Origin of the sequence: Sphingobacterium sp. MYb382 (assembly GCF_037572665.1) — a bacterium.
Taxonomy (GTDB): Bacteria; Bacteroidota; Bacteroidia; order Sphingobacteriales; family Sphingobacteriaceae; genus Sphingobacterium.
This window is the reverse complement of sequence record NZ_JBBGZT010000007.1, coordinates 1-115,343: the sequence shown is the minus strand read 5'-3', so window position 1 is coordinate 115,343 and position 115,343 is coordinate 1. Positions and strand designations below refer to the sequence as shown.

96 protein-coding genes and 2 rRNA genes (1 of these 98 running past the window's edge) are annotated in these 115,343 nt (G+C 40.2%); 51 read left to right on the top strand and 47 right to left on the bottom strand.

Annotation, left to right across the window (positions count from 1 at the left end; genetic code table 11):
• Nucleotides 1-412 carry the start of a type IX secretion system periplasmic lipoprotein PorW/SprE gene (gene porW / locus WH223_RS01255; protein ID WP_340045704.1) on the bottom strand. It extends 2,750 nt beyond the left edge of the window, so the window shows 412 of its 3,162 coding nt (coding positions 1-412); the start codon lies at nt 410-412; its stop codon lies beyond the left edge, outside the window.
• Nucleotides 413-635: 223 nt separating this feature from the next.
• Here porW and WH223_RS01250 point away from each other — a divergent pair, with 223 nt between their 5' ends.
• Complete coding sequence (locus WH223_RS01250) at nt 636-1,898, top strand: TCR/Tet family MFS transporter (protein ID WP_340045703.1); 1,263 nt, start codon at nt 636-638, stop codon at nt 1,896-1,898.
• Here WH223_RS01250 and ispF read toward each other — a convergent pair.
• The gene (gene ispF, locus WH223_RS01245) at nt 1,831-2,319 is read right to left on the bottom strand and encodes a 2-C-methyl-D-erythritol 2,4-cyclodiphosphate synthase (protein WP_340045702.1); all 489 of its coding nucleotides are present in this window, start codon (nt 2,317-2,319) and stop codon (nt 1,831-1,833) included. The two genes, WH223_RS01250 and ispF, sit on opposite strands and share 68 nt — an antisense overlap.
• A 211-nt stretch (nt 2,320-2,530) precedes the next feature.
• On the opposite strand from ispF, the gene WH223_RS01240 reads away from it, so the two are divergent.
• From WH223_RS01240 to WH223_RS01230, 3 genes are all read left to right on the top strand, one after another.
• On the top strand, nt 2,531-4,084 hold the full coding sequence (locus tag WH223_RS01240; protein ID WP_340045701.1) for an SUMF1/EgtB/PvdO family nonheme iron enzyme: 1,554 nt from the start codon (nt 2,531-2,533) through the stop codon (nt 4,082-4,084).
• A 259-nt stretch (nt 4,085-4,343) separates the two neighbouring features.
• Nucleotides 4,344-4,919 carry an RNA polymerase sigma factor gene (locus WH223_RS01235; RefSeq protein ID WP_340045700.1) on the top strand — a complete coding sequence of 192 codons (576 nt, stop codon included), beginning with the start codon at nt 4,344-4,346 and terminating at the stop codon, nt 4,917-4,919.
• A gap of 7 nt (nt 4,920-4,926) precedes the next feature.
• Nucleotides 4,927-6,018 (top strand): S1C family serine protease, encoded by a 1,092-nt coding sequence (locus tag WH223_RS01230; protein ID WP_340045699.1) that lies wholly within the window; start codon nt 4,927-4,929, stop codon nt 6,016-6,018.
• A 164-nt stretch (nt 6,019-6,182) separates the two neighbouring features.
• On the opposite strand, the gene WH223_RS01225 is transcribed toward WH223_RS01230, so the two are convergent.
• On the bottom strand, nt 6,183-6,818 hold the full coding sequence (locus WH223_RS01225; protein WP_340045698.1) for a peroxiredoxin: 636 nt from the start codon (nt 6,816-6,818) through the stop codon (nt 6,183-6,185).
• 161 nt (nt 6,819-6,979) lie between these two features.
• Here WH223_RS01225 and WH223_RS01220 point away from each other — a divergent pair, with 161 nt between their 5' ends.
• Complete coding sequence (locus WH223_RS01220; protein WP_340045697.1) at nt 6,980-8,116, top strand: acyl-CoA dehydrogenase; 1,137 nt, start codon at nt 6,980-6,982, stop codon at nt 8,114-8,116.
• A 32-nt stretch (nt 8,117-8,148) separates the two neighbouring features.
• Here WH223_RS01220 and WH223_RS01215 read toward each other — a convergent pair whose 3' ends face one another.
• The 3 genes from WH223_RS01215 to proB are packed head-to-tail and all read right to left on the bottom strand — an operon-like array spanning nt 8,149 to nt 10,834.
• On the bottom strand, nt 8,149-8,550 hold the full coding sequence (locus WH223_RS01215; RefSeq protein ID WP_340045696.1) for a hypothetical protein: 402 nt from the start codon (nt 8,548-8,550) through the stop codon (nt 8,149-8,151).
• The gene (locus WH223_RS01210; protein ID WP_340045695.1) at nt 8,550-9,800 is read right to left on the bottom strand and encodes a glutamate-5-semialdehyde dehydrogenase; all 1,251 of its coding nucleotides are present in this window, start codon (nt 9,798-9,800) and stop codon (nt 8,550-8,552) included. Before WH223_RS01210 ends, WH223_RS01215 begins: the two co-directional genes overlap by 1 nt.
• Nucleotides 9,800-10,834, bottom strand: coding sequence for a glutamate 5-kinase (gene proB, locus WH223_RS01205; RefSeq protein ID WP_340045694.1), 1,035 nt, complete (start codon nt 10,832-10,834; stop codon nt 9,800-9,802). The genes WH223_RS01210 and proB overlap by 1 nt, the downstream gene beginning before the upstream one ends.
• A 218-nt stretch (nt 10,835-11,052) precedes the next feature.
• Here proB and WH223_RS01200 point away from each other — a divergent pair, with 218 nt between their 5' ends.
• On the top strand, nt 11,053-11,457 hold the full coding sequence (locus WH223_RS01200; RefSeq protein ID WP_340045693.1) for a hypothetical protein: 405 nt from the start codon (nt 11,053-11,055) through the stop codon (nt 11,455-11,457).
• Between the two features lie 79 nt (nt 11,458-11,536).
• Here WH223_RS01200 and uvrB read toward each other — a convergent pair whose 3' ends face one another.
• Complete coding sequence (gene uvrB / locus WH223_RS01195; RefSeq protein ID WP_340045692.1) at nt 11,537-13,567, bottom strand: excinuclease ABC subunit UvrB; 2,031 nt, start codon at nt 13,565-13,567, stop codon at nt 11,537-11,539.
• Nucleotides 13,568-13,827: 260 nt separating this feature from the next.
• On the opposite strand from uvrB, the gene upp reads away from it, so the two are divergent.
• Nucleotides 13,828-14,442 (top strand): uracil phosphoribosyltransferase, encoded by a 615-nt coding sequence (upp, locus tag WH223_RS01190; protein ID WP_340045837.1) that lies wholly within the window; start codon nt 13,828-13,830, stop codon nt 14,440-14,442.
• Nucleotides 14,443-14,450: 8 nt separating this feature from the next.
• Here upp and WH223_RS01185 read toward each other — a convergent pair whose 3' ends face one another.
• Nucleotides 14,451-15,071, bottom strand: a complete 621-nt coding sequence (locus tag WH223_RS01185; RefSeq protein WP_340045691.1) for an L-threonylcarbamoyladenylate synthase — start codon at nt 15,069-15,071, stop codon at nt 14,451-14,453.
• A 108-nt stretch (nt 15,072-15,179) separates the two neighbouring features.
• Here WH223_RS01185 and WH223_RS01180 point away from each other — a divergent pair, with 108 nt between their 5' ends.
• Nucleotides 15,180-17,312, top strand: coding sequence for an O-antigen ligase family protein (locus WH223_RS01180; protein WP_340045690.1), 2,133 nt, complete (start codon nt 15,180-15,182; stop codon nt 17,310-17,312).
• Here WH223_RS01180 and WH223_RS01175 read toward each other — a convergent pair.
• From WH223_RS01175 to WH223_RS01120, 12 genes are all read right to left on the bottom strand, one after another.
• Complete coding sequence (locus WH223_RS01175; protein WP_340045689.1) at nt 17,309-17,836, bottom strand: ATP-binding protein; 528 nt, start codon at nt 17,834-17,836, stop codon at nt 17,309-17,311. The two genes, WH223_RS01180 and WH223_RS01175, sit on opposite strands and share 4 nt — an antisense overlap.
• Nucleotides 17,837-18,451, bottom strand: coding sequence for a nicotinamide riboside transporter PnuC (gene pnuC, locus WH223_RS01170; protein WP_340045688.1), 615 nt, complete (start codon nt 18,449-18,451; stop codon nt 17,837-17,839).
• Nucleotides 18,452-18,510: 59 nt separating this feature from the next.
• On the bottom strand, nt 18,511-18,984 hold the full coding sequence (locus tag WH223_RS01165) for a ribonuclease H-like YkuK family protein (RefSeq protein WP_340045687.1): 474 nt from the start codon (nt 18,982-18,984) through the stop codon (nt 18,511-18,513).
• Between the two features lie 257 nt (nt 18,985-19,241).
• On the bottom strand, nt 19,242-19,559 hold the full coding sequence (locus tag WH223_RS01160) for a DUF721 domain-containing protein (protein ID WP_340045686.1): 318 nt from the start codon (nt 19,557-19,559) through the stop codon (nt 19,242-19,244).
• Complete coding sequence (gene recF / locus WH223_RS01155; RefSeq protein WP_340045685.1) at nt 19,549-20,652, bottom strand: DNA replication/repair protein RecF; 1,104 nt, start codon at nt 20,650-20,652, stop codon at nt 19,549-19,551. The genes WH223_RS01160 and recF overlap by 11 nt, the downstream gene beginning before the upstream one ends.
• Before the next feature lie 34 nt (nt 20,653-20,686).
• On the bottom strand, nt 20,687-21,001 hold the full coding sequence (locus WH223_RS01150) for a DUF4834 family protein (RefSeq protein WP_340045684.1): 315 nt from the start codon (nt 20,999-21,001) through the stop codon (nt 20,687-20,689).
• A 186-nt stretch (nt 21,002-21,187) separates the two neighbouring features.
• Entirely contained in the window at nt 21,188-22,018 is an 831-nt protein-coding gene (locus WH223_RS01145; protein ID WP_340045683.1) for an AraC family transcriptional regulator, read from the bottom strand.
• Nucleotides 22,019-22,226: 208 nt separating this feature from the next.
• Nucleotides 22,227-23,567, bottom strand: coding sequence for a signal recognition particle protein (gene ffh, locus WH223_RS01140; RefSeq protein ID WP_340045682.1), 1,341 nt, complete (start codon nt 23,565-23,567; stop codon nt 22,227-22,229).
• A gap of 131 nt (nt 23,568-23,698) precedes the next feature.
• The gene (locus tag WH223_RS01135; protein WP_340045681.1) at nt 23,699-24,391 is read right to left on the bottom strand and encodes a zinc metallopeptidase; all 693 of its coding nucleotides are present in this window, start codon (nt 24,389-24,391) and stop codon (nt 23,699-23,701) included.
• 139 nt (nt 24,392-24,530) lie between these two features.
• A complete protein-coding gene (locus WH223_RS01130; RefSeq protein ID WP_340045680.1) occupies nt 24,531-25,121 on the bottom strand; it encodes an RNA polymerase sigma factor in 591 nt (196 codons plus the stop codon).
• A gap of 264 nt (nt 25,122-25,385) precedes the next feature.
• Complete coding sequence (gene glyA, locus WH223_RS01125; RefSeq protein ID WP_340045679.1) at nt 25,386-26,657, bottom strand: serine hydroxymethyltransferase; 1,272 nt, start codon at nt 26,655-26,657, stop codon at nt 25,386-25,388.
• A gap of 94 nt (nt 26,658-26,751) precedes the next feature.
• On the bottom strand, nt 26,752-27,285 hold the full coding sequence (locus WH223_RS01120) for a DUF7935 family protein (protein ID WP_340045678.1): 534 nt from the start codon (nt 27,283-27,285) through the stop codon (nt 26,752-26,754).
• 98 nt (nt 27,286-27,383) lie between these two features.
• On the opposite strand from WH223_RS01120, the gene WH223_RS01115 reads away from it, so the two are divergent.
• From WH223_RS01115 to WH223_RS01085, 7 genes are all read left to right on the top strand, one after another.
• A complete protein-coding gene (locus WH223_RS01115) occupies nt 27,384-27,737 on the top strand; it encodes a HesB/IscA family protein (protein WP_340045677.1) in 354 nt (117 codons plus the stop codon).
• Nucleotides 27,738-27,909: 172 nt separating this feature from the next.
• Nucleotides 27,910-31,326 (top strand): isoleucine--tRNA ligase, encoded by a 3,417-nt coding sequence (gene ileS, locus WH223_RS01110; protein ID WP_340045676.1) that lies wholly within the window; start codon nt 27,910-27,912, stop codon nt 31,324-31,326.
• 2 nt (nt 31,327-31,328) lie between these two features.
• Nucleotides 31,329-31,715, top strand: a complete 387-nt coding sequence (locus WH223_RS01105) for a TraR/DksA family transcriptional regulator (protein WP_340045675.1) — start codon at nt 31,329-31,331, stop codon at nt 31,713-31,715.
• 56 nt (nt 31,716-31,771) lie between these two features.
• Nucleotides 31,772-32,422, top strand: a complete 651-nt coding sequence (locus WH223_RS01100; RefSeq protein ID WP_340045674.1) for a lipoprotein signal peptidase — start codon at nt 31,772-31,774, stop codon at nt 32,420-32,422.
• 42 nt (nt 32,423-32,464) lie between these two features.
• On the top strand, nt 32,465-33,415 hold the full coding sequence (locus WH223_RS01095) for a M20/M25/M40 family metallo-hydrolase (protein ID WP_340045673.1): 951 nt from the start codon (nt 32,465-32,467) through the stop codon (nt 33,413-33,415).
• Between the two features lie 10 nt (nt 33,416-33,425).
• Complete coding sequence (locus WH223_RS01090) at nt 33,426-34,340, top strand: SDR family oxidoreductase (protein ID WP_340045672.1); 915 nt, start codon at nt 33,426-33,428, stop codon at nt 34,338-34,340.
• Nucleotides 34,333-34,860 (top strand): acyl-CoA thioesterase, encoded by a 528-nt coding sequence (locus tag WH223_RS01085; protein ID WP_340045671.1) that lies wholly within the window; start codon nt 34,333-34,335, stop codon nt 34,858-34,860. Before WH223_RS01090 ends, WH223_RS01085 begins: the two co-directional genes overlap by 8 nt.
• 65 nt (nt 34,861-34,925) lie before the next feature.
• On the opposite strand, the gene WH223_RS01080 is transcribed toward WH223_RS01085, so the two are convergent.
• Genes WH223_RS01080 through WH223_RS01065 form a run of 4 tightly spaced genes read right to left on the bottom strand, consistent with a single transcriptional unit; the run spans nt 34,926 to nt 37,365 of the window.
• Entirely contained in the window at nt 34,926-35,336 is a 411-nt protein-coding gene (locus tag WH223_RS01080; RefSeq protein WP_340045670.1) for an EVE domain-containing protein, read from the bottom strand.
• A 20-nt stretch (nt 35,337-35,356) separates the two neighbouring features.
• Nucleotides 35,357-35,710: a gliding motility protein GldC gene (gene gldC, locus WH223_RS01075; protein ID WP_340045669.1), complete on the bottom strand. Its 354-nt coding sequence runs from the start codon at nt 35,708-35,710 to the stop codon at nt 35,357-35,359.
• Nucleotides 35,711-35,744: 34 nt separating this feature from the next.
• Complete coding sequence (locus tag WH223_RS01070; protein WP_340045668.1) at nt 35,745-35,981, bottom strand: hypothetical protein; 237 nt, start codon at nt 35,979-35,981, stop codon at nt 35,745-35,747.
• A gap of 1 nt (nt 35,982) precedes the next feature.
• Entirely contained in the window at nt 35,983-37,365 is a 1,383-nt protein-coding gene (locus WH223_RS01065; RefSeq protein ID WP_340045667.1) for a DEAD/DEAH box helicase, read from the bottom strand.
• Nucleotides 37,366-37,509: 144 nt separating this feature from the next.
• On the opposite strand from WH223_RS01065, the gene WH223_RS01060 reads away from it, so the two are divergent.
• Both WH223_RS01060 and WH223_RS01055 read left to right on the top strand, forming a co-directional pair.
• Nucleotides 37,510-39,648, top strand: coding sequence for a S46 family peptidase (locus WH223_RS01060; protein ID WP_340045666.1), 2,139 nt, complete (start codon nt 37,510-37,512; stop codon nt 39,646-39,648).
• Between the two features lie 122 nt (nt 39,649-39,770).
• Entirely contained in the window at nt 39,771-39,950 is a 180-nt protein-coding gene (locus WH223_RS01055; RefSeq protein ID WP_340045665.1) for a histone H1, read from the top strand.
• Between the two features lie 74 nt (nt 39,951-40,024).
• On the opposite strand, the gene WH223_RS01050 is transcribed toward WH223_RS01055, so the two are convergent.
• The 4 genes from WH223_RS01050 to WH223_RS01035 form a co-directional block, all read right to left on the bottom strand.
• A complete protein-coding gene (locus WH223_RS01050) occupies nt 40,025-40,813 on the bottom strand; it encodes a GLPGLI family protein (RefSeq protein ID WP_340045664.1) in 789 nt (262 codons plus the stop codon).
• An 11-nt stretch (nt 40,814-40,824) separates the two neighbouring features.
• Entirely contained in the window at nt 40,825-43,575 is a 2,751-nt protein-coding gene (locus WH223_RS01045) for an outer membrane beta-barrel protein (RefSeq protein WP_340045663.1), read from the bottom strand.
• A gap of 110 nt (nt 43,576-43,685) precedes the next feature.
• Nucleotides 43,686-44,453, bottom strand: a complete 768-nt coding sequence (locus WH223_RS01040; protein WP_340045662.1) for a GLPGLI family protein — start codon at nt 44,451-44,453, stop codon at nt 43,686-43,688.
• Nucleotides 44,454-44,470: 17 nt separating this feature from the next.
• Nucleotides 44,471-47,242 (bottom strand): outer membrane beta-barrel protein, encoded by a 2,772-nt coding sequence (locus WH223_RS01035; protein ID WP_340045661.1) that lies wholly within the window; start codon nt 47,240-47,242, stop codon nt 44,471-44,473.
• A gap of 201 nt (nt 47,243-47,443) precedes the next feature.
• On the opposite strand from WH223_RS01035, the gene WH223_RS01030 reads away from it, so the two are divergent.
• The 11 genes from WH223_RS01030 (at nt 47,444) to WH223_RS00980 (ending at nt 58,618) form a co-directional block, all read left to right on the top strand.
• On the top strand, nt 47,444-48,814 hold the full coding sequence (locus tag WH223_RS01030; RefSeq protein WP_340045660.1) for a dipeptidase: 1,371 nt from the start codon (nt 47,444-47,446) through the stop codon (nt 48,812-48,814).
• Between the two features lie 118 nt (nt 48,815-48,932).
• Nucleotides 48,933-49,676: a lysophospholipid acyltransferase family protein gene (locus WH223_RS01025; RefSeq protein ID WP_340045659.1), complete on the top strand. Its 744-nt coding sequence runs from the start codon at nt 48,933-48,935 to the stop codon at nt 49,674-49,676.
• A 26-nt stretch (nt 49,677-49,702) separates the two neighbouring features.
• On the top strand, nt 49,703-50,461 hold the full coding sequence (locus WH223_RS01020; RefSeq protein WP_340045836.1) for an ABC transporter ATP-binding protein: 759 nt from the start codon (nt 49,703-49,705) through the stop codon (nt 50,459-50,461).
• A gap of 120 nt (nt 50,462-50,581) precedes the next feature.
• The gene (locus WH223_RS01015) at nt 50,582-50,803 is read left to right on the top strand and encodes a DUF2795 domain-containing protein (protein WP_002996718.1); all 222 of its coding nucleotides are present in this window, start codon (nt 50,582-50,584) and stop codon (nt 50,801-50,803) included.
• 52 nt (nt 50,804-50,855) lie between these two features.
• Nucleotides 50,856-51,314 (top strand): hypothetical protein, encoded by a 459-nt coding sequence (locus tag WH223_RS01010; RefSeq protein WP_340045658.1) that lies wholly within the window; start codon nt 50,856-50,858, stop codon nt 51,312-51,314.
• 207 nt (nt 51,315-51,521) lie between these two features.
• Entirely contained in the window at nt 51,522-52,514 is a 993-nt protein-coding gene (gene trpD, locus WH223_RS01005) for an anthranilate phosphoribosyltransferase (protein ID WP_340045657.1), read from the top strand.
• Nucleotide 52,515: 1 nt separating this feature from the next.
• Nucleotides 52,516-53,136, top strand: a complete 621-nt coding sequence (locus tag WH223_RS01000; RefSeq protein ID WP_340045656.1) for a phosphoribosylanthranilate isomerase — start codon at nt 52,516-52,518, stop codon at nt 53,134-53,136.
• Nucleotides 53,129-54,313 (top strand): tryptophan synthase subunit beta, encoded by a 1,185-nt coding sequence (gene trpB, locus WH223_RS00995; RefSeq protein ID WP_340045655.1) that lies wholly within the window; start codon nt 53,129-53,131, stop codon nt 54,311-54,313. Before WH223_RS01000 ends, trpB begins: the two co-directional genes overlap by 8 nt.
• Nucleotide 54,314: 1 nt before the next feature.
• Complete coding sequence (trpA, locus tag WH223_RS00990; protein ID WP_340045835.1) at nt 54,315-55,088, top strand: tryptophan synthase subunit alpha; 774 nt, start codon at nt 54,315-54,317, stop codon at nt 55,086-55,088.
• Between the two features lie 349 nt (nt 55,089-55,437).
• Nucleotides 55,438-55,866 (top strand): HYC_CC_PP family protein, encoded by a 429-nt coding sequence (locus WH223_RS00985; RefSeq protein WP_340045654.1) that lies wholly within the window; start codon nt 55,438-55,440, stop codon nt 55,864-55,866.
• A gap of 175 nt (nt 55,867-56,041) precedes the next feature.
• Entirely contained in the window at nt 56,042-58,618 is a 2,577-nt protein-coding gene (locus WH223_RS00980) for a TonB-dependent receptor domain-containing protein (protein WP_340045653.1), read from the top strand.
• Nucleotides 58,619-58,662: 44 nt separating this feature from the next.
• On the opposite strand, the gene WH223_RS00975 is transcribed toward WH223_RS00980, so the two are convergent.
• The 3 genes from WH223_RS00975 to floA all read right to left on the bottom strand — a co-directional run bounded on the left by WH223_RS00975 (nt 58,663) and on the right by floA (nt 61,599).
• Nucleotides 58,663-59,253, bottom strand: a complete 591-nt coding sequence (locus tag WH223_RS00975; protein WP_340045652.1) for a Maf family nucleotide pyrophosphatase — start codon at nt 59,251-59,253, stop codon at nt 58,663-58,665.
• 2 nt (nt 59,254-59,255) lie between these two features.
• Nucleotides 59,256-59,774, bottom strand: a complete 519-nt coding sequence (locus WH223_RS00970; RefSeq protein WP_340045651.1) for a KdsC family phosphatase — start codon at nt 59,772-59,774, stop codon at nt 59,256-59,258.
• A gap of 841 nt (nt 59,775-60,615) precedes the next feature.
• Nucleotides 60,616-61,599 (bottom strand): flotillin-like protein FloA, encoded by a 984-nt coding sequence (floA, locus tag WH223_RS00965; protein ID WP_340045650.1) that lies wholly within the window; start codon nt 61,597-61,599, stop codon nt 60,616-60,618.
• A 163-nt stretch (nt 61,600-61,762) separates the two neighbouring features.
• Between floA and WH223_RS00960 the strand changes: the two genes are divergently transcribed.
• The 8 genes from WH223_RS00960 to WH223_RS00925 all read left to right on the top strand — a co-directional run bounded on the left by WH223_RS00960 (nt 61,763) and on the right by WH223_RS00925 (nt 71,812).
• Nucleotides 61,763-62,296 (top strand): DUF1016 N-terminal domain-containing protein, encoded by a 534-nt coding sequence (locus WH223_RS00960; RefSeq protein ID WP_340045649.1) that lies wholly within the window; start codon nt 61,763-61,765, stop codon nt 62,294-62,296.
• A 473-nt stretch (nt 62,297-62,769) separates the two neighbouring features.
• Nucleotides 62,770-66,219: a response regulator gene (locus WH223_RS00955; protein WP_340045648.1), complete on the top strand. Its 3,450-nt coding sequence runs from the start codon at nt 62,770-62,772 to the stop codon at nt 66,217-66,219.
• Complete coding sequence (locus tag WH223_RS00950; RefSeq protein WP_340045647.1) at nt 66,219-67,040, top strand: CheR family methyltransferase; 822 nt, start codon at nt 66,219-66,221, stop codon at nt 67,038-67,040. Before WH223_RS00955 ends, WH223_RS00950 begins: the two co-directional genes overlap by 1 nt.
• The gene (locus tag WH223_RS00945) at nt 67,037-67,606 is read left to right on the top strand and encodes a chemotaxis protein CheB (protein ID WP_340045646.1); all 570 of its coding nucleotides are present in this window, start codon (nt 67,037-67,039) and stop codon (nt 67,604-67,606) included. Before WH223_RS00950 ends, WH223_RS00945 begins: the two co-directional genes overlap by 4 nt.
• A gap of 7 nt (nt 67,607-67,613) precedes the next feature.
• Nucleotides 67,614-69,233: a response regulator gene (locus WH223_RS00940; RefSeq protein WP_340045645.1), complete on the top strand. Its 1,620-nt coding sequence runs from the start codon at nt 67,614-67,616 to the stop codon at nt 69,231-69,233.
• 46 nt (nt 69,234-69,279) lie between these two features.
• Nucleotides 69,280-69,810 carry an azurin gene (locus WH223_RS00935; protein WP_340045644.1) on the top strand — a complete coding sequence of 177 codons (531 nt, stop codon included), beginning with the start codon at nt 69,280-69,282 and terminating at the stop codon, nt 69,808-69,810.
• A gap of 140 nt (nt 69,811-69,950) precedes the next feature.
• Nucleotides 69,951-71,357, top strand: coding sequence for a dihydrolipoyl dehydrogenase (lpdA, locus tag WH223_RS00930; protein ID WP_340045643.1), 1,407 nt, complete (start codon nt 69,951-69,953; stop codon nt 71,355-71,357).
• A 56-nt stretch (nt 71,358-71,413) separates the two neighbouring features.
• Nucleotides 71,414-71,812, top strand: coding sequence for an acyl-CoA thioesterase (locus WH223_RS00925; RefSeq protein ID WP_340045642.1), 399 nt, complete (start codon nt 71,414-71,416; stop codon nt 71,810-71,812).
• Between the two features lie 4 nt (nt 71,813-71,816).
• Here the strand turns inward: WH223_RS00925 and WH223_RS00920 are convergent, their stop codons facing one another.
• Entirely contained in the window at nt 71,817-72,107 is a 291-nt protein-coding gene (locus WH223_RS00920) for a DUF3817 domain-containing protein (RefSeq protein WP_340045641.1), read from the bottom strand.
• A 328-nt stretch (nt 72,108-72,435) separates the two neighbouring features.
• Here WH223_RS00920 and lpdA (WH223_RS00915) point away from each other — a divergent pair, with 328 nt between their 5' ends.
• Entirely contained in the window at nt 72,436-73,824 is a 1,389-nt protein-coding gene (gene lpdA / locus WH223_RS00915; protein WP_340045640.1) for a dihydrolipoyl dehydrogenase, read from the top strand.
• Between the two features lie 71 nt (nt 73,825-73,895).
• Here lpdA (WH223_RS00915) and WH223_RS00910 read toward each other — a convergent pair whose 3' ends face one another.
• The 6 genes from WH223_RS00910 to WH223_RS00885 are packed head-to-tail and all read right to left on the bottom strand — an operon-like array spanning nt 73,896 to nt 78,137.
• On the bottom strand, nt 73,896-74,927 hold the full coding sequence (locus tag WH223_RS00910) for a LacI family DNA-binding transcriptional regulator (protein WP_340045639.1): 1,032 nt from the start codon (nt 74,925-74,927) through the stop codon (nt 73,896-73,898).
• A gap of 7 nt (nt 74,928-74,934) precedes the next feature.
• Nucleotides 74,935-76,446 (bottom strand): S41 family peptidase, encoded by a 1,512-nt coding sequence (locus WH223_RS00905; protein ID WP_340045638.1) that lies wholly within the window; start codon nt 76,444-76,446, stop codon nt 74,935-74,937.
• 9 nt (nt 76,447-76,455) lie between these two features.
• Entirely contained in the window at nt 76,456-76,842 is a 387-nt protein-coding gene (locus WH223_RS00900; protein ID WP_340045637.1) for a hypothetical protein, read from the bottom strand.
• A gap of 3 nt (nt 76,843-76,845) precedes the next feature.
• Nucleotides 76,846-76,998: a hypothetical protein gene (locus WH223_RS00895; protein WP_340045636.1), complete on the bottom strand. Its 153-nt coding sequence runs from the start codon at nt 76,996-76,998 to the stop codon at nt 76,846-76,848.
• 13 nt (nt 76,999-77,011) lie between these two features.
• Nucleotides 77,012-77,479 carry a hypothetical protein gene (locus tag WH223_RS00890; RefSeq protein WP_340045635.1) on the bottom strand — a complete coding sequence of 156 codons (468 nt, stop codon included), beginning with the start codon at nt 77,477-77,479 and terminating at the stop codon, nt 77,012-77,014.
• A gap of 4 nt (nt 77,480-77,483) precedes the next feature.
• Entirely contained in the window at nt 77,484-78,137 is a 654-nt protein-coding gene (locus WH223_RS00885) for an ABC transporter ATP-binding protein (protein WP_340045634.1), read from the bottom strand.
• Nucleotides 78,138-78,288: 151 nt separating this feature from the next.
• Here WH223_RS00885 and sucC point away from each other — a divergent pair, with 151 nt between their 5' ends.
• From sucC to WH223_RS00835, 10 genes are all read left to right on the top strand, one after another.
• Nucleotides 78,289-79,482 carry an ADP-forming succinate--CoA ligase subunit beta gene (sucC, locus tag WH223_RS00880; protein WP_340045633.1) on the top strand — a complete coding sequence of 398 codons (1,194 nt, stop codon included), beginning with the start codon at nt 78,289-78,291 and terminating at the stop codon, nt 79,480-79,482.
• Between the two features lie 210 nt (nt 79,483-79,692).
• Nucleotides 79,693-81,138: an asparagine--tRNA ligase gene (asnS, locus tag WH223_RS00875; RefSeq protein ID WP_340045632.1), complete on the top strand. Its 1,446-nt coding sequence runs from the start codon at nt 79,693-79,695 to the stop codon at nt 81,136-81,138.
• 401 nt (nt 81,139-81,539) lie between these two features.
• Entirely contained in the window at nt 81,540-82,112 is a 573-nt protein-coding gene (locus tag WH223_RS00870; protein ID WP_340045631.1) for an RNA polymerase sigma-70 factor, read from the top strand.
• Between the two features lie 43 nt (nt 82,113-82,155).
• Entirely contained in the window at nt 82,156-83,088 is a 933-nt protein-coding gene (locus tag WH223_RS00865; RefSeq protein ID WP_340045630.1) for a FecR family protein, read from the top strand.
• Nucleotides 83,089-83,206: 118 nt separating this feature from the next.
• Entirely contained in the window at nt 83,207-86,569 is a 3,363-nt protein-coding gene (locus WH223_RS00860; RefSeq protein ID WP_340045629.1) for a SusC/RagA family TonB-linked outer membrane protein, read from the top strand.
• Between the two features lie 10 nt (nt 86,570-86,579).
• On the top strand, nt 86,580-88,160 hold the full coding sequence (locus WH223_RS00855; RefSeq protein WP_340045628.1) for a SusD/RagB family nutrient-binding outer membrane lipoprotein: 1,581 nt from the start codon (nt 86,580-86,582) through the stop codon (nt 88,158-88,160).
• A 12-nt stretch (nt 88,161-88,172) separates the two neighbouring features.
• A complete protein-coding gene (locus WH223_RS00850; protein WP_340045627.1) occupies nt 88,173-90,626 on the top strand; it encodes a glycoside hydrolase family 9 protein in 2,454 nt (817 codons plus the stop codon).
• A 6-nt stretch (nt 90,627-90,632) separates the two neighbouring features.
• Entirely contained in the window at nt 90,633-91,862 is a 1,230-nt protein-coding gene (locus WH223_RS00845; protein WP_340045626.1) for a DUF5009 domain-containing protein, read from the top strand.
• An 8-nt stretch (nt 91,863-91,870) separates the two neighbouring features.
• The gene (locus WH223_RS00840) at nt 91,871-93,277 is read left to right on the top strand and encodes a hypothetical protein (protein ID WP_340045625.1); all 1,407 of its coding nucleotides are present in this window, start codon (nt 91,871-91,873) and stop codon (nt 93,275-93,277) included.
• A complete protein-coding gene (locus WH223_RS00835; RefSeq protein WP_340045624.1) occupies nt 93,274-94,065 on the top strand; it encodes a carbohydrate-binding family 9-like protein in 792 nt (263 codons plus the stop codon). Before WH223_RS00840 ends, WH223_RS00835 begins: the two co-directional genes overlap by 4 nt.
• A 68-nt stretch (nt 94,066-94,133) precedes the next feature.
• Here WH223_RS00835 and ahcY read toward each other — a convergent pair whose 3' ends face one another.
• Entirely contained in the window at nt 94,134-95,450 is a 1,317-nt protein-coding gene (ahcY, locus tag WH223_RS00830; RefSeq protein WP_340045623.1) for an adenosylhomocysteinase, read from the bottom strand.
• Nucleotides 95,451-95,655: 205 nt separating this feature from the next.
• On the opposite strand from ahcY, the gene WH223_RS00825 reads away from it, so the two are divergent.
• Together WH223_RS00825 and WH223_RS00820 are read left to right on the top strand one after the other, a co-directional pair.
• Nucleotides 95,656-96,066: a BrxA/BrxB family bacilliredoxin gene (locus WH223_RS00825; protein ID WP_340045622.1), complete on the top strand. Its 411-nt coding sequence runs from the start codon at nt 95,656-95,658 to the stop codon at nt 96,064-96,066.
• 88 nt (nt 96,067-96,154) lie between these two features.
• The gene (locus WH223_RS00820) at nt 96,155-97,792 is read left to right on the top strand and encodes an amidohydrolase (RefSeq protein ID WP_340045621.1); all 1,638 of its coding nucleotides are present in this window, start codon (nt 96,155-96,157) and stop codon (nt 97,790-97,792) included.
• Nucleotides 97,793-97,875: 83 nt separating this feature from the next.
• Here WH223_RS00820 and lipA read toward each other — a convergent pair whose 3' ends face one another.
• Nucleotides 97,876-98,757 (bottom strand): lipoyl synthase, encoded by an 882-nt coding sequence (gene lipA / locus WH223_RS00815; RefSeq protein ID WP_340045620.1) that lies wholly within the window; start codon nt 98,755-98,757, stop codon nt 97,876-97,878.
• A gap of 170 nt (nt 98,758-98,927) precedes the next feature.
• Nucleotides 98,928-99,758, bottom strand: a complete 831-nt coding sequence (locus tag WH223_RS00810) for a hypothetical protein (protein ID WP_340045619.1) — start codon at nt 99,756-99,758, stop codon at nt 98,928-98,930.
• A gap of 323 nt (nt 99,759-100,081) precedes the next feature.
• Between WH223_RS00810 and WH223_RS00805 the strand changes: the two genes are divergently transcribed.
• Together WH223_RS00805 and carB are read left to right on the top strand one after the other, a co-directional pair.
• Nucleotides 100,082-102,331 carry a glycoside hydrolase family 20 protein gene (locus WH223_RS00805; RefSeq protein ID WP_340045618.1) on the top strand — a complete coding sequence of 750 codons (2,250 nt, stop codon included), beginning with the start codon at nt 100,082-100,084 and terminating at the stop codon, nt 102,329-102,331.
• Nucleotides 102,332-102,613: 282 nt separating this feature from the next.
• The gene (gene carB / locus WH223_RS00800) at nt 102,614-105,433 is read left to right on the top strand and encodes a carbamoyl-phosphate synthase large subunit (protein WP_340045617.1); all 2,820 of its coding nucleotides are present in this window, start codon (nt 102,614-102,616) and stop codon (nt 105,431-105,433) included.
• Between the two features lie 94 nt (nt 105,434-105,527).
• On the opposite strand, the gene WH223_RS00795 is transcribed toward carB, so the two are convergent.
• The 6 genes from WH223_RS00795 to WH223_RS00770 all read right to left on the bottom strand — a co-directional run.
• Nucleotides 105,528-106,937, bottom strand: coding sequence for a Gfo/Idh/MocA family protein (locus WH223_RS00795; RefSeq protein ID WP_340045616.1), 1,410 nt, complete (start codon nt 106,935-106,937; stop codon nt 105,528-105,530).
• 299 nt (nt 106,938-107,236) lie between these two features.
• Nucleotides 107,237-108,541 carry a TolC family protein gene (locus WH223_RS00790; protein WP_340045615.1) on the bottom strand — a complete coding sequence of 435 codons (1,305 nt, stop codon included), beginning with the start codon at nt 108,539-108,541 and terminating at the stop codon, nt 107,237-107,239.
• A complete protein-coding gene (locus WH223_RS00785; protein ID WP_340045614.1) occupies nt 108,542-111,619 on the bottom strand; it encodes an efflux RND transporter permease subunit in 3,078 nt (1,025 codons plus the stop codon).
• A 10-nt stretch (nt 111,620-111,629) separates the two neighbouring features.
• Nucleotides 111,630-112,700: an efflux RND transporter periplasmic adaptor subunit gene (locus tag WH223_RS00780; protein ID WP_340045613.1), complete on the bottom strand. Its 1,071-nt coding sequence runs from the start codon at nt 112,698-112,700 to the stop codon at nt 111,630-111,632.
• 1,926 nt (nt 112,701-114,626) lie between these two features.
• Nucleotides 114,627-114,738 (bottom strand): 5S ribosomal RNA (gene rrf / locus WH223_RS00775).
• A 114-nt stretch (nt 114,739-114,852) separates the two neighbouring features.
• A 23S ribosomal RNA gene (locus tag WH223_RS00770) occupies nt 114,853-115,343 on the bottom strand; the annotation flags it as partial.

The following is a 115,343-nucleotide window of genomic DNA, read 5'->3' as shown; positions in this document are numbered from 1 at the left end:
TATAATAAGCCTTAGCAATCAAGAAGTAGGCTTCATGCACATACTTACTTTCTTGCCTTGTATTCACCACTTTATAGGCTTTTTGGACTAAAGAATCCATTGCTTTATGGGGATCCCCATTTGCCGTAGGCTCGTCAAAAACAGTCAAACGAACTTGGTAATTCTTATTCGTGCTGCCGTAAATACTTTTACGCTCCGCATCCAGCAAAAGATTAGAGTTATAAAGAATATTATACTTGGAGGTCAGATTTTGATAAAAATCGGTTTTTGAAGTATCCTTAACCTGTTTACTAGACCGGTTGCTCTTACCTTTCAAAAAACTACAGGCAGAAACGGTAAGCAAAAGAACGGCAAAAACGACCAATACCAAAGGAAATCGTTTCGAGATGTTACGTTTTAAATTTACAATCATGTATAAGTCAATCTTTAACCTGAACAAAAAAACAGGCAAATAGTTCTCACAAAAATACCAATATTCGTATAATTATAGACTATAAAAACTTTAAAAATAGTTAATTGCCTATCGGGGAGACAAACACTCCCCCTTATTAACTAGGAATTAACAGGAAAATATTGCATTTCAAGGAATTTAAACCCTACATTAGTTTTATAATTATAAGCTCTATCCCTCCTCTATGGCTAAAAAAGGTAATGCTGATTTATTATTTATCTTCCTAACGGTTGTCATCGACACGATAGGTCTCGGTATTATTATTCCTGTAATGCCTGCTTTAATAAAAAATCTTATTCATGGCGATTTAAGTCTAGCCTCTCAATATGGAGGATGGCTGACCTTCTGTTATGCCTTTACCCAATTTATCTTTGCCTCTGTATTAGGCAATTTGAGTGATCGCTATGGTCGTCGTCCTGTATTGCTATTTGCCTTATTTGGCTTTTGCATAAACTACCTCCTGATGGGCTTTGCCCCTAGCATCGCTTGGCTTTTCATAGGTCGCTTAGTGGCCGGTGTAACGGGCGCTAGCCATACCGTGGCTGCCGCTTACATTGCAGACATCAGTACACCCGAGAAAAAAGCACAAAACTTTGGGCTCCTAGGAGCCGCATTTGGATTAGGCTTCATCATCGGGCCCGTCCTTGGGGGACTTTTAGGCCACTATGGCCCACGGGTTCCTTTCTTTGCGGCCGCAGCACTAAGTTTCGCTAATTTAGTTTACGGCTATTTTGTCGTTCCAGAATCACTAAAGCCCAACCTTCGAAGACCCTTTCTATGGCGTAATGCAAACCCAATTGGTGCTTTTAAGCATATGAAACAATACCCACAGATATACGCACTTGTCGCTTGCATCTTCCTCATCAATATTGGGGCTCATGCCGTACAGAGCACTTGGTCATACTTTACCATGGAAAAATTTCAGTGGGATGAGCGGATGGTCGGATTCTCCTTAGGCGTTATTGGTGTACTATTAACTATTGTTCAAGCGGGACTCTTACGTGTCATTATCCCGAAATTGGGACTACCAAGAGCTATATTAGTTGGTCTTTTTTTTAATAGCCTATCGCTTCCGCTCATGGGCTTTGCACCCAACAGCACTATCTTTTTTGCCTATAGTGTCTTATTTGTGTTTGCCGGCATTGCTGGACCTGCTATTCAAAGTATGATATCCAACCTCACGCCATCCAATCAGCAAGGGCAGATACAAGGCGGAATTGCTTCTGTCATCAGCTTAACGGCCATCATTGGCCCCTTACTGATGACGAGTTTGTTTTCAGGCTTTACAAAAAAAGGAACAACCATTTATTTTCCTGGTGCTCCTTTTTTAGCAGCAGGGCTGCTAGGCCTTAGTGCCTTTACGATTGCGTTCTACTATTTTAAGCGTTCGTCTGCTTTTCTATCAAACAAACAGCATAAGCCACAACACCCTCTTGACGACCAATAAAGCCCATCGTTTCGTTTGTTGTTGCTTTAATAGAGATATCTTCAACCGTCAAACCTGCCACCTTAGCAATATTCTCTTTCATCGCTGGCAAGTAAGGTTTAATCTTTGGTTCTTCAAGACACAACATCGCATCAATATTACCTAAATTAAAACCCTTTGCTTGAATCAGTTTCACACATTCCTCCAGTAAAATCAAACTACTGATTCCTTTCCACTTCGCATCTGTATTTGGAAAGTGATAACCGATATCTTCTAAATTTGCTGCGCCAAGAATAGCATCACAAATAGCATGCACCAAAACATCAGCATCCGAATGACCAAAGGCACCAGCATGATGATCGAGTGTTACCCCACCTAAAACAAAAGGATGCCCATCTTTTAACTGATGCACATCAAATCCAAATCCTACTTTTATCTTCATAAAAACGAAGTTAGTCAATAAATAGAGATTTACGAATTGGCGAATGGAGCGCTTAGAGCGACCTTTTACAAATTTTAACACTTTTTAAGGTTTGATTTGTTAACCTTGGTACGAATTCAGCTAGCATCTTAAGCGAGAATAAAATTTATTTCTTACTTTTGACAAGATAAATTCATAATTTCATTTTATGATGTTTAATAAACGTATGGCTATGAGAAGAGTGATTCCTGTCGTAGTAGCCCTTTCTTCTGTTGTATTATTAGGTGCTTGTAGCAAGCTTAGCAAGTCGGGAAAAAACAAAGATCTTTCCCCGAAAACTGGCGTTGCTTATAATGACCCTAACAACGGTGGGCTTCACATTAACAGAAAGGTAAAAGAAACACCAGGACCAGGATTGGTAGCGATTGAGGGTGGTACCTTTGTGATGGGCGGCAGCTTAAATGAAGATTTAGGTTATGCGCACGACAATTTGAAGCGCCGAGTAACGGTTGCTTCTTTCTATATTGATCAAACGGAGGTGTCCAATGCAGACTGGTTAGAATACCTACACTGGATTGCGCAAAACTTCCCTGACGATGGCAAACTGTATTATGATGCACTACCCGATTCGTTGGTATGGCGTCATCCATTATCCTACAATGAGCCTTACGTAAATTTATACTTACGCCACCCTTCTTTCCAAGATTATCCTGTTGTGGGTGTATCATGGGAGCAAGCTACAGCTTACTGTCAATGGCGTACTGACCGTGTAAATGAAAATATTTTACGCAACTCGGGTGTTTTAGTAGATTACAAAACACGCTCTGAGCGTCAAGCAACAGGCAACGATGCCTTCAATACCGACATCTACTTAAATGGACAGCTGAAAGGCGATGGTATCGATGGACCAAATATGCCTACAGACAATAAACCTGGTGCACAGGCTGGTGCTAAGCGTACCATCCGCATGGAAGATGGTATCTTAAAACAACCATACCGCCTACCTACAGAAGCGGAGTGGGAATATGCTGCTTTAGGTTTAATTGGTAATACTGTACAAGGAAATATCGAAAATAGCCGCACCTACCCTTGGAGTGGACTTGGTGTTCGTTCCGACAAGCGTAAAACGCAAGGTCGTATGTTAGCCAACTTCAAAATTACAAGCGGTAACAACATGGGGGTTGCTGGTGATTTGAATGATGGAGGTGATATCACTGTACCTGTTACAAGCTATGCACCAAATGACTTCGGCTTATACAACATGGCTGGAAACGTAAACGAATGGGTTAACGACGTATATCGTCAGTTGTCATTTGAAGATTTCGAAGACTTCAACCCTTTCCGTGGAAACGTTTTCATGGATAACCAATATGAAAATGCAGATGGCCGTGTGCTAGCAAAAGATAAATACGGTCGCCCAATTAAAGTTCCTGCGAAAGCAGCACGTAAACAAACATGGGAAGAATTGCAAGCAGCCAAAGGTGGCGAAGCAACAACGACATCTACCTATGCGTATGATGCACGTGGCTTTGAAGACGAAGAGACACAAGAGCTTTACGGAAAGACAAGCTTAGTGAACAACAAAAGTCGTGTTTACAAAGGAGGTTCATGGAACGATAGAGCGTACTGGTTAAATCCAGCAACACGTAGACATATGCAACAAGATGAATCAGATGCGATGACGGGATTCCGTTGTGCAATGACGATGGTTGGAAATGTATTCGGACCAACATCAAAAGGGAAAAGTAGCGGTAGAGCAAAAACTAGTAAAGGCTCTCCACACTAATTAAAATATACAAATCTTAAAGAAGATACCTAAAAAGCAGCTTACTCTTTTTAGGTATTTTTTTTTGAAGACAGAAAGACTTAAAAAGGAACGATAAAATGCATTTTATCGTTCCTTTTTAAATTTATTTTGACTAATATAGCAGAAGGAGCACACGTAGAATCGACATACTAATGGTCGATGATGAACTGCCCATTTGCAAGAAAATAAAAATATCTCTCCGGAGAAGGTTACTATTTGACTAAAAAGGTATTAATAAGTGAGTAAGGAGAAAAGCGACATTCGTAGTGATGAGGAAATCATCTTAGGAATACAGCAGGGGAACAATTTAGCCGTGCAACAATTGTATAAGCTTTATTACCCTACGGTAGCCAAGATGATTATCAACAACAATGGCAATGCCGAAGAAGCCCAAGATATTTTTCAAGAGGCCGTCATGGTCTTATACGATAAAATAAGCAAAGGTAATTTTGAGCTATCGAGCAAGTTAAAAACTTTCTTGTATGCTGTTTCCAAACGTTTATGGCTAAAACAACTTACTCGTGGTGCATCCCGCTTTCGCAAAGATTCTATTGCGGATATGGAAGATACACTGGTCGCTGATGAAGCTATCGAAGAACATGAGATTCTAGAAAGCAATCTGACCCTGATGGAAGAAGCATTAAATGGATTAGGAGAACCTTGTAAGTCCATTATACATGAATTCTATATCCTGAACCGGTCGATGACGGAGATATCCGAAAAATTCGGATATACCAATTCAGACAATGCCAAAACGCAGAAGTATAAATGTCTGCAGCGACTAAAAAAATTATTTTTTCAAATTAGTACGTAAAAAAAGCATGAGGAGTTTAAATCAACAAGAGTTTATAGATTGGGCAGATTTATATCTGCGAAACGAATTGACAGCAGCAGACCGTCAGCGTTTCGAGCTATTCTGCGCCGAAAACCCCTCCTATCAAGAAAGCTTTGCGCAGCATAAATCTTTTCTAGCAGACTACCGCCAAGCACAAGAACGCTTAGACTTCAAAGCTGTATTAACAAGCGCAGCGGAAGATTATCATGAGCAAAACCCAGAGAAAGAGCCTGTAAAAGTAATTTCACTATGGGACCGCTACAAATTTAATGCTGGCGTTGCAGCAGCAATCGCTATTATATCGGTTTTCTCTACATTATGGTTAACTGGTTACTACTCTAATCTAAAGAAAACATCTTCTGACTATAGTGCATTACGTCGTGACATGAACAATGTAAAACGTAATGTAAATGCGCATAACGATGCTATTAAAAACATTAACAGCACGGGTAAAACAGAAACTATCCATTATGGGGCTACAGGCTTCATGATTACGCGCGATGGCTATGTAGTAACCAACTATCATGTCATCAGTGGTGCTGACTCTATCCACTTGCAAAACCAACGTGGCCAATCGTTTAAAGCAGATATCATCTTTACGAGTCCAGAGAAGGACTTAGCGATTCTACACATCAACGATTCTACGTTTAAAGCACATAAAAATATCCCTTATACGTTCAAGAAACAAAATTCTGACTTAGGTGAAGACATCTATACTTTAGGATTTCCTCGTGACGAAGCCGTTTATGGTCAAGGTTACTTGAGCTCTTCAACAGGTTATGCGGGCGATACCTTAGCATACCAAATCTCTATCCCGGTAAACCCAGGAAATAGCGGAGGTCCTGTTTTAGATAAAGAAGGAAACGTGATTGGAATTATCTCGGGCAAACAGAAAGGAATAGACGGAGCAGCTTTTGCGATTAAGACGAAAGCATTGATTGAGACCTTAAACAGCATTCCTGCAGATGTGTTACGTGGTAACGTCGTGTTGACGAATAAAAACACACTGAACAATTTATCGCGTACCGATCAATTGAAGAAATTGCAGGATTACGTATATTTGGTGAAAGTGTATTAATACAACTAAAAAAGATTAAGCCTAACGAATTTTGATAGGCAATATAGCTAAGGAATAAAAACATTAAAGGGTTGACGAAAAGTCAACCCTTTAATGTTTTTACAAAGCTCATAAATCATCGATTAGGTTAGTAACGCTAATTGATGATTTATTCCATTCTCCTTTTATTTGTTTGGCTGTGGTGTCGTTCTTAAGTACGGCTTCACCTCTGTAAATCCTTTCGGGAATTTTGCAGGAATATCTTCCGTCTTAATTGCTGGCACAACGATAACATCTTCACCGTCTTTCCAATCCGCTGGTGTTGCTACTGAATACTCGGCTGTCAACTGCAAAGAATCAATCACACGTAAAATCTCATTGAAGTTACGACCTGTTGAAGCAGGGTATGTTAACGTCAATTTCACCTTTTTATCTGGACCTACCACAAACACAGAACGTACCGTTGCTGTAGCATTTGCATTCGGATGGATCATATCGTACAACTCCGCTACTTTTCTATTTTCATCAGCAATAATAGGGAAATTGACTGTTGTATTTTGTGTTTCGTTAATATCCTTCACCCATTCCAAATGGTCTTTCACAGAGTCTACACTTAAGGCAAGCACTTTCACATTACGCTTATCAAATTCTCCTTTCAATTGTGCGGTACGTCCTAATTCAGTCGTACATACAGGCGTGAAATCAGAAGGGTGTGAGTATAATACTGCCCAGCTTCCCTCGATATATTTATAAAAATCAATTGGACCTACTGTGGTCTCCGCCTGAAAGTTAGGCGCATCGTCTCCTAGTTTTAAACTCATCACTATTTAATTTAAGTTAAACACTATTTTATTATAATATACTAATATACTAGATTTTGTCGTACTTATGAAAACAAAAAAAAGCTTTACTTTAAAAAAATAAATATTACTATGCTTGCATAACAATAAAATGTATATTTGAGTAAATCAATATAAACGTTATGCAATTCCAACTATCTGAAGACCATCAATTAATACGCCAAACTGCTGCGGATTTTGCGAAATCTTTAAAAGCAGGTGTTATCGAACGTGATGAACAAGCTACCTTCCCTACTGCTTTCGTTAAGCAAATGGGTGACTTAGGTTTTATGGGGATGATGGTCGACCCAACCTACAATGGCGCAGGCATGGATGCCTTAGCCTACGTACTCGCTATTGAAGAAATATCCAAAATAGACGCATCTACGGGCGTAATCATGTCTGCACATAATTCACTTGTACTTTTTGGACTAAACAAATACGGTAGCGAGGCCCAAAAGGAAAAATACCTAAAGCCCTTGGCTAGCGGCGAAAAGTTAGGTGCTTTTGCGCTCTCTGAACCCGAAGCGGGCTCTGATGCTACTTCTCAACATACCACTGCCATTGATAAAGGGGATTATTACCTATTAAACGGTACTAAAAACTGGATTACCAATGGTGGCAAAGCCGATATCTACCTTGTTATTGCGCAAACACATCCTGAGAAGGCACACCGAGGCATCAATGTATTCATCGTCGAAAAAGGACAAGAAGGCTTCACGATTGGACCTAAGGAGAACAAACTAGGTATCCGCAGTTCGGACACCCACTCGCTCCTCTTTTCGGATGTAAAAGTTGCTAAGGAAAACCGTATTGGTGAGGATGGCTTTGGCTTTAAGTTTGCCATGGAAACTTTGGATGGCGGGCGTATTGGTATTGCCGCACAAGCTTTAGGCATCGCCGCAGGCGCTTATGATTTAGCTTTAGCTTATGCTAAGGAGCGTAAAACATTTGGTAAGCCTATTGCAGAGCATCAAGCGATTCAATTTAAACTTGCAGATATGGAGGTTGAAATTGAAGCAGCACGACTGTTGACCTACAAAGCCGCTTGGTTAAAGGATAATAAACTTCCTTATGGAAAAGCAGCGGCTATGGCTAAGCTACACGCATCAGAAGTGGCTATGAAAACAACGATAGAAGCGGTACAGATTCACGGTGGCTATGGTTACGTAAAAGAATACCACGTAGAACGCCTTATGCGCGATGCTAAGATTACGCAAATCTATGAAGGAACTTCAGAAATACAGCGCTTAGTTATTGCACGCGATATCTTACGATAAAAAATAAAATCCTAGCTTATTTTAGTAATAAGCTAGGATTCTAATAATTTCAACTGCTTATCAATATCGGCGAGATACGCATAGTCTTCAAAAGAAAACTCACCGGTAATGCGCATTTGGTTTTCCAACAAGAATTTTGCCTTCGACAATAGTAGAGCTTGCTTATTTAAAAATCCATCATGCATCAGTAGCAAAGCTAAAGGTCTTATTTTTTTAGGGTCAAGATCCTCCACAAAAGCCAGCAAATCATTATCACTCAACTCTTGGAAGAAAGCTCTATCTTTTCCAAAGAAATCCATATACCCCGCTTCAACATCAACTGCTGCCGTCTCCACCGCATGCATACCTTCTCTTTTATCGACAAGTAAGCGTAAGAACTTACCAATCTCATTGATCCAATTGAGGATCGTATCTTTTTCGTAGCGTATACCCATTATTCTCGTACTTGTCCATCACCTGTTACAAACCACTTATCGGTCACCAATTTCTCTAATGCAAAAGGACCACGCGCATGCAATTTCTGTGTCGAAATACCTATCTCGGCACCCAATCCAAATTCGCCTCCATCAGTAAAACGAGTAGAGGCATTGCTATACACTGCGGCCGCATCAATCGTATTCATGAAGTCCGCAATCTTTTCAGCATCGCTAGAGACAATACATTCAGAATGCTTCGATGAATAGGTAGAAATATGCTGTAAAGCTTCGTCAAAGCTATCCACGACCTTTATCGAACAGGCTAAAGCCAAAAACTCACGACCGAAGTCCTCTTCCGTAGCTTCCTTCAGCAGGCTATATCCTCCCTCTTTAAGAGCGGCATAGGCACGAGGGTCTGCAAAAACTTCTACTTCATGTTGCTCAAAGTAGGGTTGTAACCTTGCTATAAAATCAGCAACAACCGCAGCATCGACCACCACCGTATCTAAGGAATTGCACACCGAAGGGCGTGAAATCTTAGCATTAGCCACAATACGTGCCGCTTTATCCAAATCGCCCGTAGCCTCCACATAGGTATGACAAACGCCAGCACCCGTTTCAATCACGGGAACAGTAGCTTGCGAACGCACCAAGTCAATTAAGGCTTGTGACCCGCGTGGAATAATAATATCCACATAAGCAGTGGCGGTTAAAAGCTCCTGCACAAAAGCACGGTCAGTCGGTAGTAGCTGCACCGTATGTACATCTAGGCCACTGTCTACTAAAGCTTGCTGTATTAGGACCAGTAACACACTATTGGTATACCAAGCATCTGAACCTCCACGAAGCACACAAACATTGCCTGAGCGCACGCATAAAGCCGCCACATCGACCGTTACATTGGGGCGTGATTCATAAATCACACCAACAACACCAAGGGCGACAGTTTTTTTCTCCACTAATAGCCCATTATCTAATTGACGGGTAGAAAGCAACTGTCCCGTCGGGTCAGGTAATTCGGCTACCGCACGCGCACTAACGGCAAGTGCTAGGACACGAGCTTCGTTAAGCAGTAAACGATCATACTTAGGATCCTGCGGATCCATCTGCGCTAAATCTTTTTTATTTTCTTCCAGCACAGCTTCCACCGAAGCTTCTAATAAATTAGCTAGTCGAAATAAAAAGTCCTGACGCTGCGCATCACTGCTACGACGGAGCGACCATGTAGCCTTTTGAGCAGCGCGTAATTGCGTTTGAATATTTTCCATTATAACAATACTATATCATCTGTATGGGCTATAGCCACATTTTTCATCATTTTTATTGCCGTTCCATCCTTCACATCAACTTTAGCTTTTGCGACAGCCAAAATCTCTCCATCTTCATTAGCAATTTGAAATACCTCTCCCGTCTCTAGTGGCTGGTTTATTGCGAGTACACCTACCGCCAATAAGCTTTTACGGTTGCGCAGAGCCTGCTCAGCGCCCGCATCTACGGTCACCAGTGCACGAATCAAGCCACCGCTAGCCAACCATTTATGACGTGAGGACACTTTCTTATCTTGCGCCAGGCATACCGTCCCCGTCTCTCCTTTTACGGCTTTAAGAATACCATCTTCCGTTTGCATACTAAAGATAACGGCTTCGATACCCATCTGACTAGCCAGGCGGGCAAAGTTCAGTTTAGACGTCATCCCCCCTAATCCTACAGACGATTTATCCTTCCGCGCCAGCGAGAGCGCCTGTTTATCAATGATACTTAACTCGCGTACCACATTGCCTTCAGCATCCAAAACCCCAGGTACAGAAGTACTAAAAAGTAATTTACTAGCCCCGAAGCCTACGGCTATTAATGTAGCTAGCTCATCATTATCAGAAAATTTCAATTCTTTATTGCTGACCACATCATTCTCATTCGCAATCGGAATTACGCCATTCTTCCACAGCTCCTCATAAGTATCCTTAAGCTGTAGAAACTGGTCTCGATTTGCAAAGTGTTGACGTTCGCATAAACTCTGCCCTAAGGCAATACCAAAAGCTCTAAAATAGTTGCTGTAAGTATTCACCAACATAGGATTGCCTAATGCTGCCGCCGCCTTTCTTTCGGATAAAGTACCACTGTAGTGCTTCAGGTATTTCTTGCCCGCAGCTACCGCTCCCGAAGAAACCAACACAATATTATAGGTACTTTGCAAGGCAGCCGTTTGGCGTGCTATCTCTAACACAATGCGCTCATCAATCTCCCCCGCTTTAGTGGTGATGGAGGCTGAACCAAACTTTATAACCAGAATAGGCTTCTTCATGAATTAAAAAAATAACAAAGACAGATTTATATTTTTAGATAATTGTAAATGTAACAAGCATTTTTATAAAAAATAAATTATTACAACGCTTTTTTATTTAAAATTTAAGGATTAATCAAACTGAAATACGGAATTATAAAAAAGGATTAATATCCAAAGCAAGAGCACGGTAAATGAGTTTGGTATGATTTATGGAACGAACTTAATAAAAGAGCCTTATGAAAAAATATATTCTTTTTAGTATCGCCCCTTTATTGTTTTTAGCTTGCCAGAACAATAACAACACGAAATCCAACATAGTTGGTAACGATAAAGATAGCCATGGCTGCATCGCTTCGGCAGGTTACCGTTGGTCCATCGTGCAGAATAAATGTGTTCGCCCGTGGGAAGAAAGCATACAGCTGCACCCAACTAATAAGGCTGAAGGTGCAGAAACAGCAGGCTTTGCATTAACGGACTCAAGCAAGCAAAAAATGGAAGTTTTTGTATCCGAAGCAGACAGTCTAGTGCTAGACAAAGTATCTCCCGTTTTATATGCTAAAGGAGATTATCAATTGGTGGAAGAAGACCACTGCTGGTCGCTACGCCATCAAGGAAAAACAATATATGCAGAACGTAAATAATAATACAACACCCCTTCCAACAACATAAAACGAGCCGGCTCCTTTGGGACCGGCTCGTTTGTATATTTATGTTTATTCTTTATCCAAATCGTTCTTTAAACATCTGCTCCATCACGAACATCTCATCGCGGAATCGAGCAGCATCCAAGAATTCCATCTCTTTAGATGCTTTATCCATTTTCTTACGAACCACCTCGATAGCTTTACGCATATCTTTTTCGCTCAAATATTCCATTACTGGGTCTGCGGCCAACATGGTTGCTGCATCTGGTTCCACGTAAGCCTTCGCCTCCCCTGGTTTGAAATCGGCCACAGAAGTCTGCTCCATAATCTCTTCCCTACTTTTACCAACTGTACGCGGTGTGATACCGTGCAACGTGTTATAGGCCATCTGCTTCTCTCGACGACGATTTGTTTCATCAATCGTTACCTGCATACTACCGGTCATCTTATCAGCATACATGATAACGCGACCCTTATCATTACGTGCAGCACGTCCTATCGTTTGTATTAAGGAGCGCTCAGAGCGCAAGAATCCTTCTTTGTCAGCATCAAGAATAGCCACCAAGGTAACTTCTGGAAGATCCAATCCTTCACGCAATAAGTTGACACCAACCAATACATCGAACTCTCCTAAGCGCAAACCACGTAAAATCTCCACACGTTCCAATGTTTTCACCTCCGAGTGGATATATCGGACTTTAATATTCAAGCGTGTCATGTATTTCGTCAGCTCTTCGGCCATACGTTTGGTCAAAGTAGTTGCCAAAATACGTCCCCCCTCTTTGATGGTCTTCTCTACTTCTTCTAAGAAATCATCAACCTGATTAACGGCTGGATGCACTTCAATAATAGGATCCAACAACCCTGTAGGACGAATAACCTGTTCTACAACGACCCCTTCGGTTTGTTGCAATTCATAATCACCAGGCGTTGCCGATACATAAATCGTCTGATTCGTTAGCGACTCAAACTCCGAGAAGTTTAACGGTCGATTATCCATCGCCGCAGGCAAACGGAAACCATGCTCAACGAGCGATACTTTACGTGAACGGTCACCACCATACATGGCACGCAACTGTGGTAAGGTAACATGGCTCTCATCAATCACCAAAAGGTAATCCTCTGGAAAATAATCTAACAAACAGAAAGGACGTGTACCTGGAGCACGACCATCAAAAAATCGCGAGTAGTTTTCGATACCCGAACAGTACCCTAATTCTCGCATCATCTCTAAATCGTAGTTAACACGTTCTTCCAGACGCTTAGCTTCCAGCATTTTCCCTTCTTCTTCCAGCTGTGTTGTACGCTGTACCAGCTCCTCCTGAATCGCCCAAATAGACTCCGTGAATTTCTCCTTCGGCGTTACGAAAAGATTGGCAGGAAATAAAGCCAAATCGGCAACCTTATTCAGTGTTTTTCCCGATACAGGGTCAATCTCGCTAATCTCATCAATCTCATCACCAAAGAAGGATATACGGATGGCATGGTCTAGGTAAGCCGGAAAAATATCAACGGTATCACCTTTCACACGGAAGGTACCACGCTTAAAATCAGCAGTCGTCCGTGCATATAAAATTTCTACTAAACGATGTAAGAAACCATTACGACTCACAACCGTTCCTACAGAAAACCGAAAAATAGAACGGGAGAAATCTTCCGGATTCCCCATACCATAGATACAAGACACAGAAGATACCACCACGATATCACGTCGGCCAGACATCAAAGAAGAGGTCGTTGCTAAACGTAGCTTCTCAATTTCTTCATTAATCTGTAAATCTTTCTCGATATAGGTATTGGATGAAGCAATAAATGCTTCTGGCTGGTAATAATCATAGTAGGACACGAAATAATTAACGGAATTCTCCGGAAAAAACTGCTTAAACTCACCGTAAAGCTGTGCTGCTAATGTCTTATTATGACTCAAAATTAGCGTTGGCCTTTGTGTCTCTTGAATAACATTAGCCATCGTAAACGTTTTCCCCGATCCAGTAACACCCAACAAATTCTGATAACGCTCGCCTTGCTGTAACCCAGCGATTAGCTCTTTAATAGCCTGCGGCTGATCACCCGTAGGTTTGTATTCTGATGTTAATTTAAAATTCATGTATCCGTCCTTCCAATAAAGTATAAAAATACTGAAAAAAGAAGAAAGACTTATAACCAAAACGTCATGATTATAAAGGAAATCAAATTGCTTACGAAAATACAATTCTATATCATCGTGCCACAATAAATATCGCTCACCTTCAATTTTATAAGAAAGTAACCTTATTTTCTCTTCTACTTAGACCTTAATTATATTATCTTAGTAGAAATCTCATAAGCACAGATATTATGATCACTATCCTAACAAAATAAAATAGTATTGCTAATCATTTTTTAGCAGAACTACGCGACCATAACATTCAGAAAGATCGTATGCGTTTTCGTAGAAATTTGGAAAGGTTGGGCGAAATAATGGCTTATGAAATCAGTAAAACCTTCACCTATGAGCCAACTACGGTAGAAACACCCTTAGGTATTGCCAATGCGAATTTACTGACGGAGCAACCGGTTTTAGGAACCCTTCTACGTGCGGGACTTCCTTTCCATCAAGGTTTCTTAAATGTCTTTGATCAAGCCGACAATGCATTTATTGCGACGTATAGACACACCAAAAAAAGTGGCGAGTTTGAAATCCACAAGAAATATGCTAGTGCTTGCAATTTGGACGACCGCATCGTTATCATCGCAGACCCTATGCTTGCAACAGGACATAGCCTTGTTGTTGCCTGCAAGGACCTACTAAACGACTACAACATCAAAGAATTGCATATTGCGGCTGTTATCGCCTCTGACGAAGGCGTACGACATGTACGTGCCTTCCTTCCTGAAGCGACCTTATGGATTGGTGCTGTAGACAACGAGATGACATCTAAAGCGTATATCGTGCCTGGATTAGGCGATGCTGGCGATTTAGCCTACGGGGGTAAAGAATAATCCTTACCCTACAAATATTGCGATAAGTCGCCCTTTCCTTCCCTAATAACCTCGAATTCTCCCGATGTTACATCAACAACGGTAGATGCGATATTGCCACCATAGCCACCATCAATAACAAGATCAACTTGATCTTCGTACTTTTCGTGGATTAGCTCTGGGTCGGTAGAATACTCCAAAATATCATCCTCATCACGGATAGAGGCCGTTACAATTGGATTGCCTAATTCCTTTACCAAAGCACGTACAATGGCGTTGTCGGGCACACGAATACCAACGGTTTTCTTTTTTGAGCTCAACAATTTAGGTACCTGTCCACTGGCATTAAAAATGAAAGTGAATGGCCCTGGCAAGGACTTTTTCAACACCCTGAAAACAGCGGTATCAAACGGTTTTGTGTATTGCGAAATATCCGTTAAATCATAACATATAAACGATAAGTTAGATTTATCAGGCTTTAAACCGCGAATTTGACAAACACGCTCTATGGCTTTCTGCTGCGTAATATCGCAACCTATACCGTAAACGGTATCCGTAGGGTAAATAATTACGCCACCTTTTTTTAAGACATCCACCGCTTGTTGAATAGCTTTTTCTTGTGGGTTATCCTCATATATTCTTAATAGCATACTTATCTCTTTTCTATATAAAACAAAATTAACCAATAATATTCACCAACAAAATTTTAAAATAATTGTTTAACTTTAAAACAATCGCCCCCGTACTAAAAAAACTTTATGCATACTACTATGCCAAACAAAAAGGTAAAAAGACCAATTGTAACAAAGAAAAAGGAGGACGTTAATAAAGCTAATAATCTTCAAGATTACCTTTATTTAATCTTTATCGCGCTGTATCTACTCGTCGACATTTCCCCTCGAGATAAAATAATAGATACCTCCTACCAGCACCGACTTTATATCGACCTCATTAATATCGCAGCTACGGTCTACATATTCCGTAATTTTGCCAAGTATAGATCGCATGCTGTTAATTTCTTTACAAACAGTATTCCTATTTTATATGCTGGTTTTATCTTTTTTGCGTTCCTTTCCTTATTTGTGGCCTATAGCCAAATAGAGGGCTTAATAAATTTAGCGAGCTATGTTTCCAACTTCTGGGTATTCACGAACCTTTTCATGTTACTTTTTGCTGCACGCAACAACATAAAAGCGGTAGCCATAATCGTTACTTTTACGCTATTCTATCAGGTGAGCATGGAGCTTTACACCTTTTACCAAGGATTGGGGAAAGAGGAATTGATGTCTCAGATAATGAAGCTTACCTGGAACACAGGCAACAAAAACATCTTTGCCGCAACAATCGTAATCAAACTTGCTTTCGCTTGTTATGCTAGCCTACGAACACGAGGTTTCTATAAACTATTCTCGTACCTAACGGTATTTATAACCATTCTCTTACTCTTTTTCTTGAGCGCACGTGCCGCCTATATTAGTTTAGCTGCCACTGTTCTTATTTTAGCCATTGGTAACCTATTACTCTTTGTTAAAGAAAAAGAAAATCGTAGCCAAGCGATTGCGGGAAGCTTAAGTTTATTAGTTTTATTTGCTTTGGCTTTTTTCCTATCAAATAGAACGCTAACCCATTACCAAGTGCTAGAATTAGCAAAAAGTAAACAGGCCCCTAGTGGCTATAGAACACAAGAAACAGACTCCTTTTTAGGAGACCGACTAGCAAGTATTGGTTCTACTGACGATGCTTCCAACAGCATTCGTATCGCTATGTGGAAAGAAGCTTTACATGCTTGGACAAAAAAACCACTATTGGGCTATGGTGTTGGTAACTACCGTATATATTCTGATGAAATCACACGTAAGCACTATTCAACCAACGTATACTTTAACCATTCCCACAACGATTTCGTAGAGATTCTCTTTGAAAGTGGTCTCTTTGCTTTTCTAGCTTATACGGGCCTTTTTATCCTTGCTTTATGGTTTAGCATTCGCATCCTTATTGGAAAAAACTATAGCAAGGAACGTAAGCTCGTTACCCTTGTATTACTTGCTGCGGGATTTGGCTTTTTAGTCGATTCTTTCTTTAACTTTCCCCTGTTACGGACAAATATGAACGTGCTATTTCTACTCATCTTAACGCTCATCATTATCAACTTCTTAGGTGGACGAAAAAAAGAAGAAGAAGAAAATGTAGAAACGACACCACAACCAAGATGGCCAGTACTTATCTACTCTTCAATCATCTTTTTAGGCATAGCTTCTTTATATATAAATTATCAGTTATATGCCTCTGGAAAAAGTCAATATTTAGTAGATAGTGACTCCGAAAATCAAAGCCTAACGAACCCAAAGACAAAATTTAACCTTGCACAGGTTAATAAAATGCTAGACTACACCTTCCCCGTGCTTGGTGCACGTGGTGGCGAACCGATAAGTATCAAGAAAGGAAAATATGCCTACTTTGAGAAAAAAGATAAGGAAGCTTTAGCACTAGCAGACATTGGAGCCAAAGATGCACCATATGCGCTCCATGATGAAAGATTAAAACTATTAGTATACGTACGTCAACAACAACTAGATTCGGCTTACAAATACGTTAAAATCATCCATAATCAAATGCCTTATAGCGAGGCAGACTATAAACTACGGGTAACATTAGCCGCGAGATTTGGAAAAATTGAAGATGCAAAAAAGTCATTCCAACTGTATGACTCATTTCGTCCTAGCCAAGAGGCCTACGAAACGTACGCAGCACAATTGGCGACCAACAAATATGATTTAAATCAAGACAAAGAAATCTTAATCGAAGGCGTAAAACGCTATCCGAATTCTAAAATACTAAATGCATTAAAACAATACTACGACTTTTTGGCTGCAGCCAAAAAGAAAAGTTAACGGAGAAGGTCTAGTGCCTTCTCTCCTTCTCGTAGACGGGCTTCGCCCAAACCAGATACCACCACATACTTAACGCCCAATGCATCGAGCTCATTGAGCCACACTTGCATAAAGTGGTCACGCTGTTCTGGGAAATCACGCAGCGGATCGTCCTCCCACGGCAAATCGATGTCCATCAATAGATAAAGGTCGTACGGGCGATTTTTAATCTCGTCCGTCACTTCTTTTGGTGTATCCCCAAAAAGATGATCACACCATATTTTGATGGTCATGATAGTCGTGTCACAGACCAACATATTATGTTTAACCTGCGGAATCAACGCTTCTTCTAAGGCTTGCTGTCCATAAAACATGTTTACCTCATCGGCGAGCGTATACTCATTATTTAGATTAGCACAATAATACCGGGCGTATTCAGGTACACACACTGTTTCCAACACTTTTGCAAGATGCTGTGCCATCGTCGACTTACCCGTCGATTCAGGTCCTACAACAGCAATTTTCTTTACTATATTATCGTTCACTTAATTTTCTTTTAGGTGATAGCCCCGGTAAGTTTTATGCCAACCCCGATATCCATTCCATGCAATAATAGCAAAAGCTAAATAAAGTACAGCAGTCAATAGTAGATTTTTGTGGATATATAAAGGGATATAACAGATATCTACAGCTACCCATAGCAGCCAATTTTGTATTATCTTTCGCGTCATCAAAAACTGAGCGACAAAACTCGTAGCCGTACAAAAGCCATCAACATAAGGCACGTCTGAATCGGTAAAATATGATAGAAGACCACCTAATAGCAAACCTAACCCTAGAATAGCTAGAAAGGTAAACAGCATTTGCCTTCGAGAAAAACGACGAATAGGAACCTCAGTTTGGTCGTGCATGCGGCTCCAGTAGTACCATCCATAGATAGCTGTTCCTAAAAAGTAAATCTGCAATACAGCATCCCCATAGAGTCTACTATGGTAAAAAATATAGCCGTAAATACTAACACTTATAATACTGATTGGCCAGTTGAGAATATGCTCCTTGGCGGCCAAATAGACACAAAAGAAACCACTTAAAGTTGCTGCCCATTCAAGGAGGGATGTTTGTGAAAATTGGGTGTAAAAATTAGTGAAAAAGTCTGGCATATCTTTAAATATTCATCATCTAAAGATACACGATATTGTTAAATAAATAACCTTCTTCCCTATTGCACCATCTTATTCGCACAGTTTGTACTAGCGAAAGAATCGGGCTTAGCCTTAAATTGAAACCCCATCCCCATGATATAGCCCATCGCTTCTTTCAGCGCTACATTAGATTGGAAATTTGGGTTGGTGTTGATGTCGGCGTGAACCTCTAGGTCGACGTGGTATTGGTCTAAGAGTGGACACAGGTGGTAGGCTATTTCTATTGATTTTTGGACTTCGAGGAGCATCCTTTCTTTAATACTCATCCGCCGCTGGCGTTTATCTTTGTGGATAAACATAAAACCTCCTTTATGCTCCCGGAGAAAAACGATTACGGTTGCGAAATCGATAATCCCCCTTTTAACTTGGGAGTCGGTGCCGATGTAGACTTTCAGCTTATTTCCGAGGTGGGTCTCCCTACTAATAATCTCTTCGACAGCCTGTGTAATCGGCATACGAATATTTTCGCCATTGTATTTTTGCCATTCCATAAACTAATGATTTAGTCATAAAAGAACTACTACTAACTTGACATAAATATACCTATTGCAAATGATGTTTTTTCAACATAAAACAATAAATAATTGTTAACTAGCGCTTTCTACAAAAAAAAATAAGCCAAGAGGATTAACCTAGTTTGTGGGTAACAGATTAAAAAAAGGGGATAATGATTCCAGAAAAAGGAAAAACACTTTAATTAACTAGCATACAAAAGAAGAATAAGATGGAAATTTTAGACGCTTACAGCTTATAGAATAATAAATTCTTCGATGATAACTTGCCCTACATATTCATTTACACGACCAATAATTTGCTTACGCATCAGTGCGAGCTCATGCTTGATAACTGCAGATTCTACCTTAACAAATAGTTTTTTGTCGTAGATATATATTTTTTGTGTCCGATTAGCAATAGCCTTACCGATAATCTGTGGCCAGGCACGAACAATAGAGGACTCATCAAACTTGGAGCGCAAGCGATATACTTCCAGCCATTTTTCAATAGCTTGCTTTATTCCGACATCATCGCGTGTTGGAATTTCGTCTGCTTTCTTTTTATATGCCAATGTTTCCTCCTTTTACTTCAAAAATACGAATGGGTTGTGATATTTCCTCAAAGATTTTATGAACACGCAAAGCATCAGTATCTGTTAAAAAGATTTGTCCAAACTCATCTTCAGAAACCAGCTGCATCAGCTTCCTTGTTCTTCTGTCATCAAGCTTCTCAAAGATATCATCCAACAAGAGTAAGGGTTTATCTTGCTTTTTTTGCTTCAAGAAACTATACTGTGCTAATTTTAATGCAATTAAAAAGGACTTCTGCTGCCCTTGAGAGCCAAACTTCTTCAACGGCATTTGCTCATGAATAGTAAACAGCAAATCGTCCTTATGCACCCCTTGACTGGTGCGCTCAAGGATTCGGTCACGTTCTAAATTTTGCTTAAGTAGGCTTGGAAAGTCCTGTTTCATCAGTGGTGACTCATAAACTAAGGATACTTCCTCCGCTTCTTCAGTCAAGAAACGATAGTAGCGCGTAAACTCCGGAAGGAATTCTTCCATAAACTGCTTACGACGGTCAAATATACGCTCACCTACATCGACTAGCTGCATATCCATTACCTCTAGCAGACCTAAGTCTAACTGACCTCTACGTCCAGCATCTTTGAGTAACGTATTACGCTGTAAAAGGATTTTATTATATAGAATTAAGGTATCTAAGTAATGATTATCTGTTTGTGAAATAACATTATCGACAAACTTACGACGCTCTTCACTGCCTTCTAAGACAATGCTGCTATCATAAGGAGAAATCATAACCAATGGAAATTGGCCAATATGGTCAGCCAATCGTTGGTAGTCCTTTTTATTCTTTCGGAATTGTTTTTTTTGATTTTTTTTGAGACTGCACGACACGACATCAGGTATGTCTTGACGGTCAAATTCACCTTGCACCATAAACCATTCGGTTCCTTTTTTTATGTGCTGTGAATCAATCGGATTGAAGTACGACTTACACAAAGCAAGGTAGTGGATAGCATCCAACAAGTTAGTCTTCCCTGCCCCATTTTCGCCCGTAAAGGCATTTACTTGCGGAAGGAATTCGAGAGAAGACTCTGTATAATTCTTGAAATTTAAAACAGAAAGGTGCTTAAGCCACATAGGCCAAAGATACGCTTCTTATTGCAAGAAAAGGTTATTTAATTTCTTCAAAGTCGACAAACTCACCTGCTGTTTGTGTGCCTTTTCTATTCTTAGCTTCCTCTTGCGGAATGAAGTCTACATGCACTTCACCCTTGCGCTGATTATTCGTTTGTTTAAACTGATCATACGGATTTCCATGCTGCTGGTAGCCTCCAGCTCCTTGTTGAGTTTGGTAGGCTGATTGCTGTGCTTTACGCATCAATCGCTCCCCCATTTTACGTAAAGCAAATGGCATTAATAAGCGAAACAAATACTTGATAGCGTAATAACCAATGAAGAATATAGCGATTATCTTAAGTAATTCCATCTTTTCCCTTTTTCTCAAATTTATAAAATTTCACCCAACATTTAGTCAATAAAATGTCAGCATGAAAACCGTTAACAAATTTTAACGACTTAATCAGAACAAACTTAACGGAAATGGCAACGTTAAAATGATGAATACCGCGAAGGCATAACCCTTCGCCAGAAGGGCAAATAGCCAAAAATAAAATTAACCGCGCCCGTGGTAGGCTTTTCTATAGGTGCTAGGTGATAATTTTGTTTCTTTCATGAAGAAGGCGCTGAAGTTGTTTTCTTCCTCGTAGCCTAGTTTCCAAGCAATCTCCCGTACACTATCCGAGGTATACAATAATCTTCTCTTTGCTTCTTTCACAATACACTTAGAGATAAACTGCTTTGGAGTGGTATTCAAAACCGTCTTACAGGCAAAAGACAACCTACGTGGAGAGATGGCTAAACGTTCAGCATAGAAGGCTACAGACTTCTCTACAGCCAAATTTTCTTCTACTAAACCACGGAAAGAACGGACTACTTCATGGTCGGCATCAACATGGTGAGCAAGCTTCTCTTCTTGTTTCCCCATCAAACTACCTAACAACAATAATTGCTTAATCAGTCCATGTATTAAATCATTAAAAACAACTAAGTTTTTGTGCGAAAAAACGTCGTATAAGAAATGTACCTGCGAAGCGTAATATTCACGTAGTTCTTCCTCAATTGTAACGACATTAAAGCCCTGTGGCGTATTGAAAGTTTCGGGACTATTCAACAGGTCATCATCGAAAGATGTTCTTCTATAAAAGACCTCTGTGAAGTATAGGAAATAGAAACGACCTTCATGCTCTTTACTCAAGGCAAGGGCTGTTTCAATAGATACATACAAAATGGAGTAAGGTGGTACCACCACGTCGTGGTAATCCAATTGCACATGAATTTCATCAGCTTCCGTAATAATAGCCCGGTATAAAGAGGCGTTATCTGGAAAGTGAGAACTCGGCATTAAATCAACATTACCCTTTACTTCTAAAATACCAAACTTCATATGTTTTTCATTTGTTTTATCTCTTTCTTTAGATGACTTAATTCTAAAGAAAATAACCCGAAGATAGACGAATAAAAGCTTCTTAAGCCACTTCTACCCGCTTTATCTACACAAATATGTATAATAAGAGAGGTACTAAAAAATCCAAAAAAAATAGTTGTAAACTTTCATCTACAACTATCTTCAATATTTTTAAAGGGATTTTCCTTTAGAATTTACCTGGCATTTTCGGCATGTTACGCATCATTTTTGCGGCCATCCCTGGATTCGACATTTGCTTCATTACTTTACGCATATCAGCAAACTGCTTCATCAATTTATTTACCTCATTAACATCTGTTCCGGATCCTTTAGCGATACGCAATCTTCTTTTAGGGTCGATAGCATCTGGGTTCTCTCTTTCGAATGGTGTCATAGAGTCGATAATAGCTTCAATTGGCTTGAATGCATTATCATCTACCTCTACATCTTTCAATGCTTTTCCAACGCCAGGAATCATCCCCATTAAGTCTTTCATGTTACCCATTTTCTTGATTTGCTGAATCTGAGTTTTGAAATCGTTAAAGTCGAATTTATTCTTGCGTATTTTCTTTTGTAATTCGGCTGCTTCTTTTTCGTCAAATTGCTGTTGAGCACGCTCCACTAAGGAAACAACGTCACCCATACCCAAAATACGGGAAGCCATACGCTCTGGATAGAAAACATCCAAAGCCTCCATTTTCTCGCCTGTACCGATAAACTTAATAGGCTTATCAACAACAGACTTAATAGATAAAGCCGCACCACCGCGTGTATCACCATCTAATTTGGTTAATACAACACCTGTAAAATCTAGGCGATCGTTAAAAGCTTTAGCCGTGTTCACCGCATCTTGACCAGTCATCGAATCGACTACGAATAAGATTTCGTGTGGCTGCGTAGCGTCTTTTACAGCTGTAATCTCCACCATCAAGGCTTCATCAATAGCTAAACGACCGGCAGTATCGATAATAACAACGTTTTGTCCGTTACGTTTTGCTTCTGCCACCCCTTCTCTTGCAATAGCGATAGGGTCATTAGATTCACGGTTTACATAAACAGGAACATCAACCTGCTCACCTAAAACTTGCAGCTGATCTACGGCTGCTGGACGGTAAACGTCACCAGCAACTAATAACGGTTTTTTACCTTTTTTCTCACGCAAGTAGTTTGCCAACTTACCCGAGAAGGTAGTTTTACCCGCACCGTTTAATCCGGCAATTAAAATAACAGTTGGATTCTTTGTTAAGTCCAATTCTGTTACGGCACCACCCATCAAGGCAGTAAGCTCGTCATTCACAATCTTCGTTAACAATTGGCCTGGAGAAATGCTATTTAAAACATCCGCACCCATAGCCTTTTGCTTAACCTCATCGGTAAAGGTCTTTGCAGTTTTATAATTCACATCGGCATCTAATAATGCTTTGCGAATTTCTTTCATCGTCTCTGCGACGTTTATTTCTGTAATGCTTCCTTGTCCTTTTAGTACTTTAAAGGCTCTATCAAGTTTGTCTTGTAAATTCTGAAACATGTTAATCTTTCGTCTTTAATAGCTTAAGTGCCAAAGGTACAAAATACAGATGAAAGCTAGCGCAGATTAGGCGCATAAAAAAATGCGGCACCTTTCGGGTGCCGCATCCTGTATTTTGAAACGCTACTTCCTTAGTCGCGACGACCAAACAAAATGTAAGCGTAGTATAGTAAAGTTACTAAGGCCGATAATGCGGCTACAACATAAGTCATTGCGGCCCACTTCAATGCATCTTTAGCTCCATCATGCTCTTGTGTACCCGTTGTCACATTAGCGGTATTCAACCAAGCTAAAGCGCGGTTTGAGGCATCAAATTCAACAGGCAATGTGATGAATGAAAATAACGTCGTTAAAAATAACGCAGCCACACCAATCATCAAAACCCATGGAATACCTTGAAAAGCCATCAACAATACACCACCCATCAATACCCAAGAGGTAAGACGTGAAGCGATGCTTACAACAGGCACCATAGCGGAACGAAATTGCAACCAGCTATAAGCGGTGGCGTGCTGAACAGCATGCCCACACTCGTGTGCTGCTACCGCTGCAGAAGCTACGCTACGTCCGTAATAAACTTCCTCACTTAGATTAACAGTTTTGTTGGATGGATTATAATGATCAGAAAGTTGACCATCATTTGCCACTAAAATCTGCACATCGTAAATACCATTATCGTTCAACATTTTCTGCGCTATTTCTGCACCAGAAAGCCCTGAGGTTAATGGTTCCTCCGAGTACTTCTTAAATTTATTCTTAAAACGCGACTGAACACCCCAACTGATAAGTGCAATCCCAATAAATAATATCCAATAGATTCCCATATTTCTGTCTTTTAGTTTTTAACGTATCAAATGCTATTCCACGCTGATGGAACATGGCCTAAGATACAAAAAACAGCGCATTTTGTCAGTCAAAAAACAGCAAAAGCGTAGTATAACTGTCATTTTTGCGCAAAAACCGCTACGTTACGTTGAGCATCATCTTGTGATCCTCGATCATTTTACGCAAATTATTCAAGGCATAGCGCATTCTTCCTAAAGCGGTATTTATACTCACTTCGGTAACATCAGCAATATCTTTAAAGCTCATATCACAGAAATGGCGCATGATTAAAACTTCTTTCTGATCGTCGGGCAGACGCTGAATAATCTTTTTCAAATCGACATCACGCTGGCTAACGGACAATTTCGACTCGGCACTTTCATCGTAAAAATCCAATACACTGAAAATATCATAGCCGTCACTACTCACTACCGTAGGGCTTCGTTTTTCTTTTCGAAAATGATCAATTACCATATTTTGAGCAATACGAATGACCCAAGGTAAAAACTTACCTTCATCATTGTACTTCCCCATTTTCAGGGTTCTTATTACTTTAATAAATGTTTCTTGAAATATATCCTCGGCGAGATATTCATCTTTTACCTGTAGATAAATAGATGTATATATTTTAGATTTATACCTGTTCAGTAAAATCTCTATACCAGTTTCATTGCCTGACACATACGCTTGGATCAATTCAAGATCACTCTTTTCGTTCCATGTTTTCATAATAAATCTCCTCGATTTAGTAGAATAATTCTTTTGAGCGTAGTTGTGTTATATAGGCAATTCGTTTTTAGATGACTTATTGTTTCAAAACAACCAAAAAATACTGGTAAAACAAATTAACAGCCTGTTTTTTAACATTTCTTTACATATAACGCCGAAACTGTTAAAAACAGTAAAGGCTTTACCCAACAATTTGTTGAGTAAAGCCTTTACTAATATTATATAATTTAGCCGGCCTTCTTCGCGCCTTGCTTTAAACTATGCTTATGCGTATAATGGGAATTGCGCCATCATCTCTCTTACTTTCGCGTGGATGCTTGCTAATTTAGCCTCATCTGAACGGTGTAATAAAGCGTCGTGGATTAACTCACCAATTTGAAGCATCTCACCTTCTTTAACGCCACGCGTTGTGATTGCCGCTGTTCCGAAACGAACACCAGAAGTTACAAACGGAGAACGTGTATCGAAAGGTACCATGTTTTTATTTGTAGTAATACCCGCTAAGCCTAATACAGCTTCAGCTTCTTTACCTGAAATATCTTTGTTACGTAGGTCAACCAACATTAAGTGGTTGTCTGTACCGCCAGAGATAATTTTATAATCTTGCTCTACGAAGAATTGTGCTAATGCAGCAGCATTCTTTTGTACTTGGTGAATGTAAGCTAAGTAATCATCAGATAAAGCCTCACCATAAGCAATCGCTTTTGCAGCAATTGTATGCTCTAAAGGACCACCTTGTGTACCAGGGAATACCGCTAAGTCTAACAATTGTGTAATGGTACGGGTTTCACCTTTTGGATTTTTAAGACCCCAAGGGTTTTCAAAATCTTTACCTACCATGATCATACCACCACGAGGACCACGTAAAGTTTTGTGGGTAGTCGTTGTTACAATATGACAGTGCGGAAGTGGATCATTCAATAAGCCACGAGCGATTAAACCTGCAGGGTGAGAAACGTCAGCAACAACAAGAGCGCCTATTTCATCTGCTACTTTACGGATACGTGCGTAATCCCAATCACGTGAATATGCCGAAGCACCACAGATAATTACTTTAGGTTTTTCTGCACGCGCAGTTTCTTCCAACTGTTCGTAATCGATTAATCCTGTATCTTCTTTAACTCCGTAGAATAATGGTTGGTACAATTTACCAGAAAAATTCGCTGGTGAACCGTGCGTTAAGTGACCACCGTGTGATAAGTCAAATCCTAAGATTTTATCACCTGGTTTTAAAATTGCTAAAAATACAGCAGCATTAGCTTGCGCTCCGGAGTGTGGTTGAACATTCACCCATTCAGCACCAAAAAGTTGCTTAGCACGATCAATCGCAATCGTTTCGATAACGTCTACAACCTCACAACCGCCATAGTAACGTTTGCCTGGAAGTCCTTCAGCATATTTATTCGTTAAAACAGAACCTGCAGCTTCCATGACCTGCTTGCTTACGAAGTTTTCTGAAGCGATTAACTCAATACCTTCTTCTTGGCGTTTTAGCTCTTCAGCTATTAGATTAAAAACGGCCTGATCTCTTTCCATTATTGTATTCTTAAGGAGTAAATTATAATAATTTATTAATTTCGCTGCAAATATAGTATAAAAACAATAAAAGAACGAGCGAAAATCTATATTTCTAAACGCCCAATTCCTTTTTAAGTATCAGCTGCACAGATGTGTAAGGGTTTTGCTCAAATTCCTGCACATGTTTTAATACAACTCCCACATACTGATCTACTTTGGCATCCTGTGGCAAGGCTGCTTTCGCATTGCGAATCAAGGCTAACGTGTTATTCTTTAAATCACTTATAAAAAGCCATGCACTATCCGACACATAGAGCTGTTGTGTTAGGTTATGCTGGTATTCATTCTCTACTTCAGCGAGCAGCAATCGCACAAATTGATCGACGCTTAATTGCTCTTGATGATTGCGCACCATTAGCGCTTGCGGCTCAATGCGGTGAGCGAACAGTAGCAACCTTTCATAGGCCGCAAAGCGTAGCTGCTGAGCTTCCTTTGTAAACTCACGGTTCTGATTGATAGCATTTATGCGCAATAGGTAATTCTCTACTTTAGGCCATAGCAACCCAAAAAGCACCAAACCGGCAGCAAAAACACCAAAAGCAACAGTCAAAAGCTGGACAAAAAAATCGATAAAATCTTTACTCATAATAAAATGTATTATTCATGTCAAAAATAGTAAACACGAAGAAATGTCTCTAAAAATATGTATTTTTGTTTGATTAGAACGGTTTTAATTTTTACACAATGAGTACAGATAGCACAGTGGCTACAGCACCCGTATCGTTAACGTTGGGCGCTGTAAACGAACTAAAAAAACTAATAGATCAACAAGAGATTAGTGCAGACTTCGGCCTACGTGTGGGCGTTGAAGGTGGTGGATGCTCGGGTATGAGCTATATTTTGGGATTTGATCAAAAGAAAGATGGCGATACAGAATATACTATTCAAGGTATTCGTTTATTTATGAATAAAGCACACGGACTTTATTTGGCAGGGATGGAAATTGACTTCAAAAACGGCCTTGAGGCTCGTGGGTTCACTTTCAACAATCCGAATGCAAGCAGCACTTGCGGTTGCGGCAGCTCGTTCTCAGCCTAAATAATCCCTCCTTCCCTTGTCTTTTTTGGTTCAAAAAAAAGACAAGGATTGGGTATTTTACCCATAAAAACACACAAATACATGCTTAAAAATGATTTTCATGCTAAAGGTTCACCCTTTACATTGAAATTGTTTAAATTAGCGACCTTTAAAAAACAATAGCAATTTTCGGATGTACAAGGAATATAAGCAGTTAAATTTACCTGAGATAGGGCAAGAAGTATTGAAGCGTTGGCAATCGAATAACATCTTTGAAAAGAGTATTTCGAACCGTCCGGCTAGCAAGCCGTACACCTTTTACGAAGGTCCGCCTTCCGCAAATGGGATGCCTGGTATTCACCATGTAATGGCACGTTCCATTAAGGATATTTTTTGTCGCTACAAAACCTTAAAAGGTTTTCAAGTAAAGCGTAAAGGAGGATGGGATACACACGGTCTCCCTATTGAACTCGCTGTAGAAAAAGCACTTGGTATTACAAAAGAAGATATTGGTAAAAAAATTACGGTTGAAGCATACAATGATGCCTGCCGTAAGGAGGTTATGCGCTACACTGATGTGTGGAATGACCTTACCCAAAAGATGGGCTACTGGGTAGACTTAGAAAACCCGTATGTAACTTACAAAAATGAATACATCGAAACCCTTTGGTACTTACTAAAGGAGATGTACAAGAAAGATCTTTTATACAAAGGATACACAATTCAGCCGTATTCACCGGCTGCTGGTACAGGATTGAGCTCGCACGAGTTGAACCAACCAGGTACATACAAAGATGTAAAAGACACCACTATTGTGGCGCAGTTCCGTTTGGATAAAACACAGGTACACCCTTTAATTGACACGTTGATAGAGTCGGCTGAAGAGGACGTTGCTTTTATCGCATGGACGACTACGCCATGGACATTGCCTAGTAATACGGCTTTGGTTGTCGGTAAAAATATCGATTATGTGAAGGTAAAAACCTTCAATCAATATACAGGAAGCCCTGTTTCCGTTATTTTGGCAAAAAACTTAATCGCTAAACATTTCAAAGCAGAAGGCCAAAACGCAGACTTCCAAAACTACAAAGTAGGCGACAAAGTTGTGCCTTGGGAGCTTGCAGGCGAGTTCAAAGGAGATGCGCTAGTAGGTTTACGCTATGCGCAATTGATGCCTTATATCAGCAATGAAGAACTTATTGAAAAAGCATTCCGCGTTATCGCGGGTGATTTCGTAACGACGGAAGATGGTACAGGTATCGTTCATGCGGCGCCTACTTATGGTGCGGATGACTTTAGAGTATGTAAAGAAAACGGTGTACCGGCGATTCTTGTGAAAGATGAAAATGGTAAAGAAGTGCCTACTGTAGATCGTACAGGTCGCTTTGTGCATGAAATTACCGACTTCGCTGGTCGTTTTGTAAAAGAAGAATACTACAGCAATGAAGAGCGTGAGAACCCTGATTTCCGCCCTACAGATGTATTGATTGCGATTAAACTGAAAGAAGACAATAAGGCTTTTGATGTTAAAAAATATGAACACACCTACCCACACTGTTGGCGTACGGATAAACCTGTATTATACTATCCATTAGATAGCTGGTTTATCAAAACAACGGCTGTAAAGGATAAAATGGTGGAATTAAATAAAACAATCAACTGGAAACCAGAAGCTACAGGAACAGGTCGCTTCGGAAACTGGTTAGAAAACTTAGTAGACTGGAACCTTTCGCGTTCACGCTACTGGGGTACTCCACTTCCTATCTGGCGTTCAGAAGATGAGAATGAAGAAGTATGTATCGGCTCCCTTCCGGAGTTAAAAACACTATTGGAAGAATCTATCCAGTCGGGATTGCTTTCTGCTGAAGAGCAAAAAGTAAACGAGGCTTACTTAGCGAAATTCGGTACAGAAGAATTAGACTTACACCGTCCATACGTAGATGATATAATTTTGGTATCTATCAACGGACAGAAAATGTTCCGCGAACTTGATCTAATCGATGTATGGTTTGACTCGGGTGCTATGCCATATGCACAATGGGGCTTAGACCATGAGAAATTAGCAAATGGAGACCCTAATCCTTTCAAAGAAGGGTTCAACGAAAACTTCCCTGCAGACTTCATCGCGGAAGGCGTAGACCAGACACGTGGATGGTTCTTTACGCTTCATGCAATTTCCACCATGATTAAAGGCTCTGTAGCTTTCAAAAATGTGGTATCAAACGGATTGGTATTGGATAAAAACGGAAACAAAATGTCTAAGCGTTTAGGCAATGGTGTTGACCCGTTCTCTACGATTGATCAATACAGTGCTGATGCAACACGTTGGTACATGATTAGCAACGCTGCTCCTTGGGACAACTTAAAATTCAATATTGAGGGTCTTGATGAAGTACGTCGTAAATTCTTCGGTACCTTATACAATACCTATGCGTTCTTTGCGCTGTATGCAAATATCGATAAGTTCAACTACAGCGAAGCTGATATTGCTATTGAGAATCGTCCAGAAATCGACCGTTGGGTAATTTCCTTATTAAATAGCTTAACACAAGAGGTAGACAACTTCTATGCAGAGTATGAGCCGACAAAAGCGGCGCGTGCTATTCAGAATTTTGTCGATGAGCATTTGAGTAACTGGTACGTACGTTTATGTCGTCGTCGTTTCTGGAAAGGTGACTACACAGAAGATAAAATCTCGGCATACCAGACTTTATTCACCTGTTTAGATACGATTGCTAAGTTAATATCGCCGATTTCTCCATTCTTTGCTGATCAGTTGTATTTAGATTTACATGAAAACTGTAATAAGGAAAATTTTGAATCCGTACACTTAGCAAATTATCCAACGTTCCATGCCGAGTTGGTAGATAAAGATTTGGAAGAACGTATGGCTTTGGCACAGGATATTTCTTCATTGACCTTGTCATTACGTAAAAAAACAAGTATCAATGTACGTCAACCGTTGAACAAGATTTTGATTCCGGTACTAGATCAAACGTTCCAAGATAAAGTAGAAAAAGTAAAAGAACTCATTCTATCAGAGACAAATATCAAATCTATTGAGTTTATCACGGATACAACAGGTATTATTAAGAAAAAAATAAAACCTAATTTCAAAGTTCTTGGCTCGAAAGTTGGTAAAGACATGAAGGCTGTTGCTGCAGCTATCCAAGCGTTAACGGACGAAGAGATTAATCTATTAGAACAAACGGGTACATTGGCTCTAAGCGAACCTGCTTACCAAATTACACCAGAAGATGTAGAGATTATTGCGGAAGACGTTGCGGGATGGCAAGTAGCTAACTTAGGTAAATTAACAGTTGCCTTAGATGTAAATATTACCGCTGAATTGAAAAAAGAAGGTTTATCACGCGAATTGATTAACCGTCTTCAGAACCTACGTAAAGAGAAAGGCTTTGAAGTAACGGATAAAATTAACGTCACAATAACACAAGACGCTGATATACAAGACGCGGCTAAAGATAATTTATCGTATATTTGCACCGAAATATTGGCAACTTCTTTAGAATTTAAAGAAATATTAACCGAGCCAAGTGATACTATTGAAATTGATGGTATCGAATTAAGAGTATTAATTGATAAATTGTAATTATGGGAACTACAAACGAGAAAACACGCTACAGCGATGCGGAACTCCAAGAATTCAAAGATATTATCTTGGAAAAAATTCGTGTGGCTAGAGAAGAACTTGGTGCTTTGACCTCTACCTTAAGCAATAGTAATGCGAACGGTACTGACGATACAGCAGGAACTTATAAAACGCTAGAAGACGGGTCGGCAACGCTTGAAAAAGAGCAAACCAACCAACTAGCAGCTCGTCAGAAAAAGTTCATCGACAACTTAGAGGCAGCATTAGTACGCATCGAAAACAAAACGTATGGTATCTGTAGAGAAACAGGTAAGCTTATTCAGAAAGAAAGGCTTAAAGCTGTTCCGCATACCACGCTTAGCATCGAAGCGAAAAACAAACAATATTAATTGAAGATTTTTGAAATGGTCTTTGCTTAAAAACAAAGACCATTTTTATACACTATATGAAAGGATACTCTAAACCCCTACTTCTTATTGCACTGGTTTTATTGGCTGACCAAATTGTTAAATTTTGGATTAAGCTAAACATGACCATCGGTCAAGACTTTAATATTCTAGGCAATAAATTCATTATCCACTTTATCGAAAACAATGGCATGGCCTATGGGATGGAGTTTGGCGGTGAATTTGGTAAGCTATTCTTGACGCTCTTTAGAATTATTGCGGTTGCCGGAATTGGCTACGGTCTTCATTATATGGTGAAAAATAAATACCACCGTGGTTTTATTCTAAACGTAGCGTTAATCTTTGCTGGTGCTTTGGGTAACATCATTGATTCTACTTTTTATGGGGTTCTTTTTAGTGAGAGTTCCTTTTATGAAAAAGCAAGTTTCCTTCCTGCAGGAGGCGGATATGCCCCTCTATTCCATGGTAAGGTGGTAGACATGCTGTACTTCCCTTTGATTGAAGGTAACTTCCCTGAATGGTTTCCTTTTTGGGGTGGAGAACACTTTTTGTTCTTCCGTCCTGTTTTTAACATTGCTGACACAGCAATTTCTATTGGTGTCTTCTTAATTCTATTATTCCAAAGAAGATATTTCAAAGAAGAAATCATCGAAAAAGAAAGTATTAATAGTGAAGTTCTAGAAGACTAAGCAAGTCTTTTATCTTGCCAAGTCGAATACGTATATTTGGGCATGAACAAACGCAGGCCCATTTTATACGCTCTTACGAGCATCCTATTCTTAGCCTTATCCCTTTCTGGGATGGCTCAAATACAACCGAAAAATCTCAAAAAACATATTTACTACCTTTCATCAGATCAGATGAAAGGCCGCGGAACGGGGTCTAAGGAGGTCGGAAAAGCTGCCGATTATATCGAGAAGCAATTCAAAAAATATGGCCTTACCCCTAAAGGTCAACAAGGCTATAGGCAGCATTTTGAAGCCAAAGTACGCCGCGTGGTCGTGCCTGATAGCATCCGCCAAGCGACAAACATCATTGGCTTCTTAGATAAAGGAGCTCCCTATACCATTGTTGTTGGTGCGCATTATGACCACCTAGGTACAGGCCACCAAGGAAGCTCTAAAGACTCACTAGGCGTTGGCAAGATTCATAACGGTGCCGACGACAATGCTTCTGGCGTTGCCGGATTACTGGAATTAGCACGTCACTACAGTGCTGATAAAACACCAAAACCTTACAACATTTTATTTATCGCCTTCGGCGCAGAAGAACTGGGCCTAGTTGGTTCAAAGTATTTCACGGAGCACCCTACCCTGCCCTTGGAGAATATCCAATGGATGTTAAACATGGATATGATAGGCCGTTACAATCCAGACAATGGTGTAGCTGTTATCGGATATGGTACGAGCACTGCTTTTCCACAAATTTTCGCCGATATCCAGAGCCCTTTAAAGTTTAACCTCAGCAAAGATGGTAATGGGGGTTCTGATCAAACGTCTTTCTACAAGAAAAATATTCCGGTATTATTTTTCCATACTGGAGGTCATGAAGACTACCACATGCCTACTGATGATGCGGATAAAATTAATTACGAAGCGCTGAAAGCAATAATAGAGCTTGAAGTAAAGGTTATTGATAACTCCATGAAACAAGGAAAAATGAATTTTACCTGGACAAACTAACGTTATACCTATGCGCATACTCCTAACAGGTTCCAATGGTCTTCTAGGCCAAAAGCTGACTGATTTTCTGCTCTTAAGGGACGACATTACTTTGCTGTGTACCTCAAGAGGCGAAAACCGAAATCCGCAGCAAGCGGGTTATACTTTCCAGAAATTAGATTTAGCAGATTGGGAAGGTATGCAACAATTGATTCAATCCTTCGCTCCTACACATATTATCCATTGTGCGGCGATTAGTAGTGTTGAACGCTGTGAAGCTGATCCTGATCAAGCGCAGCTTATCAATGTTACAATTCCACAGCAACTGGCCGAGCTGGCCCATCTGCAAGGTATCCACTATACCTTTCTCTCGACCGACTTTGTGTTTGATGGCAAACAAGGGCCATACCAGGAAAGCGATTCCACAGGACCATGCAATGCTTATGGAGCGAGTAAAGTTAAGGCTGAGCAGGCTATTCTCGCCGTTAATCCGCAGGCAGCAATACTACGCACGATATTAGTGTACGGCGTCATCGGAGATAAAGGACGTTCCAACCTTGTGTTATGGGCAAAAGGTAAGCTTGAACAAAAAGAAGCTATCAAGGTGGTTGCCGACCAATGGCGTATGCCTACTTGGGTAGACGACCTTGCACAAGCTTGTATCTTAGCGGCAGACAAGAAAGCAGAAGGGATTTTCCATATTTCGGGACCTCAGCTTTACAGCATTATCGAAGTCGTAGAGTTGGTGGCTGATTACTGGCAATTGGACAAAAAGCTAATTAGCCCTATCCTTGCGGCAGAAATTGGCCAAGACACAAACCGTCCACGCAAAACAGGCTTTATTTTAGATAAAGCACATCAAGTGCTCGGCTTTAAACCGACAAGTTTAACAGCGAGCTTTGAACAAATAGATATACAGTTAAAAAAACTACAACAACATGCATAAGAAATTCGCCAAAGAATCCTATACGGAAATGAATGAGCTCGTTCTTCCAAATGATACCAATACGTTTGGCAACCTCATGGGAGGTCGTCTTTTGTATTGGATGGATATCTGTTCCGCTATGGCTTCACAGAAGCATTCTAATAGCCCTGTCGTAACCGTATCGGTCGACAACGTATCCTTCAGTCGTTCGATCAAATTGGGTGAAGTGGTAACTATACAAGCGAAAGTATCGCGTGCTTTTTCTTCATCGATGGAAGTACGCATGGAAATATTTGCCCACAATCTACCGGAGGGTACGCGTATCAAGACTAACGAGGCTTACTACACTTTTGTAGCTATTGATGAAAACAATAAACCACGCAAGGTGGCCGAGTTAGTGCCAGAAACTGAAGAGGAAATCCAATTGTTTGATGAAGCATTAAGACGTAGAGAGCTTCGTCTTATTTTGGGCAAGAAGTTACAGCCGGAAAATGCTACTGCTTTAAAAGATTTGGTAAACCTTTTTAATCATAAAGGCTAAATTAATAAGCATAAAAAAGCGGGAATACATAAATTATGTATTCCCGCTTTTTTATAGTTATATTTTTATTCGCCGTGGCCTAAGGCAATAATACGATCAAACTCCTCTGCTTTCAAAGGCATCACAGACAATCGACCTTGACGCACTAATGCGACATGCTGAAGCTGTTCATCTTCTTTAATCATTTCTAAGGTAACCGATTTTTTCAAACGCTCCACAGGGGCTAAATCAACCACTACCCATTTGGTATCATCGGTGGTAGGATCCTGGTAAAATTCTTTAACAACTTTAGCAATACCTACTACTTCTTTACCTTCATTACTATGATAAAACAAGACTAAGTCTCCTTTTTTCATGGCTTTCATGTTGTTTCTAGCTTGGTAATTACGCACACCATCCCAGAACGTTTGTCCATCCTTCTCAAACTGTTCCCAGCTATATTTAAAAGGCTCTGATTTTACTAAGAAATAATTCATAATTGAGTTATTAAAAAAGATTAACGACCTTCTTGTTCTAAGACTTCCATTTTGTCGGCAAAATGCGCACAGTAATCGCGTAGATCACCAATCACTTTAGCTGCCATTGGATCATCCGCGGAAGCGCGTAAAAAAGAATCACCTAAAGTTTGCAACGTCTCATAGAAGAAACGCTTCATCTCATCATAAGGCATATCTTTAGTCCATAAATCAATACGCAAGGAGTTTTTGTACTGCGCATCCCATAAGGCTAAGAACATAGCTTTTGCAGGCATTTCATCCGAAGTTTCTCCATCTGTCGATGACCAATCAATCGTGTCTGGCACATTTTGATCATCTAACGTTACGTTAAGTTTTATTTCTGCTGTTTTCATACGTTCATTTATACTAATAAAGGCAAAGCCCTTTTTACATTATTTTTATTAATACCACCAATATTCCTGTCATCAGGATAAAGCCAATTTCACTCATCCAGAGCCTGCGTAGCTCTTTTATATAAAATCGAAAAATCAAATCTATAACCAATAGCAAAATCAGAAATAGACTTATCTGCCAAATGGGAAATATAGCTTGATCTCTTCCCCATTCGTCGATATACCAAACCAACAAACAAGCCTGTGCAATATTTAGTGGGCTTAGTTTCATCTTATCTTTTTTTCGCACGCTTAGCAGAACCTCTTGCTCCTGCTTTCGCCGCAGCTTTTGCACCAGCTTTCGCTCCTGATTTTTTACCGAAAGCAGAAGGACGTCCTTTACCACCAGCTTTATTCTCCTGCTGCTTGATTACATATTTCTTTTCATGGAAAGCACCGCGGAAATCAGGGTCATCTTTCTTCTTCTGATTATCAATCTCTCGAGCAATAGCCTGTTTTTCTTCAAATCCTGTTTTCTCGATAAATACCGATTCAGGAAGTTCTTTAACAGGAATGCTCTGACGAATCAATTTTTCAATTTTTGATACATAATACAACTCCGATTCATTCGCAAAGGTTATTGCATCCCCTTCGCTGAAAGCACGACCAGTACGCCCAATACGGTGTACATAATCTTCAATAACAATAGGCACATCGAAGTTAAAAACATGACTCACTTTAGAAACATCTAAGCCACGTGCTGCCACATCGGTAGCTACCAAAATACGAACATTACCTTCTTTAAAGGCATTAATCGAATTGATACGTGTATTCTGCCCTTTATTAGCGTGGATTACGCGTACTTGCTCATCACCATGCTTACGCTCCATAAAACGAAACACATTATCCGCTACCTGTCTTGTTCTACAGAAAATAATAATGCGATGAAAAGCCTCGCTATCTTCCAGCAAATGCTGCAAAAGGTTGAGCTTAGTCTTTAAATTAGGCACATGATAAACCGACTGAGATACTGTTTTCGCTGGCGTTGCTTGCTCTGTTACCTCAATAACAGTAGGGAATGCTAAGAAGTCACCTGCAATCTTACGCACCAACTCACTCATGGTTGCGGAGAACAATAGATTTTGTCTCTTGCGGGGCACAACTTCAAGGATACGGTGAATCTTACTGATGAATCCCATATCCATCATTTTATCGGCCTCATCCATCACCAAGAACTTCAAGGATTTAGTATTGATATCGCCTGCTAAATACAAATCGAGGAATCGACCTGGTGTTGCTACGATAATATCACAACCTTTAGCCAGCTGTTCTTTCTGCGTCTTCGGTCCTAAACCTCCATACAACAAAACGGTACGCAAATCTAAATAAGTCGAGAAAAGACGAATGTGTTCTTCAATCTGCATAGCCAGCTCGCGTGTTGGCGAGAGAATGAGTGCACGAGGGTCATCTCCTTGTGCATACTTTAACTGCATCAACAAAGGAAGCACAAAGGCCGCTGTTTTTCCAGTTCCGGTTTGTGCAATTCCCATCACATCTTGACCACTCAAAATTGGGGTTATTGCTTGCTGCTGAATTTCAGTCGTCTCTTGATAGCCGGCTTCTGCAATTGCATTTAGTATTTGTTTGTTAAACTTGAAATCTTCAAATGATGCCATTCTGCAAAGATAAAGAAAAGCATCTATATCGATTTATTATTCCATAATATATGACATTATCTAAGCATCTACGCATTTTATTGGCCTATAATTTTGAATTAAACAGGAATTAAATCAAATTTGTGGCTACTAAAAAGGTTGAATATGAAAAAAATATGGGTTTTCCTACTCCTGTGTTCAGTGAGTATGGGTGCATTTGCAGATGAAGGGATGTGGTTCCTAATGCATTTGAAGCGTCTAAATGAGGCAGATATGCAGAAAAAAGGACTTAAATTAACAGCTGAAGAAATCTACAGCATTAATAATTCCTCATTAAAAGATGCTATTGTGCAGTTTAATGGTGGCTGTACTGCGGAGATTGTATCCGGTCAAGGTCTTGTTTTCACAAACCACCACTGTGGTTATGGTGCTATTGCAGAGCTTTCTACGCCTGCGGATGACCACTTAACAAATGGTTTCTGGGCTAAGAATTTAGGTGAAGAATTGAAGCCTAAATCTTTATTTGTACGTTTCTTCGTGCGTATGGACGATGTATCGAAACGTATCTTAGGATTGGTAAATGATAAAATGAGCGAAAAAGAACGCGAAAAAGTTATCAACCAAGAGATCGCTAAAATTGAAAAAGAAAATAGCGAAGGTGGTAAATACGTCGTTTCTGTAAAATCATTTTACCAAGGAAATGAGTACTACTACTTCGTTTATCAAGATTATACAGATGTTCGTTTAGTAGGTACGCCTCCGAACAGCATTGGTAAATTTGGTGGCGATACTGACAACTGGGAATGGCCTAGACATACAGGTGACTTCTCTATCTTCCGTGTATATGGTGATAAAGATGGTAACCCAGCAGCTTACGCTAAAGCTAACGTTCCATTGAAGCCTAAACACTTCTTGCCAATCAGCATCAAAGGTATTCAAGAAGGTGACTTCTCCATGATTTTGGGTTACCCAGGTCGTACAAACCGTTGGATGCCTGCTGCAGGAATTGACCAAAACGTAAAATTTGCTTACCCTGCATGGGTTGAAGCTTCTAAAGTAGGTATGGATGCCATGAAAAAATACATGGATAAAGACCAAGCTGTAAAGATTAACTATGCTTCTCAATACTCCGGTATTGCTAACTACTGGAAAAACCGTCAAGGTATGATTGACGCGTTGACCAAACACAATACCGCAGCAACAAAAGGTAAGCAAGAAGCTACTTTTGATAAATGGGCTAACAAAAAAGAAAATAAAGCGCAGTATGGTGATGTTGTTAAAACAATCAACAACTTCTATGCTACCACAAACGAAAAAGCACGCCACGACAACTACCTGATCGGTATGTTACGTTCGTCTACATTCGCTGCTCTTCCAGCAAACCTTGGTGGGGCTTTAAAACAGTACGCTGCGAGCAACGAAGCAAAAAGAGCTGAATTGTTACCACGCTTACAAACAATCGCTACGGAGACTTATGAAAAAGCATACTTACCACTAGAGGTTGATGTGTTGGCTGATGAGTTGAATCTTTACGCTAAAAAAGCAGGTGTTATCGCGCCTTACATTGCTGAGTTAGCAAAAGAAAATGGTGGTAACTTCCAAAGCTATATTGAAAAAGCATTTGCAAGCAGCATCTTTGGTTCTAAAGCTACATTAGAAGCTTTCTTAGCCAATCCATCAGCTGAAGCTGTAGATAAAGACCCTTTGTTCCGTATTTCTTCAGCATTAATGACGAAATACCGCGAAAGCACGCCTGAAACTGAAAAATTAAATGATGATTTCCAAGCTGCTTACCGCAAGTATATTGCTGGTGTATTAGCGTCGAATCCAAAAGGAAAATACTACCCAGATGCGAACTCTACGTTACGTCTAACGTATGGTACTATCCGTGCCCTTCCTGCTGACCCACGTAATGATGCTAAAGTAAACAACTACACGACATTAAAAGGAACTATTGCGAAGTACAAACCAAACGATGAGGAGTTTGACTTACCAAAACGTTTAATGGAATTGTATGAGACAAAAGATTACGGACGTTACGCGGATAAAGCTGGTTATATGCCTGTTAACTTCTTAAGTGATCAAGATATCACAGGTGGAAACTCAGGTTCTCCAGTTTTAAATGCTAAAGGAGAATTAATTGGCTTGGCTTTTGATGGTAACATTGAAGCAATGGCTGGAGACGTTATTTTCGACCCTGTTTTACAGCGTACAATTTCAGTAGATATTCGTTACGTGTTGTTCATCATTGATAAATTCGCTGGTGCACAAAATATCATTAACGAACTAAAAATTGTAGAATAGTCTCCTGAGAGCAAATTTATTTATTAAATTAAATGCAAAAATTCTGCTTTAATTCATTGTTTTTGTATATTTATGATATCTTAGGATATTAATTAATAAAAACTAAAATTATATAATTCAAAATGGAAAACTACAACAAATTAAAAAGCTTAGTAGCTTCTTTAGAAGCTGATGCAGACAAATTCTTCAACAATGGTAACTCTGCAGCTGGTACTCGTGTACGCAAAGGCTTACAAGACATCAAAACTTTAGCTCAGGAACTTCGTAACGAAGTAACTTCTAAGAAAAACGACACTAAGTAATTTTAGTATCGCCTTATAAAAAAGCCCGAATTCGCAATGCGAATTCGGGCTTTTTTCTTGGGATAAACTTAGTCTTACAAAAGACTAAGTTCAGTGATATATTCTATAGTTTGTTTATTTAACCAATTCGACATGGTCGATTTGAACAATTCTGCAATTTGACTACGGCTCATTACCTTGGTCTTTTTATTATCAAACACCTTCTTATCGATAACCACTTGATCTGTCAGTTCCACCTTAGTCGCAAAATAAGACACGTGCTGGCTTGGAACAGCTAGACCTAAGATCATGCCCGGAAGGCCATTTATAGACTCAGGGCCGCCCGATACAGGTATATCTGCGGTATAATAAGCCACAACATAGATAGAGTCTGGTGTAATACCATTAGCCCTTCTACAGCTATAGCCTGCAATTTCACGGTATTCATCGGTTATACGCCACGTCATCGTTTTCATTGTATCTTGAATGATGACTTTATCACCGATAATATCGTTGAATCTTTTGTAAGAACGATCAGAAAAGGTAGATAAGGTCTGTGCATCAAAATCTAGTGCAAACATCATGACCAATTGTTTTACCCGTGGATCTAAATCGCCTCCTTTTTGAGGCTCGAAAGAAGTCTCCTGTGCATTAAACTTAAGTGTCTTCTTCAGGGTGATGTTCTCTGGAATAGAAGGCAACATCTGTTGAAATTGTCCTCTTGATCTATCATCAGCTTTTTCAATGAACTGCTTCGCCACAATATTCTTGGCATACATGATCTTATCAAAACTAATTGTTCCACTTCTTCCGAAGTGTGCATACTGTGCTTTTGAAAACTGCACACAGCATAAAAGTGTTAAAATAGCTATCGTTACTCTCATTTTCTTATTGACTATTTGATAAACATTTTTGTGAAATCCCATGATACTTTCAACATATAGTAACGTTTAATGGTATCATAACGTCTTTGTGTAAAGACAGAATTAACAGAAGAACGGCTGAACCCTTTATTTGCATTCAACACATCATTCACGGTAAAATCTACCACTAGGGATTCATTTTTCAACAACTTCTTACTAATCCCAGGATGTAACAAGAACTGATCGAATCGCTTATCAAAAGCTTTTGTCGCTGCTTCATGGGTATAGTTATAGTTTACATATAATTTAAACGTTTTATCAAAGAAATATTCAACGCTACCATTCGATTCAAAAACAAAACCATTACTATTTTCATTCTTCTGCAAGCTAGACGTTAATACTCTATATTTCGGACTAAGACCTAGATTAAAGTTTAAGCCTGTTTTAGTATCACGAATCAACTGGTAAGTAGCTCCATAATTGCTCGAGCTTACTTTATTCAATTCGCCATTGAAGAAGTTGTAGCTTACATTGTTTGAACCATTAATTTGTGGCGAGTGCGACAAACCTAAAGATTTAGAGATCTTAGCATAGTGACCTCCCCAGAAACTAACACCAACATTAGCATGTCCATCAATATTTTGCCATTCATAAAAGTTAATAGAGTTGTCTGTGCGAATACTCTGTACAATTGGGTTTTTAGTCGTACTAAAGTAACCACCTACATAGTTATATGTACCCGATAAAGCTTTGAAAGAATAGAAATTCACATTTACCGAGTTAAGGAACGAAGGCTTTAAATTTTCATTTCCTACATAACGGTTGAATGGATCCGCATTATCTTGAATCGGCTGAATCTGTGATAACGAAGGCAACTGGTTACGTCCTTGATAATTGAAGGATAACTGCTTGCTCTTGCTAATAGAGTAATTCGCATTTAACGACGGGTTATACGTCAAGAAGTTACGTTTCAAAGACTCCTGCGTATAGTTATTAAGCTGCTTTAAATCGTCGTTATTCAAGCTGTTTGTTAAGGTAGCGCGGAATTTCTCATCGACATAACCTAAAGCGACCTTGTAACTGCTGCTTAAACGATCAAAGTTATAATTATTACTAAAGCGTTTATCTAAATCATCATAAGCACCAGAAGCGGATTTATTATAAGATTCCAAAAGGGAACTATTTTTAGCCTCTACAACACCTGCCGATAAGGTTAGGTTTAACTTCTTACTTAAAGGCTCCGTATACGTTAAGGTTCCTTGGTGTAACTTTTGTCTTTGTAATCTATTCTTCAACTGGTCGGTAGTAGTCCTCGTACTTGTAATAGTAGAATCTGCGGCGAACCCGAAGTTGTCTACGTGTGACAATAAGGTACCTCCACCCTTAGTCTCCTCATCGGAAAACTTAGCAAACACAGAAAAAGAACGTCCTTTTTTCATAAACTTATGGGTAAACAAGGCCGTCGCATCGTAAGAATTCACTTTATTCTCTACTAACTCTTCTGTATGTTCACGAGCCGTCATCGTACCATTGATATCAAATCGCTCAGCATCACGCGTCGTGTTTGTCCATAAATTCTTACGTGAAGCTCCACCTGTAACCAAAAGCGTGTTTAACGTATCAAATGCTAAATCAAATTTGATATTGGCACGGTGCAAATCATTTTCTGAATTTACATTTTTTAAAGAATGGTTATTGATGATACCTGTTTGTGTAGTCTCATCCGTACCGTCAGACTCAATACGCCCATATTTATAATTCAAATTCACTTTGTGCTTATCGGCAAATTTATCCGAGAAGTTAAGCCCTGTATTAATTGCACGTGGAACACCCACGACACCTTGTCCAGAGAATGGATCATAGCCGCCCGAAGAGAAACTCATGGAGCCATCGTCACCATAAGAAACGCCGGAATCCCCACCATACTTCTGTGAATCTTCCCAGTTCATACTCGTTGTTCCGTTATTACCAAAAAGGCCATACGCAGAAATCTTTTGGCTTCCTTTGAACTTATTAAGCATGAGTTGCCCCATGTAGTAATCGTCGGTACCACCGCCCGCAAGCGCCTTACCGAACATACCATTTTTAGCATTTTCCTTCAACTTCACATTGATCGTCTGTTCGCGTTGCCCATCGTCAACACCCGTACGCTCTGCTAAATCAGATTTTTTCTCATATACCTGCACTTTATCTACCATATCCGAACGAATATTACGTGTCACTAAAGTAGGGTCATCACCAAAAAACTCTTCCCCGTCAACCAACACCTTCTTCACCGTCTTTCCTTGGGCAGTAATCTTTCCTGAAGCATCTACGGTGATTCCCGGAAGTACTTTAAGTAAATCTTCTACTTTAGCATTCTTCTCTACTTTAAAGCTTCCTGCATCGTATTCAGTCGTATCTCCTTTGATTGTGATTGGTAAACGCCCTGTCACCACAATCTCTTCCAACATATGGCTGATATTAGCTAATTTAACATCACCCAAATTGACATTTCCTTGTGCGACTACCGATTGGTAGAAATCTGCATATTTAGGGTAACTCACAATGACTAAGTAAGGCTGGTCACCTTTCTTAGTAAGGGTAAACTCTCCTTTTTCATCAACACGAGAAAAATCGATAAGAATAGAATCTTTAGCACGTAGTAACATCGCTAAAGCGTCTTTTAAGATAAGTTTCTGATCAGACTCATCACGAACCTGACCCGTAATTTTTGTTTGTCCGTTTAGGACGGTAAAGCTGCATATCCCAAAAAGGGTTAGCAGCAGCATTAGTTTCTTCATAAAAAAGTGTTCGTCTGTTAGAATAAAATATTAATCTAATCAGTAAGTCGTTATAAGTTTAAAAACGTTACAGTTAATAATTAGTTTTTTTATTTTTTTTTTAATATTAATTACAAGAAGATACTAATCAAGTTAAAACTGAACTGCTTTTCGGTAAACCATTCACCAACATTAAAACGCTCCCTAAGCAGGTTATTAATCTCTCCACGTTTCAAATTTTTATCTTTCTTTTTTTGTGCTAAAGGAGAAACAGAAGGTTGACTGAATTCAACTTTAGTCGCATAAATATTCGTGTGGCGATCCGGAATGCTAAGCCCTAATATCATCCCTGGAAGACCATGCAGGGCTCCTGGCCCTACTGATAGTGGAATGTCGTCTGTATAAAAAGCAACCACATAAACAGAATCCATTACCACACCGTTGGCTCTACGGCAATTATAACCCGCTATTTCTCGAAACTCGTTTGTCACTTTCCATTTTACAGGAAGCAAGTCATCCTGTATACGCAAATCAATACCCGCAAAATCAGAAACACTACTCATAGTTTTATTCTTCAGGTCTTGGTAGTAGCTTCCCCCTAAATCAAACCGGTACCAACTTAAATTACGCATGATTGCCGGAAGCTCTTCCTTAATCGGCTCATAACGGGATTGCTCTCCATCGAAAGATAATTTACTCTTATAAACATAAGTTGTTGGCGCCTTATTAATAAGTTCATTAATAATATCTTTATCATAATTATCATCCTTGGACAAGGAATTATAGGTACGCAGATAATTCTTGATATGAACTGTCTTTTCATAGTGAATAACACCTGAATTCGGGAAATATGTATACTGTGCAAATGCGCCCAAACTGCTTAGAAGCAGTAGGGTCATATAGATTATTTTTAGTCTCATTCGTTTGTTGCTCCTTTCATAAAGTTAAAATCCCAGCTTACTTTCAGCATGAAGTAGCGGCCAATGGTATTGTAGTTTTCTTGCACCAAAGAGCTTCCACTCTGTCTTCTAGAAAACCCTACATTTTTGTTTAGCACATCTTGCACATAGAAGTCAAGTGTTAGTGTTTCGTTTTTCAAGAACTTCTTGGTTATACCCGGCTTCCACAGCATACGTTCAAATTTCTCACCGAACACATCCGTCGGTGCTTGATAGGTGTAGTTCATCTCAGAATATAGCTTCACCTTCAATGGCAAGAACACCGATAAGTACAGGTTCATATCTTGCGTAAAACCCTTGCTATTCAGTTGAGGCTGTAAGGAGTTTTTAAGCACTGAAAAACCAGGTCTATATTCAATATCAAAATCGACACTTTTCTTAGTATTACGATTAAAACCTAAAGAAACGGAGTAATTCAAACTTGTATTATCGCTTAAATCACCATTTACATAACTGGAATAATTACTATAGTTAGCAGACCCCTGCATGTAAGTTTTCAACTTATATTTCTTCCAAACATCTTGTCCAAAACCACCATAGAAGCGTAAGTTATTACCAACATCCTCGAGATTCGAATAGGCAAAAGTCCGTACCCCATCGGCAATAACAACATTTTGTCGAATACTATTAAACTGCTGTGTCCACGAAAGGCTGACATAGGTATACATATCTTTTAGGATGTTATAGGTATTATGTCTCAACTCATAGGTATTCGCTTGGGAAGGCTTCAGGTTTGGATTCCCCACAATGATATTCAAGGGATCGGAATTTTGCTTCAATGGCTGAACTTGATTTAAGTTCGGAAGCTGATTAAAACGATAGAAATTCATTCCTAAATAATTATTCTTCTTCATTTCCCATCGCAGGTTAAAAGAAGGGTTATAGGTCAAATAGCTGCGCTGAACCTCAAGCTGCTCATTATTATTAATTTGAGATAGCTTATCGCTACGCAATCCTTGGGACAGGTTTATACGTAGTTTGTCCGAACGGTAGTTTAGTCCTAAATTGGCGGCATGACGCGTGGTGTTAAAATCAAAATCATTACTAAACTCTTTATCCAACACCGTATAATCGCCATCAGGTGACACCCTGTTGTAGGAGTTCTGTAAAGATGAAGACTTGTTGAACACATACTCATACTGCAAACTGCTCGTTATTCTTTTACTCAGCGGTTCAGAATAAGAAAGAACCGAACGGAAACTATTTTTTTTGTTTTCCATTTCCTTACGCTGATCGACCTTATTTATAGAATCTAACACATTTAATTTGTAAAAGTTCGTTGTCGCATTCAAGAATCCATCACCTCTACCTGAGCCATGTTCACCATTCACCCGTAGCGATAATGAACGTCCTTCTTTAGCAAACTTACGCGTGAAGTATACACTATAATCTAGCGACTCATTTTTACTCTCACTATTTTGCTTAGCATTGTTATCGTTGAGTAGGTACTCATGATCATAGGTGCTCGCTTCTTTTTCCGATTCGATACGCGTCTTCCTTTTACTCATTCCTAAATTAAAAGTAATGGTATGCAGGGAGTCCAACTTAAGATCATAACGACCGTTAAACTTCTGCTTATCGTTATTCTTCGACTCTTGGGATCGCTCTTGACTATTTAAAACGATATCTTTTCCGCTCTCTTGCGATATCCTGCTCGACTGCTCTTCATTTTCAACATGAGCAATCTTATAACTAACATTCAACTTATGCTTACCTTCCTTCCAACTATCAGACATAAAAGCACCCAAGCTAAAGGCTTTAGGACGACCACGTCCATTCCAATAGTCCATATCATCACCACCAGTCCAAGACCAATTGACTGAACCATCATCACCTACCTCCGATGAGATATCAGAAAAGCCATATTTATCTTTATCTTCCCAATTCATGGAGACAGTTCCATCATTGGCACCTAAAGCAAAGAAGCCTATCTTTTGTTTACCTGCAAAACGGTTGAAAGCGGCGGTACCTGTATAAAAGTCAGATTTATTATCCCTGCCCCCACCGGCTTCGGCCTTACCAAACATGCCTCTTTTCGCATTTTCCTTTAATTTTAAGTTTATGGTTTGAATACGTGTTCCATCATCCACCCCAGTTCGCTCCGCCTCTTCCGATTTCTTTTCATACAATTGTACTTTATCGACCATATCGGAACGTAGGTTACGTGTCACTAAGGTAGGGTCGTTACCGAAAAACTCTTCCCCATCGACGAGTACTTTCTCGACGGTTTTACCTTGGGCGGTAATCTTCCCTTGAGCATCCACGGTAATACCTGGAAGCACCTTCAGCAGATCTTCTACTTTAGCATTCTTCTCAACGGCAAAACTAGCTGCATTGAACTCGGTAGTATCACCTTTTATCTGAATAGGAATCTTTCCCGTTACGATTACTTCTTCCAACAAATGGGCGACACTAGTCAAGCCCAGCTGGCCTAAATTAATATCTGTAGTTCCTCGAATATCTTGTTGAAAAAAACCAAATTTAGGATAACTTACGATTAGTAAAAAAGCCCCTGTATCAGGCCTGTTCAACGTAAACTTACCTTGGTCATTAGCCCGGGCATAATCTACGAGAATAGAGTCTTTAGCTTGTAAAAGCATAATGGTGGCATTTGTCAATTTGGTTTTTTTATCCCCTTCGTCAACAACTTCACCCGTAATTTTAGTTTGTCCTATTAGGCTTATGCTACTTAAGAGCATGAAGGCTAGTAAGATGGTTAGTCTCATCATGAAAATAATGGTTAGTATAATTTCGTCGCAAAATATAAGATTATTAAACACTTAGCAAATGTTTAATCATTTCTTAATCATTTTTAACATATAGTATATAATGAAGATATATCTATTGTAAAATTCCATACGTTAACAAACAGAAAAGTTCATTTACTATGCCGCGTTAAATTATGTAGCTTTGTAGAAACTCAAAAAAATATGCCAACGATAAAAGAATATGTTCAATCCAACAAGGATAGATTTTTAGAAGAATTGTTCGCCTTATTACGTTTTCCTTCTGTCAGTGCAGATCCAAAATATAAAAATGATGTGATCAAGACAGCAGAATTTGTTGCTCAAAAACTTAAAGACGCTGGTGCTGATAAAGTAGAAGTTGTTCCTACAGCAGGAAACCCTATTGTTTATGGCGAGAAGTTAATCGACCCTAGCTTACCAACGGTTTTAGTGTACGGACATTACGACGTGCAGCCCGCTGACCCATTAGAGTTATGGGATACGCCTCCTTTTGAGCCAACCGTGCGCGATGGTAAAATCTATGCTCGTGGTGCTGCTGATGACAAAGGTCAATTTTACATGCATGTTAAAGCTTTCGAATACATGATGACTAATGATGCGTTAAGCTGCAACATTAAATTCATGATTGAAGGTGAAGAAGAAGTAGGTTCCGTAAACTTAGGCACATTCGTTATCGAAAATAAAGAACGTCTTAAAAGTGATGTTATCGTAATTTCTGACACCTCAATGATCAGCCTAGAGCAGCCATCTTTAGAGACAGGCTTACGTGGTTTATCGTATGTAGAGGTAGAAGTAACAGGTCCAAACCGTGATTTACACTCCGGTGTTTATGGTGGTGCCGTTGCCAATCCAGCAACAATTTTAGCTAAATTAATCGCATCGCTTCACGATGAGAACAACCATATTGCTATTCCTGGCTTTTACGATGATGTTGTTGAATTATCAGCAGCAGAAAGAGAAGCCTTGAACAAAGCACCTTTTGATATCACAGAATACCAAGAAGACTTAGGTATTAATGCTGTTTGGGGAGAAGAAGGATACACAACGATTGAACGTACTGGAATCCGCCCTACACTTGAGGTAAATGGTATCTGGGGAGGTTATATCGGCGAAGGTGCAAAGACGGTATTACCGTCAAAAGCATTTGCTAAAATATCTATGCGTTTGGTACCTAACCAAAATTCGGAACGCATTACCAATCTTTTCAAAAAACACTTTGAAGGCATCGCTCCTTCTTATGTAAAGGTAGAAGTGAAACCGCATCACGGTGGTGAGCCGGTAGTAACGCCTACAGATAGCATCGCTTACAAAGCCGCAGAGAAAGCATTGGAAGATGCATTCAATAAGAAACCAATCCCTACACGTGGTGGTGGTTCTATTCCTATTGTCGCTTTATTTGAAAAAGAACTACAGGTTAAAACAGTATTATTAGGCTTCGGTTTAAATAGCGACAACCTACACTCTCCAAACGAGAAGTATGGTATTGAAAACTATTTAAAAGGTATCGAAACAATTCCTGCATTCTTCAAGTATTATGCAGAGTTAAGTAAATAAGACTTTTCCAAATTATAGGAGCAATGGCAACCCGAAACGGTTGCCATTGTTCGTTTAGTCCCTATCCTATTTTTCTTGTTTGCAACCAAAGGTTGATAAAATTTATATATTTGAATTGATGAACAAATTCTTCCGAAAACTACATTTGTACCTCTATCTAACCACGGTTTTTTTATTTTTCCTTTTATCGTATCCGTTGTTGTATATCGTTGCAAAAAAGCCTAAAAAAAACTACGCCAAAATTGCGGCTATCCGTAAATGGATAAGCCTTCCTCCTTTATTTATCATGGGATTTCGCGTCAAAGTTACTTATGAGGCTACAATTGATTGGTCGCAAAACTATATTATTTGTCCAAACCACAGCTCCATTCTGGATGTATCGATACTCGACAAAGTATGCAAACAAGCAAGTTCTTTTATGGGGAAAGACAGCCTGCTTAAGAATCCCGTTACCCGCACATTTTTTAAGACGATTGATATTCCTGTAAACCGCAGTAGTCGTGTATCGGCTTACAAAGCCTATAAAAAAGCGGAGGAATTACTTCAGGAGCATCGTTCTTTGGTCATTTTCCCCGAAGGGAGAATTGATGAAGAGTTTCCACCAGTCTTACATCCTTTTAAAAAGGGGGCTTTTCGGCTAGCCAAAGAGAACAACACGCTTATTTTGCCTATCGTCATCCATAATGCCTGGGAGCTACTGTGGGATGATGGCTTAGCCTACGGCTCTAAACCTGGTACCATCCATGTAACGGTGTTACGTCCAATTTCCCCCCATAGGGCAGACAAAGAGGAGGAGGAAGACTTAGAAAAGCTAGTCTACAATCGGATGAAATATTCTTGGGAAAATCATAATAAATCGTAACTTAACGTCCATCAATGGCAAGCAACATGAGTAATGAGTATTTAATTCAGATTGATGATATCGGTAGGGAATACATTATTGGTACCGAAGAAATTCATGCCCTAAAATCCGTTTCTTTACGTATAAAAAAAGGCGAATTTGTGGCTTTAATGGGGCCTTCGGGCTCGGGGAAGTCCACGCTGATGAACATTTTAGGCTGTTTAGATACGCCAAGCAAAGGCCAGTACATCCTCAATGGCATTAATGTGTCGGACATGAGCGAAAATGAATTGGCTGCTGTTCGCAACAAAGAAATTGGTTTTGTCTTTCAGACATTCAACCTACTTCCGAAGAGCACAGCGCTAGAAAATGTAACCCTTCCGCTTATTTATGCGGGCTACTCCAAAAAGGAAAGAGAGGCTCGTGCCCGTCGTTCTTTAGATAATGTAGGCTTAGGCAATCGGGTTGAACATAGACCGAATGAGCTATCCGGAGGGCAGCGTCAGCGTGTTGCTGTGGCTAGGGCATTGGTTAATGACCCTTCGATTATCCTCGCCGATGAGCCTACCGGAAATTTGGACACCAAGACTTCTATAGAAATAATGGGACTTATTGAAGATATTCACGACAAAGGAAATACCATTATCTTGGTTACCCACGAAGAGGATATTGCGCAGCATGCGCACCGAATTGTTCGCCTACGCGATGGCTTGGTGGAAGACGATTATGCCAACCCAGAAATAAAATCAGTACGCCCACGCTTGGAAGCACTGCGAGAAAAGGGTACAGATTTTGAAAAAATTTAATATTTTAATATATTAAAAATCAACTATTTACAATATTCAAAATAACACACGCTTCTTTTAACTTGTTTTAGTAAAGAATTATGTTATTTTTGCGAAAATAGCAAACATAAATTATTAGATATGTATTGGACACTAGAATTAGCATCACATTTAGAAGATGCACCTTGGCCAGCAACTAAAGACGAGTTAATCGACTATGCTATTCGTTCAGGAGCACCAGTTGAGGTCATTGAAAATCTTCAAGCGTTGGAAGATGATGGCGAGCCTTATGAGAATATTGAAGAAATTTGGCCCGACTATCCAACAAAAGATGATTTCTTTTTTAACGAAGATGAGTATTAAGTAACATAAAAAACGTCCTTCTTGGGCGTTTTTTGTGTTTAAGCACAAATGCATGAGAAAAGGAATATGTATTGCGCTATGCTTCTTTTTTGCCATCGTAAGCAAAGCACAGACAACAAGCACCACACAGGAGCAAGATTTAGCTATTATCCATAGATTTATTGAGACTATTGCTCAAGACGAGCTACGTGCCGACGTAATCTTGAGCCAACAGGTCTTAATGGAAAAAGAAGTCGACAACGATGCTTATGATTACTTGGAGGCAAGCATTGACGAGATACGACTTAATGTGCAGCTTAAAGATTTAAGCCAAATTGAGTATATCCCTTTCAACAAACTTCCACACAAGGAAACGGTGGATATCGATACAGAAGGAAAACCAACGGACAAAATGTATTTTTTAAAATACAAAGGCAGGTTACTCCTGTCCGTCTATATTGATAAAGACAAAATAGCCTCATTCACACTCGTTTCTAAAGGAGACAGTAAGGCGCATTTTGTTACGTATTAATTGTTATAAAAATTTGGAGTTCAGAATCTAATTATTGATATTTGTTTCAATCAACAACAAAAAATGAATTTTTCAATTGTAAATAAAGCTTGGTGGTGGCACAACATCTAATGTTGTGGCGAAAACCTATTGCTTGAATTATTTACATCAAAGAATAGTGGGCTTGCCTTTAAGGCGAGCCTTTTTTTATTTATACCCATTGCAATCATGAAAGAAACATTAAGATACCTCTTTGAATATAAAAGCTTTACAAAAGAAGAAGCTTATACTATTTTAACAAATATAGCAACAGGTAAGTATGATAGTCATCAGATTGCGGCTTTCATGACCATCTACGGTATGCGTAGTATACGCGTTGAAGAGCTTAGCGGATTTCGTGACGCGATGTATGACTTATGTTTGCAGCTAGAATTTCCAGGCTATGATTTGATAGACCTATGTGGAACTGGCGGTGATGGTAAAAATACGTTTAATATATCTACGCTAGCGTCTTTCGTCGTTGCCGGTGCTGGCTACCATGTCGCAAAACATGGAAACGTAGGTGTTTCATCGGGTTGTGGCTCTTCCAATGTAATGGAATATTTAGGCTACCGTTTCACCAATGATAAAGACGAGCTGAGCAAGCAACTTGAAGAAGCTAATATTTGTTTCCTACATGCGCCACTTTTTCACCCGGCGATGAAAACGGTGGCACCTATTCGAAAAGCATTAGGCGTAAAGACATTTTTCAATATGCTAGGTCCATTGACAAACCCTGCCAATCCAAAGTATCAATCAGTAGGCGTGTTTAGTCTTGAATTAGCTCGTCTTTACAACTACTTATACCAACAAACAGACAAACAGTATAGCATCGTTCATGCCTTGGATGGTTACGATGAAATATCCCTAACGGGAGATTTTAAAATCATTAATAATCAAGGAGAAAAAGTATATAGCGTAGCACAGCTGGGTTTTGAAGAACCACTACAAGCAAGCAGCTTGGCCGGTGGCGACACCGTAGAAGAAGCCGCGGCTATCTTTTCAGCCATTCTTAAAGGTGAGGGTACCGTAGCGCAGAACAACGCAGTACTTACGAATGCTGCTTTCGCCATCAAAACTATTCATCCGGAAAAAAGCTTTGCCGACTGCTATTACGAGGCTGAAGAGTCGCTCTTAGGCAGCAGCGCACTAGCATCCTTCCGTAAAGTAACAAACAATTAAGATGCGACCATTAGCCATAAAAGTATGCGGTATGCGTCAAGCTGATAATATTCAGGCCTTAGCCGAATTGGATATTGACTACATGGGTTTCATTTTTTACGAAAAATCTAAACGCTATACGCCTACATCCATCATAACAGAGCTCCCTGCATCTATAAAAAAAGTAGGTGTCTTTGTTAATGCTTCAGTAGAAGATGTACAAAACAAAATCAACGAAGGCTTACATGCGGTACAACTCCATGGCGACGAGTCTGTAGATTTCTGTAAAGCGATAAAGACAGAAGGCATCCTTTTAATCAAAGCTTTCGGTCTACACGAAGACATCAATTGGGAAGACTTAGCACCTTATGAAAAGGTGGTTGACTATTTCCTATTTGATACCAGCAGTGCGCAATATGGTGGAACAGGAAAAACATTCGACTGGGCTTTGCTGAATAAATATCCCTACTCGACGCCCTACTTCTTAAGTGGTGGCCTTGATTTAGAGAATTTACATACTGCATTAGCTATTTCAGACGCTCGATTAATCGGGTTGGACTTGAACTCTAAATTTGAGATAGAGCCTGCCCTTAAAGATATCAACAAAATTAAACAAGCCTTGAAAATCATAAAAGATGAGTAAATATCAAGTAAACGAAAAGGGTTATTATGGCCCCTTTGGTGGAGCCTATGTACCAGAGATGCTCTATCCGAATGTAGAAGAATTACAACAGCAGTACCTGCAAATCATGGAAGACCCTAGCTTTAAGGCTGAGTTTGAAGCGCTATTAAAAGATTACGTAGGTCGTCCATCGCCTTTATACCATGCGAAACGACTGTCGGAACGCTATAAAGCAAATATCTTCTTGAAAAGGGAAGATTTAAACCATACAGGGGCGCACAAGATAAACAACACCATCGGACAGATTTTACTTGCCGAGCGCTTAGGTAAAAAACGAATCATCGCTGAAACAGGAGCCGGTCAACATGGTGTTGCTACAGCCACTGTCTGCGCACTGAAAGGCTTGGAATGTGTTGTGTATATGGGAGAAATCGATATTCAACGACAAGCGCCAAATGTTGCCCGCATGAAAATGATGGGTGCTACCGTTGTTGCTGCTCAATCGGGTAGTAAAACCTTAAAAGATGCAACCAATGAAGCATTACGTGATTGGATAAACAATCCCGTAGATACACATTATATTATTGGGTCTGTGGTTGGTCCACACCCCTACCCTGATTTAGTTGCCCGCTTTCAATCTATCATTTCAGAAGAAACGAAGCAGCAGCTTTTCGAAAAAACAGGTAAAGAAACACCTGAATATGCTATCGCTTGCGTTGGCGGAGGATCTAATGCAGCAGGCATGTTTTATCATTTCCTGGATGAAGAATCCGTAAAATTAGTTGCCGTCGAAGCAGCAGGCCACGGCGTTGATAGTGGTGAATCAGCTGCAACAACCGCATTAGGTAAAGAAGGCGTTCTTCATGGTAGCCGTTCTATCCTTATGCAAACAGAGGACGGACAAGTTATTGAACCTTATTCCATTTCTGCAGGCCTTGATTACCCAGGTATCGGCCCACAGCATGCTTGGTTGTTCAAGAGCGGTCGTGGTGAGTATGTAAGTGTTACAGATGATGAGGCTATGGAGGCAGGCCTATTACTTACACGCTTAGAAGGTATCATTCCAGCAATTGAAAGTGCACATGCACTAGCACAATTGGAGAAGATGTCCTTCCAACCAGACGACAATGTTGTCGTTTGTCTTTCTGGACGTGGCGACAAAGACTTAGACAATTACATGAAACACTTTGGATTTTAAAATCATGAAAGTAAATACAATATTCAACGATACGACGAAAGAAAGATTACTTTCTGTTTATTTCACAGCAGGATATCCAACCTTAGATAGTACGATTACCATCGCTAAAGGACTTGAAGAAGCTGGTGTTGATTTCTTAGAAATAGGCTTCCCCTATTCGGACCCAGTAGCTGACGGGCCCGTTATACAACATAGCTCGGAAGAAGCTTTAAAAAATGGAATGACTTTAGCTTTGCTATTCGAGCAATTGAAAGCACTACGCGAGCATGTTACTATTCCTGTTTTCTTAATGGGTTATTTTAATCCAGTATTGCAATTCGGTGTAGAACGCTTCTGTGCAGCCTGTGCAGAAGTAGGTGTCAATGGCGCTATTATTCCCGACTTACCGATGTATGAGTATGAGGAACTCTATCAGCCAGTTTTTGAGAAACATGGCATCAGCAATATATTTTTGATTACACCGCAGACATCGGAAGAACGGATTAAAAAAATAGATAAACTATCGACAAGTTTTATCTACGTTTTATCATCCAATGCTACTACAGGTAAAAACCTAACGGTACAAGACACATCCAAAGCATATTTCCAGCGATTAAAAGCAATGGAACTGGAAAATCCACTGGTTATCGGTTTTGGTATCGCAAACGCCGACACCTTCCAAAAGGCGACGGACTATGCAAAAGGGGCCATCGTTGGTACGGCATTCGTACGTACGCTTGATAAACCAGACTACATGCAGCATATTGACAACTTTGTGAAGAGCATCCGTTCCTAAGCATGTATAAAATCATTCTATCATTTTCACATACCTGAAAATGATAGAATGATTAAAAATCTACCCCCTAAAAGTTTTTAATTTTTTATTTGATTGACATATTTTGAATAGACCTTAAAGACCGCAAGTGCAGATACTAAAAGTAAAGCAGCTATAGCGATCGATCCTTCCGGAGACAATTGCACAAATTCCATAGGTAACTGTTAATTAAGCTAGTAATTGATAATGTTTACGCAACCAAATATAAGTGTTGGAACACACGATTCAAAAAAAATCCGTCTATTTTTAACAAAATAATTACACAGTATCCTCCTATTTAACAATTAATTAATTGTTATCTTTGCAGTATATGAAGATACTGCTGTCATACCTACTGCTTTTTTTCTATGTACTCACCAGTACAGGGGCATCGGTGTATATGCATCAGTGTCATGGCGGTGTTGTTTCGGTTACTCCTGCGAGCCCGAAGACTGCCTTAGAAAATTGCCCTATGTGTAAGAAGCATAGCGAAGAACCCTCTTCAGCTTCCTGCATGCTAGACGAGAATGGCTGTTGTAAGGACATTAAGATTGACCTTAAGAAAAGTACGGATGATGCGGAGCATACGCAGATTTCAGCCTCTTTCTTAAGCCTTTCACCTGCAACGATTACGTTGTTTTGGATTTCTACACTTTATGAAGATCCAATAAACGAAAATGCTCAGCCTCGTTTGTCATCGCCACACGTGTTGGCGGTCACCAATCCGACGTATTTAATTCATTGTAATTTTCGAATTTGATTTTTTTCTTGTCATCCGTAAGGATTTAACAAATAAAATCAAAGAAATTAGGTATTCAGCTCCTTAGGATAGAACTGAAAGCATACTGCGTATACATTATTGTAATCGCCATGCTTTGGTCATGGGCTGTATTCAACTAAGCTTTGATTTCAAGAAAAAACTTAAAACAAAGACGATGAAATCATTATATAAAGGACTTATACTATTATTTTTAATTAATATTTATACACCATCATTTGCACAGAAAAACACAAGCATCACGTTCGATGTAGCCGGAAATTGCGGTATGTGTAAGCAAAGGATTGAAAAAGCAGCGAAAATAGATGGTGTTTCAGAAGCTGTATGGGATAGTAAAACGGGAAAGGCGACGGTAAAGTATAATGCGAAGGCTACTTCTCCAACCACAATTAAGCAGGCTATTGCTGCTGTAGGGCATGATACAGACGAGGTTCGTGCTAAGGATGAAGTATACGCTACGCTTCACCAATGTTGTTTGTATGAAAGACTAGATGCGGCAAAAGGAGATGACGACCATGCCGAAGATGGACATGACCACGACCATGATCATACTGTACGTGGTGTCGTTGTTCGTGAGAATGAAAAAGGAGATTTAACACCTATTCCTGGCGTCAATGTATACTGGTTAGAAAATCCAAAAACACAGCTACAAAGTAATGAGAACGGTGTTTTTGATATAGCACACGAAAAAGGATACACCAAATTGGTGGTTAGCTTTGTTGGGATGAAAGCGGATACCATAACCGTTAGAAACTTACACGAAGTATTAATTATCCATGCTAAAAACAATGTGTTGGAAGAAATCGTTGTATCCAGAAACCAACGTTCCAACTACATTTCAAAGTTAACACCGAACCGAGTTGAAATGATAACGGCAAAAGAATTGTTCAAAGCTGCTTGTTGTGATTTAAGTGAGAGCTTCGAAACCAATGCTTCTGTTGATGTAATCAGCAGCGATGCTGTAACAGGAAGTAAACAGATTCAACTGTTGGGTTTATCGGGTGTTTATACACAATTGACGGTCGAAAACCTGCCTGGCCCACGCGGCTTTGCTGCTCCATTAGGCTTAAATAGCATGGCTGGCCCATGGATTGAATCTATCCAAATTAGTAAAGGAATGGGTTCCGTTGCTAATGGTTTTGAGAGTATGTCAGGACAAATCAATGTGGAATTAAAAAAACCACATACAACAGATAGACTTCATGTTAATGCCTATGTTAACAACATGGGAAGAACAGATGTCAACTTAAGTGCGGCGCAAAAAATAAACGACAAATGGTCGGTAGGTCTACTTCTACACGACAACTTTATGTATAATAAAGGGATGAACTTTAGCAAAAATGGCTATAGAGATATGCCTGTTGGAAATGTGTTCTCCGGAATCAATAGATGGCATTATGAAAATGGTAAAGGCCTAATTGCGCAATTTGGTATTAAATACCTTAATGACAACCGTACAGGTGGAGAAATTGATTTCAACAAAAACACAGATAAATTAACAACGAACAAATATGGCTTGGGCTTCGACATCGAGCGCGTTGAAGGTTTTGCAAAAATTGGTTATGTGTTTCCGAACAATAGATTACGTAGTATTGGTTTGCAAGTTTCAGCATCTCACTATAAACAAGATAGCTACTTCGGTTTAACGACGTATAATAATGAGCAAAACAGTGCTTATGCAAACCTTTTGTACCAAGATGTTATTGGTAGTGTGCAGCATAAATACAGAGTAGGTTTATCTGTATCCCATGATAAGATGAACGAATCGGTACTTGCGAACAATTTTGATAGAAAAGAAACGGTAAGTGGAGCATTCGCAGAATATACATACGCGCCAGACGAAAAGCTAGACGTGGTGTTAGGTTTACGCCAAGATTACAATAATATCTATGGATGGTTTACAACCCCAAGAGCAGTTATCCGTTATGCTGCTACGGGAAGCACAACCCTACGTTTAAGCTCAGGACGTGGCCAGCGCACGGCAAATATCTTTGCCGAGAATATGGGTCTTTTCGCATCTAGCAGAGTTATTGACTATACAAAACTAGCCAACAAAAGCAATGCTGCTTATGGCTTAAAACCGGAGGTTTCCTGGAATACAGGACTAACGGTAGATCAGACGTTCCAGCTTTTTGGTAGAGAGTCAGGATTTTCTGTAGAGTTATTCCACAACAACTTTTCAAACCAAGTGGTTGTAGATTTAGAAGACCCTAGAGCTGTAGGTTTCTACAATCTTGATGGTAAATCATTCTCCAACAGTTTGCAGGCAGAATTTCGCTTTATGCCAATTTCGCACTTAGAAGCTCGTATGGCATACCGTTATTTAGATGTGCAAACAGACTATCAATCAGGCAGACTACAAAAGCCATTGACAGCTAAGCATAGAGGTTTTGTGAATCTAGGGTACAACCTACACAGCGGATGGAGCTTTGACTATACGGTAAATGTGGTTGGTGAAAAACGCTTACCGTCAACAGCTAGCAACCCTGTAGAATACCAATTGGGAGAGCGCTCGAAAGCTTATGTGACAATGAATGCGCAAGTGAGCAAAAGTTTTGGCGAGAGCAAGAACTTTAGTGTATATCTAGGTGGTGAGAACCTTACAAACTTCTTCCAGAAAAATCCAATTTTGGCTTTTGAAGATCCTTTTGGTAAGCATTTCGACACTAACTTACTATGGGGCCCACTTGCAGGTCGCTTATTCTATACGGGGGTACGTTATACCATTAAATAAAATATATTTCAACAAAAAAGGGGAGCGCTGCTCCCCTTTTTTGTTTACCCTTCGAGCAAACTTTTAAGCTTTTGATATAGACGAGCCGTAGGCAAGCCGACTACATTTTCATAAGATCCATGAATCGATTCAATACCTACGAGACCAATCCATTCTTGAATGCCGTAAGACCCGGCCTTATCTAGCGGTTTAAAATTATCAACATAATAGGCAATTTCGGCATCGGATAAAGAGACAAGAACAACTTCTGTCGTTTCTACAAAGGAGTGAACCACTCCCTCCCACAATAATGCAACAGAAGACATCACCAGATGACTTTTTCCTTGTAGTGCTTTTAGTGTATCGAATGCTTCTTCTCTATCTCTAGGCTTCCCTAAAATCGCTCCTTCATGTACTACAATTGTATCAGCTGTAATAACCAAATAATCGGGATAAGCGCCTCCTTCAAAAGCTTTTAACTTATTTAGAGCAATATGATTTACAATCTCCTCAGGTGTTAAGCTCGCATCAAAGGATTCATCCGTTGGGATAACAACGACCTCATGACCAATTCCCATTTTTGACAATAATTCCGTTCTACGCGGCGATTGCGATCCTAGCAATACTTTTATATCTTTTAATAAATTCAAAACCATATTTATATACTTTTTACTTCTGTATCTTGATTCCACTTACCTTGCAATTTGAGTATCTTTTCCAATACATCACGCACACATCCAGCCCCTCCTTTAAAAGGTGAAACATAGGCTGAAACTTGTTTTATTTCTTCTACTGCATCCAATGGACAAACAGCAAGGCCAACCTGTTTCATACAGTCCAAATCAGGAATATCATCCCCCATAAAAAGAGTATCCGCTAATGCGATACCATGCTTATGAAGAAGCTCGTGCATTTTTTTCTCTTTATTTGACTCGCCCATAAATACCTCCTTTACTCCCAAGCCCTGCAAACGCTTGTATACGCCTTGCGAATTTCCGCCCGTAATGACAGCGATATAAAGTCCTTTTTTTACGGCCAGCTGAATAGCATAACCATCTTTTATAGAGAAAGTTCGCAATTGATCACCTGCTTCGTTTACTTGAACCGTACCATCGGTCAGTACACCATCCACATCAAGGAAAACCGCTCTTACGCGTGATAAATCTGTTAGAATCATAGTCAAATGTAATAAAACTACAAGGTACCAATATCCTTTTTTATCAAAAGGATAAAAATAAAAAGGAAAAGAGCGGAAAAACAGAAAAATATGATCTGCTAAAAGGTTAAAACAAGCTCATTTTAATTTAAAAAAGACAGTTATTTATTCATATAAGACAATACACTAACTAATTGTCATAAAATAGTTGTTTTCACAACTAGATTAAATAAAACCATTGACGCGCATGAATATTTGATGTACCTTTGTGGTATAATTCAGGGGGAAATTTTGAAAAAATAGATTTTATACTGAATTACTTATTAAAATTGTCTTTTCATAATTTAGGTTTATAATTGGTTAGTAGCAAACCCTGGCGCCCATCGCCAGGGTTTTGTTTTTATAAATACCAGAAACTTACGACGATTCACATTCATTGGAACAAATAATTAAGCATTCATAGGTTGGATTAAAAAAAAATAGATTCTATTGCAACTAATTTGATACACAACTTATAAAAAGCAATCTTCTGAACCCTATCAAAAAAGAATATCTTCACAGCAAAGGTCTAATCACGACCAAATAATTAGCACTTCAGCGTATAAAAAAGATAAGAAAACACTCGAGGTAAAGTGACTAACAAGCATTAACCAGACTCAGAAAAAAACTGGATTAACCATACTGTCGATCTCGTATAGATACATACTCCAATACCCACAAGTTTAACACAATACTGATATTGACTGCCAACGTTAACCAATGAAAGAAAAAAGCTTAGCATAAAAAAAAGGCAGTCGTTAACGACTGCCTTTCCTATATGTTATGTAATGTTTAATAAGCCTAGACTTATCTATGCACCTTATTATCCTTTACCTTTTCCGATATCTCCAGGTTTCGCAATCGAGCTGCGCATATCCGTATCAGCCTGAATATTCTGCATTTTATAGTAATCTAAAATACCTAAGTTTCCATTTCTAAAAGCTTCAGCCATAGCTAGAGGCACTTGTGACTCCGCCTCAATAACCTTCGCTTTAGCCTCTTGTGCTTTAGCTTTCATCTCTTGCTCATTGGCAACAGCCATTGCACGACGTTCTTCTGCTCTCGCATTAGCGACTTTTAAATCGGCTTCCGCTTGATCTGTTTGTAATTTCGCACCAACGTTTTGACCGATATCGATGTCAGCAATATCAATAGAAAGAATTTCAAAAGCTGTACCGGAGTCTAACCCTTTTGAAAGTACTGTTTTTGATATTTTATCTGGATTCTCCAAAACTTCTTTATGATTCACTGCTGAACCAATAGTCGTCACAATACCTTCACCAACACGTGCAAGAATAGTCTCCTCCCCTGCACCACCCACCAACTGGTGAATATTAGCGCGTACCGTAACACGTGCTTTAGTAATTAACTGAATACCATCTTTAGCAACAGCCGCTACTGGTGGCGTGTTGATAACCTGTGGATTTACGGACAATTGAACCGCATCAAAAACATCACGACCCGCCAAATCAATTGCTGTAGCCAATTTAAAATCTAATGGAATATTTGCTTTATCAGCTGATATCAATGCTTTTATCACACGATTAACATTTCCGCCGGCCAAATAATGTGTTTCAATCTCGTTAGAGGTCAAACGTAATCCAGCCTTGCTAGATATAATCATTGCATTCGTAATTAATGCTGGTGGCACTTTACGCAAACGCATCAAAACCAAATTTAACAAGCTGATTTTTACGTTAGATAATTGTGCTGTAAACCATAAATTAACAGGTAATAAATACAACAAAAGAAAAAATGCGACAACGCTTCCAATTATAATTAGAATGAGGCTAATTCCTGGTTCCATAAAATTATATAGTATTAGTTTTCCTAAAGATATCATAATTATTTAAAAAAAGGCCTAAAAAGCGAATAAAATAATGCGATAATCGGGTTTCCCTCTTTATTAAATCCCTGATTATTCCTATATTAAAGCCTTCTAAGAAGAGAAAACCAATTACCCTTAAAGTATGAGTGACAATAGATTAATCGACGATATAAATCAAACATTACGTGAGGCACAAGCGCAGGCGCTAGAAATGCTAAATCACAAACTTATTACCACAAATTGGACGGTTGGAAAATTAATTTTCGACTCGGAGCGTAATGAACCCTATTGCCTAAAAAAAATAAGTCAACTAGCCGAAAGCTTACGTGCCGCTTACGGATTAAAAATAGCTGATGAACAATTACTGCTTAATAGAAAATTTTATACTACCTACCCGATTTTTAAAAAAATATCCCTTCAGCTCTCATGGGCACATTATATCGCGCTGATGGAACTGGAGGACGAGCTGGCACGAGCATTTTACCAAAGGCAAACAGAAAAAGGTAAATGGGATAGCCATCTATTGAGAATAAATATGGACAGTGATCTTTTTGAAAAGTTCAAAAAAACAGAACATAAGAACGATATTTTTATTCAAGATACCAAACCATTGCAAGCGACAAAACAAGATACCTTTATTGTGGACGAGCATTTAAGAAACTTCCTAAACATCTAAAAATAAAAAACTTAAATATTTGCAGTGATGATTTAATGAAAAATAGAAAGGTAATTATTCCCTAAAACAGCCATATAACCGTATTAAAAATGGAAACACCACTTTATCGTTAAACAATAATATTTATTTTTAAATATTGCTATATACAAAAAAACAATTAAATACTTATTTTTGCCACGAAAACATTAATAGTCAATCAAGCAACGTCCGTTGCTGATGGCTTATCTATCGTGAAAAACAAGAACTGAGGGTAATAACTAAGTCTTTATGTGAACGGACATAAAAAAAGGCATTGAAATTGCGCATAGTATATGATTTTTCTAATTTTAAATTACCGTATCTAACACAGGTAGAATCTTATACTAGATTCTCGTTGTACGATACACAATTGTATTATGTAGCATAACCGTCTGTAGAAAATAAGTCTATGAGCAGAGGGTATGTACTTTTTAAAAAGAGAGCAAAAAACAAGCATGAAAAAAGAAGCGATCCAAAAGTGGAGAATTTTTATAAGCATACTAGCCGCTTATGCCGTTGCAATATCCGTTGTATTCTATATATTCAGTGCGCTCACTGATAAGGTAAACGACATAAAGGAGGTAACTGGTCAGCTACAAGACAAAATCAATTTGGTTGATGAAATCGACCAACGGTTTTTAAATGCAGCACAAGAAAAAGGTAAATACCTGTTTACTAACGAAACAGAACCTCTATCCAAGCTTGTTGGGATAAAGCAATCGATTGATGCTCCTTTAATTCAACTAAAGAGCACCTTCGCTGATGACCGTGAAGTATCTGCTCATATTCAAATTCTAGAAAAATTACTGATTAGCTTTTTTGACTCTGAAGTCTTAATTCAGCTTGATAGCAAGTCGATAAAAGAAAAAACCAATTTCCTAACTCAGGAACAGTCCACCATGGACAATGAGATTCTGCGATTGAGGAATAAACTGGTAACTTCTAAAAGAAACGAAACATCCGTTATTTACAGTACGATTACGGACCTAAAAACTACAGGATACATACTAATAGTACTACCGTTTATCTTCGTCATTTTTATCTTCCGTCGCATCATGAAGATCTTTGATGAGTTGAGCAATCGTTCTAAACAAACACACCTCTTAAATGAAGAGCTTCAGCATGTACGTGTGGATATGGAAGATGCCAACTGGGTATTGCATGAATCTACTATTCTTTACGAAGCCGTAACGGGTCTTGTTAACAAGGATGAAATTGCACGCGTTAGTTTCGAGACCATACTTAAAACATTAAACTTCCACGCAGGTACTATCTATGTCCTTAAAATGGACACCGGTGAGTACACCTTACGTCACCATTCAGGCATTGATAAGGGTAAAGATCCGCTATCGGCTTTTGTCAATGGCGAAGGGCTTCTGGGCTTAACAACGGAACATAAAGAAATTAAAATAATTTCCGCCGAAGGCGAAAGAACACTGCAATCCTCGACTTCGCTCACCACAGACACCATTAAGAAAATTATCTTGGTGCCGCTTGTTTACGAAGATATTTCACTAGGCCTTTTAGAAATTGGAGGTGAATTTGATGAAAATACAGTACTTCCGCGTATCGTTCAATACTTACAAAGGGTATCACGCACCATTGCGATGACCATCAAATTTGGACAGAGCAGAGCTTTGGTGGAAAACCTGCTCGAAGAGACTCAACAGCAGACAGAAGAATTAGAAGCGCAGCAAGAGGAGCTGCGTATCACGAACGAAGAGCTTATCTATAAAACAAACCTATTAGAAGCTTCAGAAGAAGAATTACGAGTTCAACAAGAAGAATTACAACAAACAAATACGGAACTCGAAGAAAAAGCGAAGCAATTAGAATTAAGAAATGAAGACCTCAACTTGGCTAAGGTGGTGGTTGATGAGAAAATACATGAAGTAGAGCTGGCGAGTCGCTATAAGTCTGAATTTATGGCTAATATGAGCCATGAGTTGCGCACACCGCTTAACAGTATTCTTATTCTGGCGAAGCTTCTTCAAGACAATAAGACCTTGAACCCGGAACAAGTGAAGTATGCATCGGTCATTCATAGTGCTGGAAGTGACTTGCTAGAATTGATTAATCAGCTATTAGACTTAGCAAAAATTGAGTCTGGAAAAGTGGACCTACACTACGAGACAATCCGCTTAGTTGATTTTTCAGACAATGTAGAGAGTCTTTTTGCTATGAATGCGCAAGATAAAGAAATCAACTTCTCTATCACCGTTGAGGAAAATGTACCGACAGAGTTTGTTTGTGATGAATACAGATTAGAACAAGTCCTAAAGAATTTCTTAGCAAATGCTTTCAAATTCACAGAGAAGCAAGGTTCTATTGATTTAAAAATATCTGCTGATGAGGAGCATATGCGCTTCACCGTTCGCGATAATGGAAAAGGTATATCCCCAGAAAAACAACAGCTTATTTTCGAGGCATTCCGTCAAGAGGATGGTTCTACAAGCCGTAAATACGGCGGTACCGGCCTTGGTTTGTCGATTAGTAAGGAAATAGCGAGCCTTCTTGGTGGTAGAATATCCTTGGAAAGCGCCCTTGGCGAAGGTAGTATGTTTACCTTGATTATTCCGCTTCAATTGCCGCTGAAAAACTCAAGCGCCTCAACGACGTCTATAAATCGCGCTGATGAGCTCCTGGTAAACCCGATTAAGAACCTTAAACTAGAAGATACAACTGCTGTCGCTACCAAGCATACAAAACAGCCTGTTTTACCAAAGAACTTGCTCATCATTGAGGATGACAACAACTTTGCTGATATCCTTAAAAGCTTTGCCGAAGACTTTGGCTTCACCGTTATGCTTGCACATGATGGAGCTGAAGGTATTGAGAAAGCGAAACAGTATAAACCTCATGCCGTCATTTTAGACGTTATGCTTCCTGTATCTGACGGTTGGGAAGTATTACGCACCCTTAAGGCAACACCAGAGACGAAGCACATCCCAATTCATATGATGTCGGCAGCGAGCTTTAATCAGCGTGCCTTTATTGAAAGTGGCGCCATCGGATTTTTAGCTAAACCAATCACGCAGGAATCATTAAAGAAAGCTTTTGAGAATATTAACCTGAATATCCGTGAAGGAATCAAAAAGGTATTGTTAATTGAAGACCAAGAGTTTCAAAGTCATATTATTAAGTCGGAGTTTGCGGAGAAAGAAATCAACGTAATACAGGCATTCTCTGCCCAATCGGCCATGCTGAAATTGGAGGAAGAAGACAATATTGATTGTATTATCTTAGACATTAAGCTTCCTGATGCCGATGGCCTTCACTTATTAGATAAAATTAAAGCGCTTCCTAAATACCAGGAAACACCGATTATCATCAATACGGCCTACGACTTAAGTAAAGAGCAGATAGACCATATTCGCCAACATACACAGGCCATGATTATCAAGTCGAGTAAAAGCAACAATCGTCTTATCGATGAAGTTAACCTCTTCTTAAATAAGATTAGCTCGGAAGACTACTCACCGGTAAAAAATCTAGCAAAGCTGGAAAGCATCAACAAGCATAAAGACAGCTTAAGCGGCAAAAGAGTGCTCGTTGCTGATGACGATATGCGTAATATATTTGCACTAAGTACAGTCTTGCAAGAATACAACATGGAGGTAGAAATTGCGAACAACGGTTTAGAGGCTGTTGATATCGTCAATAACAAGCCTGATGGTGTAGACATCGTATTGATGGACATCATGATGCCGGAGATGGATGGCTATGAAGCTATTGCTCAAATAAGGGCGAATCCTGCATTTTCGAAACTTCCAATTATCGCCGTGACGGCTAAGGCAATGAAAGGTGATCGAGAGAAGTCTATGCAGATTGGAGCGAACGATTACATCAGCAAACCAATAGACATTGATAAATTAGTATCTTTGATGCGCGTATGGTTAAGCTAATGACATCTTCTTTAATTACTTTTTCAGAACTCAATGATTTAGTCACCCTGTTGCGTAATGCATCAGGTTTTGACTTTTCAGGATACAGCAAATCCTCGTTAAAGCGGAGGATTCAGCGTATTATGGATCTTGAGAAGATGGATTTAGTAGATTTAAAGAATGCCATTATCAATATCAGTTCCTTTCAAGCTTTCCTAATCAACGAAATTACAGTCAACGTCACAGAGATGTTTCGTGACCCTAAATACTATGCTGCACTAGCTGCCGATGTTTTCCCTTATCTAGAGACCTATCCACGTTTAAAATTCTGGAGCGCAGGCTGCTCAACGGGTGAGGAAGTATATTCGTTGGCCATTTTACTGGAAGAACACGGCTTATACAACCGTAGTTTTATCTACGGTACAGATATAAATAGCACGGTTTTAGAAACAGCTAGAAAAGCTATTTACCCTTTAAAAAAAATAAAGACTTACTCAGAAAATTATAATGCTAGCGGCGCCCAACGTAGTCTATCCGACTATTACACGGCAAAATACGACGCTGCCATTATCAATGCGAACATCCGAAAGAACATTCTTTTTTCGCAACACAATTTGGCTGGTGATTATATATTTAATGAGTTTCAATTTATATCGTGCAGAAATGTTTTGATATATTTCGACTTAGAATTACAGAAAAAAGTTTTCGATCTCTTTTACCAATCACTCAGTGAGTTTGGCTTTTTGTGCTTAGGCTCAAAAGAAACATTGATCAATCATGCGATCTCTTCTAAATTCAAAATTGTAAACAAAGAGTTTAATATTTACCAAAAAATTAAATGACACTTAAAGCAAATGAAATTGTTTTGATTGGTGGTAGTGCTGGCTCTTACAACTTAATTGTTGATATTCTTAAAGCGCTCCCTCCTACTTTCATGTCTGCCATTATCGTGATCATTCATAGAAACCCAAAGTACAGAACAAAGATTGAAGAAACATTAGCGCAACGCTTAGACCGTAATATTCTTCAAGCTAGAGATAAAGAAAGTATACAACCCGGCAATGTTTATTTTGCGGCGCCCGGCTATCATTTACTTGTAGAACCGGATCAAACATTTTCTTTAGACCTGTCTGATCCTATCCAGTATTCGCGCCCATCTATTGATGTACTTTTTGAGTCGGCAGCCGATGTTTATGAGCGGAACTGCACTGCCTTTCTGCTCTCTGGAGCTAATAAAGATGGAGCAGAGGGGATTTTGCACATCAATAATATGGGAGGAAGCACGTTTATACAGTCTCCTGATGAGGCTTTAATAGCCACGATGCCAGAAAGTGCCATCCACATCAATAAAAAGACAACGATTATTCATAATGAGGAAATTATTTCCTTCTTTAGCACATTAAAATAACCATCGCATGAAACATGTGAATCTGCTTGTCCTTGACGATAAAGAAGAAAACATCATCAGTCTATCTGCGCTCCTTTCGCAAATAGAACATATAAATATCATTAGCTCTACAGATCCTAATGATGCTTTAAAAATATGCTGGAAGAATGATATTTCTATAGCACTTGTCGATGTACAAATGCCAGGTATTAATGGTTTTGAATTCGTCTCTCTTTTAAAGTCCAATCCGAAGACAAGCCATATTACGGCGATTATGGTTACGGCGATATCTAAGGAAGACAAGTACCTCTTAAAAGGATTAGAAAGTGGTGCTGTAGATTATCTATACAAACCATTAAATCCAGAGATTACCATAGCGAAGGTTACTTCCTATGTCAGACAGATTCATATTCAGGAAGAAATCAAGCAAAAAAATATAGCCTTAGAGGAATCCCGAAGAGAGCTAATCTTAGCAAAAGAAGAAGCCGAGGAAGCGCGAAAATCTAAAGAGCTATTTTTAGCAAATATGAGTCATGAAATTCGTACCCCTATTAATGGGATTATGGGCATCATACATATCCTAAAAGAATCAAGCCTAGATGAGGAACAACGTGACTGGTTAAATCGACTAGATAACGTTTCGGAGTCCCTCCTACTTATTGTCAATGATATTTTGGATATCTCCAAAATCGATTCAGGTATGATGAAGGTGGAACAAGAAAACTTCAGCATCAAACAAAAGCTGACCGACATCAGTAATATTTTTAAGCTAAAGGCGCAAGATAAAAAACTAGATTTTGAGGTTGATATCGACAATAAGCTACCTACGTACATAAAAAGCGATCAGCTTAGGCTGCAACAAATCATCTATAATTTCATTTCAAACAGCCTGAAGTTCACTGAGAAAGGGAAAATCACGTTGCGCGTGGAGGTCTTATCTCAGGAGCAAGACAACTACCGTATTAAATTTACGGTTAAAGATACCGGCATTGGTGTCAAAGCAGAATCGTTGAAAAAGATATTTATAGCCTTTGAACAAGGTGATGATGGTATTACCAAAAAGTTTGGTGGCACAGGCTTAGGCTTGGCCATCGTGAAAAGACTCGCCGATTTACTACACGGAGAAGTTACTGCTGAAAGCACTTTTGGTGAGGGGTCTGAGTTTTCATTTGAAGCTACTTTTGAAAAAGGGGAAGAATACCCAATAGACAAACAAATAAAAAACCCCATGAGCGCCACAATGGAACGCTTTTCAGGCATAAAAGTATTAGTTGCCGAAGATAATGACCTCAACAGCTTTATGCTCGTTCACATGCTTGAATCCTGGGGTTGTGAAATTGACACGGTTAAAAATGGTCGTGAGGCGGTAGAGCATATCAACCGTAAGGACTACGACTTAATCATGATGGATACGCACATGCCCGTCATGTCGGGCTTTGAGGCTATTAAAGAGATTCGTAAACATAAAGATGCTGTAAAAACATTCGTTCCTATTATCACCATTTCTGCATCTGTACTGGAACATGAGCAGGCGGAAGCCTACGAAGTAGGGGCCGATGCCGTCATTGGGAAACCCTTCAATCCAACAGATTTACACAAGAAGATTACAGAATTGATTTCTCGCAAGAAAGTGACTCCCATATTATAAAAATATTAGTAGATTTGTTTCAAGCACACATATTTTTAACATAGTTATGAAAAAATTATTTGTATTACCTGCCATCGCGATTGCATTAACCATGGCAGCTTGTGGAGGCAGTGATAACAAAACAACGACTACCGCAACGGAGGAGACAACAACAGAAGAAACAGCTTCTACAGAAACTGTACCTGGTGTTGAAAAGCTAGAAATTTCAAATACCATTGCTATCGAAGGTAATGATCAAATGAAATTTGACAAAGAATTATTCCGCGTTAAAGCAGGAGAGCCGATAGAATTGACATTGAAAAACGTGGGAACGTTACCGAAAGAATCAATGGGACACAACTTAGTCGTATTGAAACCAGGTGTTGACGTAGCTACTTTCGGTGGTGAGGCTACTAGTGCAGCAGACAACGATTACATTCCTAAAACATCTTTAACATCTATCGCTGCCCACACAAAATTATTGGGTCCTGGTGAGCAAGATAAAATTACCTTCACTTTAGACAAAGGCGTATACACATTCATTTGTAGTTTCCCTGGTCACTTTGGTATGATGCAAGGTAAAATTGTTGCCGAATAAGGTTTTCCAACAAAAGATAAAAAGAGCACTCCATAAGGGGTGCTTTTTTGCTATTATAGGCTTGGTTTTTTACAACTTAAATACAATTAAGTACATTTAATTAGCTAACTTTGAGGAACGAAACAATAAAACATTTTTTTATGCAATACGACGTCATCGTAATAGGAAGCGGCCCAGGAGGTTATGTTGGAGCTATCCGTTGTGCACAATTGGGATTAAAAACCGCTATCATCGAAAAATATTCAGCATTTGGAGGTACTTGCTTAAACGTAGGTTGTATTCCTTCAAAAGCTCTCTTAGATACATCAGAACATTTTCATAATGCTGCGCATAACTTCGGTACGCACGGCATCAGCTTAAGCGACTTAAAAATTGATGTAAAGCAAATGATCGCTCGTAAGGACGATGTTATCGCTCAAAACGTAGCTGGTATCTCTTTCTTATTCAAGAAAAATAAAATTGATAGCTACGAAGGTGTTGGTTCATTCATCGACAAAAACACAATCAAGGTTACCAAAAATGATGGTACTACCGAAGAATTGAAAGCTAAAAATGTAATCATTGCAACAGGTTCTAAACCTACTGCGCTTCCTTTCTTACCTGTTGATAAAAAACGTATCATCACATCTACAGAAGCTTTAAACTTAACAGAAGTTCCAAAACACTTAATCGTAATCGGTGGTGGTGTTATTGGTTTGGAGTTAGGTTCTGTATATGCGCGTTTAGGTGCTAAAGTATCTGTCGTAGAATATGCAAAATCTATCATCGGTACGATGGATGGTGGTTTAGGTAAAGAGCTTCAACGTGTATTGAAAAAATCATTAGGCATTGAGTTCTTCTTAGGTCATAAAGTTACAGGAGCTACAGCTAAAGGAAAAACAGTAACGGTAACGGCAGAAGATGCTAAAGGCCAAGCGGTATCTTTAGAAGGTGACTACTGTATCGTAGCGGTTGGTAGATCTGCTTACACTGCTGGATTAGGCTTAGAAAATATTGGTATTCAAACCGAAGAGAGAACAGGTAAAATCCCGGTTAACGCTCACTTAGAAACAACTGTACCTGGCGTTTACGCGATTGGTGATGTTGTTAAAGGTGCTATGTTAGCGCATAAAGCGGAAGAAGAAGGTACTTTTGTAGCTGAGCTTATCGTTGGTCAAAAGCCACACGTTGACTACAATCTTATCCCAGGCGTTGTTTACACATGGCCAGAAGTTGCATCTGTTGGACAAACAGAAGAGCAATTGAAAGAGGCAGGTGTTAAATTTAAAGCAGGATCATTCTCTTTCAAAGCATCAGGTCGTGCAAAAGCATCAGGCGACACAGATGGTTTCGTAAAAGTATTGGCTCACGCTGACACCGACGAAATCTTAGGTGTACACATGATTGGCCCACGTGCTGCAGATATGATCGCTGAGGCGGTTGTTGCAATGGAGTTCCGTGCATCAGCTGAAGACATTGGTCGCATCAGCCATGCGCATCCTACATACACGGAAGCATTTAAAGAAGCCGCATTAGCAGCTACTGCAAATCGAGCAATTCACGCTTAAAAATATATAAAGGCAAGAGCGTAACACTCTTGCCTTTTTCTTTACCTTATTACTTTATGAATTTCTACACTCGAAAATGGATCAAGCCCGAAGATTTAAATCCGAATGGATCTTTATTTGGAGGCACCTTATTACGTTGGATCGATGAAGAAGCCGTCATCTACGCTATTGTTCAATTGGGAAACCCACAGGTGGTAACGAAGTATATCTCGGAGATAAACTTTGTAAGCTCGGCCAAGCAAGGGGATATTATTGAGATGGGAATTGAGGCGCTAAGCTTTGGTAGAACCTCCTTAACCATGCGTTGCGAAGTACGTAATAAAATTACACGCAAAACAATATTATCTATCGATAAGTTGGTATTTGTCAACCTAGACTCGGAAGGAAACCCTACGCCACACCACAAAACAGAAATTACCTATGCGTATATGGGTATCGAAAAAATAACTAAATAGCTTCTTACTTACGAGAAGCTATTTCTTTTTTCAAGTCTACCTCTACCCAGAAAGAAACAATTGGGATAAGTGATAATACTAAGTATTTAGCCACACGACCAATACTCCATTTGTATTCACTCCAGCACATGATAAGTAGGATAACAAATAGAACAACGAGGAAGCCATGGATTGAGCCTGCTACTTTAACGGCTTCAGGAACGCCTGCAAAATATTTTAATGGCATCGCCACAAAGAATAAAAATACCGTAGAAATAGCCTCCCATAAGGCAACTTGTTGGAAAATTCGTAACATATTTTTTTGAAATTGATTCCTACAAACATACATTCTTAAATTTTAATCAAGGCATCAAAATCATCTATTGACTAAGCATTGACAGTATCTCCCATTTTTTAGTCATTTTCTTATCCATAGCGGACAATAAACCACACAATCCATTGCCATATCGTTAAAAAAATATGTACTTTTGGATGTTCGTTGGTAAGACAGCAGCAAAGCAGCGAACGTTTTATACAAAAAAATCTATGGAGGCTAACTCCCAATTATTGAATGAGTATAACACAGGTATGCTGCTATACAATTAACAGGTGCGCATTACCATTTTAAAAAAAATTAAATACATATGAATTACGACATCATAGTAATCGGTGGTGGTCCAGGAGGATATGTAGCTGCCATTCGCGCGGCTCAATTAGGTTTCAAAACAGCAGTTGTTGAGCGCGAAGCCTTAGGTGGTATCTGTCTTAACTGGGGTTGTATCCCTACCAAAGCGCTTTTAAAAAGTGCGCAGGTTTTTGAATACTTAAACCATGCAGCAGATTATGGTATTAAAGTTCAAGGCGGCGAAGCCGATTTTCCAGCGATCATCAAAAGAAGTCGTGGTGTAGCGGACAACATGAGCAAAGGTATTCAGTTCTTGATGAAGAATAATAAAATCGACGTCATCAATGGTGCTGGTAAAATCAAAAAAGGTGGAAAAGTAGAGGTGAAAGCCGCTGACGGAACAACCAAAGAATACAGTGCTAAACATACCATTTTAGCAACAGGTGCACGTTCGCGTGAGTTACCTAACTTACCACAAGATGGTAAAAAAATTATCGGCTACCGCCAAGCGATGAACCTTCCAGAGCAACCTAAATCTTTAGTAGTTGTTGGTTCTGGTGCTATCGGTATCGAGTTTGCTTATTTCTACAATGCTATTGGTACGAAAGTTACCATCGTAGAATTCTTAGATAGAATTGTTCCTGTAGAAGATGAAGAGGTTTCTAAACAATTAGAGAAATCATTGAAAAAAGCAGGCATCACAATCCTTACTAAATCAGAAGTACAATCTGTAGATACAACAGGTGCATTAAGCAAAGTTTCTATCAAAACGGCTAAAGGCATTGAAACGGTAGAAGCGGAAGTTGTTCTTTCTGCAGTAGGTATCACTACAAACATCGAAAACATCGGTTTGGAAGAAGTAGGTGTAAAAACTGAAAGAGGCCAAGTTATCGTTGACGATTTCTACAAAACGAACATCGAAGGTGTTTATGCAATTGGTGACATCGTGAAAGGCCCTGCTTTAGCACACGTAGCGTCAGCAGAAGCAATCACATGTATTGAGAAAATCAAAGGTCTTCATGTTGAGCCTATCAACTACAAAAACATCCCTGGATGTACCTACTGTTCACCAGAAGTTGCTTCTGTAGGATTCACAGAAAAAGCAGCTAAAGAAGCAGGATACGAAGTTAAGATTGGTAAATTCCCATTCATCGCTTCGGGTAAAGCTACAGCAGCTGGTGCGCAAGATGGTTTCGTAAAATTAGTATTCGATGCTAAATACGGTGAGCTTCTAGGTGCACACATGATTGGTGCTAACGTTACTGAAATGATCGCTGAGATCGTTGTAGCGCGCAAACTAGAGACTACAGGTCACGAAATGATTAAAGCTATCCACCCTCACCCAACGATGAGTGAAGCGATTATGGAAGCTGCAGCTGATGCTTATGATGAAGTAATTCACTTATAAGCCGAAAGCTTAAATAAAGTAAAAGCCCCATTGCAAAATCTGCAATGGGGCTTTTTTATATCCTCGATTCTTTATTGTAAGATTAACGTCGAAGGGAACACCACGGTTTCTACACCAGTGTCGTCTTTGTTTTCAATTTTTTGAAACAGGATCTCTGCGGCTCTCTTCGCTTGCTTATCCGGATACTGCTCTATACTTCCCATTGGTGGGTTTTCCATGTACTTCCAAAGTGGATAATTCGCATAACTAATAAAGAAGACATCTTTCTTCTGCACTAGACCTTTTTGACGTGCATATTTCATCACATCCAATGTCACATAGTCATTAAATGATACAATAGCTGATGGCCTATCGGGTAGCACCAATAGCTTCTCCATGGCATCAATATTGCCGGCTTCCGTTAGATCTGTATTCACCACATACTTTTCATCATACTGCAGTTCGTTAGCATCCAAAGCCTTGCGGTAAGCCTCTTCGCGCTCTTTGGAGGCCAAGAGATTCTCGGGTCCATTTATGAGCGCAATATTTTGATGTCCTATCGATGCAAAGGCTGCAATTGCTTCCTTCATTCCTGAAGAAAGGTCACTAGACACTTTATTTACCTCCTCTACGTGAGGCACGCAATCAAAGAACACAATTGGAATTTCAGCGTCCGTTAATAGTTTAATGAATGACAGATCGGTCGTATTTTTCCCCAGAGACATCAAGATACCATCGACACGATGTTTCTTGAAAGTTTGAATAATTTGAAACTCCCGATGGGCATCATCCCGTGACTGCCCCATCAATACGGTGTAGTCCTTCCCTGCGGCCACTTCTTCAATCTCGCTTATCGCGGATGAAAAAAAAGGTTCCGACAGCTTGGGCAAAATAACACCGATGGTAAACGTCTTGCGCTGCTTAAAAAATATAGCCGTCTGATTGGGCTCATAATTTAGTTCTTCCGCCACCTTCTTCACACGCATCGTCGTTACCAACCCTATACTAGGATGGTCATTTAGTGCGCGAGATACTGTAGATGGGGAGATTTTGAGTTTTCGGGCGATTTCTTTTATTGTAGCTGGCTTTTTCCTCATAAGTTCGATTATACCTCCTCTCCCCAAGATACGTTTATTTTATGACTTTATCTTTAGGGAACTTAAACATATTACTAGATCCTTTGGTTTCTTGTATATCTAAACGGCGTTCTATCTGATTCGCTACACCTGGAGCAGCGAAGGCTCTTGTGGTAGGTGCAGCGAAGTTTCCACTCTTAATATGTTGTAAAGCCGCAGCAATCATAGGCTCTTCTGGATTTCCAAAATCTAAGAATTTACTAAACTCCCAAACGTTATAACTAGGTTTTAAACCACCATAATAATCACCTTCTTTATTATTATTAAAGGTTTTGAAAGATGCCGCATAAAGCTCGATCCCTTTGTCGACAATCGTAACACCGAAAAAACCAACAGGTTTCCCGTACGTTTTTTCGTCAGTAACAGGGCCACCTGCAACCGCCTGCGACTTCGTTCCAATCATATAAACAGGCATATAGGCGCGTAAAGCGTTAATCAGTAATTCACTAGCCGAAGCCGTAGACTTAGTAACTAGAAAATATACCTTCGGCAAATTTAGATTTCCTTTTTTCTTAAAATAAACAGGACCAAAATCATCCCCTTCGGCCGTCCACTTCCATTCATCTGTCAGTAAGCTGTTCATTTCATAGTAGTACATCCTTTGCTTATCAGCCGTAGGCGGCGCGATATAATTAGCTAAATATTCAGCCGTCTCCACAGAACCACCACCATTATAACGCATATCAACAATCAGTTCATTAATACCTTTACTTTGAAAATCAGCAAAGATATTTTCAAATGTCTGATACATACGAGTCGGTTGCCCCTTATCCCGAATGCTCACAAAAGAATTAAAAGCTAGGTATCCGACTTTCTTACCTGGAATTTCTAATACCCGGTTATCCAATACAGGATCTACATCATAAGAAACATTCACCAACTGCTTTTCTAACTCTGTTCCATCCGATTTTTTAAAACGAATAGTCAGATTACTCGAATTTAGATATTTATTAAGCGTAGCAAATTTCTCTGCTGCTTGACTGTTGTAATCCAGTTTACTATTTCCGTTGATGCTCAAGATACGATCGCCACGACGCATACCAACCTTATCCGCTGGTGAGTTTTTGTCCACCATACGAATGGATAAATCGTCGTTTAAATAAAAAATATAAAAGCCAAAGCTTTTAACTAAAGCCCCCTGAATCTCGCCACTCACAACCCCTTCACGATCCAAAAAGCTATAACGATCAATAGGTTTCCCTGTATTCGTATCGATAGGGGTCAACGACAACATCCAATCCAATACATCTTCACCCGTTTTATACTTTGACGTAAAGGAACGAATAACTCCTTTTTGAAGAATATTTTCAACCTTAGCCGGAGGAAAATACACCTGCCAAAGCGAGAGAACTTTAGTGTAATAAAACACGGAGTCCTTAATCATCTCCTCTTTCGTTGATTCTACTACTGGAGGATCAGGATCTACTTTCTTGTCGATCTCTTTCTTACAAGCCGTAAACCCCAGAGCAAATCCAAAGAGTACTATCGCAGGCAATAATTTTCTCATATAAAAATTTTAGTATAATCGATGTATATCTTCAACGGATACAGCATATGCTTCAGCTATAAAGGCCAACGGTTCCAGCTCGCGGAATACCAACTCTTTGGTAAAAAAAACACGTAACTGATCACGAATAGGGCCTAAATCTTGCCAGTCTATATGTTTTAATTTATTTAGCTCCTCCACAGGGTTCCCATCAGTGAGAATAGCTAACTTTTTATCTTTTGCATGAAGCTCTTGTAACAAACTCTTTGTCTCCTCTGGCACAAGCAAGCGGAGAGGTAAATTAGCATTCGCTTTTAGGCGTTCAAAATTGTCAACATATGTAGTAGGAAGTTGAAACTGTGCTAATGTTTTTTCAAGCACCGTGCGTTCCCCTTCTTGCTCATAACTATTTTTCATAAATTATACCAGCTCTTTGGCGATAGATTTACCTTCCGTATATTCAATAAAGTTAGCGAACAAGTAATATACTTGCAATAGGTAATCACGTTTCGGAAAAAGAATATCATCGATCTCAAATACATAGACAGATTTATCAAATGCGACTTTTTTCATCTTTATCTTGCTACTAAACGACACATAAGACAACATCTTCACCAGAATCAGACACTATTGCTGCTCCAGAAAATGAAGAATCAGCAACTACGTTGTCTGTCAACACGTCTTTACCTTCATGAACGACCTGAATTGGTAAATGCTTATCTGGTTTTTCGGCAATCAAAATACCATCCAAACTTATCGGCATCAATAGGTTAATACCATACTCTTCAAACAAGATACGTGCCTCTTGCAACGCCTGCAACTCCCCCTGTCCTAGCGGCAGAATAAAATCGATAGCTTCATCTAGCGCAAGCTTCAGTACTTCATGTACATACGTAGGGTTGCTCGCTGTAGGCACCTTACGGTAATTTTGCTTCAATAAAATCTCAGGAAAAGGCTGGCTCGAGGCGTATAACAAAGTATACTGATCCGCCAACAATTTCCCAATTCTTTGGGCCAACGGTTCGGTCCCAAAAGTGATAAGTATACGTTTCATAAAATTAAAATATATTGCCGTCACGCATGTGTATAGTTCGATCGGAGATACGAGCCAATTCTTCGTTGTGGGTGACGATGATAAAAGTTTGATTGAGGGTATCTCTCAATTCAAAAAATAATTGATGCAAGGATGCAGCATTTTCAGAATCTAAATTACCGGATGGCTCATCGGCCAAAATTAAGGAAGGATTATTCATCAGCGCACGCGCAACAGAGACGCGCTGCTGCTCCCCTCCCGACATGGCGGCAGGTTTATGTTGTGCTCGACCTTCAACGCCTAGACGGTCTAGCAGCTCCATGCCACGTCGTGTAGCCTCTTTGGGTGAAACACCCTGAATAAAAGCAGGTATACATACATTCTCCAATGCGGTAAACTCAGGTAATAAATGATGAAATTGAAAGATAAAACCGATATGCTGATTGCGGAAGCTACTCAGTTTACGCTCGTTGAGCTGATTTATATCGGTACCATTTATTTGTAAGTTGCCCTGATCAGGTCGGTCTAGTGTACCTATAATATGGAGCAAAGTACTCTTCCCGGCGCCCGAAGCACCGACAATAGACACAATTTCGCCCTTGTTAACGCTTAGTTCTACCCCCTTAAGGATTGGTAAATTACCGTATGATTTATAAATATTACTTGCTTTCAATATCATAATACGAAGGTAATGAAAATGGCACAATTTCGAATACGTAAATAATGTAGCCCACAAGCCTAAGTAAAAGAACCAACACATTCTAATTTTTACAGAACATTTACTTGACCCTTCCATTTAAAAACCATATTTTTACCTCAAATTTTTTAAGATGAACATTCACGAATATCAAGCAAAAGAAATACTTAAAAGTTTTGGGGTAAGAGTTCAAGAAGGATTTCTTGCAGAAACGCCAGAGCAAGCTGTATCGGCTGCACAGAAATTAAAAGAAGATTATAACTCTGACTGGGTTGTAATTAAAGCTCAAATTCACGCAGGCGGTCGCGGAAAAGGCGGTGGTGTAAAATTAGCTAAAAACCATGATGAAGTAGCACAACGTGCAACAGACATCATCGGTATGCAGTTAGTAACGCCGCAAACTGGACCTGAAGGTAAAAAAGTAAGTAAGGTTTTAGTAGCGCAGGATGTTTACTATCCTGGAGAGAGCGACATTAAAGAGTTTTATGTATCGGTATTATTAGACCGTGCAAAAGGTCGTAACATCATTATGTACTCTACAGAAGGTGGTATGGACATCGAAGAGGTAGCAGAAAAAACTCCGCACCTTATCTTCAAAGAAGAAATCGATCCTAAAGTAGGTTTACAAGGCTTCCAAGCACGTAAAATCGCTTTCAACTTAGGCTTATCTGGTGCTGCGCACAAAGATATGGTTAAGTTTATCGCTGCTTTATACAAAGCTTACGACAACATTGATGCTGCTTTATTTGAAATCAACCCGGTATTAAAAACTTCTGATGACAAAATTTTAGCAGTTGATGCTAAAGTAAACTTTGACGAAAACGCTTTATACCGTCATGCAGACTTCGCTGCTTTACGTGACGTAACAGAAGAAGATCCTACAGAAGTTGAAGCAGGTGAGTCTAACTTAAACTACGTGAAATTAGATGGTAACGTTGGCTGTATGGTTAACGGTGCAGGTTTAGCTATGGCGACTATGGACATCATCAAAATTGCAGGTGGTGAGCCAGCTAACTTCTTAGACGTAGGTGGTACAGCAAATGCTGAAACAGTGAAAGCTGGTTTCAACATTATCTTGAAAGACCCTAACGTTAAAGCTATCTTAATCAACATCTTCGGTGGTATCGTTCGTTGCGACCGTGTAGCACAAGGTGTTATCGATGCTTACCAAGAGATTGGTGATATCCCAGTTCCAATTATCGTTCGTTTACAAGGAACAAATGCTGAAGAAGCGAAAAAATTAATCGATGATTCAGGATTGAAAGTATTCTCTGCAATTTTATTGAAAGAGGCTGCTGAATTGGTTACTAAAGTATTGAAAGGTTAATAACCCAACATATACGAAGCCTTAGGCTTCAAATCAAAGAAAGGGCAGTCCAAACAAGACTGCCCTTTCTGTATAAATAGCATTTTTACGAAACATAAAGAATCTCACCATTCAGCTTATTACTTCATAAAAACACAAAAAAATTAGGAAATAATAAGCTATTTTTGTAAAATCGATTGATATCAAAAACTTAAGTAGTTTACAATTATAATGGAACACACACGTATTAAAGAATTATTGAAATCAGATGAATTTGGTAAAGAAGTCATCGTTAAGGGTTGGGTTAGAACATTTCGTAACAACCAATTTATAGCTATTAATGATGGTTCTACGATAAATAATATCCAAGCAGTAGTCGATTTTGAAAATACAGACGCAGCGTTGTTAAAACGTGTGACTACAGGTGCTTCCCTACGCATTAAAGGAACGTTAATCGAATCTTTAGGTAAAGGACAGCGTGTAGAAATCAAAGTAAGCGATTTAACGATCTTAGGAGACTCTGACCCAGAGAAATTCCCGTTGCAACCAAAGAAACACAGCTTAGAATTTTTACGTGAAAATGCGCACTTACGCTTCCGTACAGGAACGTTCAATGCTATTTTCAAAGTACGTCATGCCTTAGCTTTCGCTATTCATAAGTTCTTCAATGAGCGTGATTTCTTGTATTTACATTCACCTATCATCACGGGATCAGATGCCGAAGGTGCTGGTGAGATGTTTCGCGTTACAACTTTAGACTTAAACAATCCTCCACGTACTGAAAACGGAGATATCGACTTCAAGGAAGATTTCTTCGGTAAGTCGACAAACTTAACCGTTTCTGGTCAGCTAGAAGGTGAGTTAGCAGCTATGGCTTTTGGTAGTATCTATACTTTTGGTCCTACTTTCCGTGCGGAGAACTCGAATACAACACGCCACTTAGCGGAGTTCTGGATGATCGAGCCGGAGATGGCTTTCTACGAATTGGAAGATAACATGGATTTAGCAGAAGAGCTATTAAAATATGTAATCAACTATGCCTTAGAAAACTGCCCTGAGGAGATTGAATTCTTGAAAAGCAGATTGTTGGAAGAAGAGAAATCTAAACCACAAGCTGACCGTTCGGCACAAGATTTAGTAGAAAAATTACGCTTCGTCGTAGACAACGATTTTGAACGCGTTACCTATACGGAAGCTATCGAAATATTAAAACGTAGCAAACCCAACCAAAAGAAACAGTTTAAATACTTAATCGACGAGTGGGGAGCTGACCTGCAATCGGAGCATGAGCGCTATTTAGTAGAGAAGCATTTCCACAAACCAGTAATCTTAACGGATTATCCGCGTGAGATTAAATCTTTCTACATGAAACAAAATGAACCTGATGCTGAAGGTAGAAATACTGTGCGTGCAATGGATATCTTGTTCCCTGGTATTGGTGAGATGGTAGGTGGTTCACAGCGTGAGGAAAACTTAGAAAAATTATTACAACGTATGGACGAGGTAGGAATTGCACCAGAAGAAATGGACTGGTTCCTAGATACACGTCGTTTTGGAACAGCACCGCACTCTGGTTTTGGTGTTGGTTTCGAGCGTTTAGTTCTTTTTGTTACAGGAATGACCAATATTCGTGACGTTATCCCGTTCCCAAGAACGCCAAACAACGCCGAATTTTAATAAAAATTAAACATACTATAAGAAGCTGCGTATACCCTACGCAGCTTCTTTTTTTTACGGACGAACATCCTTCCTTTAGTTTTTAAAAGCTACCGTTCACAGGCTCTTCTAAAAATGAAACTAAAATCTATTTTTTCTCAAGAAGAAAAGACGAGCTTTCACCATTTATCCTTCCTTAAGGCTTCTTTCCTAAATTTAATCCTTCTCAAATCGGAGCTCATAAGCAGATAAACAATTAATAATCAACAGCTTTTCAGAAAACTAAACCCTATTATTAAGAAATTAATTCCTATATTGCTTTTGGCTACACCTAACCGATTATAAGCTAAAGTCATTGAACAATTTTTATTGGATTTTAAAGGACCCCTCGCGGAGGGCTAATTATGGTATTTTTTCAAAAAATGGAAAATAAAGATTTAACCACAGTATCCTTTGAGCTACTTTACAAAACGCATTTTAATAACTTTAAGCGTTTTGCTAAGACTTATGTTGAGCAAGAGGATATCGCAGAAGATATCGTTGTTGATAGCTTTTTAAGTTATTGGGAGCATCGTGCAACGGTACACAGCAAAAATATACCTGCTTATATTTTAACGGCTGTTAAAAACCGCTGTTTAAATCATTTAAAACACCTGAAAATAAAAAATAAAGCAGAATCCTCCTTGTATGAACTTCATGCTTGGGAAACCCAAGTTAAAATCCAAACCTTAAACGCCTGTGACCCCGAGACGCTGCTTTCTAAAGAATTGCAAGGTTTAATAAACGATGCTATTGATAGCTTACCGCAAAAGACTTCCAAAATATTTTGCATGAGTCGCTATGAGCACCTCCCTCATAAAGAAATAGCGCAGATGCTTCATATAAGTACCAAGACAGTAGAATATCACATCGGTCAGGCTATCGCTCGCTTGCGAATACTACTTCAAGATTATCTTATTTTAATACTTTTTTATTTTTTCTCACTTTTTGTTTAGGGATAACCCTTTGTCAGTTGTTTAGTATATAGTAAGGACCAAAATGGATAAACAAACGCTACATCATTTTTTTAATGGATCATGTTCGGAGCAAGATAAAGCCCTTATCCGAGACTGGCTGGAAGCTGATTCAGCAAATTGGACGGTGCTACAACAGGAACGTAGACTATTTGATCTTTTGCTGCTCACCAAAAATGAAGAACAGCAAGAAAAGCGTGTACCGAAAATACAGCCTTTAACCTTCTGGAGATGGGCAGCAGCTATTTTAACGATTGGCCTAGCAGGACTATCTTGGTACACCTTGAATAAAGAACCTATCCAAGAGCCTCAGCAATGGACAACGATAAAAGCACCATTTGGTAGCCGCGTACAAATTATTTTGCCTGATAGCTCTTTAGCATGGCTGAATGCGGGATCAACGATGAGCTACCCAGGAGCCTTTGAAAAAAATAAAAGACAGGTAACCTTAGATGGTGAAGCTTACTTTGAAGTAAAACCGAACACGAACCGAAAATTTAATGTCGAAACATCCTACGGAAACGTAGAGGTGCTAGGCACGAAATTCAATGTAGATGCCCCAAGCGGATGTAATAACTTCAAGACATCTTTAATGGAAGGTAAAGTGCAGATAAATAATCATGCAGGAAAAACTATGTCAGTTATCCTAGCGCCAGGCCAACTTGCAGAACTCAAAAATGGAGAACTGGTGGTACGCAGTATCAAGGACTACAGCGTATACGACTGGCGTAAGGGCATCATTTCGTTCAACGACATCAGCATGGAAAAACTAGCCCACATAGTTAAGAAATATTATGATATCGAGCTTGTGATAACCAACACAGCGCTCAAAACCCACCGCTATAGCGGAAAATTCAGAATGTCAGACGGAATCGAACAAGTAATGCGCGTATTACAACGCTATGAAAACTTTAAAGAAAGAAAAATCGTTAACTCAAAAAAAATAGAGCTTATGTAAAAACTATCCTATTTTAACTATTAAACCTAATGGACCTGTCCTTGCTACATTGAAGGATCCCAATTTACGTACAGACAGCCCAAGCAATTAAACTATAAACTTAATTAATTTACTAATTATGATAGAAAAATGCTATCGGGGCATCCTATGCTCTAAACTCAAGTCTTTTTCAGGCTCCCGCTCTTTACGAGCCGTGCTGCTATTCGGGGGAATCGCATCAGGATCTTTACTATTTGGTCAAAACAATGTGCAGATTAGCAACGGTAATGCTAGTCTGTCTAAGATCATTAGTGACATTGAAAAGCAAACAGAATACTTGTTTTTCTACAACAACGATATCGATGTAGCAAAGGTTATAAAAATAAAACCTGAAAAAGCATCACTCAACACCATATTGGACCAAATAGAGGCCAATTCTGATGTAGCATGCAGCATTGAAGGCAAGAATATTTTGCTTTCAAAAAAGAAACCTGCGGAATCAGCAATAGGCACCACAGCAAAACAAAATCTAACGATTACGGGGCGCGTTAGAAAAGAAGATGGCGAAGGGTTAGCAGGTGTAACAGTTAAAGTTCTGGGGGAGAGCAAGGCCGTAGCAACAGACAACAACGGTAGTTATAGCATCACGTTGAGTTCTTTAGACAACCGCCAACTGGAATTTAGCCTTATGGGCTACGACAAACAAACAGTACGCATCACCAACAACAGGGAGATCAACATCACCTTGACCAGTTCTATGCGTTCACTTGACGAAGTTGTCGTGACGGCCTTAGGTATCAAAAAGAAAGAGAAATCATTAACCTACTCAACGCAAAAAGTAGATAACGAGGAGCTGGTCCGCGCCAAAGACCCGAACTTAATGAATAATTTGGCCGGTAAAGTTTCTGGTGTACAAATCAACCGCAGCGCTTCTGGACTTGGCGGTTCGGTAAAGGTAACCATCCGCGGAGAACGATCCGTCAGTGGAAACAACCAACCTTTATATGTTATCGACGGAATCCCGATTAACAGTGGATCCAACAATCAGACAGCTACCTCTATCGGAGGGAATAACGATGCTGGAAACCGAGATGGTGGTGACGGCATCTCCAACCTTAATCCAGAAGATATTGAAAGCATGAACATCCTCAAAGGCCCTGCAGCAGCAGCCTTGTATGGTAGTGCTGCCGCAAACGGCGTTATCGTGATTACCACAAAAAAGGGAGCTGTCGGAAAAACAAACATCACGCTGAGCAGCAACACCACTTGGGAAACTGCAGCCTATGGTATTCCTAAATTTCAAAATTCATATGGTGGTGTTACCGCTAGCTGGGGCGACCCCATAGCGGGCAGCCCCAGCTACACGGATGATTTTTTCAATACAGGATCCACGACAATCAATGCGCTAACCTTAAGTAGCGGATCCGACAAGATGCAGGCCTATTTCTCGTACGCAAACACCTTAGGTAAAGGCGTCATCGGGAACAACAAATTGGAGAAACATAATGTAAACTTCCGAGAAACAGCCAATCTTTTCAATCAACGCTTAACCTTAGATGGTAACGTCAACCTACTCTATCAAAAAGTAAAAAATAGACCCTCACCAGGCGGTTTTTATATGAATCCTTTAGTAGGTCTCTACAGGTTTCCTCGTGGTGGCGTACAAGGAGGAGAATCGTTCGACTATTACCGCGATAACTATAAGGTGTTTAACAAAGACCGCAACCTATATGTCCAAAACTGGTATACGCAACCAAACAGCTTTGAGCAGAATCCATATTGGTTAACCAACATGATTCCGAATGAAGATAAACGCTATCGTACACTTGGGGCCATCAGTGCTTCCTACAAGCTATCCGATCATTTTACTGTTCAGACTCGTGGTAATGCCGATTTTGTGACCGACTACTATGATAGTCGTATGTATGCAGGGACAGACCCTTCCATCACAGGAGGAACCAATGGCCGCTATGTCACCAACCAATCGCATGAGCTCAACTTATATGGAGATTTTCTTGTTTCTTACAACCAAACATGGAAAGACTTTGCTTTATCGTCGACCATCGGAACAAGCATCTTGGATAAAAATGGTAAAAACATAGGTTTTGACTCCTACCCTGGTGGCTTATACCTACCTAACGTATTTTCAGCAGCCAACATCAACCATAACGGGAGTAGCCCCTCATTAGGCTCTTTCCGTGAACAAACACAGTCTGTATTTTTTGCAGGACAATTAGGCTTTAAAGATCAGCTATTCTTGGATGTAACGGGTCGAAACGACTGGACTTCTACCCTAGCCTATACCAAGTATAAAAACAAAGGATTCTTCTATCCTTCCATAGGTATATCTGCCGTATTACAGGATATGCTACAGCTTCCGGAGTGGGTTACACTCGGCAAAATACGCGGAGCATGGTCTGAAGTAGGTAACGGATTACCGCGCTACCTAAGTATGCCACTTAACACGGTGGGACGTGGAGGCGTTATCAACTTTAATACGACACAGCCTTTTGATGAGTTAAAGCCTGAAAAAACTGCTTCTATTGAATTGGGTACGGAATGGCGCTTCTTCAACAGTCGCTTGGAGTTAGACTTCACCTATTACAAAACCAATACGAGAGATCAGCTATTCTCTTTGCCTGCGCCAACGGGTTCCAAATACACTACCTATTATGTGAATGCTGGTAATATCCAAAATCAAGGGGTAGAGATTATGCTAAATGCTAAACCTGTCGTTCAACAGAATTTTAAATGGACTACAGGCGTTAACTTCTCCCTAAACCGCAACAAAATAATAGAACTTGTAGACGGATTAGGTCCATTCAATTTTGCAGGAACAGCGTCCAACAGTTATGCTATGCGTCTAGAAGTTGGCGGTTCTTTTGGTGATATCTATGGTCGTGGCTTCCTTCGTGATGACAGTGGTAATATCCAATACGACAGCAAAGGTATTCCAATCCCAGATAAATCTGATTATAAAAAGGTGGGCAACACAGCCCCTAAATTTATGTTAGGCTGGCAGAATGGATGGAGCTACAAAAATATCAACCTCAATGTCTTAGTTGATGGACGATTTGGAGGCAAAGTAATGTCGTTAACGGAAGCGGAACTCGATAAATATGGGGTCAGCGAAAGAACAGGTAATGACCGCTTAAATGGCGGCGTAAACTTTGACGGAAAAAATATCGCTGATGTTCAGGCATTCTATGCTATTGTCGGTGGTCGTGATGGTGTATCGGAACACTACATCTATGATGCTACTAACATACGTATGCGTGAAATTTCCTTAGGATATACCATTCCAAAAGATAAACTAGCCGGCCAATCAGTGATTAAATCTATTGATCTATCCCTAATTGGAAGAAACTTGTTCTTCATTACTAATAAAGCGCCTTATGATGTAGAATCATCCCTTTCGGTAGGCAATAGTCTACAAGGCTTACATGTTTTTGGTGCTCCAGGCACGCGTTCTTTTGGTTTTAACATAAAGGTTAATTTTTAAGACATTGTTTATGAAACGGATTACAACAATTATAGCAGCTTTAGCAACGATGGCACTCGCAGGTTCCTGCGTCAAAGGGTTTGACGAGATGAACACACCTCCTTTTGGGGTAAGCGACGAAGAGCTAACTCAAGATAATAACTTTATCGGGATGCATTTCCCATCAATACAACAGTCTATCTACTACAACTACGGTGGTGGTGGATGGGGCTTTCAAACGATTCAAAACCTGAACTCTGATATATGGTCGGGTTACATGGCCTCACCAACGAACTTTAAAGGAGGGTTGAACAATCAAACCTATTTCCTGACCAACGACTGGAACGATGAACATTGGCTGAACACCTACCGCATGGTGATGACCAACCAGCTAAAAGTGAAAGAGAAATGTGAACAGATAAGCATGGAGACCTATGGTCATTTCAACGCTATAAATACCATATTGAGGGTATTGGCCATGTCTAGAGTAGTCGATGAATATGGGCCTATTATTTATAGTAAGTATGGAGAAAGCAAAACTGGTGGAACATATGATTCTGCAGAAGATGCTTACAAACAATTCTTCATGGAGCTAACAGCGGCGACAGAAACACTTAAAGGCTATGTTGGGAAACCGGCGGCTTCCTTTAAGAACTTTGATATGGCCTATGGAGGGCAGCTCGACAAATGGATGCGCCTATCCAATACCATCCGTTTACGCTTAGCGATGCGCATCGTAAAATTTGATGCTGCATGGGCCAAAAAGGAAGGTGAAAGTGCCATCGCTGCTCCACAAGGACTCCTTCAAAAGGAAGATGCCTTCACAATCCGTGGCTTTGGTTGGAAACACCCCTTGTTCACCTGCTCCATCCTCTACAATGACATCTTCGTCAGTGCGAATGTACAGTCCATACTGGAAGGCTACGAAGATCCAAGGCTAGCGAAAGCAGGAATAGCAAAGAAGGATAAAGTAATAGGTGTACGCACCGCCATGCCTAATTTGGATGTATGGTCAGACCGTTACAAGGCTATTATCTCGCACATCAATATCACATCCGACGAAATGCCAGCACGCATTATATCGGCTTCCGAAGCCTATTTCCTTTTGGCTGAAGCCGCTCTTCGTGGATGGAATGCTGGAGGAACGGCGCAATCATTTTATGAAGCTGGTATCGGTGCCTCCTTCGCCGAGTTTGGCACCTCGGTAGGTGATTATTTGACAAGCACGAAAAAACCAAGCGCTTGGAAAGATCCCCTACGGGCAGAGTTTGATGCGCCTGCCGTTTCCAAAGTATCTCCCTCATGGAATGATGCTACATCCGATGAAGAAAGGCTAGAAAAAATCATTACTCAAAAATGGATCGGTGGCTTTCCGGAAGGTAAGAATGCTTTTGCCGAATGGAGAAGAACGGGCTATCCACGATTATTCCCTGTCTTGAAAAATGAAAGTCAAGGTGTTATCTCTACCGAAGAAGGGGTGCGCCGATTCCCATATACATTGAGTGAGCAGCGTGAAAACCCAAGTGGCTATGCCGAAGCTGTAAAAATGTTGAAAGGTCCTGACAATGGAGCAACTCGTTTGTTCTGGGATATAAAGAAGTCGAACTTATAAACTATAGAAAGCATGAAATATTACTTTTTAAGAGCGCTCCTCTTTCCGTTAGTCCTCCTAGCCTGCTCCTATCAGCACTTACAGGCGCAGATTAGCGCAGCGCTACAGCAGGAAATTATCGAAAGTGGATACATCCATAAGCCATTACCGCTGGATCCATCCAAAGGTTTTGAAGCTTGGGCATTACATAAAAAGGTCCTAAAAAGTCGAACACTTGCCGATATGGAAAATCTGTCGTCATGGTCCCACAAAGGCATAGGCACCATGTCATTGACAACAGAACGTAGCAAAGATGGTCAGCAGAGTCTCCGTTTGGAGGCTCCTGCTACCTCCCCTACGCTGCCAAGTTGGGGCTTAGGGCGCGGAACATCCATGGCTACCTTAGCCATAGACAACGAAAACTGGGAGGACTACAACCGTCTACATTTTTTCATCTATCCAGATTGTGAAGGAGCTAGAAGTATCTACTTAAACCTATACATAGAGAATGACGGAGCGATAAAAGTACCAGACCACTTCGGTCGTGAGGGCTATCATGAGATAAACCTTATCAACGGACAGTGGAATGAGTGTTTCATTGAAATATCAGGGCTTCCCCGCGATAAGATTAATAAGCTATCCTTTGCCATCGAGACGTTCGGGCAGGAGCTTACGATGGGGCCAAACCTACGTTTTGATGTTGACCAAGTGCTTTTACAAAAAATTGAAAAACCAGAGGTCGTCAAAGGATGGCAACCCGCCGAAGACCGCATTATCTTTTCCACGACAGGCTATAGCATCGGTGGAAAAAAGGACGCTATCGTTACGGTAAAAAATAATGATGGCACCTTCGCTATTAAAGACCATAAAACGCAGAAAACAGTTTTCAGCGGTAAGCTAAAGCAAGAGAAAACGGAAATCGGACAGTTTACCACCATAGACTTTACCAGCTTTAACACTCCTGGAGACTACTTCATACACGTAGGCGACCTTAAGAGTCAGCCCTTCCAAATTGGAGATGATGTATGGGTATCTTCGACATGGCGTGTCTTGAATTTCCTATTCTGTGAACGCTGTGGTTATCCTGTACCAGGCAAGCATGGCACCTGCCATACCGACCTACATGCAAATTTTGAAGGAAATATCATCCCTATAAACGGTGGTTGGCATGATGCGGCAGATATGTCGCAACAGACCTTACAGACGGGAGAAATTGCCTATTCGCTCTTTAGCATGGCCAAAAAGGCTAAAGAAAAAGGACAAACAGATTTGTACCATCGTTTAGTAGAAGAAGGGCTGTGGGGTTTAGACTTCGTGATGCGTTCCCGCTTAGGAAACGGATACCGTGCCGCAAGTTGGGGTACCAACCTATGGACGGATGGTAAAATTGGAACTATCGATGATAGCGACCGTCGCACTGTGCGCGTACATAATAGTGCCTTGGAAAATTATCTACTCGCAGGCATGGAGGCTTCAATTTCAGGAATGATAACCGACGATGAAGCGCTCAAGCAGAACTTAATTAAAATAGCGAAAGAAGACTATGCTTTTGCAAAAACAAGATTCGACAGCCTCAGCTTCAAAGAGCTCGTTAATATTGGTGGCGGACATGCCGCAATGGCTTCAAACAGTCAATATGCGGCCAATATATCGTGGGCTGCGAGCATGTTGTACCAAGCAACAGGCGATAATTTCTATGCACTGGAGGCAGCTAAAGCTATAGAATACACCTTAGCATGTCAACGCAAAGAACCGCTGAAAGGAAAATCAGGGCTATCGGGTTTCTTTTATCGCGACACCGACAAACGCTCTATCGTGCACTACACCCACCAGAGTCGAGACTATGCCTTCATGGAGGCCTTGATTAGTTTGTGTGAGACACAACCGAAGCACCCTGCTTATGCGCAATGGAAAGAAGCTATCCAACTCCATGGGAACTATTTAAAGAACATTTACAAATATGTACAGCCCTACGGCATGTTGCCGAGTGGTGTATACCATAAAGATGAAATCTTAGATAGTGCCAATTTCTATGTGGTGCATGTTGCTGTACGCAGTGGTGGAGAAAAAGACTTTAGAGAGCAATACAATAATGGCCTTTACCTAGATGAAGAACATCGTTTACGCTTTTTCCCGATTTGGTATTCTTTCCGCGGAAATGCAGCGGTACACCTTTCAACAGGACGTTCAGCAGCGCTATGTGGCAAATTTTTAAATGACCCCGAATTGACAGAAATTGCCGAACAACAGCTACACTGGATTGTAGGGAAAAACCCATTTGGACAGTCTATCATCTATGGTGAAGGAAGTAATTATCCGCAGCTTTATACCGCCCTTCCTGGGGAAACAGTGGGTGGAATTCCCGTAGGTATGCAGTCTTATATGAACGAAGACAGCCCCTATTGGCCACAGTTCAATACGGCGACTTACAAAGAGCTATGGGGAGCACCGGCAGCGCGATGGCTCCAACTGATTGCAGATTTATAGCCTATCATGATGGAAAACAACGTAACAACAAGCCCACGTAACCAGGTTATCGATATCCTCCGTGCATTAACCATGCTGGTGATGATATTTGTAAATGACTTTTGGAAAATACACGACGTTCCTCATTGGATGGAGCACGCTGCCTACAAGGAGGACTTCCTAGGGCTTGCCGATTTGGTATTCCCTATTTTCTTATTTGTTGTCGGTCTATCCATTCCCTATGCTTTAGAACAGCGTCATAAAAAGGGATATACCGTAGAGTCTACCCTTTCGCATATTTTAGGACGTACGCTAGCGCTGCTTATCATGGGTGCTTTTATTGGTAATTCGGAGTCGCGTCTTCACGCAGAGGCACCTTATAGCATAGGCATCTATTGGCTTATCATGGTTGCCGCCTTCATTTTAATTTGGAATGCCTACCCAAAAGAAATGAAAGCACAGCGAGGTCGCCTCATCGTGGTATTACAATGGTTAGGTATTCTCCTCCTGGCCTACTTAGCCCTCACGTTTAGCGATCCTAAAGGAGGAATATTCGCCGCTCGATGGGGAATTTTAGGAGCCATTGGCTTTAGCTATCTCTTCTGCTCGGTAACCTATTTGCTGGCCCGAAAGAAACCTATACAGCTGATCATCGTGTGGCTTCTGCTTATTCTTATCTGTTTCTTGAACACCCCTTTGCGAGAAGAATATGGCGCCGAAGCCCTCGTTAACTTTTCGAAACCAAATTTTTACAATAGCTTTTTGGCCTTGTTTCACGTCGGAAATGGTATCTTACCTGCTTTTACGATGAGTGGAGTCTTATTCTCCTTCGGAATAAATAAACAGCATAACCAATCAGACGCTTGGAAGTTGAAAACCTTGTTTTCATTAGCCATCGGAGCATTTTTACTAGGTATGATAACGCATCAATTTTGGATTGTATCCAAAACCGGAGGCACACCTCCTTGGTTATTTTACACGTTAAGTGTGGCAATCATGCTTTACATTGTCCTTTTCAGCTTGGAAAAATACAATAAAATCGGTTGGTTTAAAATCATCCGTCCGGCAGGAACCGCAACATTAACGGTATACCTTATCCCTTATGTATTTTATGCATTTGCGGATTTGACAGGCTACGTGCTGCCCGATATATTGACACATGGGATTATAGGCTTACTTAACTGTTTATGTTTTGGGCTCCTTATCATCTTTATTGTCGGACTACTTGAAAAAATTAATATTAAACTTAAAATATAACAAAGACCATGAAAAAACGTATCATTTTTGTTTTCTCCCTGCTCCTTGCCATGGGCATTACCGTTTCGTATGCTCAAAAAAAGAAAGCGCAAGCAACAAAAGAATACCCCATGTTTTGGACCTGGTTGGATTATCGCCCAACTATGAACTTTGACTCCATCTGTCGTGAAATGAATATTCTAGGCATCGATGGTGTCATGCTGAATGCCCCTACGCCAGCAGACTACAAGCAAGCAATCGCTGTAGCGAAAAAGTACAAAATCGCTATTTATGCATGGCTGTGGACAATGAACCTAGAGCATGACCGCGAAAAAATCTTGAAAGAACACCCGGAGTGGTTCAGTGTAAATAGACTAGGACGAAGCTTAGCCGATACTACGGCATACGTAGGCTACTACAAATTTCTATGTCCTGTCTTACCTGAAGTACAGGAGTATATAAAAAAGAAAATTACTTCGTATGCAGAAATTGAAGGCTTAGAAGGTATCTCTATTGATTACCATCGCTTTGTCGATGTGGTTTTACCAACAACGCTATGGCCTAAATATCATATCGTTCAAGACCGCGAATATCCAGAGTGGGATTTCGGTTACCACCCCGAGATGATTAAGCGCTTCGTAAAAGAACATGGTTACGACCCTCGCGAACAAGCGGATCCTTCAAAAGATGAGCTATGGCGTCAGTTTCGTTGCGACCGCATCAGTGACGTAGCCAACATCATTTCTGATGTCGTACATGCGCATGGAAAAACAATGGCCGCTTCACCATTCCCAACACCAAAAATGGCCTCTAGAATGGTAAGACAAGATTGGGGTAAATGGAACCTCGACATCGTATTTCCTATGGTATACCATAATTTCTATACCGAGGATGTGAGCTTTATTGAAGATTGTACCAAAGACAATGTAAGAGACAAAAACGAAAATACAGCTTTGTATTGCGGTATCATGGTTGATAACACACCGGAGATGTTTAAAGCAATGGATGCAGCGCTAGAAAATGGAGCACAAGGTATTGCCATCTTCACGATGCGCAATGTGAAAAGTCCGGAAATTAAAAAACAGTTTACAGCGTATACAACCAAAGCAAAAGAGCTACGCAAGAAAAATGGCGGAGTTTATCCGGCGAAGCCTGCTACAGCAGTCAATACCGATCCTTTCAAAAATAAAGGTATTATGGCTTTGATTGAGAAACGTATCCAGAAAGATATTCAGACAAAAACAAAAAGTAAAGATTTAGCGAAGTTAAACTTATCAACCTACAAGTTGGTTGACCAATATGATGTAACAAAACGCTATGAAGTAAAAGACAATAGCAGTGGAGAAGTATTCAACGTAACGTTCTATTTCTATGGCGGTGTAATTTCAGGTTGGAATGTAGATCAGGAAGTACATGCTAAGGTTAAAGGATCATGAGACCTTGGATTAAATTCCTCCCTGCCCTATGCCTCCTTTCCTTCGCCTTAAACCTCGAGGGAAAGACATGGGTAGAAAATACAGTGCAATTTGGCGCTACCTCCCGCTATCTGCCCACGGCAGATAGCGGAGTGGCTCCGCAGAAGCTGATGACCTTAACGAAGCTTTCCAAGACCCCAACAGAAGCATCACAGGTGAAGCAACTGCTCGATGATGCGAAAGTTCAATATCAGGCGGTAGCCGAAGTCAATTGGGATGCCTACCCCTATAAGCCCACTGTTCAGGTTAGACTAGCCTATACGGCTGATGCTTTCCTCATCCACTTCAAAGTGGATGAAAAAGAAATTAGAGCGGTCGCTGCCGCGGATAACGGAAGGGTCTATGAAGACGCATGCGTGGAATTTTTTGTACAGCCTTTTGCTGATCAAAGCTATTACAACTTTGAGTTCAGCTGTATCGGTAAGTTATTACTGCAAGGAGGCGCTAAAGGTGATCGGAAAATGGCTCCTCCCGAAATACTAAAAAGTGTCAAACGCTGGTCTTCCTTGGGTGACCAACCGTTTGACACCAAAGCAGGAAACCACAGCTGGGAGCTTACTGCTGTCATTCCATACAGCGCCTTTTTCAGACATCCGCAAACAGCGATTCAAGAAGAAATAAAAGCTAATTTTTACAAATGTGGCGACAAATTACCAACGCCCCATTTCGTATCATGGAACAAGATTCTTACGGAGAAACCAAATTTCCACGCTCCCGAATTTTTCGGACGCATAAAATTGACGAAATAGGTAGCTAAGTAATACAAAATGGGCTAAACAAAATATGTTTAGCCCATTTTTCATGCTTTTATTAAAACCTAGTAGCGATATGCCTCTGGTTTATATGGTCCATCCACCGTTACACCGATGTAGGCAGCTTGCTCTTCAGACAACACATCAAGCTCAACACCAATGTGCGCTAAGTGTAGACGTGCTACTTTCTCATCCAAATGTTTTGGTAAGGTATAAACGGCTTTTTCATATTGATCTGTATTTATCCACAACTCCAACTGCGCTAATGTTTGGTTGGTAAATGAGTTGGACATAACGAACGAAGGGTGTCCTGTAGCACAACCTAAGTTGACCAAACGTCCTTCAGCCAATAAGATTACATCTTTACCATCAATTGTGTATTTATCAACCTGAGGTTTGATTTCTACTTTTGTCGATCCGTATTTAGCATTTAACCAAGCAACATCGATTTCGTTATCAAAGTGGCCAATGTTACATACGACAGTTTTATCCTTCATCGCTTTGAAGTGCTCTTCACGAACGATATTTTTGTTTCCTGTTGTTGTTACAACGATATTAGCTTCTTTGATAGCATCCGCCATTTTCTTAACCTCATAACCTTCCATAGCTGCTTGCAATGCACAGATAGGGTCAATTTCCGTTACAATAACACGTACGCCAGACGAACGTAAAGACTCTGCTGAACCTTTACCTACATCGCCAAAACCCGCTACAACAGCAACTTTACCGGCTAACATTAAATCTGTAGCACGACGAATTGCATCAACTAAAGACTCACGACATCCATATTTATTATCAAATTTAGACTTCGTAACGGAGTCATTCACGTTGATAGCAGGTAAATGTAGCGTACCATTTTTCATGCGCTCATACAAACGGTGAACACCTGTTGTTGTTTCTTCAGAAAGACCTTTGATACCATCGATTAATGCTGGGTAGCGGTCGAATACCATGTTTGTCAAATCACCACCGTCATCCAAAATCATGTTTAACGGCTGACGATCTTCACCGAAGAATAACGTTTGCTCGATACACCAATCAAATTCTTCTTCGCTCAGCCCTTTCCAAGCATAAACAGGAATTCCGGCTGCTGCAATTGCTGCAGCAGCATGATCTTGTGTAGAGAAGATATTACATGAAGACCAAGTAACATCAGCACCAAGTTCTACCAATGTTTCAATTAATACAGCTGTTTGGATGGTCATGTGTAAACAGCCCGCAATACGCGCACCTTTTAATGGCTTGGCAGCACCGAACTCTTGACGAAGACTCATCAATCCTGGCATTTCCGCTTCCGCCAATTCTATTTCTTTTCTTCCCCACTCTGCTAAAGCGATATCTTTAACCTTATAAGGGACATAAATTGTTTCTATTGTAGACATAATTTTATTTTTTAATGGAACACAAAAATAGTTCATAAACACCTCAATTCAAAGTTTTAAGGTGCGCATAAAAGTTAAATCTGACATTCAGTTAAGAGTGTACTCTTGACGCTAGCTTAGAATAAAAGTATATTTGTATCCATAGCAAGAATAAACACTTGTTATACGAGAAAGAAATTATTATTTACAATTCATCTAGAAGAAAATGTATCCAGAATATTTAGTAGCACCAATGCGCCAAGAGCTTACTGACGCGGGCTTCCAAGAGTTAAAATCAGCAGCAGAAGTAGATTCAGCAATCCCTGCTGAAGGTACGGTATTTGTTGTGGTAAACTCCGTATGTGGATGTGCAGCAGCAAACGCACGTCCAGCAGCGAAATTCGCTGTTGAGAACGGTAAAAAACCAACGAAATTAGTAACCGTATTTGCGGGTATGGAAAAAGATGCCGTAGATAAAGCACGTCAATACATGTTGCCTTATCCTCCATCATCACCAGCTATGGCTTTATTCAAAGATGGTAAGTTAGTACACATCATTGAAAGACACATGATCGAAGGTCGTCCTGCACAAATGATCGCAGACAACCTAATCGCTGCATTCGACGAGTATTGTTAATCAATTTATTTTGATTTTTGAATCTAAAGGCTCTCCCATTCTTTTGGGGAGCCTTTTTTTTGTATTTTTAAGCCTAAATCTAATCGTTATGAAGCGAGCACGCATACTCGGTATCCTGGTCTTAACTTTCCTGTTTTTCAGCTGTACCAATAATAAAGAGGTAGACTTAATAGTCTTCAATGCGAAGGTATATACCGTCGATTCTCTTTTCTCAAATGCGGAAGCCTTTGCTGTAAAAAATGGCATCTTCATCGATATTGGCACGAGTGCCGAGATTAAGAAAAAATATGCGGCTAAAGAAACAATCGATGCTGAAGGCAAAGCAATTTATCCAGGCTTCTACGATGCCCATGCGCACTTCTTTATGTTGGCCGACCTACTACAACAGGTAGATCTCACAGGAAGCAGCTCTTATGAAGAAGTAATCGAGCGCGTGCGTGCCTACCAACAGAAATACCCACATAAAAAATGGATCATCGGCGGTGGATGGGACCAGAACCTATGGACCGACAAGGATTTTCCGACAAAAGACAGCTTAGACAAATATTTCCCTGAAACACCAGTTTACCTATCACGCGTAGACTACCATGCTGCCTTAGCCAATACCGCAGCGATGGATATTGCCAAGCTGGAAGAGAAAAGTGTCGTAGGTGGCCTTATCATGCGTGACAGCAGCGGTGCCCTTACCGGAATATTGGTAGACAATGCTATGAGCCTACTGACGAAACATATTCCAGAAACGAAAGAAGAAGATAGACTCGGCTATTTACAGCGTGCTGAAGACTCCTTACTATCCGTAGGGCTAACCTCGATTGTTGATGCTGGCTTAACCTTAGACCAACTCGACGACCTGAAGAAGTTCTATCAGAAAAATGCTCTTAAGATACGTGACTACGCGATGATTGCTGGAAACCCTTTAAGCATTGAGAAATTTATTCGCGACGGCTTTGTGGATACCGACCGCTTGTCGGTACGCTCGATTAAGCTAATGGCCGATGGGGCTTTAGGCTCACGAGGCGCTTGCCTACTCGACCACTATCAAGATGCTGAAACCCGAGGCTTCCTACTATATAGCCCTAAAGAGTTTGACCAGGTCATCAAAAAACTGGCAAATAGCGACTTCCAAGTAAATACACATGCTATTGGTGATTCTGCCAATCGCCTTATATTGGATACCTATGGAAAATACCTGAACGACAACAAAGCACGTAGATGGCGTATCGAGCATGCACAAATCATTGCTCCATCCGACTTTCATAAATTTGCCGAGTTTCATATTATCCCATCCGTACAACCTACACATGCCACTTCCGACATGTACTGGGCGGAGGAACGCTTAGGCCACGAGCGCATGGAAGGTGCCTATGCTTACAAAAAGCTACTTGATCAATATGGTATGCTCGCTTTAGGTAGCGACTTCCCTGTAGAGCATTTCAACCCTTTGTATGGTTTTCATGCCGCAGTAGCCCGGGTAGATAATAGCGGCTATCCAAAAGGAGGCTTTCAAATGCAGGATGCCATTAGCCGTATCGATGCCCTTCGGGGAATGACCATCTGGGCCGCATACTCTTGCTTTCAAGAAAAGAAAAGAGGCAGTATCGAGCGTGGTAAAGATGCGGACTTCGTGATTATGGATGAAGATATCATGACGGCTGCAAACGAGCGATTACGCCATATCAAAACAAACAGAACTGTTATCGCTGGTGAGACCGTATTCTTACGTTAGAAATAAAAATTTAGTCCATTAGAAAAGATAAAAAAAAGCCTTCATACAAATCGTATGAAGGCTTTTCTATATTATGAATATGCTTATTGCATATCGAACAAATGCTTCTCTGCATGGTATGAAGAACGCACCAATGGTCCAGACTCTACATATTTAAAGCCCATCTTCAAACCAATTTGTTTATATTTCTCAAACTGCTCTGGTGTGATCCACTCTACCACAGGATGGTGTCCTTTCGTAGGTTGTAGATATTGTCCAATTGTTAAAATGTGAACACCTACATTGTACAAATCTTGCATCGCTTCAACCACATCTTCTTCCGTTTCACCAAAGCCAAGCATAATACCTGATTTCGTACGCAAACCAGCTTCAGAAATACGTCTTAAACACTCTAAAGAACGGTCATATTTCGCTTGGATACGTACTTCACGTGTCAAACGGCGTACAGTCTCTAAATTGTGTGATACAACTTCTGGACGAACAGCAATAACGCGGTCCAAATTATCCCATTGTCCTTTAAAATCAGGAATTAATGTCTCCAACGTTGTTTCCGGGCTTTCACGACGAATCGCGTTGATTGTTTCTGCCCAGATTGTCGAGCCACCATCTTTCAAATCGTCACGATCTACAGAAGTGATAACACAGTGTTTAACCTGCATCAACTTCACGGAATTCGCAACGCGATTAGGCTCATCCATATCTACCGCCAATGGTCTTCCAGTAGCTACAGCACAGAAAGAACAGGAACGTGTACAGATATTTCCTAAAATCATAAAAGTAGCTGTACCTGCTCCCCAACATTCACCCATATTCGGGCAATTACCGCTTTCACATATAGTATGTAACTTATGCTCATCGACAAGACTTCTAACATGACGGTATTCTTTACCGACAGGAAGCTTTACACGCAACCAATCAGGTTTACGTTGAGTTTGAGTTACCGGAATTACTGGAAGTTCAATCATAACGCAAAGTTAAGGATTATTTGTTTAGTGCTTATCAAATAATTTGTTATTCAAATATCATAAAAAGCAAGCAGCAGCCATCCTCATTAACTTTTCTGACAAAAAGTGCACGCAGCACAAGAAAAACATTCCCCGCAGGGGAATAAAAAAACAACGTTAGTCATGTCTACTTAAAACGATGCTTTGTGGCGTAGAATGATTGTACTATTCGGAAAGTTAAATATACCTTCTTTAAAATACTTTTTTGCGCTTTCTTTTTTGTTCTCCCGCAAGTAATATTGGACCAAAAAATCATAGGCCTCTTCCTTTCCCCAGGTAGGCAGTTGCGGGTTATCAATATTTGTTTCTGGCCACTCAATAGCATTAATCAATAATTTTTCAGCCTTGTAGCCACCTCCGTATTCCGAAGGGGTATAAAAATCGAGAACAGCTTGTACATACTGTAGGCGCACATTTTTTTTATCCAGGCCTAAGCCATTCGTCAATAGATGCTCTATTTCATAATAAATATTCATTTCCTCTCCCGCTGAGGCAAAAGGAAAAGACAATCCTCTTAACAATGCCAACAACGCATAATCCTCGGCACCCTTAGTCTCATTTCTCTCCAATAGCTTGATTCCTTTTTCGTCAGATGCTTTAGCTGTCGCGCTATCTTTTTGCTGTTGTGCTACAATTGTTTTCAAGCAATTGATATACGCAATCCAATAATTATTCAAGTTAACATCTTTCCCCCCGTCTTGCTCAAGTGAAGTCTCTAAACTGGTAAGAGCCTTAACGTTCTTGTTCACAATATCATCATTAAATGCCTTTTGAATTATATACTGAATATCGTTTAATACGGTATCGTTATTAGAAAACTCCAGAATATACGCATCTATCGTATTTTTGATAAAACGACTTTTTTGTGTCGAACCACTATTTCCAGAATCTACTATTGGCCTAGACCAAGCAATCTCTAGCTGCATAAAAAGCAACCCAATCAACATACATAATGCTTTCATAAATTCTAACGTTTAAATTAGTTAGCCTACACTTCATCCAATACGTACGTTAAGAAGGTAATTACTAACCTATTCAAGATAGAACCAAAAGAAAGAAGCAGCCTCCCTAAAAAGTCAAATTACCACGACAATAAGACATACAATAGTAAACAGAAAAGGAGCTAAATGTCGGCTTCATCAGCGCCAATTTATAAACAAGAATTAGCGCGTATTTAACATCAGATTTCTGTCAAAACAAGCTTATGAAAGACTATTCAAACAATCTATGCCCCCCTGATGTTAAAATTAATGATGATATTTGTACCATCATTTAAATTAACACTATGCGGCAGCTTTTGGTATTCTGTTGGGTTTTCCTTTTCCCATTCTTAAGTTTTAGTCAACAAGTAGATCTTCCTTTAATTCCCAAACCAAATAAAATGGTTTATGGAGAAGGTAGCTTCACGCTTTCCAATACGACACCTTTGTATGTCATGGAAGGGTTTTCAAGCTTAACACCCTTACTTTCGGAATTTCCAAATCTCAAAACATTAGCTCCCGAATTGGTAAAAAAAATCAATAAGAAGCATAATCAAGGTATTCGTCTTTTCCAAGCAGAGGCAATAGACAAGCTAGAGCCCAATGCTTACCGTATTACCATTGACCATAGCGGTATTCTTATCAAAGCGCAAAATAAACAAACCATGCGTTCAGCTTTACTGACCTTGATTCAAATTGGCCTATTACAAGATAACCCACAAGAGCTTCCTGCTGTAACTATTGAGGATAGCCCACGCTTTAACTACCGAGGTCTTCATTTGGATGTATCGCGCCACTTTATGCCGTTAAGCTTTGTGAAAAAATATATTGATGTCATGGCTTTATACAAGTTTAATTACTTCCATTGGCATCTAACAGATGGCGCTGGATGGCGCTTAGAAATCAAGCAATATCCAGAGTTAACGTCTAAGGCAGCTTGGCGTACACATATCGCATGGAAAGATTGGCGTACAAATGGGCGTCAATTTATTGAGCAAGGGGCTCCGAATGCTTATGGTGGTTTTTACACGCAAGCGCAAGTAAAAGAACTTGTTGCTTATGCCGCTGAAAAAGGAATTACCATCATCCCAGAAATTGAATTTCCGGGCCACTCTGAAGAAGTATTAGCGGTATACCCAGAATTATCCTGCACAGGTATACCTTACAGCCAAGGCGAGTTTTGCATCGGCAATCCGGAGACTTTTAAGTTCATGAAAAATGTGCTCGACGAGGTATTGACCTTATTTCCTTCGGAATACATACATATTGGTGGTGATGAGGCTAATATGAAGCACTGGGAAAAATGTCCTAAATGCCAAGCGCTAAAGCAACAAGAAGAGTTAAAAGATGAACATGAACTACAAAGCTACGGCATCCGCCAGTTGGATGAATACCTACAGGCCAAAGGTAGAAAGCTTATCGGCTGGGATGAAATACTCGAAGGAGGATTAACCAAGGGAGCAACAGTCATGAGCTGGCGCGGTGAAGAAGGCGGTATCAAAGCGGCCAATGCAGGCCACGATGTTATCATGACACCGCAGACACCCCTTTACTTCGATAGCTACCAAACGGACCCACGCACCCAACCAGAGGCTATCGGTGGCTACGTAACCATTGATCAGGTATATGCCTACAATCCGGTTCCAAAAGGTGTCGATAAAGAAAATGAAAAACATATCCTAGGCGCACAGGCTAACCTATGGACAGAATATATGCCGACCTTTCAACAGGTAGAATACATGGCTTTCCCGCGCGCACTAGCGCTTGCGGAAGTAAACTGGACGAATCAAAGCAATCGCAGTTGGGATGACTTTAAAAGCCGCTTGCAGAAGCACTACAAGCTGTTGCAACAACTCGATATCAACTACTACCGTCCTTCATACAATGTAAAGTCTGAAGTAACCTTCCACCCCAATCGTATGAGCAATACGGTATCTTTAAGCTCAGAGCAGGTAAAACCTGTTATCTACTACACTACGGATGGTACGGAACCGACGCGCAAGTCTACTATCTATACAAACCCTGTCGAGCTGACAGGTTCTTTGACTTTACGTGCTGCTTCCTTTTTGGACTCTGCACGGGTAAGTCCTATTGAAGATGTAAAGCTGGATATCCATAAAGCTATTGGCAAAAAGGTATATTACAATTCACCATGGGCAGGTTATCCTGCACAAAAGGAAAGCACCTTAACCAATGGAACCACTGGAGGCTTAAGTTATCATGACCAACAATGGCAAGGTTTCACACAGCCAATTGATGTGTATATAGATTTTGAACGTAGAGAAGAGATAAAATCGGTAGCTATGCGTTTCATGCAGCTTCCAGGCCCTGGCATCTATTTTCCGGGCACCTTCAAAGTATTGCTTTCCGACAATGGAAAAAACTACCGTGAGGTTGGTGAAGTGGTGAATTATGAAGACACCAATGATCCAAAGTTGAAGTTTAAACTATTTGAGCTTAAACTAGAGAAACCATTAATGGGACGCTATGTAAAAATTCAAGCGAGCAACCCAATGCATGGTTACCTCTTCACGGACGAACTTATTATTTACTAAGCTTACACTATTTTCGCTATGCTGTGCTTAAGGTTACAAACGAATACCTTAAGCATAGCGGCGAAAAAAGAGAATAAGGCAAGAATAAGGCGCAAATAAGCAAGAACAGCATTTTATTTAGCGGGCCCTTGAAGTATTGAAAAATATTTATACATTTTATAAAAAAAAATGTAACTTTGCACTCCGACAAAGCAGTCGGAATTCCCACTCAATACAAAGGCATATTCCTTGCTTTGACAACACCAGCATATTGTATAGTTAATTTTTTGAAAAAGAAAAATAATGCCTAGAAACCCCTCCATTAATTCCGTTTTAATCATTGGTTCCGGACCTATTGTTATCGGTCAAGCCTGTGAGTTCGATTACTCAGGATCACAAGCGGCCCTTTCTTTAAAAGAAGAAGGTATTAAAGTGTCCATCATCAATTCGAACCCTGCAACAATCATGACCGACAAGGTTATTGCCGATCATGTGTATTTGTTACCATTAACATGCGAAAGCATTGAGCAAATATTGCAAGAACAAAACATTGATGCTGTTCTACCAACAATGGGAGGACAAACAGCATTAAACTTGTGTATCGAAGCGTCAGAACTTGGTCTTTGGGAAAAATACAATGTACAAGTAATCGGTGTAGACGTTGCTGCGATTGAGACAACAGAAAACCGTGAAGCATTCCGTCAGTTGATGATTGATATCGGTGTTGGCGTTGCGAACTCTAAAATTGCAAACTCTTTCTTAGAAGGTAAAGAAGCTGCTCAACAAATTGGCTACCCTCTTGTAATCCGTCCTTCCTATACCTTAGCAGGTACTGGTGGTGGTTTCGTTCATAAGAAGGAAGACTTCGATGCTGCGTTGAACAGAGGCTTACACGCTTCTCCTACGCATGAAGTACTTGTTGAACAAGCGGTACTAGGGTGGAAAGAATTCGAATTAGAGCTTCTTCGTGACACGAATGATAACGTTATCATCATTTGTACGATTGAGAACTTTGACCCGATGGGTATTCACACTGGAGACTCGATTACTGTTGCTCCAGGAATGACCCTTTCGGACAAATGTTACCAAGACATGCGTAACCAAGCCATCTTAATGATGCGTTCTATTGGTAACTTCGCTGGTGGATGTAACGTACAGTTCTCTGTAAACCCTGAAAACGAAGAAATCATTGCGATTGAGATTAACCCACGTGTTTCTCGTTCTTCCGCTTTAGCATCTAAAGCAACAGGATATCCAATTGCGAAAATCGCTTCTAAACTAGCGATTGGTTACAACTTGGATGAGTTACAAAACCAAATTACAAAAACTACATCTGCATACTTCGAGCCGACTTTGGACTACGTAATCGTTAAGATTCCTCGTTTCAACTTCGATAAATTCAAAGGTGCTAATAAAGAATTAGGCTTACAGATGAAAGCAGTAGGTGAAGTAATGGCCATTGGTCGTACTTTTATCGAGGCTCTTCAAAAAGCATGTCAGTCTTTAGAAACTAACCGTTGGGGATTAGGTGCTGATGGCCGTCAATTACGCAACTTAGATGAAATTATGGATAGCTTAGAGCACCCTAGTGGTGACCGTACCTTCCATATTAAAGATGCATTTGAATTGGGCGTACCATTAGAGTCTATCCGCAAAGCGACGCTTATCGACAAATGGTTCTTAGTACAAATTCAAGAGTTAGTACAATTAGAGACGGAATTACGTAGATACCAGCTAAACAATATCCCACGCGATTTCTTCTTAACGTTGAAACAAAAAGGATATTCTGATGCTCAAATCTCTTGGTTGTTAGGCAATGTAAGTGAAGACGAGGTTTATGACCGTCGTAAAGAACTTGGTATTAACCGTGTATATAAAATGGTAGATACTTGTGCCGCGGAATTCCCAGCACAAACGCCATACTACTACTCTACTTTCGAAGAGGAAAACGAGTCTGTAGCATCTGACAAAAAGAAAATCGTTGTTTTAGGTTCAGGACCTAACCGTATCGGTCAAGGTATTGAATTTGATTACTCCTGTGTGCATGGTTTATTAGCTGCTAAAGAAAGTGGTTACGAAGCGATCATGATTAACTGTAACCCTGAGACGGTTTCTACCGACTTCAACATGGCTGATAAATTATACTTCGAGCCTGTATTCTGGGAACATGTACGTGAAATCATTGAGCTAGAAAAACCTGAAGGTGTAATCGTTCAGTTGGGTGGACAAACAGCTTTAAAAATGGCTAAACAGTTAGAAGCATTAGGTGTGAAAATCATCGGTACTTCTTTCGAAAACATGGACTTAGCAGAAGACCGTGGTCGTTTCTCTGACTTATTAAAAGATTTAGATATCCCTTACCCTCAATATGGTGTTGCGACTTCTGCTGAAGAGGCGTTAGTTGTAGCAAACAGAGTAGGCTACCCAGTTTTAGTACGCCCTTCTTATGTATTAGGTGGACAAGGTATGAGTATCGTGATCAATGACGAAGACTTAGAAAAAGCAGTAGTGAACTTACTGAAAAGCCTTCCTGGCAATCAAATCTTGATTGACCACTTCTTAGATCGTGCTGAAGAATCTGAGTCTGATTCTATCTGTGATGGTGAAGATGTACATATCATCGGAATGATGGAGCATATCGAGCCTGCAGGTATTCACTCTGGTGACTCATCAGCTGTTCTTCCTCCATTCAGTTTGTCTGAAAATGTTCAGAAGAAAATGGAAGAATACTCGATTAAATTAGCGAAAGCTTTAAATGTAATCGGTTTATTAAATATCCAATTTGCTGTTAAAGGTGAAGATGTGTATGTTATCGAGGCCAATCCACGTGCTTCACGTACCGTTCCATTCATTGCTAAAGCTTACGATGTTCCTTACATCAAAATTGCAACTAAAGTAATGTTGGGTGTTAACAAACTTAAAGACTTCACTATCGAGCGTAAATTGACTGGATGGGCAATTAAAGAGCCTGTATTCTCCTTCTCGAAATTCCCGGAAGTAGACAAACAATTAGGCCCTGAGATGAAATCTACAGGTGAGGCAATCCGCTTCATCAAAGATTTGCAAGACCCTTACTTCAGAGATCTTGTAGCTAAAAAATCAATGTTCTTAAATGCACAATAAGCGTTAAGAACGCTATATAGAAAAATAGCCGATCATATGATCGGCTATTTTTTTTCAGGCTTTATCGGCCTTGCTCTATCCTGTTTTAATCTACTTACTTCAATTGGATATTCTCTGACTTCGCAACCTTCGGACGAATACCTGTATTACCACCACCCTTCAACGTGATATCGTGCGGCTGGTTAGTTTTCCAAGCACCTTTGGTAAAATCAGGAATCAACACATTCTTACTGTTCTTCGCTACCGATTCACCACTCAGCGGAACGATAACGCTCCACGAAGCCCCATCGTAGACACTTTGATCTAAAGGTAATCCATTACGTAAGCAATCAATCAGACGCCAGTCCATAATAAAATCCATACCACCGTGACCGCCAACTTCCTTAGCTTGCTCACCAATAAATTTCATTATTTCAGGAGAATATTTATCGTATAAATCCTTCAGCTCTTCCTCTTTCACAAAAGAGTGTCCAAAGGCAATACCTTCTTTAGGATATTTCTGTGCGTAACCTTTGGTTCCACTTAGAATATGTAAACGGGAATACGGACGCGGCGAGGTTACATCATGCTGCAAAAGAATAGTTTTTCCTTTTTCCGTTTTTATTAAGGTGTTGTTCATATTGCCACGGAATGTTTTTCCGGCAAATTCTTGAAAGAAAGAGTCCGTTTCTGCCAATTCTTGTGCCTTAGCTGCCATCTGGAAATCGGCACTCTGCATAGCAACTAAATTAGTCATTCGGTCGCCGCAGTTAATATTTAAGCATTGTGCAATAGGCCCTAATCCGTGGGTAGGATATAAATTACCATTCATACGCATGTTTTCACGTAGGCGCCACATATGGTCATATCCCTTTTTATTAAAATTTAAAGACAACAAATCATGAATATATGCACCTTCAGCATGAACGAGCTCTCCAAACATACCTTGACGAGCCATATTTAATGTCAGCATCTCAAAGAAATCATAACAGCAGTTTTCCAACATCATGCAGTGTCGCTTCGTTTGTTCCGAAACACGTACCACCTCCCAACACTCTGCTACCGTAAGGCCCATCGGCACCTCTGTTGCTGCATGGGCGCCAGCCTTCATGGCAGCTATACACATGGGCGCATGGTAGGCCCATGGCGTACATATATATACTAAATCAAGCTTCTCATCTTTCAACAGCTGCTTCCATCCATCCTCACCCGAATAGGCCTTAGCACGTGGCAGTCCTTTTTTAGTGAGTAGTTCCTGTGCTTTTTCTACACGATCATCATGTTTATCACATAAGGCAACAATCTCTGTTCCCTCAATATAGGATAGACGGTCTACCGCTCCTGGACCACGCATACCTAAGCCAATAATGGCGATACGCACCTTATCAATCTTTGGAGCCGCAAAACTACTCATATTAAATGAGGAGCTTGTTGCAGCGTTAGCCTGGTGAATTGCTGGCAGTGTAATAGCCACGCCAGATAAAAGACTCGCTTTCTTTAAAAAATCTCTTCGATTAGAATTCATACGCTTGGAAAATTATGAGTAAAGTGAAGGGGAGCCATACAGCATCCCCCTCAACCTATTCACCTATTTTAAAAAACAAAATAAACAGCCTAATACAATTACACCGATGTCTATACGAAAGACTTTTATGGCATAAATTGGTTATAGTCAACCTCATCTACCGCTGTAGTGACGTTTCCTTACACAAGTATAGAGCTATTACGATATAAAAAAAAACGAAAACAAAACGCAAACGTTTGTTCAATTTTCAAAGGGGGAAATCTACAACCTCAATAAACAAGGTTGTAGGGAAAGGACTGTTACAGAATAATCTGTCCTACAAGTTCTTTCAGTTGGATTTCGGCTAGCTTAGCTTGCAACATAGCGCTATTGTAACGAGATACCGCTTGAATATAATTCTCCTGAGCATCACGGAACTCTACCGCACTAATAGAGCCAATGGTATATTTGGCTAGTGTGATATCTAAATTCTGCTTCGCGATATCGGCATTTTTCTCTTCCAGCTTCGTCAAGGCTAAATTTGTTTGATAAGTCTCATGTGCTGTCTTTATACCTGTTTTCACCTGCAATTGTAGCTGATCAATTTGCAAAGCAGCATGATCAATTTGAAGCTGAGCAACACGTTCATTCCGGCGTTGATTGAAGCCGTCAAACACATTTAAAGAGGCTGTAACGCCATAATTCAAACCGCGGGCATTGGAACTCGCTACGAATCCTAAACTAGATTCAGAGCGCGAAAAATTATAGCCTGTATTTAAGCGAACAGTTGGGTATCGATTAGCCTTCACCTGCTTTAAATCTAACTCAGCAATACGCTTATTTATTAGAATCATCTGCAAGTCAGGATTCAACTGACTCGCTCTTTCCAATAGCTCTGCATATTGTAATTCGGAATCTATAGCTACTTCTTTTTCAACCGTAAAACTAGCGTCAAGATCACGTACCAGTAGGCTATTTAAATTGGTTTTTAAGTTTTTCACCAATTCTATCTGCCGCAGGCGCGTTGATATATCTGTGTTTAAATTAACCTGCACATTGAGGACCTCCAGCTTGGAAGCTTTCCCAATGCTATAGCGATTTTCCGCAGTACGTAAGCGTTCTTGAGATAAGACAATTGTGGAATCAAGGGCATCCAAATTATTACGCTGCTCGACAATGGTGTAATATAACGTAATCACATCCGCAATAGTAGCCAACATGGTGCGTTTCAAGTTAACATCACCCATATTTTGCAATTCCTGTAGTCGCTCATAGCGTGCAAACATGCCTAATCCATCAAAAACAGTCCACCCTAAGCTAACACCGTAATTTAAATTGTTATTCTTTGCATTTTTCAACGAACGCTTCTCGCCGTTATTTTGCACCTGAGTAGAGTTCTGTACATTATTATTCTGGGTAAGATTTGCCGTTAGCGACGGCAACATACCAGCATTACCGTAATGCACATTCTCGGTCGCTACCGCGAGCTCATTTTGTACTAAACGGACGCTAAAGTTATTTTCTAAAGCAATCGCTACCGCCTCTTTTGCGGTCAACAATTCTTGCCCTTGCAATGTCAGCAAAGGACCTAATAGGAAACCGAGTATACTTACAATCTTTCTCATCTATTCCTCTATATTATCAAATTCAGGACGATGTTTTCTTTTCTTAGACATCATCATATAAAAAGCAGGGATTACAAACAGGGTCAGCACAAGGGAGAACATGGTACCGCCAACGATTACAACACCCATCCCCACGCGGCTTGTTGAGGCTGCGCCAAATGAAAGAGCAATCGGCAATGCGCCAAGTGCAATAGCCAAGGAGGTCATCAAAATCGGGCGTAGGCGTGCTTCAGAAGCTTCCACCACAGCTTGATATTTTTCATAGCCCTGCTCCCGCAGTTGGTTTGCAAACTCTACAATTAAAATACCGTTCTTCGTTACTAATCCAATGAGCATAATGGTACCAATCTGACTAAAAATATTCCAGGTCTGACCAAATAGCCACAAAGAAAACAAAGCTCCAGCTACTGCCAATGGTACAGTAATAATAATGATGATGGGGTCAATAAAACTTTCAAATTGTGCCGCCAAAATCAGGAAAATCAATAAAACGGCTAAACCAAAGGCAAACATGGTATTCGAACCACTTTCCACAAAGTCGCGAGACTCTCCACCAAGGTCTGTCGTAAAGGATTCATCAAGCACTTTCTCCTTGATGCGCTCCATCGCCTCAATACCATCACCCATACTTTTTCCTGGTGCTAAACCTGCGGATACTGTGGCCGACATATAACGATTGTTGTGGTACAACTGTGGAGGACTGCTTTGCTCTTCCATATGCACGATATTGTCGAGCTGAATCAACTTACCTTCTTTATTCTTCACATAAATGGAAGCTAAATTAATGGGGGTAGCGCGGTCCTTACGGTCAAACTGCCCCATTACTTGGTATTGCTTACCATTCATCATGAAATATCCAAAACGCTGTCCCGACAAGGACATCTGCAACGTTTGCGCTACGTCCAATACGGAGACACCTAACGTTTGGGCTTTCGCCCGATCAATGGTAACATAAATTTCAGGTTTATTGAATTTAAGGTTCACATCTGTTATCGAGAAAGTTTGATCTTTAGCCAACTCATCCATAAACTCCGGAATCTTCTCTTCTAATTTTTGAAAATTAGGCGCCTGAATAATATATTGTATCGGAAGACCACCGCGTCTATTTACCGAGATAGTAGGCTGCTGCGACACAGAAACCTTCGCCTCAGAATAGGGACGTGTAATCTTCGATAAATAGTTAGCAATTTCCTCTTGCGAACGCCCTCTTTCCTCTGCTGGCACTAAGCCTAAACGCACCACACCGCTATTTGATGAGGCTGACCCGAATCCTGGTGAAGTGATGACTAAACTAACCTTCTTCTCCGGCACAGAATCATTAATAAGCATCGTAAGATCGGTCATAAAACGATCCATATAGTCGTAAGATACACCTTCAGGGGCTGTAGCGCGCAAACTCACATAGCTCCGATCATCATAAGGCGCTGTCTCTTTAGGCAACAAATGGAAAAAGAGATAAATCAATCCAAAACATAGCAAAAGTACAGCAAAGCTTAACCACTTAAATTTTAGAAAACCACGAAGCAGGTTTCCATACTCGGTATTCATGCGCACGAAGTAAGGTTCTGTACGCATATAAAACTTACTTTTCTTCTGCTCTCCCCCTTTCATCAGGTAAGCATTTAACATTGGCGTTAAAGTCAACGATACAAAGGCCGATATCAGCACGGCAGCGCCAATGACAATACCAAACTCTCGAAATAAACGACCTACGAAACCTTCCAAAAAGACAACAGGTAAGAATACGGCTGCTAGCGTTATAGAAATAGAAATTACAGCGAAGAATATCTCATTAGATCCTTTGATAGCTGCTGCAATAGGCGACATTCCTTCTTCTACTTTTTTAAAGATATTTTCCGTCACAACAATACCATCATCCACGACGAGCCCTGTTGCCAGTACAATTGCCAAGAGGGTCAGGACATTAATGGAAAAACCACAGAGATACATAATAAAGAAGGTGGCAATCAGAGAAACGGGGATATCAATCAACGGACGAAAGGCGATAGACCAATTACGGAAGAATAGATAGATAATTAAAACTACTAAAATAACAGCTATCAACAAAGTCTCAGCAACTTCTAGTACGGACTTCTTCACGAACTGTGTATTATCGATAGCCACCTGCATCACAAGGCCTTCAGGCAAATCGGCCTGTAATTTCTCTAAGTCTTCATAAAACTTAGCCGCTATATCTAGATAGTTGGTGCCTGGTTGTGGAATTAGGGCCAAACTGACCATGGGATATCCTGAATCGGACATCTTAGTTTCAAAATTTTCGGCCTCTAAGGCTGCTTTCCCAATATCACCTAAATATACAGTACGATTATTATCTGCTAGAACGATGATTTTATTAAACTCTTCTTCTGTTGCTAAGTTACCAATGGTCTTAACGGTCAACTCGGTATTTTGCCCAGTTAGCTTACCGGATGGCAACTCTACATTTTGACTATTTAAAGCGTTGCGCACATCCAAAACTGTTAATCCATAGGAGGCCAACTTTGCAGGGTCAATCCACAAGCGCATAGCGAATTTTTTCTGTCCCCATATTTGAACGGAACTTACGCCAGGTATCGTTTGCAATCGCTGCGCAACAACATTTTCAGCATAGTCAGAAAGATCTAAAACGTTCTTAGTTGAACTCTGTAGCGTAAGTGTAATAATAGGCTCTGAGTCGGCATCGGCTTTAGAGACAACCGGTGCTGCATCAATATCTTGTGGTAGGCTGCGCTGCGCTTGCGATACTTTGTCGCGCACATCATTTGCGGCCTCTTCTAAGTTTTTATTTAAGTTGAACTCGATATTGATATTACTAATCCCTTGACTACTGGAAGAAGAAATATTACGAATACCATCAATACTGTTTATTGCTTTTTCGAGCGGTTCTGTAATCTGTGATTCGATAATATCAGGATTGGCGCCGGCATAGCTTGTACGTACAGAGATCTGTGCTGGGTCAATCGAAGGATATTCACGCACACCTAAAAAGGTGTAACCAATAATCCCGAATAGGATTAATAACAAGTTCATCACTATCGTGAGAACAGGTCGTTTTATACTTAAGGTTGATAAACTCATGATGCTAGACTTAACGTAAGTTTACCGTAACTGAAGCACCATCGCGTAAAGACATTACACCAGAAGTCAATACGGTATCACCGTCACTCAATCCTTTAGTAATCAACACGTGGCTGTCTGTCCGTCCTCCTGTTTCGACAATTACCTCTTTAGCTTTTCCTCCTTTAGCGACGAATATCTTCTTACCGTTCTGAATAGGAATCAGCGCTTCAGCAGGCACCAGAAGTCCATCGGATAAAGTAGCTAAGGGAAAAGTGACATTTGCAAAAGTACCTGGAATGAGCTTCTGCATAGCATTTTCTGCTATAGCTTTTACCGATAAGGTACGCGTTGTAGCCTCGATAGTTGGTTCTGTCGCGTATATCTTAGCTTGAAAAGTTTCCTCTGTTCCTTGGATTGTAAAACTTACGCGTGTGTCCTTCTTCACCATGTGTGCATATTTCTCTGGAATAGAAAACAGTAACTTAACAGGAGAAAGGCTCACCAACTGAGCTACAGCAATAATAGGTGTTATATAGGTTCCTTTAGAAATATTTCGGAAACCAATGACTCCGGTAAATGGTGCGCGCACGACGGTTTTAGCAAGCTGCGCTTGAATAAGCTGAATCTGTGCTTGGGCGGTACGAAAATCTGCGGAAGCTATATCATATTCCTCCTGGCTAATGGCTTCCTTCGCTAAAAGGAGCTTCGCACGTCGCTCATTTTCGCTTGCCAAATTACTACGTGTGGTAGCTTGTGCAAGCTGAGCACGTAACTCGGCATCATTAATCGTAAATAATACTTGCCCCTTATTGACTAGACTACCTTCAGCAAAATTAATATCACCAACTATACCCGAAATCTCGGCATGCACATCTATCTGCTCATTTGCTTCAATGGATCCTGTCAATACCACAAAATCAGAAAAGGGCTGTCCCTGCACAACCATACCAAATACGGTAGATCCTTTTCCTCCACCTGAACGTCCTGATGCCGAGGCATTAGCGAGGTCTTTCTCCTTATTTTCACGAATACGATACCAAACAAGGCCTGCTAACAGCAAAATTGACAACGTAAATAGGAGGATGGTCTTCTTCTTCATAAAAGCGATTGATTGGAATTTAAAGTCTAAAAATAGGGAATAAAAGACTAGGGTTTTGTAATAATGTTATGGCAGGAAGAATGCGAAACACACGTTTTCATTTCGCCTGAAACTCATTTCTGTTCTGAATCTACCATCCGTCCAGATTGTCATGCGGCCCTTCGATAGGCTTTGGATGATTAGTTGAGGCATCATCGTGTTAGAAAGGTTTGTTTGTAAAGTCTATCATCCTCGTTTTGAACGAGGATGCGGGAGGATAGCGTTTGCAACGCTTATTGGAGTCTTTTGCTTAATTATAGCGCGTGTCCTTAGCCAGGACGGGGCTTCACCCTTTTCCTTGATGAAAAGGGTGGCAAAAATCAAGGCTGGCATACGCTGCTATCTCCCCTTGAAAATTCCGGAACAAAACTAACTCGCTGCGCTCAAACAGAGTTTTCTTCTTACGGAATTTACCGCACTACGATTTTACGCAGCAGATGCCTAGGCCTTCTTCTTAGCAACTGCAAATTAGTTATGTTTTGCGGCTCATTTTTCTTTTGCACTCCCCCATCCAAGTTGTCATGCTGAGCTTGTCGAAGCATCGTTTAGGAAGGCTTATTTGCACTGTTTATCGTCCTCATTTGAAACGAGGATGCTGGAGGATAGCGTTTTCAACGCTGATTGAGGGCTTTTCTTAATTATAGAGCGTGTCCTTAGCCAGGACATGGCTTCACCCTTTTCCTTGATGAAAAGGGTGGCAAAAATCAAGGCTGGCATACGCTGCTATCTACACTTGTAAATTCCGGAACAAAACGAACTCGCTACGCTCAGACAGAGTTTTGTTCTTGCGGAATTTACGGCGCTACGATTTTACGCAGCAGATGCCTAGGCCTTTTCTTAGTAACTGCAAGTCATTTATGTTTTGCAACACATCTTTCTTTTGTAGTTCCCCATCCAAATTGTCATGCTGAGCTTGTCGAAGCATCCTTTAGAAAGATTTATTTGCACTGTCTATCGTCCTCGTTTGAAACGAGGATGCTAGAGGATAGCGTTTGCAACGCTTAGTAAAGTCTTTTGCTCAATTATAGAAAGTGTCCTTAGCCAGGACGAGGCTTCACCCTTTTCCTTGATGAAATTGTGGCAAAAATCAAGGCTGGCACATACTGCTATCTTCGCTTGCAAATTCCGGAACAAAACGAACTGGCTCCGCTCAGACAGCGTTTTCTTCTTCCGGAATTTACGGCACTACGATTTACGCAACAGATGCCTAGGCCTTTTTCTTGGCAACTGCAAGTTATTTATGTTTTGCAGCAACCCATCCAGGTTGTCATGCTGTCCTTCGACAGGCTCAGGATGACAAATCGAAGCATCGTTTAGGAAGGCTTATTGCACAGTCTATCGTCCTCGTTTGCAACGAGGATGCTGGAGGATAGCGTTTGCAACGCTTATTGGAATCTTTTGCTTAATTATAGTGCGCGTCCTTAGCCAGGACGGGGCTTCACACTTTTCCTTGATGAAAAGGGTAGCAAAAATCAAGGCTGGCATATACTGCTATCTTCGCTTGCAAATTCCGGAACAAAACTAACTCGCTCCGCTCAAACAGCGTTTTGCTCTTGCGGAATTTACTGCACTACGATTTACGCAGCAGATGCCTAGGCCTTTTTCTTGGCAAAGCAAATTAGTTATGTTTTTGCGGCTCATTCTTCTTTTGTATAAAGCTATTCAGGTTGTGATGTTGTACTTCGACAGGCTCAGAATGACAAGTCACAGTATCGTTTAGGAAGGTTTAAGGCTGCTATATAAGGAATAACTTGCTTTACTTAAAATAAGGTGTAGCCATAGCTACTTTAGTTGCAGCATGGGGACTGCTTGCTGCTGCGTGATGATTGGGAGAAAATTAGTACAAACAAAAAGCCCCTCCAGTTTCCTGAAGGGGCTTTGTTTAAAATTAGGCACCGACCTACTCTCCCACCTGTTACGGCAATACCATCGGCTCTGGCGGGCTTGACTTCTCTGTTCGGAATGGGAAGAGGTAGACACCGCCGATATAGGCACCTGAATATCTTGATAAATAATGATAATTTATATCAACCTATTAAGGGTCTGCATTATTTAATTGACAATACTGGAAGAAAGAAGAGTAACAAAGAAGAAAACAACAGTGTTTCTATCGCTGTAGAAAGCTTCGGGCTATTAGTACTACTCGGCTTTGGTCTTTCAACCTTTACACCTATAGCCTATCAACGTAGTCATCTCCTACGACCCTATAAGGAAGTCTCATCTCGTGGCTAGTTTCGCACTTAGATGCTTTCAGCGCTTATCTATTCCGAACGTAGCTACCCTGCCGTACACCTGGCGGCATAACAGGTTCACCAGCGGTTCGTCCAACCCGGTCCTCTCGTACTAAGGTCAGATCCACTCAAACTTCCAACGCCCACAACAGATAGGGACCGAACTGTCTCGCGACGTTCTGAACCCAGCTCGCGTGCCACTTTAATGGGCGAACAGCCCAACCCTTGGGACCTTCTCCAGCCCCAGGATGTGACGAGCCGACATCGAGGTGCCAAACCTCCCCGTCGATATGAGCTCTTGGGGGAGATCAGCCTGTTATCCCCAGCGTACCTTTTATCCTTTGAGCGATGGCCCTTCCATACAGAACCACCG

What these genes read in the sequence shown, in the direction of transcription:
- WH223_RS01250 (WP_340045703.1), top strand. Translation starts at nt 636, where the DNA reads ATGGCTAAAAAAGGTAATGCTGATTTATTATTTATCTTCCTAACGGTT.
- ispF (WP_340045702.1), bottom strand. Translation starts at nt 2,319, where the DNA reads ATGAAGATAAAAGTAGGATTTGGATTTGATGTGCATCAGTTAAAAGAT.
- WH223_RS01240 (WP_340045701.1), top strand. Translation starts at nt 2,531, where the DNA reads ATGAGAAGAGTGATTCCTGTCGTAGTAGCCCTTTCTTCTGTTGTATTA.
- WH223_RS01230 (WP_340045699.1), top strand. Translation starts at nt 4,927, where the DNA reads ATGAGGAGTTTAAATCAACAAGAGTTTATAGATTGGGCAGATTTATAT.
- WH223_RS01225 (WP_340045698.1), bottom strand. Translation starts at nt 6,818, where the DNA reads ATGAGTTTAAAACTAGGAGACGATGCGCCTAACTTTCAGGCGGAGACC.
- WH223_RS01220 (WP_340045697.1), top strand. Translation starts at nt 6,980, where the DNA reads ATGCAATTCCAACTATCTGAAGACCATCAATTAATACGCCAAACTGCT.
- WH223_RS01215 (WP_340045696.1), bottom strand. Translation starts at nt 8,550, where the DNA reads ATGGGTATACGCTACGAAAAAGATACGATCCTCAATTGGATCAATGAG.
- WH223_RS01210 (WP_340045695.1), bottom strand. Translation starts at nt 9,800, where the DNA reads ATGGAAAATATTCAAACGCAATTACGCGCTGCTCAAAAGGCTACATGG.
- proB (WP_340045694.1), bottom strand. Translation starts at nt 10,834, where the DNA reads ATGAAGAAGCCTATTCTGGTTATAAAGTTTGGTTCAGCCTCCATCACC.
- WH223_RS01200 (WP_340045693.1), top strand. Translation starts at nt 11,053, where the DNA reads ATGAAAAAATATATTCTTTTTAGTATCGCCCCTTTATTGTTTTTAGCT.
- uvrB (WP_340045692.1), bottom strand. Translation starts at nt 13,567, where the DNA reads ATGAATTTTAAATTAACATCAGAATACAAACCTACGGGTGATCAGCCG.
- WH223_RS01185 (WP_340045691.1), bottom strand. Translation starts at nt 15,071, where the DNA reads ATGCTATTAAGAATATATGAGGATAACCCACAAGAAAAAGCTATTCAA.
- WH223_RS01180 (WP_340045690.1), top strand. Translation starts at nt 15,180, where the DNA reads ATGCATACTACTATGCCAAACAAAAAGGTAAAAAGACCAATTGTAACA.
- pnuC (WP_340045688.1), bottom strand. Translation starts at nt 18,451, where the DNA reads ATGCCAGACTTTTTCACTAATTTTTACACCCAATTTTCACAAACATCC.
- WH223_RS01165 (WP_340045687.1), bottom strand. Translation starts at nt 18,984, where the DNA reads ATGGAATGGCAAAAATACAATGGCGAAAATATTCGTATGCCGATTACA.
- recF (WP_340045685.1), bottom strand. Translation starts at nt 20,652, where the DNA reads ATGTGGCTTAAGCACCTTTCTGTTTTAAATTTCAAGAATTATACAGAG.
- WH223_RS01150 (WP_340045684.1), bottom strand. Translation starts at nt 21,001, where the DNA reads ATGGAATTACTTAAGATAATCGCTATATTCTTCATTGGTTATTACGCT.
- WH223_RS01145 (WP_340045683.1), bottom strand. Translation starts at nt 22,018, where the DNA reads ATGAAGTTTGGTATTTTAGAAGTAAAGGGTAATGTTGATTTAATGCCG.
- ffh (WP_340045682.1), bottom strand. Translation starts at nt 23,567, where the DNA reads ATGTTTCAGAATTTACAAGACAAACTTGATAGAGCCTTTAAAGTACTA.
- WH223_RS01135 (WP_340045681.1), bottom strand. Translation starts at nt 24,391, where the DNA reads ATGGGAATCTATTGGATATTATTTATTGGGATTGCACTTATCAGTTGG.
- WH223_RS01130 (WP_340045680.1), bottom strand. Translation starts at nt 25,121, where the DNA reads ATGAAAACATGGAACGAAAAGAGTGATCTTGAATTGATCCAAGCGTAT.
- glyA (WP_340045679.1), bottom strand. Translation starts at nt 26,657, where the DNA reads ATGGAAAGAGATCAGGCCGTTTTTAATCTAATAGCTGAAGAGCTAAAA.
- WH223_RS01120 (WP_340045678.1), bottom strand. Translation starts at nt 27,285, where the DNA reads ATGAGTAAAGATTTTATCGATTTTTTTGTCCAGCTTTTGACTGTTGCT.
- WH223_RS01115 (WP_340045677.1), top strand. Translation starts at nt 27,384, where the DNA reads ATGAGTACAGATAGCACAGTGGCTACAGCACCCGTATCGTTAACGTTG.
- ileS (WP_340045676.1), top strand. Translation starts at nt 27,910, where the DNA reads ATGTACAAGGAATATAAGCAGTTAAATTTACCTGAGATAGGGCAAGAA.
- WH223_RS01105 (WP_340045675.1), top strand. Translation starts at nt 31,329, where the DNA reads ATGGGAACTACAAACGAGAAAACACGCTACAGCGATGCGGAACTCCAA.
- WH223_RS01100 (WP_340045674.1), top strand. Translation starts at nt 31,772, where the DNA reads ATGAAAGGATACTCTAAACCCCTACTTCTTATTGCACTGGTTTTATTG.
- WH223_RS01095 (WP_340045673.1), top strand. Translation starts at nt 32,465, where the DNA reads ATGAACAAACGCAGGCCCATTTTATACGCTCTTACGAGCATCCTATTC.
- WH223_RS01090 (WP_340045672.1), top strand. Translation starts at nt 33,426, where the DNA reads ATGCGCATACTCCTAACAGGTTCCAATGGTCTTCTAGGCCAAAAGCTG.
- WH223_RS01085 (WP_340045671.1), top strand. Translation starts at nt 34,333, where the DNA reads ATGCATAAGAAATTCGCCAAAGAATCCTATACGGAAATGAATGAGCTC.
- WH223_RS01080 (WP_340045670.1), bottom strand. Translation starts at nt 35,336, where the DNA reads ATGAATTATTTCTTAGTAAAATCAGAGCCTTTTAAATATAGCTGGGAA.
- gldC (WP_340045669.1), bottom strand. Translation starts at nt 35,710, where the DNA reads ATGAAAACAGCAGAAATAAAACTTAACGTAACGTTAGATGATCAAAAT.
- WH223_RS01070 (WP_340045668.1), bottom strand. Translation starts at nt 35,981, where the DNA reads ATGAAACTAAGCCCACTAAATATTGCACAGGCTTGTTTGTTGGTTTGG.
- WH223_RS01065 (WP_340045667.1), bottom strand. Translation starts at nt 37,365, where the DNA reads ATGGCATCATTTGAAGATTTCAAGTTTAACAAACAAATACTAAATGCA.
- WH223_RS01060 (WP_340045666.1), top strand. Translation starts at nt 37,510, where the DNA reads ATGAAAAAAATATGGGTTTTCCTACTCCTGTGTTCAGTGAGTATGGGT.
- WH223_RS01055 (WP_340045665.1), top strand. Translation starts at nt 39,771, where the DNA reads ATGGAAAACTACAACAAATTAAAAAGCTTAGTAGCTTCTTTAGAAGCT.
- WH223_RS01050 (WP_340045664.1), bottom strand. Translation starts at nt 40,813, where the DNA reads ATGAGAGTAACGATAGCTATTTTAACACTTTTATGCTGTGTGCAGTTT.
- WH223_RS01045 (WP_340045663.1), bottom strand. Translation starts at nt 43,575, where the DNA reads ATGAAGAAACTAATGCTGCTGCTAACCCTTTTTGGGATATGCAGCTTT.
- WH223_RS01040 (WP_340045662.1), bottom strand. Translation starts at nt 44,453, where the DNA reads ATGACCCTACTGCTTCTAAGCAGTTTGGGCGCATTTGCACAGTATACA.
- WH223_RS01035 (WP_340045661.1), bottom strand. Translation starts at nt 47,242, where the DNA reads ATGATGAGACTAACCATCTTACTAGCCTTCATGCTCTTAAGTAGCATA.
- WH223_RS01030 (WP_340045660.1), top strand. Translation starts at nt 47,444, where the DNA reads ATGCCAACGATAAAAGAATATGTTCAATCCAACAAGGATAGATTTTTA.
- WH223_RS01025 (WP_340045659.1), top strand. Translation starts at nt 48,933, where the DNA reads ATGAACAAATTCTTCCGAAAACTACATTTGTACCTCTATCTAACCACG.
- WH223_RS01020 (WP_340045836.1), top strand. Translation starts at nt 49,703, where the DNA reads ATGAGTAATGAGTATTTAATTCAGATTGATGATATCGGTAGGGAATAC.
- WH223_RS01015 (WP_002996718.1), top strand. Translation starts at nt 50,582, where the DNA reads ATGTATTGGACACTAGAATTAGCATCACATTTAGAAGATGCACCTTGG.
- WH223_RS01010 (WP_340045658.1), top strand. Translation starts at nt 50,856, where the DNA reads ATGAGAAAAGGAATATGTATTGCGCTATGCTTCTTTTTTGCCATCGTA.
- trpD (WP_340045657.1), top strand. Translation starts at nt 51,522, where the DNA reads ATGAAAGAAACATTAAGATACCTCTTTGAATATAAAAGCTTTACAAAA.
- WH223_RS01000 (WP_340045656.1), top strand. Translation starts at nt 52,516, where the DNA reads ATGCGACCATTAGCCATAAAAGTATGCGGTATGCGTCAAGCTGATAAT.
- trpB (WP_340045655.1), top strand. Translation starts at nt 53,129, where the DNA reads ATGAGTAAATATCAAGTAAACGAAAAGGGTTATTATGGCCCCTTTGGT.
- WH223_RS00985 (WP_340045654.1), top strand. Translation starts at nt 55,438, where the DNA reads ATGAAGATACTGCTGTCATACCTACTGCTTTTTTTCTATGTACTCACC.
- WH223_RS00980 (WP_340045653.1), top strand. Translation starts at nt 56,042, where the DNA reads ATGAAATCATTATATAAAGGACTTATACTATTATTTTTAATTAATATT.
- WH223_RS00975 (WP_340045652.1), bottom strand. Translation starts at nt 59,253, where the DNA reads ATGGTTTTGAATTTATTAAAAGATATAAAAGTATTGCTAGGATCGCAA.
- WH223_RS00970 (WP_340045651.1), bottom strand. Translation starts at nt 59,774, where the DNA reads ATGATTCTAACAGATTTATCACGCGTAAGAGCGGTTTTCCTTGATGTG.
- floA (WP_340045650.1), bottom strand. Translation starts at nt 61,599, where the DNA reads ATGGAACCAGGAATTAGCCTCATTCTAATTATAATTGGAAGCGTTGTC.
- WH223_RS00960 (WP_340045649.1), top strand. Translation starts at nt 61,763, where the DNA reads ATGAGTGACAATAGATTAATCGACGATATAAATCAAACATTACGTGAG.
- WH223_RS00955 (WP_340045648.1), top strand. Translation starts at nt 62,770, where the DNA reads ATGAAAAAAGAAGCGATCCAAAAGTGGAGAATTTTTATAAGCATACTA.
- WH223_RS00950 (WP_340045647.1), top strand. Translation starts at nt 66,219, where the DNA reads ATGACATCTTCTTTAATTACTTTTTCAGAACTCAATGATTTAGTCACC.
- WH223_RS00945 (WP_340045646.1), top strand. Translation starts at nt 67,037, where the DNA reads ATGACACTTAAAGCAAATGAAATTGTTTTGATTGGTGGTAGTGCTGGC.
- WH223_RS00940 (WP_340045645.1), top strand. Translation starts at nt 67,614, where the DNA reads ATGAAACATGTGAATCTGCTTGTCCTTGACGATAAAGAAGAAAACATC.
- WH223_RS00935 (WP_340045644.1), top strand. Translation starts at nt 69,280, where the DNA reads ATGAAAAAATTATTTGTATTACCTGCCATCGCGATTGCATTAACCATG.
- lpdA (WP_340045643.1), top strand. Translation starts at nt 69,951, where the DNA reads ATGCAATACGACGTCATCGTAATAGGAAGCGGCCCAGGAGGTTATGTT.
- WH223_RS00925 (WP_340045642.1), top strand. Translation starts at nt 71,414, where the DNA reads ATGAATTTCTACACTCGAAAATGGATCAAGCCCGAAGATTTAAATCCG.
- WH223_RS00920 (WP_340045641.1), bottom strand. Translation starts at nt 72,107, where the DNA reads ATGTTACGAATTTTCCAACAAGTTGCCTTATGGGAGGCTATTTCTACG.
- lpdA (WP_340045640.1), top strand. Translation starts at nt 72,436, where the DNA reads ATGAATTACGACATCATAGTAATCGGTGGTGGTCCAGGAGGATATGTA.
- WH223_RS00905 (WP_340045638.1), bottom strand. Translation starts at nt 76,446, where the DNA reads ATGAGAAAATTATTGCCTGCGATAGTACTCTTTGGATTTGCTCTGGGG.
- WH223_RS00900 (WP_340045637.1), bottom strand. Translation starts at nt 76,842, where the DNA reads ATGAAAAATAGTTATGAGCAAGAAGGGGAACGCACGGTGCTTGAAAAA.
- WH223_RS00895 (WP_340045636.1), bottom strand. Translation starts at nt 76,998, where the DNA reads ATGAAAAAAGTCGCATTTGATAAATCTGTCTATGTATTTGAGATCGAT.
- WH223_RS00890 (WP_340045635.1), bottom strand. Translation starts at nt 77,479, where the DNA reads ATGAAACGTATACTTATCACTTTTGGGACCGAACCGTTGGCCCAAAGA.
- WH223_RS00885 (WP_340045634.1), bottom strand. Translation starts at nt 78,137, where the DNA reads ATGATATTGAAAGCAAGTAATATTTATAAATCATACGGTAATTTACCA.
- sucC (WP_340045633.1), top strand. Translation starts at nt 78,289, where the DNA reads ATGAACATTCACGAATATCAAGCAAAAGAAATACTTAAAAGTTTTGGG.
- asnS (WP_340045632.1), top strand. Translation starts at nt 79,693, where the DNA reads ATGGAACACACACGTATTAAAGAATTATTGAAATCAGATGAATTTGGT.
- WH223_RS00870 (WP_340045631.1), top strand. Translation starts at nt 81,540, where the DNA reads ATGGAAAATAAAGATTTAACCACAGTATCCTTTGAGCTACTTTACAAA.
- WH223_RS00865 (WP_340045630.1), top strand. Translation starts at nt 82,156, where the DNA reads ATGGATAAACAAACGCTACATCATTTTTTTAATGGATCATGTTCGGAG.
- WH223_RS00860 (WP_340045629.1), top strand. Translation starts at nt 83,207, where the DNA reads ATGATAGAAAAATGCTATCGGGGCATCCTATGCTCTAAACTCAAGTCT.
- WH223_RS00855 (WP_340045628.1), top strand. Translation starts at nt 86,580, where the DNA reads ATGAAACGGATTACAACAATTATAGCAGCTTTAGCAACGATGGCACTC.
- WH223_RS00850 (WP_340045627.1), top strand. Translation starts at nt 88,173, where the DNA reads ATGAAATATTACTTTTTAAGAGCGCTCCTCTTTCCGTTAGTCCTCCTA.
- WH223_RS00845 (WP_340045626.1), top strand. Translation starts at nt 90,633, where the DNA reads ATGATGGAAAACAACGTAACAACAAGCCCACGTAACCAGGTTATCGAT.
- WH223_RS00840 (WP_340045625.1), top strand. Translation starts at nt 91,871, where the DNA reads ATGAAAAAACGTATCATTTTTGTTTTCTCCCTGCTCCTTGCCATGGGC.
- WH223_RS00835 (WP_340045624.1), top strand. Translation starts at nt 93,274, where the DNA reads ATGAGACCTTGGATTAAATTCCTCCCTGCCCTATGCCTCCTTTCCTTC.
- ahcY (WP_340045623.1), bottom strand. Translation starts at nt 95,450, where the DNA reads ATGTCTACAATAGAAACAATTTATGTCCCTTATAAGGTTAAAGATATC.
- WH223_RS00825 (WP_340045622.1), top strand. Translation starts at nt 95,656, where the DNA reads ATGTATCCAGAATATTTAGTAGCACCAATGCGCCAAGAGCTTACTGAC.
- WH223_RS00820 (WP_340045621.1), top strand. Translation starts at nt 96,155, where the DNA reads ATGAAGCGAGCACGCATACTCGGTATCCTGGTCTTAACTTTCCTGTTT.
- lipA (WP_340045620.1), bottom strand. Translation starts at nt 98,757, where the DNA reads ATGATTGAACTTCCAGTAATTCCGGTAACTCAAACTCAACGTAAACCT.
- WH223_RS00810 (WP_340045619.1), bottom strand. Translation starts at nt 99,758, where the DNA reads ATGAAAGCATTATGTATGTTGATTGGGTTGCTTTTTATGCAGCTAGAG.
- WH223_RS00805 (WP_340045618.1), top strand. Translation starts at nt 100,082, where the DNA reads ATGCGGCAGCTTTTGGTATTCTGTTGGGTTTTCCTTTTCCCATTCTTA.
- carB (WP_340045617.1), top strand. Translation starts at nt 102,614, where the DNA reads ATGCCTAGAAACCCCTCCATTAATTCCGTTTTAATCATTGGTTCCGGA.
- WH223_RS00795 (WP_340045616.1), bottom strand. Translation starts at nt 106,937, where the DNA reads ATGAATTCTAATCGAAGAGATTTTTTAAAGAAAGCGAGTCTTTTATCT.
- WH223_RS00790 (WP_340045615.1), bottom strand. Translation starts at nt 108,541, where the DNA reads ATGAGAAAGATTGTAAGTATACTCGGTTTCCTATTAGGTCCTTTGCTG.
- WH223_RS00785 (WP_340045614.1), bottom strand. Translation starts at nt 111,619, where the DNA reads ATGAGTTTATCAACCTTAAGTATAAAACGACCTGTTCTCACGATAGTG.
- WH223_RS00780 (WP_340045613.1), bottom strand. Translation starts at nt 112,700, where the DNA reads ATGAAGAAGAAGACCATCCTCCTATTTACGTTGTCAATTTTGCTGTTA.